The 108,189-nt window shown below is 59.6% G+C and carries 111 protein-coding genes, 4 tRNA genes and 1 pseudogene; 77 read left to right on the top strand and 39 right to left on the bottom strand.

Features of this window, described 5'->3' with window-relative positions:
- Nucleotides 1-185: 185 nt before the first annotated feature.
- From birA to bfr, 50 genes are all read left to right on the top strand, one after another.
- Nucleotides 186-1,139: a bifunctional biotin--[acetyl-CoA-carboxylase] ligase/biotin operon repressor BirA gene (gene birA / locus CAF63_RS20130; RefSeq protein ID WP_085688081.1), complete on the top strand. Its 954-nt coding sequence runs from the start codon at nt 186-188 to the stop codon at nt 1,137-1,139.
- A complete protein-coding gene (locus CAF63_RS20125) occupies nt 1,129-1,878 on the top strand; it encodes a pantothenate kinase (RefSeq protein ID WP_085688080.1) in 750 nt (249 codons plus the stop codon). Before birA ends, CAF63_RS20125 begins: the two co-directional genes overlap by 11 nt.
- A 7-nt stretch (nt 1,879-1,885) precedes the next feature.
- On the top strand, nt 1,886-2,326 hold the full coding sequence (locus CAF63_RS20120; protein ID WP_085688078.1) for a hypothetical protein: 441 nt from the start codon (nt 1,886-1,888) through the stop codon (nt 2,324-2,326).
- A 144-nt stretch (nt 2,327-2,470) separates the two neighbouring features.
- Nucleotides 2,471-2,555: transfer RNA gene (locus tag CAF63_RS20115), tRNA-Tyr, on the top strand.
- Nucleotides 2,556-2,580: 25 nt separating this feature from the next.
- Nucleotides 2,581-2,654: transfer RNA gene (locus CAF63_RS20110), tRNA-Gly, on the top strand.
- 26 nt (nt 2,655-2,680) lie between these two features.
- Nucleotides 2,681-2,756 (top strand) — tRNA-Thr (locus CAF63_RS20105).
- 85 nt (nt 2,757-2,841) lie between these two features.
- Nucleotides 2,842-4,035: an elongation factor Tu gene (gene tuf, locus CAF63_RS20100; RefSeq protein WP_016497741.1), complete on the top strand. Its 1,194-nt coding sequence runs from the start codon at nt 2,842-2,844 to the stop codon at nt 4,033-4,035.
- 53 nt (nt 4,036-4,088) lie between these two features.
- Nucleotides 4,089-4,164: transfer RNA gene (locus CAF63_RS20095), tRNA-Trp, on the top strand.
- 45 nt (nt 4,165-4,209) lie between these two features.
- Nucleotides 4,210-4,578 carry a preprotein translocase subunit SecE gene (gene secE / locus CAF63_RS20090; RefSeq protein ID WP_007957600.1) on the top strand — a complete coding sequence of 123 codons (369 nt, stop codon included), beginning with the start codon at nt 4,210-4,212 and terminating at the stop codon, nt 4,576-4,578.
- Nucleotides 4,579-4,587: 9 nt separating this feature from the next.
- On the top strand, nt 4,588-5,121 hold the full coding sequence (gene nusG, locus CAF63_RS20085; protein ID WP_007957598.1) for a transcription termination/antitermination protein NusG: 534 nt from the start codon (nt 4,588-4,590) through the stop codon (nt 5,119-5,121).
- A 117-nt stretch (nt 5,122-5,238) separates the two neighbouring features.
- A complete protein-coding gene (gene rplK, locus CAF63_RS20080) occupies nt 5,239-5,670 on the top strand; it encodes a 50S ribosomal protein L11 (protein ID WP_003228756.1) in 432 nt (143 codons plus the stop codon).
- Nucleotides 5,670-6,365, top strand: coding sequence for a 50S ribosomal protein L1 (gene rplA, locus CAF63_RS20075; protein ID WP_011336175.1), 696 nt, complete (start codon nt 5,670-5,672; stop codon nt 6,363-6,365). Before rplK ends, rplA begins: the two co-directional genes overlap by 1 nt.
- 198 nt (nt 6,366-6,563) lie before the next feature.
- On the top strand, nt 6,564-7,064 hold the full coding sequence (gene rplJ, locus CAF63_RS20070; RefSeq protein WP_007957597.1) for a 50S ribosomal protein L10: 501 nt from the start codon (nt 6,564-6,566) through the stop codon (nt 7,062-7,064).
- A gap of 79 nt (nt 7,065-7,143) precedes the next feature.
- Nucleotides 7,144-7,509 (top strand): 50S ribosomal protein L7/L12, encoded by a 366-nt coding sequence (gene rplL, locus CAF63_RS20065; protein ID WP_003255496.1) that lies wholly within the window; start codon nt 7,144-7,146, stop codon nt 7,507-7,509.
- Nucleotides 7,510-7,729: 220 nt separating this feature from the next.
- Nucleotides 7,730-11,803: a DNA-directed RNA polymerase subunit beta gene (gene rpoB, locus CAF63_RS20060; protein ID WP_085688076.1), complete on the top strand. Its 4,074-nt coding sequence runs from the start codon at nt 7,730-7,732 to the stop codon at nt 11,801-11,803.
- A gap of 63 nt (nt 11,804-11,866) precedes the next feature.
- Nucleotides 11,867-16,066: a DNA-directed RNA polymerase subunit beta' gene (gene rpoC / locus CAF63_RS20055; protein WP_085688074.1), complete on the top strand. Its 4,200-nt coding sequence runs from the start codon at nt 11,867-11,869 to the stop codon at nt 16,064-16,066.
- Between the two features lie 215 nt (nt 16,067-16,281).
- Nucleotides 16,282-16,653, top strand: a complete 372-nt coding sequence (gene rpsL / locus CAF63_RS20050) for a 30S ribosomal protein S12 (protein ID WP_003186084.1) — start codon at nt 16,282-16,284, stop codon at nt 16,651-16,653.
- A 106-nt stretch (nt 16,654-16,759) separates the two neighbouring features.
- A complete protein-coding gene (gene rpsG, locus CAF63_RS20045; protein WP_085688072.1) occupies nt 16,760-17,233 on the top strand; it encodes a 30S ribosomal protein S7 in 474 nt (157 codons plus the stop codon).
- A gap of 30 nt (nt 17,234-17,263) precedes the next feature.
- A complete protein-coding gene (gene fusA, locus CAF63_RS20040; protein WP_085688070.1) occupies nt 17,264-19,369 on the top strand; it encodes an elongation factor G in 2,106 nt (701 codons plus the stop codon).
- Nucleotides 19,370-19,400: 31 nt separating this feature from the next.
- Nucleotides 19,401-20,594 (top strand): elongation factor Tu, encoded by a 1,194-nt coding sequence (gene tuf / locus CAF63_RS20035; RefSeq protein ID WP_016497741.1) that lies wholly within the window; start codon nt 19,401-19,403, stop codon nt 20,592-20,594.
- Between the two features lie 157 nt (nt 20,595-20,751).
- On the top strand, nt 20,752-21,063 hold the full coding sequence (rpsJ, locus tag CAF63_RS20030) for a 30S ribosomal protein S10 (protein ID WP_003186070.1): 312 nt from the start codon (nt 20,752-20,754) through the stop codon (nt 21,061-21,063).
- Between the two features lie 80 nt (nt 21,064-21,143).
- Nucleotides 21,144-21,779: a 50S ribosomal protein L3 gene (gene rplC / locus CAF63_RS20025; protein ID WP_007955641.1), complete on the top strand. Its 636-nt coding sequence runs from the start codon at nt 21,144-21,146 to the stop codon at nt 21,777-21,779.
- A gap of 12 nt (nt 21,780-21,791) precedes the next feature.
- The gene (gene rplD, locus CAF63_RS20020; protein ID WP_003228735.1) at nt 21,792-22,394 is read left to right on the top strand and encodes a 50S ribosomal protein L4; all 603 of its coding nucleotides are present in this window, start codon (nt 21,792-21,794) and stop codon (nt 22,392-22,394) included.
- On the top strand, nt 22,391-22,690 hold the full coding sequence (rplW, locus tag CAF63_RS20015; protein WP_002555488.1) for a 50S ribosomal protein L23: 300 nt from the start codon (nt 22,391-22,393) through the stop codon (nt 22,688-22,690). The genes rplD and rplW overlap by 4 nt, the downstream gene beginning before the upstream one ends.
- Nucleotides 22,691-22,704: 14 nt before the next feature.
- Nucleotides 22,705-23,529, top strand: coding sequence for a 50S ribosomal protein L2 (gene rplB / locus CAF63_RS20010; RefSeq protein ID WP_007955640.1), 825 nt, complete (start codon nt 22,705-22,707; stop codon nt 23,527-23,529).
- Nucleotides 23,530-23,545: 16 nt separating this feature from the next.
- Nucleotides 23,546-23,821, top strand: a complete 276-nt coding sequence (rpsS, locus tag CAF63_RS20005; protein WP_011336172.1) for a 30S ribosomal protein S19 — start codon at nt 23,546-23,548, stop codon at nt 23,819-23,821.
- An 11-nt stretch (nt 23,822-23,832) separates the two neighbouring features.
- Entirely contained in the window at nt 23,833-24,165 is a 333-nt protein-coding gene (gene rplV, locus CAF63_RS20000) for a 50S ribosomal protein L22 (protein ID WP_003103908.1), read from the top strand.
- 13 nt (nt 24,166-24,178) lie between these two features.
- Nucleotides 24,179-24,865, top strand: a complete 687-nt coding sequence (gene rpsC / locus CAF63_RS19995; protein ID WP_085688068.1) for a 30S ribosomal protein S3 — start codon at nt 24,179-24,181, stop codon at nt 24,863-24,865.
- Between the two features lie 12 nt (nt 24,866-24,877).
- The gene (gene rplP, locus CAF63_RS19990) at nt 24,878-25,291 is read left to right on the top strand and encodes a 50S ribosomal protein L16 (protein ID WP_003228729.1); all 414 of its coding nucleotides are present in this window, start codon (nt 24,878-24,880) and stop codon (nt 25,289-25,291) included.
- Entirely contained in the window at nt 25,291-25,482 is a 192-nt protein-coding gene (rpmC, locus tag CAF63_RS19985; protein WP_002555481.1) for a 50S ribosomal protein L29, read from the top strand. The genes rplP and rpmC overlap by 1 nt, the downstream gene beginning before the upstream one ends.
- Nucleotides 25,483-25,484: 2 nt before the next feature.
- Nucleotides 25,485-25,751 carry a 30S ribosomal protein S17 gene (rpsQ, locus tag CAF63_RS19980; protein ID WP_003194644.1) on the top strand — a complete coding sequence of 89 codons (267 nt, stop codon included), beginning with the start codon at nt 25,485-25,487 and terminating at the stop codon, nt 25,749-25,751.
- A 23-nt stretch (nt 25,752-25,774) separates the two neighbouring features.
- Nucleotides 25,775-26,143, top strand: a complete 369-nt coding sequence (gene rplN, locus CAF63_RS19975; RefSeq protein WP_002555479.1) for a 50S ribosomal protein L14 — start codon at nt 25,775-25,777, stop codon at nt 26,141-26,143.
- Nucleotides 26,144-26,154: 11 nt separating this feature from the next.
- Nucleotides 26,155-26,469, top strand: a complete 315-nt coding sequence (gene rplX / locus CAF63_RS19970) for a 50S ribosomal protein L24 (protein ID WP_003186046.1) — start codon at nt 26,155-26,157, stop codon at nt 26,467-26,469.
- 20 nt (nt 26,470-26,489) lie between these two features.
- Nucleotides 26,490-27,029: a 50S ribosomal protein L5 gene (rplE, locus tag CAF63_RS19965; protein ID WP_003194642.1), complete on the top strand. Its 540-nt coding sequence runs from the start codon at nt 26,490-26,492 to the stop codon at nt 27,027-27,029.
- A 13-nt stretch (nt 27,030-27,042) separates the two neighbouring features.
- Complete coding sequence (gene rpsN / locus CAF63_RS19960) at nt 27,043-27,348, top strand: 30S ribosomal protein S14 (RefSeq protein WP_007955639.1); 306 nt, start codon at nt 27,043-27,045, stop codon at nt 27,346-27,348.
- Nucleotides 27,349-27,556: 208 nt separating this feature from the next.
- Nucleotides 27,557-27,949, top strand: coding sequence for a 30S ribosomal protein S8 (rpsH, locus tag CAF63_RS19955; RefSeq protein WP_011336171.1), 393 nt, complete (start codon nt 27,557-27,559; stop codon nt 27,947-27,949).
- A 12-nt stretch (nt 27,950-27,961) separates the two neighbouring features.
- Nucleotides 27,962-28,495, top strand: coding sequence for a 50S ribosomal protein L6 (rplF, locus tag CAF63_RS19950; protein WP_065259511.1), 534 nt, complete (start codon nt 27,962-27,964; stop codon nt 28,493-28,495).
- A gap of 10 nt (nt 28,496-28,505) precedes the next feature.
- Nucleotides 28,506-28,856, top strand: a complete 351-nt coding sequence (gene rplR, locus CAF63_RS19945) for a 50S ribosomal protein L18 (RefSeq protein WP_003186037.1) — start codon at nt 28,506-28,508, stop codon at nt 28,854-28,856.
- Between the two features lie 3 nt (nt 28,857-28,859).
- Nucleotides 28,860-29,360, top strand: coding sequence for a 30S ribosomal protein S5 (gene rpsE / locus CAF63_RS19940; protein WP_007955637.1), 501 nt, complete (start codon nt 28,860-28,862; stop codon nt 29,358-29,360).
- A 2-nt stretch (nt 29,361-29,362) separates the two neighbouring features.
- Entirely contained in the window at nt 29,363-29,539 is a 177-nt protein-coding gene (gene rpmD, locus CAF63_RS19935) for a 50S ribosomal protein L30 (protein ID WP_003176408.1), read from the top strand.
- A 3-nt stretch (nt 29,540-29,542) separates the two neighbouring features.
- Nucleotides 29,543-29,980 carry a 50S ribosomal protein L15 gene (gene rplO, locus CAF63_RS19930; protein ID WP_003228720.1) on the top strand — a complete coding sequence of 146 codons (438 nt, stop codon included), beginning with the start codon at nt 29,543-29,545 and terminating at the stop codon, nt 29,978-29,980.
- Entirely contained in the window at nt 29,981-31,309 is a 1,329-nt protein-coding gene (gene secY / locus CAF63_RS19925) for a preprotein translocase subunit SecY (protein WP_003228718.1), read from the top strand.
- Between the two features lie 27 nt (nt 31,310-31,336).
- Nucleotides 31,337-31,453 (top strand): 50S ribosomal protein L36, encoded by a 117-nt coding sequence (gene rpmJ, locus CAF63_RS19920; RefSeq protein ID WP_002555468.1) that lies wholly within the window; start codon nt 31,337-31,339, stop codon nt 31,451-31,453.
- A gap of 130 nt (nt 31,454-31,583) precedes the next feature.
- Nucleotides 31,584-31,940 (top strand): 30S ribosomal protein S13, encoded by a 357-nt coding sequence (rpsM, locus tag CAF63_RS19915; RefSeq protein WP_009045849.1) that lies wholly within the window; start codon nt 31,584-31,586, stop codon nt 31,938-31,940.
- A 30-nt stretch (nt 31,941-31,970) separates the two neighbouring features.
- A complete protein-coding gene (rpsK, locus tag CAF63_RS19910; protein WP_002555466.1) occupies nt 31,971-32,360 on the top strand; it encodes a 30S ribosomal protein S11 in 390 nt (129 codons plus the stop codon).
- Nucleotides 32,361-32,378: 18 nt separating this feature from the next.
- On the top strand, nt 32,379-32,999 hold the full coding sequence (gene rpsD, locus CAF63_RS19905; protein WP_085688066.1) for a 30S ribosomal protein S4: 621 nt from the start codon (nt 32,379-32,381) through the stop codon (nt 32,997-32,999).
- 26 nt (nt 33,000-33,025) lie between these two features.
- Nucleotides 33,026-34,027 carry a DNA-directed RNA polymerase subunit alpha gene (gene rpoA, locus CAF63_RS19900; RefSeq protein ID WP_003186012.1) on the top strand — a complete coding sequence of 334 codons (1,002 nt, stop codon included), beginning with the start codon at nt 33,026-33,028 and terminating at the stop codon, nt 34,025-34,027.
- 42 nt (nt 34,028-34,069) lie between these two features.
- Nucleotides 34,070-34,456, top strand: coding sequence for a 50S ribosomal protein L17 (rplQ, locus tag CAF63_RS19895; protein WP_007955635.1), 387 nt, complete (start codon nt 34,070-34,072; stop codon nt 34,454-34,456).
- A 238-nt stretch (nt 34,457-34,694) separates the two neighbouring features.
- A complete protein-coding gene (locus CAF63_RS19890) occupies nt 34,695-36,149 on the top strand; it encodes a catalase (RefSeq protein WP_085688064.1) in 1,455 nt (484 codons plus the stop codon).
- A 149-nt stretch (nt 36,150-36,298) separates the two neighbouring features.
- Entirely contained in the window at nt 36,299-36,766 is a 468-nt protein-coding gene (gene bfr / locus CAF63_RS19885) for a bacterioferritin (RefSeq protein WP_007955633.1), read from the top strand.
- Between the two features lie 65 nt (nt 36,767-36,831).
- On the opposite strand, the gene uvrA is transcribed toward bfr, so the two are convergent.
- Nucleotides 36,832-39,666, bottom strand: a complete 2,835-nt coding sequence (gene uvrA / locus CAF63_RS19880) for an excinuclease ABC subunit UvrA (protein WP_085688062.1) — start codon at nt 39,664-39,666, stop codon at nt 36,832-36,834.
- A gap of 191 nt (nt 39,667-39,857) precedes the next feature.
- On the opposite strand from uvrA, the gene CAF63_RS19875 reads away from it, so the two are divergent.
- The gene (locus tag CAF63_RS19875) at nt 39,858-41,255 is read left to right on the top strand and encodes an MFS transporter (RefSeq protein ID WP_039771979.1); all 1,398 of its coding nucleotides are present in this window, start codon (nt 39,858-39,860) and stop codon (nt 41,253-41,255) included.
- 9 nt (nt 41,256-41,264) lie between these two features.
- Nucleotides 41,265-41,783, top strand: coding sequence for a single-stranded DNA-binding protein (locus CAF63_RS19870; RefSeq protein WP_003228709.1), 519 nt, complete (start codon nt 41,265-41,267; stop codon nt 41,781-41,783).
- Between the two features lie 74 nt (nt 41,784-41,857).
- Here CAF63_RS19870 and CAF63_RS19865 read toward each other — a convergent pair whose 3' ends face one another.
- The 7 genes from CAF63_RS19865 to CAF63_RS19835 all read right to left on the bottom strand — a co-directional run bounded on the left by CAF63_RS19865 (nt 41,858) and on the right by CAF63_RS19835 (nt 47,023).
- The gene (locus CAF63_RS19865) at nt 41,858-43,015 is read right to left on the bottom strand and encodes a glutathionylspermidine synthase family protein (RefSeq protein ID WP_085688060.1); all 1,158 of its coding nucleotides are present in this window, start codon (nt 43,013-43,015) and stop codon (nt 41,858-41,860) included.
- 2 nt (nt 43,016-43,017) lie between these two features.
- Nucleotides 43,018-43,698, bottom strand: coding sequence for a DUF1190 domain-containing protein (locus tag CAF63_RS19860; RefSeq protein ID WP_085688058.1), 681 nt, complete (start codon nt 43,696-43,698; stop codon nt 43,018-43,020).
- Between the two features lie 17 nt (nt 43,699-43,715).
- Entirely contained in the window at nt 43,716-44,141 is a 426-nt protein-coding gene (locus CAF63_RS19855; RefSeq protein ID WP_085688056.1) for a DUF350 domain-containing protein, read from the bottom strand.
- 13 nt (nt 44,142-44,154) lie between these two features.
- Entirely contained in the window at nt 44,155-44,805 is a 651-nt protein-coding gene (locus CAF63_RS19850; RefSeq protein WP_085688054.1) for a DUF2491 family protein, read from the bottom strand.
- A gap of 123 nt (nt 44,806-44,928) precedes the next feature.
- Complete coding sequence (locus tag CAF63_RS19845) at nt 44,929-45,627, bottom strand: PspA/IM30 family protein (protein ID WP_085688052.1); 699 nt, start codon at nt 45,625-45,627, stop codon at nt 44,929-44,931.
- A 17-nt stretch (nt 45,628-45,644) separates the two neighbouring features.
- Complete coding sequence (locus CAF63_RS19840) at nt 45,645-46,313, bottom strand: YjfI family protein (protein WP_085688050.1); 669 nt, start codon at nt 46,311-46,313, stop codon at nt 45,645-45,647.
- Between the two features lie 155 nt (nt 46,314-46,468).
- Complete coding sequence (locus CAF63_RS19835; RefSeq protein WP_085688048.1) at nt 46,469-47,023, bottom strand: cysteine hydrolase family protein; 555 nt, start codon at nt 47,021-47,023, stop codon at nt 46,469-46,471.
- A gap of 101 nt (nt 47,024-47,124) precedes the next feature.
- Here CAF63_RS19835 and CAF63_RS19830 point away from each other — a divergent pair, with 101 nt between their 5' ends.
- The 3 genes from CAF63_RS19830 to CAF63_RS19820 all read left to right on the top strand — a co-directional run bounded on the left by CAF63_RS19830 (nt 47,125) and on the right by CAF63_RS19820 (nt 50,153).
- On the top strand, nt 47,125-48,120 hold the full coding sequence (locus CAF63_RS19830; protein ID WP_085688046.1) for a GlxA family transcriptional regulator: 996 nt from the start codon (nt 47,125-47,127) through the stop codon (nt 48,118-48,120).
- 178 nt (nt 48,121-48,298) lie between these two features.
- Nucleotides 48,299-49,405 carry a DUF3182 family protein gene (locus CAF63_RS19825; RefSeq protein ID WP_085688044.1) on the top strand — a complete coding sequence of 369 codons (1,107 nt, stop codon included), beginning with the start codon at nt 48,299-48,301 and terminating at the stop codon, nt 49,403-49,405.
- Nucleotides 49,395-50,153, top strand: coding sequence for a S9 family peptidase (locus CAF63_RS19820; protein ID WP_085688042.1), 759 nt, complete (start codon nt 49,395-49,397; stop codon nt 50,151-50,153). Before CAF63_RS19825 ends, CAF63_RS19820 begins: the two co-directional genes overlap by 11 nt.
- Nucleotides 50,154-50,265: 112 nt before the next feature.
- Here CAF63_RS19820 and CAF63_RS19815 read toward each other — a convergent pair whose 3' ends face one another.
- The 5 genes from CAF63_RS19815 to CAF63_RS19795 form a co-directional block, all read right to left on the bottom strand.
- Nucleotides 50,266-51,252 carry a lysylphosphatidylglycerol synthase domain-containing protein gene (locus CAF63_RS19815; RefSeq protein WP_085688040.1) on the bottom strand — a complete coding sequence of 329 codons (987 nt, stop codon included), beginning with the start codon at nt 51,250-51,252 and terminating at the stop codon, nt 50,266-50,268.
- On the bottom strand, nt 51,249-52,535 hold the full coding sequence (clsB, locus tag CAF63_RS19810; protein WP_085688037.1) for a cardiolipin synthase ClsB: 1,287 nt from the start codon (nt 52,533-52,535) through the stop codon (nt 51,249-51,251). Before clsB ends, CAF63_RS19815 begins: the two co-directional genes overlap by 4 nt.
- Complete coding sequence (locus CAF63_RS19805; RefSeq protein WP_085688035.1) at nt 52,532-53,329, bottom strand: endonuclease/exonuclease/phosphatase family protein; 798 nt, start codon at nt 53,327-53,329, stop codon at nt 52,532-52,534. Before CAF63_RS19805 ends, clsB begins: the two co-directional genes overlap by 4 nt.
- On the bottom strand, nt 53,326-54,252 hold the full coding sequence (locus CAF63_RS19800) for a DUF72 domain-containing protein (RefSeq protein ID WP_085688033.1): 927 nt from the start codon (nt 54,250-54,252) through the stop codon (nt 53,326-53,328). The genes CAF63_RS19805 and CAF63_RS19800 overlap by 4 nt, the downstream gene beginning before the upstream one ends.
- Nucleotides 54,253-54,470: 218 nt before the next feature.
- Nucleotides 54,471-55,682, bottom strand: a complete 1,212-nt coding sequence (locus CAF63_RS19795) for an MFS transporter (protein WP_085688031.1) — start codon at nt 55,680-55,682, stop codon at nt 54,471-54,473.
- 358 nt (nt 55,683-56,040) lie between these two features.
- Between CAF63_RS19795 and CAF63_RS19790 the strand changes: the two genes are divergently transcribed.
- The gene (locus CAF63_RS19790) at nt 56,041-58,146 is read left to right on the top strand and encodes a mechanosensitive ion channel family protein (RefSeq protein WP_085688029.1); all 2,106 of its coding nucleotides are present in this window, start codon (nt 56,041-56,043) and stop codon (nt 58,144-58,146) included.
- A gap of 152 nt (nt 58,147-58,298) precedes the next feature.
- On the opposite strand, the gene CAF63_RS19785 is transcribed toward CAF63_RS19790, so the two are convergent.
- Nucleotides 58,299-62,594, bottom strand: coding sequence for a DEAD/DEAH box helicase (locus CAF63_RS19785; RefSeq protein WP_085688026.1), 4,296 nt, complete (start codon nt 62,592-62,594; stop codon nt 58,299-58,301).
- A gap of 178 nt (nt 62,595-62,772) precedes the next feature.
- Here CAF63_RS19785 and CAF63_RS19780 point away from each other — a divergent pair, with 178 nt between their 5' ends.
- Both CAF63_RS19780 and CAF63_RS19775 read left to right on the top strand, forming a co-directional pair.
- Entirely contained in the window at nt 62,773-63,657 is an 885-nt protein-coding gene (locus CAF63_RS19780; protein WP_085688024.1) for a sugar nucleotide-binding protein, read from the top strand.
- A complete protein-coding gene (locus CAF63_RS19775) occupies nt 63,650-64,579 on the top strand; it encodes an NAD-dependent epimerase/dehydratase family protein (protein WP_085688022.1) in 930 nt (309 codons plus the stop codon). The genes CAF63_RS19780 and CAF63_RS19775 overlap by 8 nt, the downstream gene beginning before the upstream one ends.
- Nucleotides 64,580-64,757: 178 nt before the next feature.
- On the opposite strand, the gene CAF63_RS19770 is transcribed toward CAF63_RS19775, so the two are convergent.
- The 5 genes from CAF63_RS19770 to CAF63_RS19750 all read right to left on the bottom strand — a co-directional run bounded on the left by CAF63_RS19770 (nt 64,758) and on the right by CAF63_RS19750 (nt 68,920).
- A complete protein-coding gene (locus CAF63_RS19770; RefSeq protein WP_085613361.1) occupies nt 64,758-65,456 on the bottom strand; it encodes an OmpW family protein in 699 nt (232 codons plus the stop codon).
- A 222-nt stretch (nt 65,457-65,678) separates the two neighbouring features.
- The gene (locus CAF63_RS19765) at nt 65,679-66,197 is read right to left on the bottom strand and encodes a DUF3299 domain-containing protein (protein ID WP_085688098.1); all 519 of its coding nucleotides are present in this window, start codon (nt 66,195-66,197) and stop codon (nt 65,679-65,681) included.
- An 11-nt stretch (nt 66,198-66,208) separates the two neighbouring features.
- Nucleotides 66,209-67,474, bottom strand: coding sequence for an ABC transporter permease (locus tag CAF63_RS19760; RefSeq protein WP_085688020.1), 1,266 nt, complete (start codon nt 67,472-67,474; stop codon nt 66,209-66,211).
- Between the two features lies 1 nt (nt 67,475).
- Nucleotides 67,476-68,186, bottom strand: coding sequence for an ABC transporter ATP-binding protein (locus CAF63_RS19755; protein WP_007955587.1), 711 nt, complete (start codon nt 68,184-68,186; stop codon nt 67,476-67,478).
- 140 nt (nt 68,187-68,326) lie between these two features.
- Complete coding sequence (locus CAF63_RS19750) at nt 68,327-68,920, bottom strand: DUF2796 domain-containing protein (protein ID WP_007955585.1); 594 nt, start codon at nt 68,918-68,920, stop codon at nt 68,327-68,329.
- A 135-nt stretch (nt 68,921-69,055) separates the two neighbouring features.
- On the opposite strand from CAF63_RS19750, the gene CAF63_RS19745 reads away from it, so the two are divergent.
- Nucleotides 69,056-69,415, top strand: a complete 360-nt coding sequence (locus tag CAF63_RS19745) for a hypothetical protein (protein WP_085688018.1) — start codon at nt 69,056-69,058, stop codon at nt 69,413-69,415.
- Between the two features lie 4 nt (nt 69,416-69,419).
- On the opposite strand, the gene trxA is transcribed toward CAF63_RS19745, so the two are convergent.
- From trxA to CAF63_RS19730, 3 genes are read right to left on the bottom strand one after another with little or no spacing between them, the layout of a single operon-like run.
- Complete coding sequence (trxA, locus tag CAF63_RS19740; RefSeq protein WP_085688016.1) at nt 69,420-70,292, bottom strand: thioredoxin; 873 nt, start codon at nt 70,290-70,292, stop codon at nt 69,420-69,422.
- A gap of 39 nt (nt 70,293-70,331) precedes the next feature.
- Entirely contained in the window at nt 70,332-70,988 is a 657-nt protein-coding gene (locus CAF63_RS19735) for a methyltransferase (RefSeq protein WP_085688014.1), read from the bottom strand.
- Nucleotides 70,985-71,449, bottom strand: coding sequence for a YbaY family lipoprotein (locus tag CAF63_RS19730; RefSeq protein WP_085688096.1), 465 nt, complete (start codon nt 71,447-71,449; stop codon nt 70,985-70,987). Before CAF63_RS19730 ends, CAF63_RS19735 begins: the two co-directional genes overlap by 4 nt.
- 128 nt (nt 71,450-71,577) lie before the next feature.
- On the opposite strand from CAF63_RS19730, the gene nrdR reads away from it, so the two are divergent.
- The 12 genes from nrdR to CAF63_RS19670 all read left to right on the top strand — a co-directional run bounded on the left by nrdR (nt 71,578) and on the right by CAF63_RS19670 (nt 80,283).
- Nucleotides 71,578-72,042 carry a transcriptional regulator NrdR gene (nrdR, locus tag CAF63_RS19725; RefSeq protein ID WP_003228656.1) on the top strand — a complete coding sequence of 155 codons (465 nt, stop codon included), beginning with the start codon at nt 71,578-71,580 and terminating at the stop codon, nt 72,040-72,042.
- On the top strand, nt 72,039-73,172 hold the full coding sequence (gene ribD, locus CAF63_RS19720; protein ID WP_085688012.1) for a bifunctional diaminohydroxyphosphoribosylaminopyrimidine deaminase/5-amino-6-(5-phosphoribosylamino)uracil reductase RibD: 1,134 nt from the start codon (nt 72,039-72,041) through the stop codon (nt 73,170-73,172). Before nrdR ends, ribD begins: the two co-directional genes overlap by 4 nt.
- A gap of 47 nt (nt 73,173-73,219) precedes the next feature.
- Nucleotides 73,220-73,897 (top strand): riboflavin synthase, encoded by a 678-nt coding sequence (locus CAF63_RS19715; RefSeq protein ID WP_085609113.1) that lies wholly within the window; start codon nt 73,220-73,222, stop codon nt 73,895-73,897.
- Between the two features lie 16 nt (nt 73,898-73,913).
- Complete coding sequence (gene ribBA, locus CAF63_RS19710; RefSeq protein WP_007955569.1) at nt 73,914-75,005, top strand: bifunctional 3,4-dihydroxy-2-butanone-4-phosphate synthase/GTP cyclohydrolase II; 1,092 nt, start codon at nt 73,914-73,916, stop codon at nt 75,003-75,005.
- A gap of 91 nt (nt 75,006-75,096) precedes the next feature.
- Nucleotides 75,097-75,573: a 6,7-dimethyl-8-ribityllumazine synthase gene (gene ribE / locus CAF63_RS19705; RefSeq protein ID WP_085688009.1), complete on the top strand. Its 477-nt coding sequence runs from the start codon at nt 75,097-75,099 to the stop codon at nt 75,571-75,573.
- Nucleotides 75,570-76,070 carry a transcription antitermination factor NusB gene (nusB, locus tag CAF63_RS19700; RefSeq protein WP_085688007.1) on the top strand — a complete coding sequence of 167 codons (501 nt, stop codon included), beginning with the start codon at nt 75,570-75,572 and terminating at the stop codon, nt 76,068-76,070. The genes ribE and nusB overlap by 4 nt, the downstream gene beginning before the upstream one ends.
- 27 nt (nt 76,071-76,097) lie before the next feature.
- Complete coding sequence (gene thiL, locus CAF63_RS19695; protein ID WP_085688005.1) at nt 76,098-77,063, top strand: thiamine-phosphate kinase; 966 nt, start codon at nt 76,098-76,100, stop codon at nt 77,061-77,063.
- On the top strand, nt 77,060-77,563 hold the full coding sequence (locus CAF63_RS19690; protein ID WP_011336134.1) for a phosphatidylglycerophosphatase A: 504 nt from the start codon (nt 77,060-77,062) through the stop codon (nt 77,561-77,563). The genes thiL and CAF63_RS19690 overlap by 4 nt, the downstream gene beginning before the upstream one ends.
- Nucleotides 77,564-77,591: 28 nt before the next feature.
- Nucleotides 77,592-78,317 (top strand): ABC transporter substrate-binding protein, encoded by a 726-nt coding sequence (locus CAF63_RS19685; RefSeq protein WP_085688003.1) that lies wholly within the window; start codon nt 77,592-77,594, stop codon nt 78,315-78,317.
- Between the two features lie 132 nt (nt 78,318-78,449).
- On the top strand, nt 78,450-79,067 hold the full coding sequence (ribA, locus tag CAF63_RS19680) for a GTP cyclohydrolase II (RefSeq protein ID WP_007955551.1): 618 nt from the start codon (nt 78,450-78,452) through the stop codon (nt 79,065-79,067).
- The gene (locus CAF63_RS19675; RefSeq protein WP_085688001.1) at nt 79,064-79,483 is read left to right on the top strand and encodes an MFS transporter; all 420 of its coding nucleotides are present in this window, start codon (nt 79,064-79,066) and stop codon (nt 79,481-79,483) included. The genes ribA and CAF63_RS19675 overlap by 4 nt, the downstream gene beginning before the upstream one ends.
- Nucleotides 79,483-80,283: a cobalamin-binding protein gene (locus tag CAF63_RS19670; protein WP_085687999.1), complete on the top strand. Its 801-nt coding sequence runs from the start codon at nt 79,483-79,485 to the stop codon at nt 80,281-80,283. The genes CAF63_RS19675 and CAF63_RS19670 overlap by 1 nt, the downstream gene beginning before the upstream one ends.
- A 111-nt stretch (nt 80,284-80,394) precedes the next feature.
- Here CAF63_RS19670 and CAF63_RS19665 read toward each other — a convergent pair whose 3' ends face one another.
- The 7 genes and pseudogenes from CAF63_RS19665 to CAF63_RS19635 all read right to left on the bottom strand — a co-directional run bounded on the left by CAF63_RS19665 (nt 80,395) and on the right by CAF63_RS19635 (nt 88,806).
- Entirely contained in the window at nt 80,395-82,278 is a 1,884-nt protein-coding gene (locus CAF63_RS19665) for a TonB-dependent receptor domain-containing protein (protein WP_085687997.1), read from the bottom strand.
- A 163-nt stretch (nt 82,279-82,441) separates the two neighbouring features.
- Complete coding sequence (gene dxs / locus CAF63_RS19660) at nt 82,442-84,340, bottom strand: 1-deoxy-D-xylulose-5-phosphate synthase (RefSeq protein ID WP_085687995.1); 1,899 nt, start codon at nt 84,338-84,340, stop codon at nt 82,442-82,444.
- Nucleotides 84,341-84,431: 91 nt separating this feature from the next.
- The gene (gene ispA, locus CAF63_RS19655; protein WP_085687993.1) at nt 84,432-85,319 is read right to left on the bottom strand and encodes a (2E,6E)-farnesyl diphosphate synthase; all 888 of its coding nucleotides are present in this window, start codon (nt 85,317-85,319) and stop codon (nt 84,432-84,434) included.
- Entirely contained in the window at nt 85,316-85,558 is a 243-nt protein-coding gene (locus CAF63_RS19650) for an exodeoxyribonuclease VII small subunit (RefSeq protein WP_007894317.1), read from the bottom strand. The genes ispA and CAF63_RS19650 overlap by 4 nt, the downstream gene beginning before the upstream one ends.
- A 102-nt stretch (nt 85,559-85,660) precedes the next feature.
- Entirely contained in the window at nt 85,661-86,251 is a 591-nt protein-coding gene (locus CAF63_RS19645; protein ID WP_084777013.1) for a retron system putative HNH endonuclease, read from the bottom strand.
- Nucleotides 86,244-87,551: an AAA family ATPase gene (locus CAF63_RS19640; RefSeq protein WP_064382206.1), complete on the bottom strand. Its 1,308-nt coding sequence runs from the start codon at nt 87,549-87,551 to the stop codon at nt 86,244-86,246. The genes CAF63_RS19645 and CAF63_RS19640 overlap by 8 nt, the downstream gene beginning before the upstream one ends.
- 120 nt (nt 87,552-87,671) lie before the next feature.
- A pseudogene (locus CAF63_RS19635) lies at nt 87,672-88,806 on the bottom strand (Fic family protein).
- Nucleotides 88,807-89,083: 277 nt separating this feature from the next.
- On the opposite strand from CAF63_RS19635, the gene CAF63_RS19630 reads away from it, so the two are divergent.
- From CAF63_RS19630 to CAF63_RS19605, 6 genes are read left to right on the top strand one after another with little or no spacing between them, the layout of a single operon-like run.
- Nucleotides 89,084-89,875 carry a YfaP family protein gene (locus CAF63_RS19630; RefSeq protein WP_085687991.1) on the top strand — a complete coding sequence of 264 codons (792 nt, stop codon included), beginning with the start codon at nt 89,084-89,086 and terminating at the stop codon, nt 89,873-89,875.
- Between the two features lie 35 nt (nt 89,876-89,910).
- Complete coding sequence (locus CAF63_RS19625) at nt 89,911-91,623, top strand: DUF2138 domain-containing protein (protein WP_085687989.1); 1,713 nt, start codon at nt 89,911-89,913, stop codon at nt 91,621-91,623.
- Complete coding sequence (locus CAF63_RS19620; RefSeq protein WP_041475438.1) at nt 91,593-92,258, top strand: DUF1175 domain-containing protein; 666 nt, start codon at nt 91,593-91,595, stop codon at nt 92,256-92,258. The genes CAF63_RS19625 and CAF63_RS19620 overlap by 31 nt, the downstream gene beginning before the upstream one ends.
- Entirely contained in the window at nt 92,255-96,820 is a 4,566-nt protein-coding gene (locus CAF63_RS19615) for an alpha-2-macroglobulin (RefSeq protein WP_085687987.1), read from the top strand. The genes CAF63_RS19620 and CAF63_RS19615 overlap by 4 nt, the downstream gene beginning before the upstream one ends.
- Before the next feature lies 1 nt (nt 96,821).
- On the top strand, nt 96,822-98,441 hold the full coding sequence (locus CAF63_RS19610; protein WP_085687985.1) for a DUF2300 domain-containing protein: 1,620 nt from the start codon (nt 96,822-96,824) through the stop codon (nt 98,439-98,441).
- 3 nt (nt 98,442-98,444) lie between these two features.
- Nucleotides 98,445-99,257: a YfaP family protein gene (locus CAF63_RS19605; RefSeq protein WP_085687983.1), complete on the top strand. Its 813-nt coding sequence runs from the start codon at nt 98,445-98,447 to the stop codon at nt 99,255-99,257.
- A gap of 61 nt (nt 99,258-99,318) precedes the next feature.
- On the opposite strand, the gene CAF63_RS19600 is transcribed toward CAF63_RS19605, so the two are convergent.
- The 10 genes from CAF63_RS19600 to eat form a co-directional block, all read right to left on the bottom strand.
- Nucleotides 99,319-99,615 carry a type II toxin-antitoxin system RelE/ParE family toxin gene (locus CAF63_RS19600; protein WP_085687981.1) on the bottom strand — a complete coding sequence of 99 codons (297 nt, stop codon included), beginning with the start codon at nt 99,613-99,615 and terminating at the stop codon, nt 99,319-99,321.
- Entirely contained in the window at nt 99,605-99,844 is a 240-nt protein-coding gene (locus CAF63_RS19595; protein ID WP_085687979.1) for a type II toxin-antitoxin system RelB/DinJ family antitoxin, read from the bottom strand. Before CAF63_RS19595 ends, CAF63_RS19600 begins: the two co-directional genes overlap by 11 nt.
- 411 nt (nt 99,845-100,255) lie before the next feature.
- Nucleotides 100,256-100,996, bottom strand: coding sequence for a S24 family peptidase (locus tag CAF63_RS19590; protein ID WP_085688094.1), 741 nt, complete (start codon nt 100,994-100,996; stop codon nt 100,256-100,258).
- Between the two features lie 221 nt (nt 100,997-101,217).
- Nucleotides 101,218-101,745, bottom strand: a complete 528-nt coding sequence (gene ppa, locus CAF63_RS19585; RefSeq protein ID WP_007933577.1) for an inorganic diphosphatase — start codon at nt 101,743-101,745, stop codon at nt 101,218-101,220.
- Between the two features lie 114 nt (nt 101,746-101,859).
- Nucleotides 101,860-102,672: a zinc-dependent peptidase gene (locus tag CAF63_RS19580; protein WP_085687977.1), complete on the bottom strand. Its 813-nt coding sequence runs from the start codon at nt 102,670-102,672 to the stop codon at nt 101,860-101,862.
- Nucleotides 102,673-102,676: 4 nt separating this feature from the next.
- Nucleotides 102,677-103,327, bottom strand: a complete 651-nt coding sequence (locus CAF63_RS19575) for a DedA family protein (RefSeq protein WP_011336118.1) — start codon at nt 103,325-103,327, stop codon at nt 102,677-102,679.
- Nucleotides 103,328-103,554: 227 nt separating this feature from the next.
- A complete protein-coding gene (locus tag CAF63_RS19570) occupies nt 103,555-104,016 on the bottom strand; it encodes an N-acetyltransferase (RefSeq protein ID WP_074691599.1) in 462 nt (153 codons plus the stop codon).
- Between the two features lie 116 nt (nt 104,017-104,132).
- A complete protein-coding gene (eutC, locus tag CAF63_RS19565; protein ID WP_371807419.1) occupies nt 104,133-104,966 on the bottom strand; it encodes an ethanolamine ammonia-lyase subunit EutC in 834 nt (277 codons plus the stop codon).
- Nucleotides 104,963-106,357 (bottom strand): ethanolamine ammonia-lyase subunit EutB, encoded by a 1,395-nt coding sequence (locus CAF63_RS19560; protein ID WP_085687975.1) that lies wholly within the window; start codon nt 106,355-106,357, stop codon nt 104,963-104,965. The genes eutC and CAF63_RS19560 overlap by 4 nt, the downstream gene beginning before the upstream one ends.
- A gap of 187 nt (nt 106,358-106,544) precedes the next feature.
- Nucleotides 106,545-107,915, bottom strand: a complete 1,371-nt coding sequence (eat, locus tag CAF63_RS19555; RefSeq protein ID WP_085687973.1) for an ethanolamine permease — start codon at nt 107,913-107,915, stop codon at nt 106,545-106,547.
- Nucleotides 107,916-108,189 lie beyond the last annotated feature (274 nt).

Here is a 108,189-nt window from a genome sequence, read left to right as displayed (position 1 = left end):
ATCGCCGATGGTAGTGTGGGGTTTCCCCATGTGAGAGTAGGTCATCGTCAAGATTAAATTCCGAAACCCCAATTGCGAAAGCAGTTGGGGTTTTGTTTTGCCCGCAGGAAAGTGGATTTTTTGAATTCTATGCAACGGCCCGGTGCATGGCTATTATTCGGGCCTCATTCAGAGGCGAGACCTGCATGCTGACGTTGTTGAATCTCCTGAAGGATGGTCGATTCCATTCCGGTCAGGCTTTGGGTGCTGCCCTGGGAGTTAGTCGAAGTGCGGTGTGGAAGCAGCTTCAACACCTGGAGGCTGAGCTTGGGTTGTCCATACATAAAGTTCGGGGACGGGGCTATCAATTAGCCTCACCATTGGCGTTGCTTGACTCGCTCAGGATAGAGGAAAGTCTTCCTGGCTGGTCTGTCAGTATCTTTGATTCCGTCGACTCTACTAATGCTGAATCGTTGCGCGCGGTGGACCGAGGGCGCACAGCTCCCTTTCTTGTACTGGCGGAGCGCCAAAGCTCAGGGCGGGGGCGCAGAGGTCGCAAATGGGTGAGTCCGTTTGCTGAAAACCTCTATTACAGCCTCGTGCTGCGCATTGATGGTGGGATGCGTCAGCTTGAGGGTCTGAGTCTTGTTGTCGGTCTCGCGGTTATGCAGGCCTTGCATGCGCTCGGGGTGCCAGGTGCAGGGCTGAAATGGCCTAATGATGTATTGGTCGGGCGAAAAAAAATCGCCGGGATCCTGTTGGAGCTGGTTGGTGATCCAGCAGACGTGTGTCATGTAGTGTTGGGAATAGGCATTAATGTGAACATGCAGGCGACAGATGAAGTTGATCAGTTATGGACTTCAATGCGTCTAGAGTCGGGTAAATCTTGTGATCGCAATATTCTGGCGGTTGAGCTGAGCAAGCAGCTGCAACTCTATTTGCAACGTCACCAATCAAGCGGCTTCTCTGCGCTTCAGGCGGAGTGGGAGGCGAGTCATTTGTGGCAAGGGCAGCCGGTTTCTCTCACCGCCGGTGTCAACCAGGTGGATGGTGTGGTGCTGGGAATCGACAATCAAGGCGCGCTTCGGCTGAAAGTAGATGGCGTGGAAAAAGTCTTTAGTGGTGGTGAGCTCAGCTTGAGGTTGCGTGATGATTCTTGAGCTCGATTGTGGAAACAGCTTTATCAAATGGCGTGTGCTGCGCGCTGAGGCGGGCGCCTTGATCGCGGAAGGTGTGGTTGACTCTGATGGGGCATTGATTGACGGTCTCCGATCGCTCGAGAAAATGTCTCTCGATAAATGTCGTCTTGTCAGCGTAAGAACTGAAGATGAGACCAATTTGCTGATTGGCCTGCTCAAGCATGAGTTCGGCATTTCCGTTGTCTGTGCGGCGCCCGCTCGCGAGATGTCCGGCGTAAAGAATGGTTATGACGATTATGATCGCCTTGGCCTTGATCGCTGGTTGGCAATGCTTGGTGGTTTTCACTTGGCTAAAGGGGCTTGTCTGGTTCTTGATTTTGGCACTGCGGTGACTGCTGATTTCATCTCGGCGGACGGTGAGCATCTCGGAGGCTTCATTTGTCCTGGCATGCCACTGATGCGTAATCAGTTGCGTACCCATACTCGAAAAATTCGATACGGAGATCTCGCGGCGGAGCGGGCATTGACGAGTCACACGCCGGGACGCAATACAGCTGAGGCTGTCGAGCGTGGCTGTTTGTTGATGCTCAGAGGATTCGTGTTGACGCAGCTGGAGATGGCGCGTGCCTACTGGGGTGATAACTACAGTGTCTTCATTACAGGTGGTGATGCCGGGCTGGTCTCGGATGTCGCACCTGAGGCTCGGGTTGTTTCCGATTTGGTATTCGTGGGTTTGGCTATGGCGTGTCCTTTGTCCTGAGGTTTGTATGCGTTGGTTGTTCCTTCTGCTTCTGGTACTCAATGTGTTTTATTACGTCTGGCATCAGCAGGAAGCCCCGCTACGCGCAAAGGATGTCACGCCGCTCAATCTCTATCGTGGCTCGCAGCAGGATATTCGTTTGCTGAGCGAGGCTGGGGGTGATGCTTCCCGCGAAAAAGGGAGTGGGGGAAAGCTTGATGGGCAGTGCTTATATGTAGGTGGTTTGGCGCGCCCTGAGTCCGCCCAGATGTTGGAGCAGCGTTTGGCGGAGCTTGGAGCAAAAGTTCTACCCTCGTCAAAAGAGTCTTCCGGCGGCTTGTATTGGTTCCAGATTGCGCCCGAAACCCAGCGTTTGTTGAGTGATGCTCAGCTGCAAAACCTTTCTAAGGAATTCAATGAGTTAAAACATAAAATAATGCTGTGCGAGGGGGTTGCACCTACTGAGTAGTTTGCATAGAATAGCGCCCGCTCCACAGCGAAGACCTGAAAAGGTCACTGCGGCGGGGTGATGTCAATGCAGCTAACCTCATGTTTTTTAAATGAGAAAATGCTTGACAGGGGTTTGGCATAGTATAGAATGCCGGCCTGATTAGGAGGGGTTCCCGAGCGGCCAAAGGGATCAGACTGTAAATCTGACGTCTACGACTTCGAAGGTTCGAATCCTTCTCCCTCCACCAGATTTTAGCGTGAGCTGCAGGCTCCGCGGGTATAGTTTAGTGGTAGAACCTCAGCCTTCCAAGCTGATGATGCGGGTTCGATTCCCGCTACCCGCTCCAAGTTTGCAGGTTGTGCAAAGCGTTACGCTCTTGTAGCTCAGTTGGTAGAGCACACCCTTGGTAAGGGTGAGGTCAGCGGTTCAAGTCCGCTCAAGAGCTCCATATGACAAGGCAGATATGAAAATATCTGCCTTTGTTTTAATGGCTTGTGTTGTTTGCTCAATTTCTTCTGTTAGGGGTGATATCGATGGCTAAGGAAAAATTTGATCGTTCCCTGCCGCACGTCAACGTTGGCACCATCGGTCACGTAGACCACGGTAAAACCACGCTGACCGCTGCTCTGACTCGCGTCTGCTCCGAAGTTTTCGGTTCGGCCGTAGTTGAATTCGATAAGATCGACAGCGCTCCAGAAGAAAAAGCTCGCGGTATCACCATCAACACCGCGCACGTTGAGTACAACTCGAACATTCGTCACTACGCTCACGTTGACTGCCCAGGTCACGCTGACTACGTGAAGAACATGATCACCGGTGCTGCCCAGATGGACGGCGCGATCCTGGTTTGCTCGGCTGCCGATGGTCCGATGCCACAAACTCGTGAGCACATCCTGCTGTCCCGTCAGGTAGGCGTTCCGTACATCGTGGTTTTCCTGAACAAGGCTGACCTGGTAGACGACGCTGAGCTGCTGGAACTGGTTGAGATGGAAGTTCGCGACCTGCTGTCCACCTACGACTTCCCAGGCGACGACACTCCGATCATCATCGGTTCGGCTCGTATGGCGCTGGAAGGCAAAGACGACAACGAAATGGGCACCACCGCTGTCAAGAGGCTGGTGGAAACTCTGGACAGCTACATCCCAGAGCCAGAGCGTGCTATCGACAAGCCGTTCCTGATGCCAATCGAAGACGTGTTCTCGATTTCGGGTCGCGGTACTGTTGTGACCGGTCGTATCGAGCGCGGTATCGTTCGCGTTCAGGATCCGCTGGAGATCGTTGGTCTGCGTGACACCACCACCACCACCTGCACCGGTGTTGAGATGTTCCGCAAGCTGCTGGACGAAGGTCGTGCGGGCGAGAACTGCGGCGTTCTGCTGCGTGGTACCAAGCGTGACGACGTTGAGCGTGGTCAGGTTCTGGTTAAGCCGGGTTCGGTTAAGCCGCACACCAAGTTCACCGCAGAAGTTTACGTTCTGAGCAAGGAAGAAGGCGGTCGTCACACTCCGTTCTTCAAAGGCTACCGTCCACAGTTCTACTTCCGTACTACTGACGTGACTGGTAACTGCGAGCTGCCAGAAGGCGTTGAAATGGTAATGCCAGGTGACAACATTCAAATGACTGTTACCCTGATCAAAACCATCGCGATGGAAGACGGTCTGCGTTTCGCAATCCGTGAAGGCGGCCGTACCGTTGGTGCTGGTGTCGTTGCCAAGATCATCGAGTAAACAGTTGTAATGTCTTTTTCGGGCCGGCATAATGGTCGGCCTGATTTTGTTTTAGGTCAGTAGCTCAATTGGCAGAGCGACGGTCTCCAAAACCGTAGGTTGGGGGTTCGATTCCCTCCTGACCTGCCAGATTCACTCGGTGTGTCTGGCTTTCTTTTCACAGGATCTTCATAGATGACTCCTAAAGCTGAAGCTCAAGGCTCTCGCTTCGATTTGCTCAAGTGGCTGGTAGTGGTCGCTTTGGTAATTGTTGGCGTTGTCGGCAATCAGTATTACGCTGCTTCGCCGATCCTGTACCGTGTACTCGCATTGCTTGTCATTGCTGCTGTAGCTGCCTTTGTAGGCCTGCAGACTGCCAAGGGCAAGTCTTTCTTTGTACTGGTTAAGGAAGCTCGCACCGAGATTCGTAAAGTCGTTTGGCCAACTCGCCAAGAAACCACGCAGACCACGCTGATAGTTGTGGCTGTTGTCCTGGTTATGGCGTTGCTGTTGTGGGGGCTTGATTCCCTGCTCGGCTGGCTTGTTTCCTTGATTGTTGGCTAAGGGTGTCCCGTGGCTAAGCGTTGGTACGTTGTGCATGCTTACTCGGGTTACGAGAAGCATGTCATGCGTTCGTTGATCGAGCGCGTAAAGCTGGCTGGCATGGAAGATGGCTTCGGCGAAATTCTGGTTCCCACTGAAGAAGTGGTTGAAATGCGTAATGGCCAGAAACGCAAAAGCGAGCGCAAATTCTTCCCAGGTTATGTGCTGGTCCAGATGGATATGAACGAGGGTACTTGGCACTTGGTCAAGGATACTCCTCGGGTGATGGGTTTTATTGGCGGTACTGCTGATAAGCCGGCACCAATCACCGATAAAGAAGCTGAGGCGATTCTGCGTCGCGTTGCCGATGGTAGCGACAAGCCGAAGCCGAAGACGCTGTTTGAGCCGGGCGAAACCGTTCGCGTCAATGACGGGCCGTTCGCTGACTTTAACGGTGTTGTCGAAGAAGTTAACTACGAAAAGAGCCGGATCCAAGTGGCAGTGCTTATTTTCGGACGCTCTACTCCGGTAGAGTTGGAGTTCAGTCAGGTCGAAAAGGTCTAACTGAACAAGCATCCCAACCCCGCAGCCCTAGGCTGTGGGGTTTTGTCGTCACTGGGATAAACGCGCAAGTAACCGGGGAGCCTTTCGAGGCGTTCGAACCCGTAATTGGAGTGCCTCATGGCCAAGAAGATTACCGCTTACATCAAGCTGCAAGTGAAGGCCGCTCAGGCTAACCCAAGCCCACCTGTTGGTCCTGCTTTGGGTCAGCACGGCGTGAACATCATGGAATTCTGCAAAGCTTTCAACGCCCGTACCCAGGGTCTGGAAGCTGGTCTGCCGACTCCAGTGATCATCACTGTCTACAGCGACCGTAGCTTCACTTTCGAAACCAAATCCACCCCTGCTTCGGTTCTGCTGAAGAAGGCGGCCGGTCTGACCAGCGGTTCCGCTCGTCCGAACACCGTTAAGGTTGGCACTGTTACCCGTGCTCAGCTGGAAGAAATCGCGAAAACCAAAAACGCGGATCTGACTGCAGCTGATATGGATGCAGCCGTGCGCACTATCGCCGGTTCTGCTCGTAGCATGGGCCTTAACGTGGAGGGTGTGTAATGGCTAAGCTGACCAAGCGCCAAAAGGCTATCGCTGAAAAAATCGAAGCGGGCAAGTCCTACAACTTCGAAGAGGCCGCAACTCTGCTGGCTTCGCTGCCAGCTGCCAAATTCGTCGAGTCGTTCGACGTAGCTGTAAACCTGGGTGTAGACCCGCGTAAATCCGACCAGGTCGTTCGTAGCGCTACTGTGCTGCCGCACGGCACTGGCAAGACTGTTCGCGTTGCTGTTTTCACCCAGGGTCCAGCTGCTGAGGCCGCTCTGGCTGCAGGCGCTGACCGTGTAGGTATGGACGAGCTGGCTGCAGAAATGAAAGGCGGCGACCTGAACTATGACGTAGTGATCGCGTCCCCGGATGCAATGCGCGTTGTAGGTCAACTGGGTCAGATCCTTGGTCCACGTGGTCTGATGCCTAACCCGAAAGTCGGCACTGTTACCCCAGACGTCGCTACCGCGGTTAAAAATGCCAAGGCTGGTCAGGTTCGTTATCGCACCGACAAAAACGGCATCATCCACACTTCCGTTGGCAAGATCGGCTTCGATGCCGTCAAGCTGAAGGAAAACGTTGAAGCTCTGATCGCTGATCTGAAGCGTATCAAGCCAGCTTCTTCGAAAGGTATCTACGTCAAGCGCGTTACCCTGAGCACCACTATGGGCCCAGGTCTGGTTATCGACCAGAGCTCGCTGGACGCTTAAGACAAAAATTGGCGCAGTTGACTGCGCCAATTGAAAGATTGGGGTCCCTGCCTGGCGGGGGCTATCCAAGACCGTAGGCGACGCAAGTCTTAAACCTCAAGCCTACGCAGATGGTGCTCCCGGTTCCTTACCGAATCAGACACCAAAACGACATTCGGTTCCGATCGAATGAAACGGTAACAAGCAGGAGTTAAACCCGTGGCAATTAATCTCGAAGACAAGAAGGCCATCGTCGCTGAAGTCAACGAGGCTGCCAAAGTCGCTCTGTCCGCTGTCGTGGTTGATGCCCGTGGCGTAACAGTAGGCGCAATGACCGGACTCCGTAAAGAGGCTCGTGAAGCTGGCGTTTACGTACGTGTTGTACGTAACACCCTGCTCAAGCGCGCTGTTGCTGACACTCCTTACAGTGTCCTCAACGACGTGTTCACCGGCCCGACCCTGATTGCATTCTCCAACGAACACCCGGGCGCTGCTGCTCGTCTGTTCAAGGAATTTGCCAAGGGTCAGGATAAGTTCGAGATCAAGGCAGCTTCGTTCGAGGGCAAGTTCCTCGCAGCGAATGAGATCGACGTGCTGGCAAGCCTGCCAACTCGCGACGAAGCTATTGCGAAACTGATGAGCGTGATTCAAGGCGCTACCAGCAAGCTGGCTCGTACTCTGGCGGCAATTCGCGATCAGAAAGAAGCGGCTGCAGCCTGAGGCTGAGCGTTTCCACTCTCGCGTATTTTTGTTTATTTCGACGGCCGTACAGGCTGTCCACCAAATCAGGAATTGAGTCATGTCTCTGACTAACGAACAAATCATCGAAGCAATCGGCCAGAAAACCGTTCTGGAAGTTGTTGAGCTGATCAAAGCAATGGAAGAAACCTTCGGCGTGACCGCTGCTGTTGCTGCTGCTGGTCCAGCTGCTGCTGCCGCTGTTGTTGAAGAGCAAACCGAGTTCAACGTTGTTCTGGTTGAAGCCGGCGACAAGAAAGTAAACGTGATCAAGGCAGTTCGTGAGCTGACTGGTCTGGGCCTGAAAGAAGCCAAAGAGAAAGTCGACGGCGCTCCTCAGGTTGTAGCTGAAGGCGTTTCGAAAGAAGCTGCTGAAGACGCTAAGAAGAAGCTGGAAGAAGCAGGCGCTAAAGTCGAGCTGAAGTAAGCATCGACTTTGCTCCTCCAGCCCGAGCGTCAAGCGACAGGCTGATGGCTGGTGGCTCTTGCCACCGGCCTTTTTCCGTTATTGGCAGCCGACTGGGTCGGTGCCGATAGCGAGCTGTAACCACCCGATGTGGTGGCGCAAACCATGGGGTTTGCACGATTTTCTGGCTGCTCCCGTCGGGAGGGGCCAAACAAGCAGGTGACCAAGCTGGGGAACGCTGATGGCTTACTCATATACTGAGAAAAAACGTATCCGCAAGGACTTTAGCAAGTTGCCGGACGTCATGGATGTGCCTTACCTCCTGGCCATCCAGCTGGATTCGTATCGTGAATTCTTGCAAGCGGGAGCGACTAAAGATCAGTTCCGCGACGTGGGCCTGCATGCGGCCTTCAAATCCGTTTTCCCGATCATCAGCTACTCCGGCAATGCTGCGCTGGAGTACGTCGGTTATCGCCTGGGCGAACCGGCATTTGATGTCAAAGAATGCGTATTGCGCGGTGTAACTTTCGCCGTACCTTTGCGGGTAAAAGTGCGCCTGATCATTTTCGACAAAGAATCGTCGAACAAAGCGATCAAGGACATCAAAGAGCAAGAAGTCTACATGGGCGAAATCCCATTGATGACTGAGAACGGTACCTTCGTAATCAACGGTACCGAGCGTGTTATCGTTTCCCAGCTGCACCGTTCCCCGGGCGTGTTCTTCGACCACGACCGTGGCAAGACGCACAGCTCCGGCAAACTGTTGTACTCCGCGCGCATCATTCCATACCGCGGTTCGTGGCTGGACTTCGAGTTCGACCCGAAAGACTGCGTATTCGTACGTATCGACCGTCGTCGCAAGCTGCCGGCTTCGGTACTGCTGCGTGCCCTCGGCTATACCACCGAAGAAGTGCTGGACGCGTTTTACACCACCAACGTATTCCACGTTAAAGGCGAGAGCCTGAGCCTGGAACTGGTGCCTCAGCGCCTGCGTGGTGAAGTTGCGGTCCTTGATATCCAGGATGGCAACGGCAAGGTGATCGTCGAGCAAGGCCGTCGTATTACTGCCCGTCACATCAACCAGCTGGAAAAAGCCGGGATCAAAGAGCTGGACGTGCCTCTGGACTACGTCCTGGGTCGCACCACCGCCAAGGTCATCGTGCATCCGGCAACCGGCGAAATCCTGGCTGAGTGCAATACCGAGCTGTCGACTGAAGTCCTGGCGAAAATCGCCAAGGCCGGTGTCGTTCGTATCGAAACTCTGTACACCAACGATATCGACTGCGGTCCGTTCGTTTCCGACACGCTGAAGATCGACTCCACCAGCAACCAATTGGAAGCGCTGGTCGAGATCTATCGCATGATGCGTCCAGGCGAGCCTCCAACCAAAGACGCTGCCGAAACCCTGTTCAACAACCTGTTCTTCAGTCCTGAGCGTTACGACCTGTCTGCAGTCGGCCGGATGAAGTTCAACCGTCGTATCGGTCGTACCGAGATCGAAGGTTCGGGCGTGCTGTGCAAGGAAGACATTGTCGCGGTACTGAAGACTCTGGTCGACATCCGTAACGGTAAAGGCATTGTCGATGACATCGACCACCTGGGTAACCGTCGTGTTCGCTGCGTAGGCGAAATGGCCGAGAACCAGTTCCGCGTTGGCCTGGTACGTGTTGAGCGTGCGGTCAAAGAGCGTCTGTCGATGGCTGAAAGCGAAGGCCTGATGCCGCAAGACCTGATCAACGCCAAGCCAGTGGCTGCGGCGGTGAAAGAGTTCTTCGGTTCCAGCCAGCTGTCGCAGTTCATGGACCAGAACAACCCGCTGTCCGAGATTACCCACAAGCGTCGTGTCTCCGCACTCGGCCCTGGCGGTCTGACTCGTGAGCGCGCGGGCTTCGAAGTTCGTGACGTACACCCGACTCACTACGGTCGTGTCTGCCCGATTGAAACGCCGGAAGGTCCGAACATCGGTCTGATCAACTCCCTGGCAGCTTACGCTCGCACCAACCAGTACGGCTTCCTCGAGAGCCCGTATCGCGTGGTGAAAGAGGGTGTGGTCACCGACGAGATCGTGTTCCTGTCCGCTATTGAAGAAGCCGATCACGTGATCGCGCAGGCTTCGGCGACCATGAACGATCAGAAAGTCCTGATCGACGAGCTGGTAGCCGTGCGTCACCTGAACGAATTCACCGTCAAGGCGCCTGAAGAAGTCACCCTGATGGACGTTTCGCCGAAGCAGGTAGTTTCGGTTGCAGCGTCGCTGATTCCGTTCCTCGAGCACGACGACGCCAACCGTGCGCTGATGGGTTCGAACATGCAGCGTCAGGCTGTACCAACCCTGCGTGCCGACAAGCCGCTGGTCGGTACCGGCATGGAACGTAACGTGGCTCGCGACTCCGGCGTTTGCGTCGTGGCTCGTCGTGGCGGCGTGATCGATTCCGTTGATGCCAGCCGTATCGTGGTTCGTGTTGCCGATGACGAAGTTGAAACCGGCGAAGCCGGCGTCGACATCTACAACCTGACCAAGTACACCCGCTCGAACCAGAACACCTGCATCAACCAGCGTCCGCTGGTGAGCAAGGGTGATCGTGTTCAGCGTGGCGACATCATGGCCGACGGTCCGTCCACCGACATGGGTGAACTGGCTCTGGGTCAAAACATGCGCATCGCGTTCATGGCATGGAACGGCTTCAACTTCGAAGACTCCATCTGTCTGTCCGAGCGTGTGGTTCAGGAAGACCGCTTCACCACGATCCATATCCAGGAACTGACCTGTGTGGCTCGTGACACCAAGCTTGGCCCAGAGGAAATCACTGCGGACATCCCGAACGTGGGTGAAGCTGCACTGAACAAGCTGGACGAAGCCGGTATCGTTTATGTAGGTGCCGAAGTCGGCCCGGGCGACATTCTGGTCGGTAAAGTCACTCCGAAAGGCGAGACTCAACTGACGCCGGAAGAAAAGCTGCTTCGCGCAATTTTCGGTGAGAAGGCCAGCGACGTTAAAGACACTTCCCTGCGCGTGCCGACCGGCACCAAAGGTACTGTCATCGACGTTCAGGTTTTCACCCGTGATGGCGTTGAGCGCGACAGCCGTGCCCTGTCGATCGAAAAGTCCCAACTGGACGAGATCCGCAAGGATCTGAACGAAGAGTTCCGCATTGTTGAAGGCGCGACCTTCGAGCGTCTGCGCTCCGCTCTGGTAGGCCACAAGGCCGAAGGCGGCGCGGGCCTGAAGAAAGGTCAGGACATCACCGACGAAGTACTCGACGGTCTTGAGCATGGTCAGTGGTTCAAACTGCGCATGGCTGAAGATGCTCTGAACGAGCAGCTCGAGAAGGCTCAGGCCTACATCGTCGATCGTCGCCGTCTGCTGGACGACAAGTTCGAAGACAAGAAGCGCAAACTGCAGCAGGGCGATGACCTGGCTCCAGGCGTGCTGAAAATCGTCAAGGTTTACCTGGCAATCCGTCGTCGCATCCAGCCGGGCGACAAGATGGCCGGTCGTCACGGTAACAAAGGTGTGGTCTCCGTGATCATGCCGGTTGAAGACATGCCGCACGATGCCAATGGCACCCCGGTCGACGTGGTCCTCAACCCACTGGGCGTACCTTCGCGTATGAACGTTGGTCAGATCCTTGAAACCCACCTGGGCCTCGCGGCCAAAGGTCTGGGCGAGAAGATCAACCGGATGGTCGAAGAGCAGCGCAAAGTCGCTGAACTGCGTACCTTCCTGGACGAGATCTACAACCAGATCGGCGGTCGTAACGAAGATCTGGACAGCTTCTCCGATCAGGAAATCCTGGATCTGGCGAAGAACCTGCGTGGCGGCGTTCCAATGGCCACTCCAGTGTTCGACGGTGCCAAGGAAAGCGAAATCAAGGCCATGCTGAAACTGGCAGACCTGCCAGAAAGCGGCCAGATGCAGCTGACCGACGGCCGTACCGGCAACAAGTTCGAGCGTCCAGTTACCGTTGGCTACATGTACATGCTGAAGCTGAACCACTTGGTAGACGACAAGATGCACGCGCGTTCTACCGGTTCGTACAGCCTGGTTACCCAGCAACCGCTGGGTGGTAAGGCGCAGTTCGGTGGTCAGCGTTTCGGGGAGATGGAGGTCTGGGCACTGGAAGCATACGGTGCTGCTTACACTCTGCAAGAAATGCTCACAGTGAAGTCGGACGATGTGAACGGCCGTACCAAGATGTACAAAAACATCGTGGATGGCGATCACCGTATGGAGCCGGGCATGCCCGAGTCCTTCAACGTGTTGATCAAGGAAATTCGTTCCCTCGGCATCGATATCGATCTGGAAACCGAATAACACGTGACGCGATCGAGAGCGGGGCAGGATTGCCCGCTCTCTGCTCCGCCAGGAGGAAAGGCCTTGAAAGACCTACTGAATTTGCTGAAAAACCAGGGTCAAGTCGAAGAGTTCGACGCCATCCGTATCGGATTGGCCTCGCCTGAGATGATCCGCTCGTGGTCGTTCGGTGAAGTTAAAAAGCCGGAAACCATCAACTACCGTACGTTCAAACCTGAGCGTGACGGTCTGTTCTGCGCCAAGATCTTTGGCCCGGTAAAGGATTACGAGTGCCTGTGCGGTAAGTACAAGCGCTTGAAGCACCGTGGTGTGATCTGCGAGAAGTGCGGCGTTGAAGTTGCGCTGGCCAAGGTTCGTCGTGAGCGCATGGCGCACATCGAACTGGCTTCGCCGGTTGCCCACATCTGGTTCCTGAAATCGCTGCCGTCCCGTATCGGCCTGCTGATGGACATGACCCTGCGTGATATCGAGCGCGTTCTCTACTTCGAGAGCTATGTCGTTATCGACCCGGGCATGACCACTCTTGAAAAAGGTCAGCTGCTGAACGATGAGCAGTACTTCGAAGCGCTGGAAGAGTTCGGTGACGATTTCGACGCCCGCATGGGTGCCGAAGCTGTCCGCGAACTGCTGCACGCTATCGACCTGGAACACGAGATTGGCCGTCTGCGTGAAGAAATTCCGCAAACCAACTCTGAAACCAAAATCAAGAAGCTGTCCAAGCGTCTGAAGTTGATGGAAGCCTTCCAGGGTTCCGGCAACCTGCCAGAGTGGATGGTGCTGACCGTTCTGCCGGTTCTGCCGCCAGATCTGCGTCCACTGGTCCCGCTGGATGGCGGTCGTTTCGCGACTTCCGACCTCAACGATCTGTATCGTCGAGTGATCAACCGTAACAACCGTTTGAAGCGCCTGCTGGATCTGTCCGCTCCGGACATCATCGTGCGCAACGAAAAGCGTATGTTGCAGGAAGCTGTCGATGCACTGCTCGACAACGGTCGTCGTGGTCGCGCTATCACCGGTTCGAACAAGCGTCCTCTGAAATCCCTGGCTGACATGATCAAGGGTAAGCAAGGTCGCTTCCGTCAGAACTTGCTCGGTAAGCGTGTTGACTACTCCGGTCGTTCGGTAATTACCGTAGGTCCGACCCTGCGTCTGCACCAGTGCGGTCTGCCGAAGAAGATGGCTCTCGAGCTGTTCAAACCGTTCATTTTCGGCAAGCTGGAAATGCGTGGTCTGGCGACCACCATCAAAGCGGCCAAGAAAATGGTCGAGCGCGAGCTGCCAGAGGTTTGGGACGTTCTCGCTGAAGTGATTCGCGAACACCCGGTTCTTCTTAACCGTGCACCGACCCTTCACCGTCTGGGTATCCAGGCGTTTGAACCGGTACTGATCGAAGGTAAGGCTATCCAGCTGCACCCGCTGGTCTGCGCCGCGTACAACGCCGACTTCGACGGCGACCAAATGGCCGTACACGTACCGCTGACGCTGGAAGCCCAGCTCGAAGCGCGTGCGTTGATGATGTCGACTAACAACATTCTGTCGCCAGCCAACGGTGAGCCAATCATCGTTCCGTCGCAGGACGTTGTATTGGGTCTGTACTACATGACTCGTGAAGCGATCAACGCCAAGGGCGAAGGTCGTGTGTTCGCGGATCTGCAGGAAGTTGACCGTGTGTTCCGTGCCGGCGAAGCCGCACTGCACGCCAAGATCAAGGTTCGTATCAACGAAACCGTGAACGATCGTGACGGCAACAGCGTGAACAACACCCGTATCGTCGACACCACTGTCGGCCGTGCGCTGCTGTTCCAGGTTGTGCCAAAAGGTCTGTCGTTCGATGTCGTCAACCTGCCGATGAAGAAAAAGGCGATCTCCAAGCTGATCAACCAGTGCTACCGCGTGGTTGGTCTCAAAGAGACCGTGATCTTCGCTGACCAGTTGATGTACACCGGTTTTGCCTACTCGACCATTTCCGGCGTTTCCATCGGTGTTAACGACTTCGTTATCCCGGATGAAAAAGCCCGCATCATCGGTGCTGCCACCGACGAAGTGAAAGAGATTGAGAGCCAGTACGCCTCCGGCCTGGTAACCCAGGGCGAGAAGTACAACAAAGTGATCGACCTTTGGTCGAAAGCGAACGACGAAGTCTCCAAGGCGATGATGGCCAACCTCTCGAAAGAGAAAGTCATCGACCGTCACGGCGACGAAGTCGAGCAAGAATCGTTCAACTCGATGTACATGATGGCCGACTCGGGTGCGCGGGGTTCCGCGGCACAGATTCGTCAGCTGGCCGGTATGCGTGGTCTGATGGCCAAGCCGGACGGTTCCATCATTGAAACGCCGATTACTGCGAACTTCCGTGAAGGTTTGAGCGTACTCCAGTACTTCATCTCGACTCACGGTGCTCGTAAGGGTCTGGCGGATACCGCGTTGAAAACTGCGAACTCCGGTTACCTGACTCGTCGTCTGGTAGACGTGGCGCAGGATCTGGTCGTGACCGAGATCGATTGTGGCACCGAACACGGTCTGCTGATGACTCCGCACATTGAAGGCGGTGACGTTGTAGAGCCGTTGGGTGAGCGCGTATTGGGTCGTGTCATCGCCCGTGACGTATTCAAGCCGGGTACCGAGGACGTCATCGTTCCTGCTGGCACCCTGGTAGACGAGAAGTGGGTCGAGTTCATCGAGCTGAACAGCATCGACGAAGTGATCGTGCGTTCGCCGATCAGCTGCGAAACCCGCTACGGCATTTGCGCCAAGTGCTACGGCCGTGATCTGGCTCGTGGTCACCAGGTGAACATCGGTGAGTCGGTCGGCGTTATCGCTGCCCAGTCCATTGGTGAGCCGGGTACCCAGCTGACAATGCGTACGTTCCACATCGGTGGTGCGGCAAGCCGTACTTCCGCAGCCGACAGCGTTCAGGTGAAGAATGGCGGTACTGTCCGTCTGCACAACCTGAAACATGTTGAGCGTGTGGATGGCAACCTGGTTGCTGTGTCCCGTTCCGGTGAGCTGGCAATCGCTGACGACTTCGGTCGTGAGCGTGAGCGTTACAAGCTGCCGTACGGTGCCGTGATTTCGGTTAAAGAGGGTGACAAGGTCGACGCTGGCGCTATCGTGGCCAAGTGGGATCCGCACACTCACCCGATCGTTACCGAAATGAAAGGTACCGTGACCTACGTGGGCATGGAAGAAGGCATCACGATCAAGCGTCAGACTGACGAATTGACCGGTATGACCAACATTGAAGTGCTCGATCCGAAAGATCGTCCAGCTGCCGGCAAGGACATCCGTCCTGCTGTGAAGATGGTCGACGACAACGGCAAGGATCTGTTGCTGCCAGGCACTGACGTTATCGCTCAGTACTTCCTGCCAGCCAACGCCCTGGTCGGTGTTGCGGACGGTGCGAAGATTGCGATCGGTGATGTTATTGCTCGTATCCCGCAAGAGACTTCGAAGACTCGTGACATCACCGGTGGTCTGCCGCGTGTTGCCGACCTGTTCGAAGCCCGTCGTCCGAAAGAAGCGTCGATTCTGGCTGAAGTCAGCGGCACCATCGCGTTCGGTAAGGAAACCAAAGGCAAGCGCCGTCTGGTCATTACCCCGAACGACGGTAGCGATCCGTACGAAGAGCTGATTCCGAAGTGGCGTCACCTGAACGTGTTCGAAGGTGAGCAGGTAAACCGCGGCGAAGTTATCTCCGACGGTCCAAGCGATCCGCACGACATCCTGCGTCTGCTGGGTGTGAGCGCGCTGGCCAAGTACATCGTGAACGAGATCCAGGACGTTTACCGTCTGCAAGGCGTGAAGATCAACGACAAGCACATCGAGACCATCCTGCGTCAGATGCTGCGTAAAGTTGAGATCTCCGAGTCTGGCGACTCCAGCTTCATCAAGGGCGACCAGATGGAACTGACTCACGTTCTGGTAGAGAACGAGCGTCTGAACGCGGAAGACAAGTTTGTCTCCAAGTTCACTCGCGTTCTGCTGGGTATCACCAAGGCGTCGTTGTCGACCGAATCGTTCATCTCGGCGGCTTCCTTCCAGGAAACCACCCGCGTACTGACCGAAGCGGCCGTAACCGGCAAGCGCGATTATCTGCGCGGCCTGAAAGAAAACGTGGTCGTGGGTCGTCTGATCCCGGCTGGTACCGGTCTGGCTTATCACAGCGAGCGCAAGCGTCGTCGTGATGCAGACAAACCGTTGCGCGTAAGCGCCAGTGAAGTGGAAGCTGCACTGACCGAAGCGCTGAACTCGAGCGGTAACTGAGTTCTGCGAAAAATGAGCTGAGGCCCTGATCAAACCGTTCATCGAATCGAGACAATTTGTCGAGGTTCGACGAGCGGGGAGGTCGGGGCCTTGCCTTGACTGGGGGCAAGATCCTCTTTAGACTCTTGATCCCCTAAATTTGGCGGGAATTCGTTCCTGCCATTTTGCTTTTCTTGCAAGACAATAGCGTCGCAAGACAACAGTGGAGCTAGTAGATGGCAACTATCAACCAGCTGGTACGTCAGCCGCGTAAGCGTATCGTCGAGAAATCCGACGTACCTGCGCTGCAGAACTGCCCGCAACGTCGTGGCGTGTGCACCCGTGTGTACACCACTACGCCGAAAAAACCTAACTCGGCACTGCGTAAAGTATGCCGTGTGCGCCTGACCAACGGTTTCGAGGTTTCCTCGTATATCGGTGGTGAAGGCCACAACCTGCAAGAGCACAGCGTGGTGCTGATCCGCGGCGGTCGTGTAAAAGACTTGCCAGGTGTTCGTTACCACACCGTTCGCGGCTCCTTGGATACTTCCGGCGTTAAAGGCCGTAACCAGGGTCGTTCGAAGTACGGTACCAAGCGTCCGAAGTAATCGGCCGTTTGCAGATTTTCATTTTATTGAGTCGATAAGAGTAAGGTCGGGCACGCATCCATTGGATCTGTCCCGAGCTAACCTGAAGACCGCTTGAGGGCTTATCATGCCAAGACGTCGCGTAGCAGCAAAGCGTGAGATTCTGGACGATCCGAAATACGGAAGCCAGATCCTCGCCAAATTCATGAACCACGTTATGGAAAGCGGCAAGAAAGCCGTTGCCGAGCGTATCGTTTATGGTGCCCTGGAAACCGTTGCGTCCCGTAAGGCTGGCACCGATCCCCTGGAACTCTTCGAAAAAGCACTCGACGCCATCGCTCCGCTGGTCGAAGTGAAGTCGCGCCGCGTTGGTGGTGCTACTTACCAGGTTCCGGTCGAAGTTCGCCCGTCCCGTCGTAACGCTCTGGCAATGCGCTGGTTGGTAGACTTCGCCCGTAAGCGCGGCGAGAAGTCTATGGCTCTGCGTTTGGCTGGCGAGCTGCTGGATGCTGCTGAAGGTAAAGGTGCTGCTGTTAAGAAGCGTGAAGACGTGCACCGTATGGCTGAAGCTAACAAGGCTTTCTCGCACTACCGCTTCTAATTTTAGCTTCACTAATTTTGCGAGGGCTTTATGGCTCGTACTACTCCGATTAGCCGCTACCGTAACATCGGTATCGTCGCTCACGTGGATGCTGGTAAAACCACCACCACCGAGCGCGTCCTTTTTTACACTGGCAAAAGTCACAAAATGGGCGAGGTGCATGACGGCGCCGCGACCACAGACTGGATGGTTCAGGAGCAGGAGCGTGGTATTACCATTACTTCTGCAGCCATTACCGCCTTCTGGAAAGGTTCCGAGAAGCAGTACCCGCACGAGCATCGCTTCAACGTAATCGATACACCGGGCCACGTAGACTTCACCATTGAAGTAGAACGTTCCCTGCGCGTACTCGACGGCGCTGTCGTTGTGTTCTGCGGTACTTCGGGTGTTGAGCCTCAGTCGGAAACCGTATGGCGTCAGGCCAACAAATACGGCGTTCCACGTCTTGTTTACGTAAACAAGATGGACCGTGCTGGTGCCAACTTCCTGCGCGTGATCGGTCAGATCAAACAGCGTCTGGGTCACACTCCGGTGCCGATTCAGCTGGCTATCGGTTCGGAAGACAACTTCCAGGGCCAGATCGACCTGATCAACATGCAAGCTGTTTACTGGAACGACTCTGACAAGGGTATGGTTCCAGTTCGCAAGGAAATCCCTGCGGACATGCTTGAGTTGGCCGAAGAGTGGCGCAACAACATGGTTGAAGCCGCCGCCGAAGCCAGCGAAGAGTTGATGAACAAGTACCTGGAAGGTGAAGAGCTGTCGATCGCCGAGATCAAGGCTGCTCTGCGTCAGCGTACGATCGCTGGCGAAATCGTTCTGGCTGTTTGCGGTTCTTCGTTCAAGAACAAGGGCGTTCCCCTGGTTCTCGACGCCGTTATCGACTTCCTGCCTGCTCCGACCGACATTCCTGCTATCAAGGGTTCCAACCCTGATAACGAGGAAGAAGAGATGGAGCGTCATGCAAGCGACGACGAGCCGTTCGCGGCGTTGGCGTTCAAGATCGCTACCGACCCATTCGTGGGTACTCTGACCTTCGTCCGCGTTTACTCGGGCGTGTTGAACTCCGGCGACGGCGTGATCAACTCGGTCAAAGGCAAGAAAGAGCGCGTGGGTCGTATGGTGCAAATGCACGCAAACGCCCGTGAAGAGATCAAGGAAGTGCGCGCTGGCGACATCGCGGCCCTGATCGGCATGAAGGACGTCACCACTGGTGAAACCCTCTGCAACGCTGACAAGCCAATCATCCTGGTTCGCATGGACTTCCCGGAGCCGGTTATTTCGGTTGCCGTAGAGCCTAAGACCAAGGATGACCAGGAAAAAATGGGTATCGCTCTGGGCAAGCTTGCTCAGGAAGACCCGTCTTTCCGCGTTAAAACTGATGAAGAGACTGGTCAGACGATCATCTCCGGCATGGGCGAGCTGCACTTGGACATCCTGGTTGACCGGATGCGCCGTGAGTTCAACGTCGAAGCCAACATCGGCAAGCCACAGGTTTCGTACCGTGAGCGCATCACGAAGAACTGCGAAATCGAAGGCAAGTTCGTTCGTCAGTCCGGCGGTCGTGGCCAGTTCGGTCATTGCTGGATTCGCTTTGCTCCTGCTGACGACGGTCAGGAAGGTCTGCAATTCCTGAACGAAGTAGTGGGTGGTGTGGTTCCTAAGGAATACATCCCGGCTATCCAGAAGGGTATCGAAGAGCAGATGAAGAACGGCGTTGTTGCCGGCTATCCGCTGATCGGCCTGAAGGCTACCGTGTTCGATGGTTCTTACCACGACGTCGACTCCAACGAGATGGCGTTTAAAGTGGCTGCTTCCATGGCGACCAAGCAACTGGCCCAGAAGGGCGGTGGTGAGTTGCTCGAGCCGATCATGGCAGTAGAGGTTGTTACGCCTGAAGACTATATGGGTGATGTGATGGGCGACCTTAACCGTCGTCGCGGCATGATCCAGGGTATGGAAGACACAGTGTCCGGCAAGGTTATCCGTGCCGAAGTTCCACTGGGTGAGATGTTCGGTTATGCGACCGACGTTCGTTCCATGTCCCAGGGTCGCGCAAGCTACTCTATGGAATTCAAAAAATACGAAACGGCTCCGTCGCACATCGTCGAATCCGTTACCAAAAAACAAGGCTGATTCAGCCCCTTTAGGCTAGGAGTTAATTGTCGTGGCTAAAGAAAAATTTGATCGTTCCCTACCGCACGTCAACGTTGGCACCATCGGCCACGTTGACCACGGTAAAACCACTCTGACCGCTGCTCTGACTCGCGTCTGCTCCGAAGTTTTCGGTTCGGCCGTAGTTGAATTCGACAAGATCGACAGCGCTCCAGAAGAAAAAGCTCGCGGTATCACCATCAACACCGCGCACGTTGAGTACAACTCGAACATTCGTCACTACGCTCACGTTGACTGCCCAGGTCACGCTGACTACGTGAAGAACATGATCACCGGTGCTGCCCAGATGGACGGCGCGATCCTGGTTTGCTCGGCTGCCGATGGTCCGATGCCACAAACTCGTGAGCACATCCTGCTGTCCCGTCAGGTAGGCGTTCCGTACATCGTGGTTTTCCTGAACAAGGCTGACCTGGTAGACGACGCTGAGCTGCTGGAACTGGTTGAGATGGAAGTTCGCGACCTGCTGTCCACCTACGACTTCCCAGGCGACGACACTCCGATCATCATCGGTTCGGCTCGTATGGCGCTGGAAGGCAAAGACGACAACGAAATGGGCACCACCGCTGTCAAGAGGCTGGTGGAAACTCTGGACAGCTACATCCCAGAGCCAGAGCGTGCTATCGACAAGCCGTTCCTGATGCCAATCGAAGACGTGTTCTCGATTTCGGGTCGCGGTACTGTTGTGACCGGTCGTATCGAGCGCGGTATCGTTCGCGTTCAGGATCCGCTGGAGATCGTTGGTCTGCGTGACACCACCACCACCACCTGCACCGGTGTTGAGATGTTCCGCAAGCTGCTGGACGAAGGTCGTGCGGGCGAGAACTGCGGCGTTCTGCTGCGTGGTACCAAGCGTGACGACGTTGAGCGTGGTCAGGTTCTGGTTAAGCCGGGTTCGGTTAAGCCGCACACCAAGTTCACCGCAGAAGTTTACGTTCTGAGCAAGGAAGAAGGCGGTCGTCACACTCCGTTCTTCAAAGGCTACCGTCCACAGTTCTACTTCCGTACTACTGACGTGACTGGTAACTGCGAGCTGCCAGAAGGCGTTGAAATGGTAATGCCAGGTGACAACATTCAAATGACTGTTACCCTGATCAAAACCATCGCGATGGAAGACGGTCTGCGTTTCGCAATCCGTGAAGGCGGCCGTACCGTTGGTGCTGGTGTTGTAGCTAAAATCATCGAGTGATCTCTTTATTGAGTCAGCTTTGATGAGTTGAAAAAGCCCCCGCTTAGCGGGGGCTTTTTTATTGGGTTGACACCTATCTGGGGCGTCTATAGAATTGCGCCTCCTTTTAACGGGCGTATTGCGCCCGGTGGGAATAGCAGCCGGAGTCTGAAATCCAATGCAAAATCAGCAAATCCGTATCAGGTTGAAGGCTTTTGACCATCGCCTGATCGACCAATCAACCCAGGAAATCGTGGAAACCGCGAAACGTACTGGTGCTCAAGTGCGTGGTCCAATTCCACTGCCTACCCGTAAAGAGCGGTTCACTGTTCTGGTTTCCCCGCACGTCAACAAAGACGCGCGTGACCAGTACGAGATCCGCACTCATAAGCGCGTTCTGGACATCGTCCAGCCAACGGATAAAACCGTTGATGCACTTATGAAGCTTGATCTTGCGGCCGGTGTGGAAGTGCAGATCAGCCTCGGCTAAGACTCGGTCTTGGTCGTGTAACGCTCTGAAATGGGCGGCCATAGCGGGTGAAAGCCCCGTACACTCATGAGGTTTACAACATGACTATTGGTGTAGTCGGTCGTAAAGCGGGTATGACCCGTATTTTCACCGAAGAAGGTGTCTCCATTCCGGTCACGGTCATTGAGATCGAGCCGAATCGCGTCACCCAGTTCAAAACTGAAGAAACCGATGGCTATCGTGCAGTGCAAGTCACTGTCGGCGAGCGTCGTGCTTCCCGTGTAACAGCTGCTCAGGCTGGCCACTTCGCCAAGGCGAACGTTGCCGCTGGTCGTACCGTAATGGAATTCCGCCTTGAAGAAGGCGAGTACCAGGCCGGCGATCTGATCAACGCTGAAATCTTCGCTGCTGGTCAACTGGTTGATGTGACCGGTCAGTCCAAAGGTAAAGGCTTCCAGGGTACGATCAAGCGTTGGAATTTCCGCGGGCAAGATAACACCCACGGTAACTCCGTATCCCACCGCGTCCCAGGCTCTATCGGCCAGTGCCAGACTCCTGGTCGTGTATTCAAGGGCAAAAAAATGTCCGGTCATATGGGCGCTGAGCGCGTGACCGTGCAGTCCCTGGAAGTAGTGCGCGTGGACGCTGAACGCAATCTGTTGCTGGTCAAGGGTGCTGTTCCTGGCGCTACTGGCGGCAACCTGGTTGTACGTCCAGCAGCCAAGGCTCGCGGTTAAGGGGAAGCTGACATGCAATTAAATGTAAATGACGCTCAAGCGATCGAAGTTTCCGAACTGACATTTGGCGGCGAATTCAACGAGACGCTGGTTCACCAAGCAGTCGTGGCCTACATGGCTGGCGGCCGTCAAGGTAGCAAGCAGCAAAAGACCCGTTCCGACGTTCGTGGTGGCGGTAAGCGCCCATGGCGTCAGAAAGGTACTGGCCGTGCTCGTGCCGGTACTATCCGTAGCCCAATCTGGCGCGGCGGCGGCACCACTTTCGCAGCTCGTCCACAGGATCACTCCCAGAAGCTGAACAAGAAGATGTATCGCGCAGCAATGCGTTCCATCCTTGCTGAGCTGGTGCGTACTGATCGTCTGGTCGTGGTTCAGGATTTCGCAGTTGAAACTCCGAAAACCAAAGACCTGCTGGGCAAACTGAACAACATGAGCCTGACCGACGTTCTGATCGTGTCGGACGCTGTTGATCAGAACCTGTACCTGGCTGCTCGCAACCTGCCACACGTAGATGTACGTGACGTGCAAGGTTCCGATCCAGTTAGTCTGATCGCATACGACAAGGTGTTGATCACCGTGTCGGCCGTGAAGAAATTCGAGGAGCTGCTGGGATGAACCAGGAACGCGTATTTAAAGTTCTGCTTGGCCCGCACGTTTCCGAGAAGGCTACGGTTCTGGCAGACAAGAAAGGCCAGTTCGTTTTCAAGGTTGCTACTGACGCAACCAAGCTGGAAATCAAGAAGGCCGTCGAAAGCCTGTTCAGCGTGAAAGTTGAGCGTGTTACTACCCTGAACGTTCTGGGTAAGAGCAAGCGCACCGCTCGCGGTCTGGGCAAGCGTAATGACTGGAAGAAGGCAGTTATCTCCCTTCAGCCAGGCCAAGATCTCGATTTCAGCAGCAGTGCTGAGTAAGGAAGGGGTGCATCATGGCAATCGTTAAATGCAAACCGACTTCCCCTGGCCGCCGTTTTGTGGTCAAGGTGGTCAACCAGGAGCTGCATAAAGGCGCTCCTCACGCACCGCTGCTCGAGAAAAAATCGAAGTCTGGTGGTCGTAACAACAATGGCCGTATTACCACTCGTCACATCGGTGGTGGTCATAAGCAGCATTACCGTATGGTCGATTTCCGTCGCAACGACAAAGATGGCATTGTCGCCACTGTCGAGCGTATCGAATACGATCCAAACCGTACTGCTCACATCGCACTGCTCTGCTACGCAGACGGCGAACGCCGCTACATCATCGCCCCTAAAGGCGTGAGTGCTGGCGACACGCTGATCGCAGGTGCCTTGGCTCCAATCAAGCCAGGTAACGCTCTGCAACTGCGCAACATTCCAGTCGGTTCTACCGTACACGGCATCGAACTGAAGCCAGGTAAAGGCGCACAAATTGCTCGTTCCGCTGGTGCTTCGGCTCAGCTGATCGCTCGTGAAGGCGTTTACGTGACCCTGCGTCTGCGTTCCGGTGAAATGCGTAAAGTACTGGCTGAGTGCCGTGCGACCCTGGGCGAAGTCTCGAACTCCGAGCACAGCCTGCGTTCGCTGGGTAAGGCTGGTGCGAAGCGCTGGCGTGGCGTTCGCCCAACCGTTCGTGGTGTTGCCATGAACCCGGTTGACCACCCACATGGTGGTGGTGAAGGTCGTACCTCTGGTGGTCGTCATCCGGTATCGCCATGGGGCTTCCCGACTAAGGGCGCGAAGACTCGTGGTAATAAGCGTACCGACAAAATGATCGTCCGTCGTCGCAAGTAAATAGAGGGATACGACAGTGCCACGTTCTCTGAAAAAAGGTCCTTTTATTGATCTTCACCTACTGAAGAAGATCGAAGTGGCGGCGGAAAAGAACGATCGCAAACCAATTAAGACTTGGTCGCGTCGTTCGATGATCCTGCCACAAATGGTCGGTCTGACCATCGCAGTACACAACGGTCGTCAGCACGTCCCAGTTCTCGTTAACGAAGACATGGTCGGCCACAAACTGGGCGAGTTCGCCGGTACCCGCAACTATCGCGGGCACGTGGCAGACAAGAAAGCCAAGCGTTAAGGGGTAAGGAAATGGAAGTAGCCGCTAAGTTGTCGGGCGCTCGAATCTCCGCCCAGAAAGCCCGCTTGGTCGCCGACCAGATCCGCGGGAAGAAGGTGGGCGAAGCGCTCAACCTGTTGGCTTTCAGCAGTAAGAAAGCCGCCGAGATCATGAAAAAAGTGCTGGAGTCGGCCGTAGCCAACGCCGAGCATAACGAAGGCGCAGACGTTGATGACCTGAAGGTCAGCACCGTTTTCGTCAACGAAGGGCGTTCGCTGAAGCGCATCATGCCACGTGCCAAAGGCCGTGCTGATCGCATCGTCAAGCGGTCTTGCCATATCACTGTCAAGGTTGCTGACAAGTAACGGAGTCGAAGAGATGGGTCAGAAAGTACATCCCATTGGCATTCGCCTGGGAATCGTCAAGGAGCACACCTCCGTCTGGTACGCAGACGGTCGGACTTATGCGGACTATTTGCTCGCAGATCTGAAGGTGCGTGAGTATCTCCAAGACAAACTAAAAAGCGCGTCCGTAAGCCGTATCGATATCCATCGCCCGGCTCAAACTGCACGCATCACCATCCACACCGCTCGTCCAGGTATCGTTATCGGGAAGAAAGGTGAAGATGTTGAAAAACTGCGTCAGGACCTGACCAAGCAAATGGGTGTGCCTGTGCACATCAATATCGAAGAGATCCGCAAGCCGGAGCTCGACGGTATGCTGGTTGCCCAGAGCGTAGCTCAGCAGCTGGAGCGTCGTGTGATGTTCCGTCGCGCCATGAAGCGCGCCGTACAGAACGCCATGCGCATTGGTGCCAAAGGCATCAAAATCCAAGTGAGCGGTCGTCTCGGCGGTGCTGAAATCGCACGTACTGAATGGTATCGCGAAGGTCGTGTGCCACTGCACACCCTGCGTGCCGATATCGACTATGCCACCTACGAAGCTCACACCACCTACGGTGTGATCGGTGTAAAGGTTTGGATCTTCAAAGGCGAAGTAATTGGTGGTCGCCAAGAAGAACTGAAACCACAAGCACCAGCGCCTCGTAAAAAAGCTGCTAAGTAAGGGGTACGCCAAATGTTGCAACCAAAGCGTACGAAGTTCCGCAAGCAGATGACCGGCCACAACCGTGGTCTGGCACTGCGCGGTAGCAAAGTCAGCTTCGGCGAGTTCGCGCTGAAGTCTGTTGCTCGTGGTCGTCTCACCGCTCGTCAGATCGAGTCAGCGCGTCGTGCTCTGACCCGTCACGTAAAACGTGGTGGCAAGATCTGGATCCGTGTATTCCCGGACAAGCCGATCTCCAAGAAGCCTCTCGAGGTTCGTATGGGTAAAGGTAAGGGTAACGTGGAATACTGGGTTGCCCAGATTCAGCCAGGCAAAGTCCTGTATGAAATCGAGGGTGTTTCTGAAGAGCTGGCGCGTGAGGCTTTCGCCCTGGCTGCTGCAAAGCTGCCGCTCGCCACCTCCTTTGTTAAACGGACGGTGATGTGATGAAAGCGAATGAACTTCGTGAAAAATCCGCACAGCAGCTGAACGAGCAACTGCTCGGCTTGCTGCGCGACCAGTTCAATCTGCGCATGCAGAAAGCAACTGGCCAGTTGGGGCAGTCTCATCTGCTCTCGCAAGTTAAGCGTGACATCGCTCGCGTGAAGACTGTGCTCAACCAGCAGGCAGGTAAGTAATCATGGCTGAAGCCGAAAAAACTGTCCGTACGCTGACTGGCCGTGTTGTCAGCGACAAGATGGACAAAACCATCACCGTTCTGATCGAGCGTCGCGTTAAGCACCCGATCTACGGTAAATACGTTAAGCGTTCGACTAAGCTGCACGCGCACGACGAAACCAATCAGTGCCACATCGGCGACAAAGTCACTATTCGTGAAACTCGTCCGATGGCCAAGACCAAGTCTTGGGCGCTGGTTGATGTTCTCGAACGCGCTGTGGAAGTCTAAGGGCTAGGGGTCGGAGAAATTATATGATTCAGACTCAATCCATGCTCGATGTGGCCGATAACAGCGGCGCTCGCCGCGTTATGTGCATCAAGGTGCTGGGTGGCTCCCATCGTCGTTACGCTGGTATCGGTGACATCATCAAGGTTACCGTGAAGGAAGCAATTCCTCGCGGTAAGGTGAAAAAAGGCCAAGTGATGACTGCTGTTGTGGTCCGCACTCGTCACGGCGTACGTCGTGCTGATGGCTCCATTATCCGCTTTGATGGCAACGCTGCTGTTCTTCTGAACAACAAGCAAGAGCCGATCGGCACCCGTATCTTTGGGCCAGTGACCCGTGAACTTCGTACTGAGAAGTTCATGAAGATCGTCTCGCTCGCCCCAGAAGTGCTGTAAGGAGATCCGACATGCAAAAGATTCGTCGTGACGACGAGATCATCGTGATCGCCGGCAAAGACAAAGGTAAGCGCGGTAAGGTGCTGAAGGTTCTCGCTGACAACCGTCTGGTTGTTGGTGGTCTGAACCTGGTCAAGCGTCATACCAAGCCTAACCCGATGTCGGGCGTACAGGGCGGTATCGTCGAGAAAGAAGCGCCACTGCACGCTTCCAACGTTGCCATCTTCAACGGCGAAACCAACAAGGCTGATCGCGTTGGTTTCAAAGTGGAAGACGGTAAGAAAATTCGTGTCTTCAAGTCGACCCAAAAAGCGGTTGATGCTTGAACACTGCTAGGTAGAAGACCATGGCACGACTACAAGAGATTTACCGGAAGGAAATCGCTCCCAAGCTGAAGGAAGAACTGAAGCTTGGCAACGTGATGGAAGTTCCGCGCGTTACCAAAATCACCCTGAACATGGGTCTGGGCGAAGCGATCGGTGACAAAAAAGTCATCGAGCACGCTGTTGCTGACCTGGAAAAGATCACCGGCCAGAAAGTCGTTGTGACCTACGCTCGCAAATCCATCGCTGGCTTTAAAGTCCGTGAAGGTTGGCCGATCGGCGTCAAAGTGACCCTGCGCCGTGAGCGTATGTACGAGTTCCTGGATCGTCTGCTGTCGATCTCCCTGCCTCGGGTTCGCGACTTCCGCGGCCTGAATGCCAAGTCCTTCGACGGTCGTGGCAACTACAGCATGGGCGTGAAAGAGCAGATCATTTTCCCGGAAATCGACTACGACAAGATCGATGCTCTCCGCGGTCTGGACATTACCCTGACCACCACTGCCAAGAACGATGACGAAGGCCGCGCTCTGCTGCGTGCTTTCAAATTCCCGTTCCGCAACTGATTGGAGTAGGAAAATGGCCAAGAAGAGCATGAAAAACCGTGAGCTGAAGCGTCAGCTCACCGTTGCCAAGTACGCCGTCAAGCGTGCAGCGCTGAAAGCTATCATCGTCGATCTGAACGCTAGTCCAGAAGCGCGTTGGGAAGCTACCGTAGCTCTGCAGAAGCAACCACGTGACGCTAGCGCTTCGCGCATGCGTAACCGTTGCCGTCTGACCGGTCGTCCGCACGGCGTTTACCGCAAGTTCGGCCTGGGCCGTAACAAGCTGCGTGAAGCTGCAATGCGTGGTGACGTTCCAGGTCTGGTTAAAGCCAGCTGGTAATTGCTGTCAAAGTCTCGATGGTCGGGGTCGCAAGAACCTGACCATCGGTGGCCTTGAACATGAATCAAGCCCCTTTTGGGGCTTGATTCATTTCTGGGGTGTGTCTAGAATGACCGGCTCGCCTGAGCCCGTGTTTTTCTGCCCGGAATTTCTCGGCGACAAGTAGTAGCCGCAAGGCTAATTTTTCTGTATTAGGAGCGTCTAGCCCATGAGTATGCAGGACCCGTTAGCGGACATGCTAACTCGAATCCGTAATGCCCAGATGGCTGAAAAGTCCGTCGTAAGCATGCCTTCTTCCACGTTGAAGGTGGCTGTAGCTAAAGTCCTGAAGGACGAAGGTTACATCGCGGGTTATCAGATCAGCAGCGAAACCAAACCACTGCTGTCTATCGAGCTGAAATATTTCGAAGGCCGTCCGGTTATCGAAGAAGTCAAGCGCGTTAGCCGTCCAGGCCTGCGTCAGTACAAGTCCGTCGAAGAATTGCCAAAAGTACGTGGCGGTCTCGGCGTGTCTATCGTCTCCACCAACAAAGGTGTGATGACTGATCGTGCTGCGCGCGCTGCCGGTGTCGGCGGCGAAGTTCTTTGCACTGTGTTCTAAGGGGGGATAAGCATGTCTCGCGTCGCTAAGAACCCCGTTAAGCTGCCAGCCGGTGTCGAAGTAAAATTCGCAGGCCAACAGCTTTCGGTGAAGGGTGCCAAGGGTACTCTTGAACTGAACGTCCATTCGTCCGTTGAGATCGTTGAAGAAGCCGGTGAGCTGCGTTTTGCTGCTCGCAATGGCGATCAGCAGACTCGCGCAATGGCCGGTACCACTCGTGCGTTGGTAAACAACATGGTCCAGGGCGTAAGCCAAGGCTTTGAGCGCAAGCTCCAGCTGGTCGGTGTTGGTTACAAAGCGCAAGCAAAAGGTCAGGTGCTGAACCTGGCTCTTGGCTTCTCGCACCCAGTGGATTACGAACTGCCGGAAGGCATCACCGCTGAGACTCCTAGCCAGACCGATATCCTGATCAAGGGCATCGACAAGCAGCTGGTAGGTCAAGTGGCCGCCGAGATCCGCGACTTCCGTCCACCAGAGCCGTACAAAGGCAAAGGTGTGCGCTACGCGGACGAAGTCGTCCGTCGTAAAGAAGCCAAGAAGAAGTAGGGCATAGCAAATGACCGACAAAAAAGTTACTCGACTGCGTCGCGCTCGCAAAGCACGCCTGAAAATGCACGAACTCGAAGTCGTGCGTCTCTGCGTGTTCCGCTCTTCGCAGCACATCTACGCCCAGGTCATTTCGGCCGACGGCAACAAAGTCCTGGCAAGCGCCTCGACTTTGGATAAAGAACTGCGTGATGGCGCCACTGGCAACATCGACGCGGCCACTAAGGTTGGCCAGCTGGTCGCTACGCGTGCTAAGGCCGCTGGCGTCTCGCAGGTGGCTTTCGACCGCTCTGGCTTCAAGTACCATGGCCGCGTTAAAGCGCTGGCTGATGCTGCTCGTGAAGCTGGGCTGGAGTTCTAAGTTATGTCAAATAACGACCAAAAGCGCGACGAAGGCTACATCGAGAAGCTGGTTCAAGTTAACCGCGTAGCCAAAACCGTTAAAGGCGGCCGTATCTTCACTTTCACCGCGTTGACCGTGGTTGGTGATGGTAAAGGGCGTGTTGGCTTCGGCCGTGGCAAGTCGCGTGAAGTGCCTGCTGCGATCCAGAAGGCAATGGAAGCTGCTCGCCGCAACATGATCCAGGTTGATCTGAACGGCACCACTCTGCAGTACGCAATGAAGTCTGCCCATGGCGCTTCGAAGGTGTACATGCAGCCTGCTTCTGAAGGTACCGGTATCATCGCTGGCGGCGCTATGCGTGCTGTCCTCGAAGTTGCTGGCGTTCAGAACGTTCTGGCCAAGTGCTACGGCTCGACTAACCCAGTAAACGTGGTTCACGCCACTTTCAAGGGTCTGAAAGCTATGCAGTCTCCTGAGTCCATTGCAGCCAAGCGTGGCCTGCGTGTTGAGGAGATCAAGTAATCATGGCTACCGTTAAAGTTACGCTGATCAAAAGCATGACCGGCCGCATCCCTAACCACAAACTGTGCGTTAAGGGTCTGGGTCTGCGTCGCATCGGTCACACTGTAGAAGTCCAGGATACTCCCGAGAATCGCGGGATGATCAACAAGGCTTACTACATGCTGCGTGTCGAGGGTTAATCGATGAAACTCAATGATCTGAGTCCAGCGCCGGGTTCCCGTCGCGAAAAGCATCGTCCGGGCCGTGGTATCGGTAGTGGTTTGGGTAAGACTGGTGGCCGTGGTCACAAAGGTCAGACCTCCCGCTCCGGTGGCACCATTGCTCCAGGCTTTGAAGGCGGTCAACAGCCGCTGCATCGTCGCCTGCCGAAGTTCGGTTTCGTTTCCCTGAAAGCCATGGACCGCGCAGAAGTGCGTCTGTCCGAGCTGGCTAAAGTGGAAGGCGACATCGTCACCGTGCAGTCCCTGAAAGATGCCAACGTGATCAACGTCAACGTACAGCGTGTGAAAATCATGCTGTCCGGTGAAGTGACTCGCGCTGTCACTATCGGCAAGGGAATCGGCGCCACCAAAGGTGCGCGTGCGGCTATCGAAGCAGCTGGCGGCAAGTTCGAGGAATAAATGGCTAAGCAAGGTGCTCTCTCTGCGCTCGGCAAAGGCGGTATGTCTGAACTCTGGGCTCGTCTGCGTTTTCTGTTCCTGGCGATTATCGTCTACCGAATAGGCGCACACATCCCGGTTCCAGGTATCAACCCGGACCGACTCGCGGACCTGTTTCGACAGAATGAGGGGACCATTCTTAGCTTGTTCAACATGTTTTCCGGCGGCGCGCTGGAGCGGATGAGCATTTTTGCACTGGGGATCATGCCGTACATTTCGGCATCGATCATCATGCAACTGATGACCGCCGTCAGTCCGCAGCTGGAGCAGTTGAAGAAGGAAGGTGAAGCTGGCCGTCGCAAGATCAGCCAGTACACCCGCTACGGCACCGTCGTCCTCGCTCTCGTCCAGGCCATTGGCATGTCCATTGGTCTGGCGGGGCAGGGCGTTGCGTTCACTGGTGACTTTGGCTTCCATTTCGTCGCGGTATCCACGTTTGTGGCTGGTGCGATGTTCATGATGTGGCTGGGTGAGCAGATTACTGAGCGTGGTGTAGGCAACGGTATCTCGATGTTGATTTTTTCGGGTATCGTCGCCGGTCTTCCGAGAGCAATCGGGCAGTCTTTCGAGTCTGCGCGTCAGGGTGATATCAACATCTTCGCCTTGGTTGCCATCGGTTTGCTGGCAGTAGCGATTATCGGTTTCGTGGTGTTCATTGAGCGTGGTCAGCGTCGTATCGCTGTTCACTACGCCAAGCGTCAGCAAGGCCGCAAGGTTTTTGCTGCGCAGACTAGCCACCTGCCGCTGAAGGTGAACATGGCCGGTGTTATTCCGGCTATTTTCGCGAGCAGCATTTTGCTGTTCCCGGCTTCGTTGGGTGCCTGGTTCGGTCAGTCTGAAGGTATGGGCTGGTTGCAGGACATCTCGCAGTCGATCGCTCCTGGTCAGCCGTTGAATATTCTGCTGTTTAGTGCAGGGATTATTTTCTTCTGCTTCTTCTATACGGCGTTGATGTTCAATCCGAAAGACGTAGCGGAAAACCTGAAGAAGTCCGGTGCCTTTATTCCGGGCATCCGTCCTGGTGAGCAGTCCGCGCGCTACATTGATGGCGTTCTGACTCGCTTGACCATGTTCGGTGCTCTTTACATGACGGCCGTGTGCTTGTTGCCCCAGTTCCTGGTGGTAGCAGCAAACGTACCGTTCTACCTTGGCGGGACCTCGTTGCTGATCGTGGTCGTGGTTGTGATGGACTTCATGTCCCAAGTACAATCGCACCTCGTTTCGCACCAGTACGAATCCCTGATGAAGAAAGCCAACCTGAAGGGTTACGGCAGCGGCATGTTGCGCTGAGTACCCATAAGGTTCGAGGAGTTGGTGATGAAAGTTCGTGCATCGGTGAAAAAGCTGTGCCGTAACTGCAAGATTATTCGCCGCGAAGGTGTTGTTCGAGTAATTTGCAGCGCGGAACCGCGTCACAAACAGCGCCAAGGCTGAGTGTGATTGTGCTTCAAGCCCGGTAGCTAGTGCGCTACCGGGTTGATTATTTGTTATTACAGCGATATTATCTCGCGCCCTATTTCTTGGCTTCCGGGGCGTAGGTAGCTGTCAATTGGAGTCCCACTGAATGGCCCGTATTGCAGGCGTTAACATTCCAGATAACAAGCATACTGTTATCTCGCTGACCTACATCTATGGTGTCGGTCGCACTACTGCACAGAAGATCTGTGCAGAGACTGGGGTAAACCCAGCCGCAAAGATCAAGGATCTGAGCGACGAGCAGATTGAACAGCTGCGTGGCGAAGTGGCGAAGTTCACCACTGAAGGTGACCTGCGTCGCGAAATCAACATGAAAATCAAGCGCTTGATGGACCTCGGTTGCTATCGCGGTCTGCGTCATCGTCGTGGTCTGCCAGTACGCGGTCAGCGTACCAAGACCAACGCGCGTACCCGTAAAGGTCCGCGTAAGCCGATCCGCAAGTAATCGCCCCAGCGAATCGACAGGAATTTAATCATGGCAAAACCTGCTGCTCGTCCTCGTAAAAAAGTTAAAAAGACAGTGGTTGATGGCATCGCCCACATCCATGCATCTTTTAACAACACCATCGTGACCATCACCGACCGTCAAGGTAACGCTCTTTCCTGGGCTACCTCCGGTGGTTCGGGTTTCCGCGGTTCCCGCAAGTCCACTCCGTTTGCTGCTCAAGTAGCTGCCGAACGTGCTGGTCAAGCTGCGCTGGAATACGGCCTGAAGAACCTCGACGTGAACGTCAAGGGTCCAGGTCCAGGTCGTGAATCCGCAGTCCGCGCTTTGAACGGCTGTGGCTACAAGATCGCCAGCATCACCGACGTGACGCCAATCCCGCACAACGGGTGCCGTCCGCCGAAGAAGCGCCGCGTGTAATCCAGGAGATTGTAAAGAATGGCTCGTTACATTGGTCCAAAATGCAAACTCGCTCGTCGCGAAGGCACCGATCTCTTCCTGAAGAGCGGCGTGCGCGCGATCGAATCGAAGTGCAACATTGAAGCAGCACCTGGTATCCACGGCCAACGCCGCGGTCGCCAGTCCGACTACGGCACCCAACTGCGCGAAAAGCAGAAGGTTCGTCGTATCTACGGCGTTCTCGAGCGTCAGTTCAGCGGCTACTACAAGGCTGCTGCCAGCAAGAAAGGCGCAACCGGTGAAAACCTGCTGCAACTGCTCGAATGCCGTCTGGACAACGTCGTATACCGTATGGGCTTTGGTTCGACTCGTGCCGAATCCCGTCAGTTGGTATCGCACAAGTCGATCAGCGTTAACGGTCAGACCGTAAACGTTCCGTCTTACCAGGTTCGTGCTGGTGACGTGGTTGCTGTCCGCGAGAAAGCAAAAAATCAACTTCGCATTGTCCAAGCTCTCGATCTGTGTGCTCAACGTGGCCGCGTAGAGTGGGTAGAAGTAGACACTGAGAAAAAGTCGGGCGTTTTCAAGAACGTTCCTGCTCGCAGTGATCTGTCCGCCGACATCAACGAAAGCCTGATTGTCGAGCTCTACTCCAAGTAAGTAAGGGCTAGAAAATAGGTGCATCCATGCAGATTTCGGTAAATGAGTTCCTGACACCCCGTCACATTGACGTGCAGGTTGTCAGTCCAACCCGCGCCAAGATCACTCTCGAGCCTCTCGAGCGTGGTTTTGGCCACACCCTGGGCAACGCGCTGCGCCGCATCCTGTTGTCCTCAATGCCCGGCTGCGCAGTAGTCGAGGCCGAGATTGACGGTGTGCTCCACGAGTACAGCGCCATCGAAGGTGTACAGGAAGACGTAATTGAAATCCTGTTGAACCTTAAAGGTCTGGCCATCAAGCTGCACGGTCGTGACGAAGTTACGCTGACCTTGTCGAAGAAGGGTTCGGGGGTGGTTACCGCTGCCGATATTCAGCTGGATCATGATGTCGAGATCGTTAATCCCGATCACGTAATCGCTAACCTGGCGTCTAACGGCGCCCTGAACATGAAGCTCACCGTAGCTCGTGGTCGTGGTTATGAACCAGCCGACTCGCGTCAGAGCGATGAAGACGAAAGCCGCAGCATCGGTCGCTTGCAGCTTGACTCTTCGTTCAGCCCGGTTCGCCGTATCGCATACGTGGTGGAAAACGCCCGTGTCGAGCAGCGTACCAACCTGGACAAGCTGGTTATTGATCTGGAAACCAACGGTACTCTGGATCCTGAAGAGGCTATTCGTCGTGCTGCAACCATCCTGCAACAGCAGTTGGCTGCGTTCGTCGACCTCAAGGGTGACAGTGAGCCAGTGGTTGTCGAGCAGGAAGACGAGATCGATCCGATCCTGCTTCGCCCGGTTGACGATCTGGAACTGACTGTACGTTCGGCTAACTGCCTTAAGGCGGAAAACATCTACTACATCGGCGACCTGATTCAGCGTACCGAAGTAGAGTTGTTGAAGACTCCGAACCTGGGCAAGAAATCCTTGACTGAAATCAAGGACGTTCTGGCCTCCCGCGGTCTGTCCCTCGGCATGCGCCTCGACAACTGGCCGCCTGCAAGTCTTAAGAAGGACGACAAGGCGACTGCCTGATCGTCGTAATCACCGAACGTAGTGTTTGGTAAGGAATGAACCATGCGTCATCGTAAAAGTGGGCGTCACCTGAGCCGCACCAGCTCGCACCGCAAGGCCATGTTCCAGAACATGGCGGTGTCGCTGTTCGAGCACGAGCTGATCAAAACTACTCTGCCAAAAGCCAAAGAACTGCGCCGCGTTGCCGAGCCGCTGATCACTCTGGCAAAGACAGACAGCGTTGCTAACCGTCGTCTGGCTTTCGACCGTACTCGTTCGAAAGCTATCGTTGGTAAGCTCTTCAACGACCTGGGCAAGCGTTACGCTACCCGTGAGGGTGGCTACCTGCGCATCCTCAAGTGCGGTTTCCGCGCTGGCGACAACGCGCCTATGGCGTACGTCGAACTGGTTGATCGTGCTGTCGGCGGTGAAGCAGTATCCGCTGAGTAAGACATCAGTCTGTAACAAGGAACCGGGCCCAGTGCCCGGTTTTTTGTGCCTGTAAGAAATGCGCCGTTCGTACAAGCATCTACCCTGTTTGGGTCTGCACTATGTGCGGGGATTTATCGTTAGTTTTTCTCTATTGATGACCATCAGTTAATGAATTTGTGGCTGTCATATTGATGATCGATACTCCCCAACAAGCCGATTAGCCGGCAGTTCAAGACCGATAGAGGAAGAAGATCGCATGAGCCAGAACAAGACGCTTACGACCGCCAGTGGCGCACCTGTCGCCGATAACCAGAATTCTCGCTCCGCCGGCCCTCGTGGTCCGTTGTTGCTCGATGATTTTCATCTGATCGAAAAGCTTGCTCACTTCAACCGGGAAAACATCCCTGAGCGTCGTGTGCACGCCAAGGGTTCGGGCGCATACGGCACTTTCACGGTCACTCGCGACATTACTCAGTACACTAGCGCCAAGTTGTTTTCTGCTGTCGGCAAACAGACGCCGACCTTCCTGCGTTTTTCGACGGTGGGTGGCGAGCGTGGCTCGGCCGACACCGAGCGCGATCCGCGTGGCTTCGCCCTCAAGTTCTACACCGAAGAAGGCAACTGGGACATCGTCGGCAACAACACGCCGGTGTTCTTCATTCGTGATCCGCTGAAATTCCCTGACTTTATCCACACCCAGAAACGCCTGCCGCAAAGCAACCTGAAAAGCGCGCAGATGATGTGGGACTTCTGGTCGCATTCGCCTGAAGCACTGCACCAGGTCACGATCCTGTTCTCCGATCGCGGCATTCCGGACGGCTATCGCCACATGCACGGCTTCGGCAGCCACACCTACAGCCTTATCAACGCTCAAGGCGAGCGGCATTGGGTGAAGTGGCACTACAAGACCAAGCAAGGGATCAAAAACCTCGCGCCGGCAGACGCGGCACGTTTGGCGGGCACAGACCCCGATTACGCCCAGCGCGATCTGTTCGAAGCCATCGAGCGCGGTGACTTCCCGAAATGGAGCGTGTGCATCCAGATCATGACCGAGGCTCAGGCCGCAGCTCACTACGAGAACCCGTTCGACGTGACCAAGACCTGGTCGCAGAAAGAGTTCCCACTGATCGAGGTGGGTGAGCTGGAGCTGAACCGTAATCCGCTGAATTACTTCGCTGAAGTCGAACAGGCAGCGTTCGGTCCGAGCAACATGGTGCCTGGTGTGGGTCTGTCGCCGGATCGCATGCTGCAAGGTCGTGTGTTCGCCTACGCCGATGCCCATCGCTACCGCGTAGGCACCAACCACCAGCAGTTGCCAGTAAATGCTCCGCGCAGCCCGGTGAATACCTACCAGCGTGATGGCTCGATGGCTTTTGGCAGCAATGGTGGCGCAGCGCCGAACTACGAGCCGAACAGCTACGTAGAGTCGCCGAAACAAGCCCCACACTATGCCGAGCCTGCACTGGCGTTGAGTGGCTCGGCTGATCGCTACGATCACCGCGAAGATACTGACTATTACAGCCACGCCGGTGCGCTGTTCCGCTTGATGAGCGACGAGCAGAAAGCGTTGCTGGTCAGCAACATCGCCGGTGCGATGGCGGGTGTGTCGACTGATGTCGTCGACCGTCAGTTGCAGCATTTCCACAAGGCTGATCCGGCGTACGGAGAAGCAATCGCAAAGCTGCTCAACGTACAGCTTAACGAAGTCTAAACGAGAAGCAGAACCGCCCTCATTCGGGCGGTTTTTGCGTTATTTAGGTTGATTTTCTCAGAATATCTTCGCTTTTATTGCGCGAAGTGAGTGACCTTCCAGTCAGGTTGGTTCAAACTACAGACTTTCAAGCAGGGAGATGTAGGGCGATGCAAGGCCACCCAGACGTTATCGATTACCTCAACACGTTGCTGACCGGCGAACTGGCCGCGCGTGACCAATATTTCGTTCACTCGCGGATGTATGAGGACTGGGGATTCACCAAGCTCTACGAACGAATCAACCACGAGATGGAAGAAGAGGCCGGTCACGCCGATGCACTGATGCGCCGGATTCTGATGCTCGAAGGCACTCCGCGCATGCGCCCGGATGACTTGGACGTCGGCACCACGGTAGAAACCATGCTCGAGGCGGATCTGCGCCTTGAGTACAAGGTTCGTGCTGCACTGTGCAAAGGCATCGAGCTGTGTGAAAAGAATGGCGACTATGTAAGCCGCGATATCCTCAAGCTTCAGTTGCATGACACCGAAGAAGATCACACCTACTGGCTCGAAAAGCAGCTGGGCCTGATCAAGCTGATCGGTATCCAGAACTACCTGCAGTCCCACGCGTCCTGATTGCAGCCGATACAAAATAGCCCCTGTCACTGACGAAGTGACAGGGGCTTTTTCATGCCCGGCGATCAGGCCCGATCGCGGATCAGCAGCGGCTTGAGGTAATGGCCGGTGTGAGACTGCTTCATCTCGGCCACTTCCTCCGGCGTACCGGTGGCGATGATCTGCCCACCTTTGGAACCACCCTCGGGGCCGAGATCCACCAGCCAGTCGGCCGTCTTGATCACGTCGAGGTTGTGCTCGATCACCACTACGGTGTTGCCGTGGTCGCGCAGGCGATGCAGTACGTCGAGCAGTTGCTGGATATCCGCGAAGTGCAGACCGGTGGTCGGCTCATCGAGGATGTACAGGGTCTTGCCGGTATCGCGCTTGGACAGCTCGCGGGACAGCTTGACCCGCTGGGCTTCACCACCGGACAGCGTGGTGGCCGACTGCCCGAGCTTGATGTACGACAGACCCACATCCATCAGTGTTTGCAGTTTACGCGCCAACGCCGGCACTGCGTCAAAGAACTCCCGCGCTTCCTCGATGGTCATCTCGAGGGTTTCGTGGATGCTCTTGCCCTTGTATTTGATCTCCAGGGTTTCGCGGTTGTAGCGCTTGCTCTTGCACACGTCGCACGGAACGTAGATGTCCGGCAGGAAGTGCATTTCCACCTTGATCAGACCGTCACCCTGGCAGGCTTCGCAGCGACCGCCCTTGACGTTGAACGAGAAACGACCCGGGCCGTAACCACGGGAGCGGGATTCGGGCACGCCGGCGAACAGTTCGCGGATCGGTGTGAACAGACCGGTATAGGTCGCCGGGTTGGAGCGCGGCGTACGGCCGATCGGGCTCTGGTCGATATCGACGACCTTGTCCAGATGCTCCAGGCCTTTGATGCTGTCATGGGCTGCCGCTTCCAGAGTGGTCGCGCCGTTGAGTGCGGTGGCACTCAGCGGGAACAGCGTATTGTTGATCAGTGTCGATTTGCCGGAACCGGAAACACCGGTCACACAAGTCAGCAGGCCGATCGGGATCTCCAGGTCGACGTTGCGCAGGTTGTTGCCGCGCGCGCCCTTGAGTGCTAGGACCTGCTTCTTGTTGCGCGGCGTGCGCTTGGCCGGCACTTCGATCTTGACCCGGCCCGACAGGTATTTGCCGGTCAGCGAGTCCGGGTGGGCCATGACTTCGTCCGGCGTGCCTTCGGCGACGATCTGCCCGCCATGAACCCCGGCGCCCGGGCCGATATCCACTACGTAGTCAGCGAGACGGATCGCGTCTTCGTCGTGCTCGACCACAATCACCGTGTTGCCGATATCGCGCAGGTGCTTGAGGGTGCCGAGCAGGCGATCGTTGTCGCGCTGGTGCAGGCCAATGGAAGGCTCATCGAGGATATACAGAACACCCACCAGGCCCGCGCCGATCTGGCTGGCCAAACGAATCCGCTGGGCTTCACCACCCGACAGGGTATCGGCACTGCGATCCAGCGACAGATAGTCGAGACCGACATTGACCAGAAACTGCAGACGCTCGCGAATTTCCTTGAGAATCTTGTCAGCGATCTCGCCACGGCGGCCGGTCATCTTCAGCGCGCCGAAGTAGTCGCAGGCATCGCCGATCGGAAGGTTGGTCACTGCCGGCAGGGTTTTCTCACCGACCCACACATGCCGCGCTTCGCGACGCAGACGGGTGCCACGACAGTCCGGGCAGGACTGGGTGCTGAGGAACTTCGCCAGTTCTTCGCGCACGCTCGCCGATTCGGTTTCGCGGTAGCGGCGCTCGAGATTAGGCACGATGCCTTCGAACGGGTGCGAGCGCTTGACGATGTCGCCCCGGTCATTAAGGTATTTGAAATCGACATTCTGCGAGCCGCTGCCGTGCAGGATGTATTTCTGTTGATCGGCCGGCAGCTCGTTGAACGGCTGCTCCAGGCTGAAACCATAATGTGCGGCCAATGAGCCGAGCATCTGGAAGTAATAGACGTTGCGCCGGTCCCAGCCACGGATCGCGCCTTCGGCCAGGGTCAAATCACCGTTGACCAGTCGCTTGATGTCGAAAAACTGCTTCACTCCCAGACCGTCGCAGGTCGGGCAGGCGCCGGCCGGGTTGTTGAAGGAAAACAGCTTGGGTTCCAGCTCGCTGATCGCGTGGCCGCAGATCGGGCAAGCGAAGCGCGCGGAGAAGATCATCTCTTCGCCCGGCTCGTCGTCCATCGGCGCCACCAGGGCGATGCCGTCGGCCAGCTTCAGCGCGGTTTCGAAGGATTCCGCCAGACGCTGCTGCAGGTCGACGCGAACCTTGAAGCGGTCGACCACCACTTCAATCGTGTGCTTCTTCTGTTTATCCAGCTTCGGCAGTTCGTCCAGCTCGCAGAGCCGACCGTTGACCCGGGCCCGGACGAAGCCCTGGGCGCGCAGCTCTTCGAACACCGACAGGTGCTCGCCCTTGCGCTCGCGGATCACCGGCGCCAGCAGCATCAGCTTGCTGCCTTCCGGCTGCGCCAGTACCAGGTCGACCATCTGGCTGACGGTCTGGGCTTCCAGCGGGATGTCGTGATCCGGGCAGCGTGGCGTACCGACGCGTGCATAGAGCAGGCGCAGGTAGTCGTAGATTTCAGTGATGGTGCCGACCGTGGAGCGCGGGTTGTGCGAGGTCGACTTCTGTTCGATGGAGATCGCCGGCGACAGACCTTCGATGGTGTCGACGTCGGGTTTTTCCATCATCGACAGGAACTGCCGGGCATAGGCCGACAGGGATTCGACATAGCGGCGCTGGCCTTCGGCGTAGAGCGTGTCGAAAGCCAGGGACGACTTGCCGGATCCGGACAGGCCGGTGATGACGATCAGTTTGTCCCGTGGCAGGGTCAGGTCGATATTCTTCAGGTTGTGGGTGCGGGCCCCACGAATCAGGATCTTGTCCAAAATGGCCTCGCTCGGCGGGCGTCGAAAACACAGGAGTATACGGCCAAATACTGGATGGATGCACACTATCAAGTGAAGGGTTTTTTGCCTTACATGAAGAGAGTTTCATCTATACGCGTCAAAGCGTCGCGATATACCCCGTCTTTCGATGGGACTGGTAGAATCGCCGCCGGTTCACACGAGGTTTTTCCATGCACGATCCCCACAGCGAACGCATGAGTGGCAGCGAGACCCGCGCGGCGAGCGGTCTGGCCCTGGTGTTCGCCTTCCGTATGCTTGGCATGTTCATGGTGTTGCCGGTACTGGCGACCTACGGCATGGATCTGGCGGGAGCGACCCCGGCCCTGATCGGGCTGGCGATCGGCGCTTACGGCCTGACCCAGGCGATTTTCCAGATTCCGTTCGGGATCATTTCCGACCGTATCGGCCGGCGTCCGGTGATTTACCTGGGGCTGATCGTCTTTGCCCTCGGCAGCGTGCTGGCGGCTCAGGCCGATTCGATCTGGGGCGTGATTGCCGGGCGGATCCTGCAGGGCGCCGGCGCTATTTCCGCAGCTGTCATGGCCTTGCTCTCCGACCTGACCCGCGAACAGCACCGCACCAAAGCCATGGCCATGATCGGCATGACCATCGGCCTGTCGTTCGCCGTGGCGATGGTGGTCGGCCCGCTGCTGACCCGTGCGTTCGGCCTGTCCGGCCTGTTCCTCGCCACCGGTGGCATGGCACTGGTCGGGATCGTGATCGTGATGTTCATGGTGCCGAAATCCACCGGGCCTCTGAGCCACCGCGAATCCGGCGTTGCACGCCAGGCGTTGATGCCGACGCTCAAGCACCCGGACCTTCTGCGGCTGGATCTGGGCATTTTTGTGTTACATGCGATGTTGATGTCGAGCTTCGTCGCTCTGCCCCTGGCGCTGGTGGAAAAGGCCGGACTGCCCAAGGAACAGCACTGGTGGGTCTACCTCACAGCCTTGCTGATCTCTTTCTTCGCCATGATCCCGTTCATTATCTACGGCGAGAAGCGACGCAAAATGAAACGAGTTTTGCTCGGTGCCGTGATGACGCTGATGCTCACTGAGCTATTCTTCTGGCAGTTCGGCGACAGCCTGCGGGCTTTGGTGATCGGGACGGTGGTGTTCTTCACTGCGTTCAATCTGCTGGAAGCATCGCTGCCGTCGCTGATCAGCAAGGTTTCACCGGCAGGTGGCAAGGGCACGGCCATGGGCGTGTACTCCACCAGTCAGTTCCTCGGTTCGGCACTCGGCGGGATTCTCGGCGGCTGGATGTTCCAGCATGGCGGTCTGTCGGTTGTGTTCCTCGGATGTGCCGGGCTGGCTGCACTTTGGCTGGCCTTTGCTGTTACCATGCGCGAACCTCCCTACGTGACGAGCCTGCGCCTGCCGCTGTCGCCCGAAGCGATCCGCGAAGCGGGTCTGGTCGAGCGTCTCAAGGCCCTCGTAGGGGTAACTGATGCAGTGATAGTCGCTGATGAGGCTGCCATCTACATCAAACTGGACACCGAATTAATGGATCGCACCACTCTCGAACGCCTGGTGAACAACCCGGCGCAGACTGCGTGCGAAGCCTAGGAGAACGTTATGGCCCGTGGGGTTAACAAAGTCATTCTGGTCGGTACTTGCGGCCAGGATCCCGAAGTACGCTACCTGCCCAACGGTAACGCCGTGACCAACCTGAGTCTGGCGACCAGCGAGCAGTGGACCGACAAGCAGACCGGTCAGAAGGTCGAGAAGACCGAGTGGCACCGCGTATCGATGTTCGGCAAGGTTGCCGAAATCGCCGGCGAATACCTGCGCAAGGGTTCGCAGGTTTACATCGAAGGCAAGCTGCAGACCCGTGAGTGGGAAAAAGACGGTATCAAGCGTTACACCACCGAAATCGTGGTCGACATGCAAGGCACCATGCAACTGCTGGGCGGCCGTCCACAACAGGGCGACCAACAAGGCGGTGGCAACAACTATCAGCAGCAGGCGCCACGCCAACAGGCTCCGCGTCCGCAGCAGTCGGCACCTCAGCAGCGTTCGGCCCCGGCTCCACAGCAGGCCGCACCGCAACCGGCTCCGGATTTCGACAGCTTCGATGACGATATTCCGTTCTGATTCGCTGCTGTATCCGCGCTAAATAAAAAGGCCCGTCGCTGAACACGACGGGCCTTTTTTATGTGCGCGGGTTTTCAGTCAAGAATCAGATGCGGCAGGAACCGGCTCGAATCCTTGGTGATCAGGCTGTTGTCTTCGCGCACGCCAATCCCGGCCGCCTGGTCGCCGATCACCCACGAGCCAATCAGCGTGTAGCTGTCGTCGAACTTCGGCAAAGGGGCAAATTCCTGCAGGATGAAAGGCGCGTCGGTGTAGGGCCCATCCTCTTTGACGATCAGGCCTTCAGCGGTCTGCAACTCGATGTTCGCACCTTCCCGGGAGAAGTACGGTTTACGCACCCAGCCCTTGGGCACCGCGCTGCCCGGATTCGGGTCGAGATGTGCGGCGAGCAGGTTCGGATGGCCTTTGTGCAATTCCCAAAGCAACGGCAGGGCGCCTTTGTTGGAAAGGATCGACTTCCACGCCGGTTCGAAAAACTGGGTGTCGCACTCGGCAATCGCCGCGCCGAACGGCTCGTGGAAAATGAACTCCCAGGCGTGCAGTTTGAACAGGTGCGGGATCCAGCGATCTTCGAGATCCACGAAACGCCCGTCAGCGCTCAGACCGATGTCTTCAATGTCGATATGCCGCGATTCGATGCCGACCTTCTCTGCGATCAGCCGCAGGTAATCCGTGGTGCCCTTGTCTTCGACCGAGTCTTTCATCGAGGCGAAGTAAAACGGCCGCTTCAGTTTCAGTTGAGCAAAGGCTTCGTGCAGCCGGGTGTCGATGCTGTTGAACTGGTCGGCATGGCGCGGCAGCAGCCCGCGCTCGATGCATTGCTCCAGCCAGCCCCACTGGAACGCCGCCGCTTCATAAAGGCTGGTGGGCGTGTCGTAATTGAGTTCGAGCAGCTTCGCCGGGCCGTTGCCGCTGTAGGAGAAGTCCATGCGCCCGTACAGATGCGGATGACCTTCCAGCCAGGACGTTCGGATCATGTCGTAGTACGGCGCCGGAATGCTCAGGCGATCCAGCAGTTCTTCGCTGTGTACGACGCGGTCGACCAGGTCCATGCACATCTCGTGCAGTTCAGTGGTCGGATCCTCCAGATCGTTTTCGATCTGCGCGAGCGTGAACTGGTAGTAGGCGCGCTCGTCCCAGTACGGTTCGTCGTCGATGGTGTGAAACAGAAAGCCGAGGCTTTCGGCAGTCTGTTTCCAGTCGTGGCGCTCGGCGCAGTGGATCTTCTTCATGGTCAGCTGCTCGAACGGCCCCAGCCGCCCCAACCGCTGCGCGCGCTGGACTGGCTGCCGAAACCGCCACGGGAGGTGGACGAAGCCACGTTGACCGGTTTGCGGTAATCGCTGTCGTAGTCCCGCTGGCTGCGGCTCGGCGCCGACTCGATCCGACGGTTCAGCGTCGAAGTGTCGTAGGTCAGGCGGGTATTGCGCTCACGATAAACCGGCCGCGAGTCGATCGCGCGGTTGTTGCTCATGGCATTGCCGATCAGCCATCCGGTGAGCCAGCCGTTGCCTGCACCGCTGGACGAGTGCGAAGTGCTGGTCTGATTGCTCTGTACGGCAGTCGCATCGCCGGCGGGCATCTGGGCATTGGCAATCGCATCGAGGTTCTGCGCAGGCTCGCCGTCCTGCGGCACCTTGAAACCACCAAGTTTCGGCACGAAACGGCCAGCGGAATTTTTCTGACACCAGTCTGCGGCAAAGTCCGCGTCGCATGCAGCCTTGTCGTCGTAGGCCGGGGAAATGCGCCGGTGCTCGGTCAGGGCGGCGACGTAGGCGTCCGAACAGACATCCGCCGCCACGTCGGCGTCGACGCATTGCTCCACACTCTGGAAGCTCTGGGCCGCCACTTCACCGGAAATCGCTAGGGCCACCGAAGCGGCCAGCGACAGTTGAACGTACTTGCTTCGTTTCATCTCAGGCTTCCTGCCGGTCAGTAGGACGGGGTCATGCACGCGGCGTTGAGCATGCCGACGCTGATCGCCACCGCCGCTACATAGATGCCCGCGGCGATTTCACCGTTGGCGATGCGCTGGGACGTGCCCTTGAGCACCAGCCCGGTTGCCAGGAAAGCCAGCAATTGCACCGCGGCCGCGATCACCGCCCAGAGGACGAAGTCGAGGACGTTGATCGAATGAGCGATCACGTTGCTCGCCGGGATCGCGAAGCCGATGATTGCGCCGGACAGGGCAATGGCGGCGGCGCTGTTGCCGGAACGGATCAGCTCGAATTCCTTGTGCGGCGTGATACGGGTGTAGACGAACTGAAACAGCATGAACAGCAGCACGGCGCCGATCAGGTAGGCGACGAAACCGACCAGTGCGGCTTTGTTCAGGGAAATGGACAACGCTTCCAGCATGGAAAACTTCCTTTTAGATGGTGCTCAAATCAGTGGTGTACAGCGAGATGCCCAGCGAAGTGCTCAGGCTGACGGTGCCTTCTTCGTCCTGCTCGACGGAGAACAGCAAGAGCTCGCGGCGATCGGTCAGGCCGGTCTCGCGGGCGTAGAGCATCGAGTGATGGTTGATGGTGTAGGACTCGTCCGGGTTGATCACCTGTTCGGTGAGCGGCACCAGTTCGGTCTGGCCGCGTTCGGTGCCCCATTCACGGGTGTATTCGACACCTTCGTGGCGATAGGTCGGCAGGCCGATCAGGCTGTTCGGCCCGGCCAGGCGCTGCAGTTCGGCGTCACTGTTGACCGTCACATAGCTGACGTAATTGAACAGCGTCACCGATTCGATCTGATCGTCGCCCGTGACATGGATCTGTACCCAGAATTCTTCATCGTTCAGGTAGTAGCGATGCAGTTTGTTCGACTGTCCGAGGTCGATCCAGCCGGCGCTCCAGATGGCCTGGGCGTCGGGAACCCGCACCGAGGTGCTGCCGTCGAGCAACAGGCCGAGGGTCGTGTCGAAGCGGATCGCCTTGCCCTGCGCCAGACCGAGCGGGCCGCCGGCAGACTGTGACGCCGGCGCGGTCGACTGCCAGTTGCTGGTGCCGAGCAGATCTTTGAACCATCCCATGGGTACATTCCTTGAAGCGGGTGGAGGTATTCGTTGGCAAAACGCCGCTAGTGTACCGGCCTCGTGGCGAACGAGCAGGCAAAAAAGAAGGGCACCCGGTGCCCTTCTTTTTTCTCGCCGCCGTTACTGGGCGGACTTCTGCTTCAGACGCTCGAGGATGGCGTTGGCGCTGCCTTCGTTCGGCGTGATGCCGGCTTCGCGCAGCTTGCGATCCAGGTCGTTGCCGGTCGACGCATCGGCCAGCTCGTCGGCAGCACTCAGCTCGGCAGCGCGTTGCTGCTGCTTGGCTTGCAGACGGTTCAGGGTGCCGACAGCGGTTTCCAGCTTGCCGTTGGCACCGCCGCTGGCGATCGAAGCGCTGACCTGCGCCTTCTGCACGCTTTCACGGGCCTTGGCCATGTCCACTTGCTGGCGCAGGCTCTTGATCCGTGCTTCGGCCTTGTTGATGTCCTTGCGCATGTTGTCGGCGTAGGTGCCGAACTCGTCGCTCTGCTTCTTCTCGACGCCCAGGTCGTTGGTCAGGGTCGAGATCGCTTCGGCCACTTCCATCGCCAAATCTTCACGGCCGGCGTTCAGAGCGGAAACGGCTTTGGCTTCCAGGTCCTTGATCTTGGCTTCGTACTCGCTCACGCGGTCGGCAGACAGTTTGTGCTTGGCCATGATGGTGACCAGTTCGCGACGGGCGTTGGACAGCGCGCTGTCGGCGTCACGGATTTCCTGATCGAGGATGCGCAGGGCCTGTTGGTCGGCGATCGCTTCGCCGACTTCGTTGGCGCCGCCGCGCAGCGCGGTGAACAACTTGCTCCAGATGGACTGAGTCATTGGATATTCCCTGTTGATTACTTGAAGAAGTGTTCGAAGGCTTCGCTGGCGCGCTGCACGTTGTCGACCAGGGTTTTCACCTCGGTGACCACGTTGGTCAGGCTCGAATCGGCACTCAGTGCACCAAACATGTTGTAGACGGTCTGGCCATTGGGCATGGTCTCGATGCCGATCGACGACAGCGGGAACATTTCCCGGCTGCGCAGTACGGCGTCGTTGAATGCACGCACATCGGTGATCGAATCGATGTCCACCAGCACGGTGTCGACGATGATCTGCTGACCGGCGATGGCGATGTGAATTGGCAGACCGCCGAATTCGTTCATTTCCAGCTTGAGGCTGGGTTCGGAGCTCTGGATCAGAGACAGCGTGATCTCTTGCGAAGCCACCTCGTCCAGCGCCTTGAAAGCGTTGTAGAGGCTATCGATGTTCCAGTTGTTGCCTGCGCTCATGTAATTCTCCGACATGAAAGAGCCAGCCAGAATCGGTTGGCGTAGCTGTTGCTCCATTTGCTTGAGCAAGCTTCGGTTTTCCGGAAGCACCCAAGTTTCGTGTTTCACATAACCGGCGGCAGCCAGGCCCGCGCGCATCTGCTTCATGTAGAAGCTCGACGGTTTTTTCGCGGACGGTGTCGAGCGCACTCCCTTTGGGCTCTCTGACTTGGTGGCGGGGGAGCGGCTTCTCATGGCGATGACTCCGTTATGAACATCTCACGCGTGAGCGACACTACAGCCAAATCAAAATGCCATCAATGGCTCACGCGTGAGATTTTTGTGACACACAAACAAAAGCGCCCGCAACGAGGCGGGCGCAGGTTTTTCCGGGGCTGTCCGCGCAGGGCTCAGCGGCTGGCGGCGAGGAACTCGTCGGTGGACACCACGCTGGCGTAGGCAAACCCCAGCGCCGACATGAACGCCGCATGCACGTGGGCGGCTGGCACGGTCAGACCGTTGAATTCCAGGTCACGGCTGGCGCAAGCATCGTGGATCACCGTAACGGTGTAACCCAGATCGGCCGCCGCACGGGTGATGCCGTCGACGCACATGTGGCTCATGCTGCCGACTACTACCAACTCCTTGATGCCTTGTTCGTCGAGGATCGATTGCAGCTCGGTTTCGCGGAACGAGTTGACGAAGTGCTTGAGCACCACCGGCTCGTCGGCGCGGTTGAGCACTTTCGGATGCAGCTTGGCGCCCTCGGAGCCCGGTGTGAAAAACGGTGCCTCGGGCGAGGTGAATTCGTGGCGGATGTGCACCACCGAATCACCGGCCTCGCGGAATGCCGCGATCAGCCGGGCGGCGTTGTCCGCGGCGGCGTCGGCACCGACCAGCGGCCACTTGCCTTGGGGGAAGTAGTCGTTCTGGATATCGACTACGATGAGCGCTTGCTTGGCCATGGGTGTGTCCTCGAAGTGAAGGTTGGGTGTGGGCTCAGTATTGGTGCTGGCCACGTTTTCGAGGATTGGCCGCACCGACAATACACAGGGGAAAACTGACAATGGCTGCTGAAAGGATCGTCGCGGAGCTCGGCGTGCTGATCTATCCCGGCGCGCAAATGGCGGCGGTACATGGCCTGACCGATCTGTTCGGGGTGGCCAACCGGATCGCTGCCGAGCATCAGGCGGCACAGCTGCCACTGCTGCGGATCAGTCATTGGCAGGTCGACGGTGATCAGCCCCCCGTGCGCGTTTACGACAGCCTTCCCGGTGCCGAAAACGGTTTGCTGGCGGTACTGATCCCACCGTCCATCGCCGGTTTTTCCGCTGCACAGATGCCGGCCGGTCTGATCCCCTGGTTACGTGAGCAACATGCGCGGGGCGCGACACTCGGCGGGGTCTGTGTCGGCTCGTGGTTGCTGGCCGAAAGCGGCTTGCTCGACGGTCGCAGCGCGACCACGCACTGGACGTCGGCCAAAGCCTTCGCCGAGTGTTACCCCAACATCAGGCTCAAGGCCGACACGCCGATTGTCGACGATGGTGACCTGATTACCACGGCGGGGCTGATGGCCTGGTCAGAGCTTGGTTTGCGTCTGGTGGACCGATTGCTCGGGCCGAGCATCGCCAGCAGCACCGCGCGGTTTCTGGTGGTGGAGCACAGCGACAGCGCCAGCGAGTGCGGAAGCAATTTTGCGCCGATCCTCAACCATGGCGACGGGGCGATCCTCAAGGTTCAGCACTGGCTGCAAGGCAATGGTGCGACCGATGTCTCGCTGACGGCGATGGCCGAACGCGCGGGCCTCGAGGAACGTACTTTCCTGCGTCGTTTCCGTGCGGCGACCGGTCTTAAACCCACCGAGTACTGTCAGCACCTGCGGGTCGGCAAGGCCCGGGAAATGCTCGAGTTCACCAATGGCACCATCGACCACATTGCGTGGACGGTGGGTTATCAGGATCCGGGCGCCTTTCGCGCGACGTTCAAGAAAATCACCGGGCTGGCGCCGAGTGAATACCGCACGCGATTCGGCGTCAGCCCGCCGCCGGCCGTCGCGAAGTAAACCCCGCCTGTCGTGCAAAATGCCGGAGCCGACAGAGCCGTCGTGCAGATTGAAACAGGCGGGGTGCCAGCACGGGGTGTCCAAGTGGCTGATTAACGGGATGTTTCCACTGAACGCCCGTTGGCCTGATCTCTGCACCCTCTGACCTACATTCAAACCGCCGTTGGAAGGGGGACGCATGACCCCGACATCCCGCAGGAAAGTGGTCGTCGCCCATTCGATTCGGCCCGGCGCGCCACAACATGAAGTGCAGACCAACAAGGCCCTCGCACGATGGCTGGCGCAGATCCTCGGCCTCAAGTTTGGCGGCAGTTACGACGCCGAAAAACATGGCGGCCGGGATATTTATCTGCTGCCGACCCAGACCCTCGTCGGCGCGGCGGCTCGCGAACTGGGCGTGAGCGGCCCGGACGATTTGTGGGGCGGTTTCGTCGAGCACGATTTTATTTGCACCAAAGCCATCAGCCACGGTTTGCGCAGCCATCAGGCCCATGCGCCGCAAGGCTGGTCGCCGCTGTTTTCCGAGCGCACGCGCAACGTCGTTCTCGACGGGCTCAGCGTTTTTGCGCTGGAAGATGCGCGGCCCGCCGCCGAACACTTGTTGTACAGCGGACCGATCCGTCTCAAGCCGATTCACGCCTGTGCCGGACGCGGTCAGGAAGTGATCAAGAGCCTTGATGCGTTCGACGAAATTCTCGCCCGACCCGACGCTGAACAACTGTTCAGCGATGGCGTGGTGCTTGAGCAGGACCTGAGTAAGGTGGTTACCCACAGCGTTGGTCAGTCGTTCATCGGCGACCGGGTGTTGAGTTACTGCGGTGATCAATACTTGACCGACGATGCCCATGGCGAAGAAGTGTACGGCGGCTCGAACCTGCTGGTGGTGCAGGGCGGTTACGAGGATCTGCTGGCGCTGGATTTGCCCGACGACGTGCGTCTGGCGATCCAGCAGGCGCAGGTGTTCGACCGGGCGGCGGACGAAGCCTATCCGCGTTTCTATGCCTCGCGGCGCAATTACGACATTGCCCAGGGCCTGGACAGCGAAGGCCGGCCGCGCAGTGGCGTACTCGAACAGTCCTGGCGCATGGGCGGCGCCAGCAGCGCGGAAGTGGCGGCGCTGCAAAGTTTCGTCAACGATCCCTCGATGCGCGCGATCCGCGTCTCGTCGGTGGAGACCTATTCCGATCAGGCCCTGCCGGCGGATGCCATCGAGGTGTATCGCGGCCCGGCCGAGAACAGCGACTTTCTCCTCAAATACGTAACGGTCAAATCCTATGACGGCTAGAAGCGAAAGCATTCAAATCGACATTGATGATGAACAGATGAGCGGGACGTTCCTCAGTCCCAAATCGAAAGTCCCCGGCGTGTTGTTCGTGCACGGCTGGGGCGGCAGTCAGGAGCGGGATCTGGAACGGGCCAAAGGCATCGCCGGCCTGGGCTGCGTGTGCCTGACGTTCGACTTGCGCGGGCACACCGGCGGCACCGGCATTCCGCTGAGCCGGGTCACCCGCGAAGACAACCTGCGTGACTTGATGGCGGCCTACGACCGGCTGCTCGCCCATCCGGCGCTGGACACCTCGGCCATCGCGGTGGTGGGCACCAGCTATGGCGGTTATCTCGCCTCAATCCTGACTTCGCTGCGTCCGGTGCGCTGGCTGGCGCTGCGGGTGCCGGCGCTGTATCGCGACGAGCAATGGCACACGCCAAAACGCGATCTGGACAAGGCCGATCTGCGCGATTATCGCGGCACCCTGGTGCGCGCCGACAGCAACCGCGCCTTGCACGCCTGCTCGCAATTCACCGGGGACGTGCTGTTGGTACAGTCGGAAACCGATGACTACGTGCCCCACGCGACGATCATGAGTTACCGCGCCGCGTGCCAGCAGACCCACTCGCTGACCCACCGCATCATCGACGGCGCCGACCACGCCCTGAGCGACCCGACCTCGCAGCAGGCCTACACCTCGATTCTCGTGGACTGGATCACCGAAATGGTAGTGGGCGAGCGGTTGAGCATCATTCAGTCGACATGAGTCTGCGCCGACCTTGCCGGCGCTTTCGCGAGCAAGCTCGCTCCCACTGGTGGAATGCGTTTTCCTGTGGGAGCGAGCTTGCTCGCGAAGTCGTCCTGTCAGGCGACATTGATCACTTGGGTTTCTTCTCGATCCGCAACGCCTTGGCCTTGGCTTCTACCACCAGGTACATCAGCACGGTGATCAGCAGCGGCAGCAGGAAATAGATTGCCCGATAGGCCAGTAACCCGGCCACCAGACTGCCGCGCGAAACCTCGTGCTGCAGCAGCGCCACGAACACCGCTTCCAGCACGCCGAGCCCGGCGGGAATGTGGGTGATGACCCCGGCAATCGCGCTGATCAACAGCACCCCGAGCACCAGCGGGTAGTCGAGCTTGCTCGGCAGCAAGGTGAAAATCACCGCTGCCATGAGCGACCAGTTCAATGCCCCGAGCAGCAATTGCAGGATCGCCATGCGCAGCGACGGCAGATTGATTTCCACCCCGCGAATCGACCATTCGCGCCGCCGGGAAAACTGGCAGGCGACCAGATAGCCGACACTGACCAACAGCAGCAACACACCAATGCCCTGCAACGCACCGCTGCTGATTTTCCAGCCCGGTGGCATGCGCACCAGCCCGCTGGCGAACACCACGCCGGCGATGGTCATGTAGCCGAACCAGTTGGTCGCCAGGCTCAGGCCGAGGATCTTGGCGATGTTGCTTTTGCTCACCCCGAGTCGCGAATAAAGGCGATAACGCATGGCGATCCCGCCGACCCACGCGCTCAGATTGAGGTTGAACGCATAGCTGATGACGCCCACCGGCAGGATCTGTTTCCACGTCAGATCCTGGCGGATGTAAGTGCGGCCGATCAGGTCGAAACTGGCGTACACCAGAAAGCTCAGCAGAGTCAGGCTAGAGGCGATGATCAGCGTGCGCACCTTGAAGTCGGCGAGGGTTTGCAGCACCTCGGCCCATTCGATGCGACTGGCGAACATCGTCAGCAAAACGATCAGCGCAAGAAAGAACAACAGGGTCAAAGGACGTTTCCAGCGGCTCCAGCGGGACTTGCCCGCCGGTGCCGGATGCACCGCCGCGTGGGCTTCGGAATGGCTCATGACGGATCGCTCCCGGCAGCATGGGTGAAGGGTTTGAGCCGTGGCTTGTGCGCCGGCAACCAGCCAGCCATCGCCGGGAAATGCCGCAGGAAGTGAAACACCAGAAAGCCCACGGTCATGTGCCAGATCCGCCCGCGCGGCGACTTCGCGGCGTCCATCGCCTTGCAGTGGTTGTGGCTGAGGTCTTCGAGACGTTCGAACAGCAGACGATTGAAGGCTCGGTCGCGAATCAGCACGTTGGCTTCCAGGTTCAGCGACAGGCTCAGCGGGTCGAGATTGCTCGAACCGACGGTGCTCCATTCCTCGTCCACCAGCGCCACTTTGCCGTGCAGCGGCCGCTCGCAATATTCGTGAATCTGCACCCCGGCCTTGAGCAGGTAGTCGTAGGTCATGCGCGCGGCGAGTTTGGCCACCAGCATGTCCGGCTGCCCCTGCAGAATCAGCCGCACCTCGACCCCGCGCCGGGCCGCGTTGCGGATCTCGCGCAGCAGGCGATAACCGGGAAAGAAGTAGGCGTTGGCGATCACCACCCGCCGTTGGGCGCGGCGCAGCACCTGCAGATAGACGTCTTCGATATCGGTGGGGTGGCGGTCGTTGTCGCGGAACACCAGACGCACCTGACCGTCGTGATCATCGAATGCCATCTCGGCGCGCCGCTGTCGACGGCGTTGCCACCAGAACCTCGCCCGTCCCGGACGGCCGCTTTGCAGCAAGGCGAAATGATGGATGTCGGCCACCGCCGGGCCCTGAATTTCCACCGAGTAATCCTGCTTCGCTTCGGGGCCGAAATCGGCCAGGTGATCGCCGGAAAAATTGATCCCGCCGATGAACGCAATCAACCCGTCGACCACCACGATCTTGCGATGCAACCGCCGGAACCAGTTGGTGCGAATACCCAGATGCTTGGGGGCCGGATCGAAGATCTGCAGGTGGACGCCGGCATCGCTCAACGCGGTCAGATAACCGGTGTTCAACTCACCGCAACCAAAGCCGTCGAGGCTGACGGTGGTGCGCACGCCACGCCGGGCGGCATCGATCAGAATCTCCTGCAATTCCTTGCCGACCTTGTCTTCGAAGACGATGAAGGTCTCCAGCAGGATTTCGCATTTCGCCGCGCGCATCGCTTCGAACACCCGGGGAAAATATTCCTCGCCGTTTTCCAGCAGCTCGAGCCGGTTGTTGCCCTGCCAGCGATACTCGACATCGACGGTGCCCGGCTCGCGCACGGGCGGGGTGATGCTGACCGGCTCCACGGCGGATTTCTCCAACGGTGCACTGCTCATAGTTCTATCTCCACCGACAGCGGCGCGTGGTCGGAAAGGTGTGACCAGGGACGGTTCGCCAGCACTTTGGGCTGACTGGCCTTGAGGTTGCGCACGTAGATCCGGTCCAGGCGAAGCAGCGGCATGCGCGCGGGAAAACTGCGCGCCGGTTTGCCGTGATGCGCCGCAAACACTTCACGCAGGCCACAGGGTTCAAGCAAGGTATCGGCGCGCTGGCGCCAGTCGTTGAAATCGCCGGCGACGATCACCGGCGCATCACCGGGCAGCTCGGAAAGGCGTTCTCGCAGCAAGCCCAGTTGGTCGTTGCGATGGCTTTCGCGCAGGCCCAGATGGACGCAGATCGCGTGAACTTCACGGTCGTCTTCCGGCAGACGCAGCACGCAGTGCAACAGGCCGCGGTTTTCGTGGCCGCTGATCGACACATCGAGATTGTCGTGGCGCACGATCTGGAATTTCGACAGCAACGCATTGCCGTGATCGCCGTCCGGGTACACCGCATTTCGCCCGTAGGCGAACTGCGGCCAGAGGCTGTCGGCGAGGAACTCGTACTGCGGCATTGTCGGCCAGTTGTTGTAGCGTTTGGGATGGTGCTCGTGGGTGCCGTGGACTTCCTGCAGAAACACCACATCGGCGGACACGCTGCGCACCGCTTCGCGCAATTCCGGCAGGATGAAACGCCGGTTCAGTGCGGTGAAGCCCTTGTGAGTGTTGACCGTCAGCACGGTGAAGCGGCGCACCGTGGTGGTGACTGCTGCTTGCTCGTCGGTGAAGCCGACCGGCTCGGGAATGCTCATGCGAGTACCCCTTCGGCAACCGGTTCACCGGGTACTGTTTCGAGGGTTTTATCCAGATCGAAAAGCTGCAACAGGCTGCGGGCATCGAAGGGCGCGCGAACCTTGATGTCGTTGTCGAAGTAGCAGAAAACCTCGCGGGACTTACGCGCCCGAGGCTTCAGGCGCGGCGCGATCAAATGGGCGTCGCCCGGTTGCCGGCCATGGTGCCAGGCGTCGATCCGCTCGGCCCAGCGTTGCAGCGCGGCGTCGGTGTAACCGCTGGCGTAAAGCTTCTCGGCACCGTGCAGGCGCAGGTAGACGAAATCGCTGGTGAGGTCTTCGCGGTATGGCCATTTCCCGGCGGTGTCGGCGATCACCAGCGCGGTGTTGTAGCGTTTGAGCAAGCGCACGAAGTCGGGGTCGATGAAACTGTCGTTGCGGATTTCCACGGCATGGCGCAGTGGTTTTTTGCCGTAGGCCTTCATGCTCGCGTGGCCGTGCAGGTGTGAATCGTGCTGGCGAGCGAGGTCGGCGGCGGCCTGGGTGTCGTGGGGCAACTGTTCGAGAAAGGCTTCGAAACGCTCAGGATCGAAAGTGAAGTTGGGCGGGAATTGCCAGAGGACCGGGCCGAGTTTTTCCTTCAGTTCCAGCACCCCGGAGGCGAAGAAGTTGGCCAGGGGTTTTTCGATATCGCGCAGGCGGCGGATGTGGGTGATGAAGCGCGGCGCCTTGATGCTGAACACGAAGTCATCCGGCGTTTCGGCGTACCACTGGGCGTAGCGTTCCGGCCGTTGCAGGGCGTAGAACGATCCGTTGATTTCGATGCTGTTGACCGCCCGTGAGGCGAACTGCAATTCGCGTTTCTGCGCCAGCCCCTTCGGGTAAAAGTCCCCGCGCCACGGAGCGTAACGCCAGCCTGAAATACCGATATGAATCGTTGCCATGCCGCCCTCCCGTCGAAAGTCCCCATACGGCCTCTGTCTGTGGATGACTGTGGGCGGTTCGGGAAAGTTTCGACGGGATTACGGACGGTATTTGTGCGGCAGCATCATAGAAATGTGGGAGCGAGCCTGTTCGCGATAGCGGAGTGTCAGGCACATCAATTTTTGAATGTGCTGCCGCAATCGCGAGCAGGCTCGCTCCCACAGGGGCATCTTGCGGATCAGTGCCCGGTGACGATCCGGGTCGAGCCTTCGGCGGGTTCGGCGTACACCGGGCCCAGCCGATCGAGGCGACCGCTCCAGGCGGTCAGGGCCAGCGCCACCAGCACCACCAACCCGCCGATCCATGCAGTGTGAATCAGGCCGATGTGCTCGACGATCAGGCCGCCACCCCACGCACCGCCGGCAATCCCGAGGTTGAACGCGGCAATGTTCAGGCCCGAGGCCACGTCCACGGCGTGCGGTGTGTGATGTTCAGCCTGACGCACCACATACACCTGCAAGCCCGGCACGTTGCCGAAGGCGACTGCACCCCATACCAGCACGGTGGCCAGTGCCAGCCATGGGTTGCCAGCGGTGAAGGTAAGTACGAACAACACGGCGGCGAGCAGGGCAAAGATTATTTTCAGCGCGCTGATCGGCCCGCGTTTGTCCGCCAGTTTGCCGCCCCAGATGTTGCCGACGGCCACCGACACGCCATACACCAGCAACACCAGGCTGACGGTGCTGGCGCTGAAACCGGAGATGTCCTGAAGGATCGGCGCCAGGAACGTGAAGGCGATGAACGAGCCGCCGTAACCGATTGCCGTCATGGCGTACACCAGCAACAGGCGCGGTTGCTTGAGCACCTGCAATTGCTGCAACAGCGAGGCCGGTTTGCTGTGGGCAATGTTGTTCGGCACATACAGCAGGCTGCCAATGAACGCGATGACGCCGAGTGCCGATACCGCGAGGAAGGTTTCACGCCAGCCGAAATGCTGACCGATGAACGTGCCCAGCGGCACGCCGGTGACCAGCGCCACGGTCAGGCCGGTAAACATGATCGCAATTGCACTGGCGGCTTTTTCCTTGGGCACCAGGCTGGTGGCGATGGTCGAGCCGATGGAAAAGAACACGCCGTGGGCCAGACCGGTGACGATCCGCGCCAGCACCAGCGATTCATAACTCGGCGCCAGCCAGGCCAGCAGATTGCCGAGGGTGAACAGCACCATCAGCGACAGCAGCAACAGTTTGCGCGGGACTTTGCCGGTGAGGGCGGTCAGCACCGGCGCACCGATGGCTACGCCCAGAGCGTAGAGACTGACCAGCAGACCGGCGGACGGCAGACTGACGCCGAGATCGGCGCCGATGGTGGGAAGCAGGCCAACGATGACGAACTCGGTCGTCCCGATGGCGAAGGCGCTGAGAGTCAGCGCGAGCAGGGCAATGGGCATGACGGCACTCCGGTGGGGGATTGAATGGAGCGCAGTGTCGGGGTTTGGTGGGGGTGGAAAAATACAAGGAGTGGCATTTGATATTTGCGTGCCACGCAAATATCCCCCCTTGAGGTGATCGTTCCCACGCTCCGCGTGGGAATGCAGCCAGAGACGCTCCGCGTCTCGAAGAGCGGACGCAGAGCGTCCAGGGAGGCATTCCCACGCAGAGCGTGGGAACGATCAGTGAGGGGGAGGGGAAGCATGGGAACGATCAACGAGGGGGTGGAGCGTGGGAGCAATCAAAAGGGCGCTCTTGAACTTTGCCGGGCCAAAACCGATCAGTTCCTTACAGGTTCAACCAAGGGAGCTCTGCGTTTTGACCAGGTTCAGGATCGCGATTCTATTGGGGGCATTGCTGTTGTTCGGCGGCAATGCAGTGCAAGCCGCCAGCCTGCCGGGCGTTCCGGCGGCCAGTGAAGAGCCGGCCAAACCGGAACCGATCGTGCAGGGCGGACTGCTCGGCGCCATCAGTTCCAGCATCGACGACGTACAGGACAAACTCGATCTCAACGAGCATCTGGTCGACGCCTGGCGCCTGCGTGCCGACCGGGCGGCGGATGAAGTCGACAGGCTGGTCAACCAACCCTCGAACCGCTCCGGCTGGAGCGTGGCGGGGGATTTACTGATGCTCTCCGGCGTGTGGCTGGGCACCTTTGCCGTGTTGACGGTGCTCGGCAGCGTGCTGGGCAAACGTCTGCGGGAGGGGCGCTGGCTGCGCACCCGCCAGCGCAGTCAGGACCTGCTCGGTTACCTGTTGCCCTACACGCTGCCCGCGCTGATCTGCCTGCCGCTGACCCTGTACGTCAGCCATTTTCTGTCGGCCTCGGTCGGTCGCGCGCTGGCGCTGTGTTTTGCCTACGCCACCAGCAGCGGGATATTTTCCACGTCGATGCTGTTGTGCGTGGTGGTGATGTTCAACGTCGGCCACAAGCGCCGCGCCGTGCAGATCATCCGCGACTACTGCCCGAAACCGCTATTCATGATCGGCTTTCTCGCCGCGTTGAGTGACGCCCTGACCAGCCCGCAGATCGCCCGGCAACTGGGCGGCAACATCACCAGCAGCATCGCGGTGTTCACCGGGCTGCTGGCGTCGATCATCTTTGGTCTGCTGGTGATTCGCCTGCGTCGGCCGGTAGCGCACCTGATCCGCAACCGGTCGCTGGTTCAACGTCTGAAGCAGCCGTCGCTGCAGGAGTCACTGCGGATTTTTTCCGGGCTCTGGTACTGGCCGATCGTGCTGATGGTGCTGGTCTCGGCGGTCAATCTGATCGGCATCGGCGAGGACAACCAGAAAGCCCTGCGCTGCGCGTTGTTCACCACCGTGCTGTTGATCGGGACGGTGTTTCTCAGCACCGTCCTCCAGCATCTGTTCAAGTCGCGCAAGGCCGAGGCGATCCAGCGTAGCAGCGCCTACAAGGAACGCTTTCTCAGCCTGTTGCACGCCTTGCTGCGGATCGTCATCGCGATTGTATTCATCGACATTCTCGGTCGGATCTGGGGTGTGTCGCTGCTCGACTTCGCGCAGAGCAGCACGGTTGGTCGGGCGATCAGCAATGCCCTGAGCAGCATCGGCCTGATCTTCCTCGTGACGTGGCTGCTGTGGGTGGTGCTCGACACGGCGATTCAGGAAGCGCTGAAACCACCGGTCAGCAAGCGCTCGGCGCGCCAGCCCAGCACCCGGGTGAAAACCATCCTTCCGCTGCTGCGCAACGCGATCAAAATCGTCCTGGTGGTGATCTGCGCGATCACCACCATGGCCAATCTCGGGATCAACGTCGCGCCGCTGCTGGCCGGTGCCGGGGTGGTCGGTCTGGCCATCGGTTTCGGCTCGCAGCAACTGGTGCAGGACGTGATCACCGGGCTGTTCATCATCATCGAAGACACCCTGTCGATCGGCGATTGGGTGGTGCTCGATTCCGGGCATGCCGGCACGGTCGAAGGCCTGACCATTCGCACCCTGCGCCTGCGCGACGGCAAGGGCTTCGTGCATTCGGTGCCGTTCGGCCAGATCAAGGCTGTGACCAATCAATCGCGGCAGTTTGCGTTCGCGTTTTTCTCTGTCCAGTTCACCTACGACACCGATGTCGACAAGGCCATCGAGCTGATCCGCGAGGCGGGGGATTCGATTCGCGAAGACCCGTTCCTCAAGTACAACCTGCAAGGGCCGCTGGACGTGTTCGGCGTGGACAAGATGGACTTGAACGGCGTGGTCCTGACCGCGCAATTCCGTACGGTCTCGGGCGGGCAATATGCGGTGAGCCGCGCGTTCAACCAGCGTCTGAAGAAGCTTGTGGATAACAGCCCGTGGGTGCATTTCGCGCAAACTTATCCACAGCAGGTTTTGTTGCCCAAGCGAAAGGAAGAAGAGGTGGCGCCGGCGCATTCGTCGGTGGTGTTGCCGGAGCAATCGCCGACTCAATAGGAGGTCTTGTGGTGCTTGTGCCGGCCCCTTCGCGGGCAAGCCCGCTCCCACAGTGATTTGTGGTGCGGCTGCTATTTCGGTATCACACAGAACCCTGTGGGAGCGGGCTTGGTCCGGGCGGCGATCCGACGAAGAGGCCAGACCGGTTTACATCAATGCCGGATCAGTTTGCTGCGCACCTGCTCCATGGAAACCTGATCCAGATCCACCCAGAATTGCTGCTTGCCCGCGATCTCCGCAGCGACCGGCAATCCGTCGCGATACACCAGTCGATTGCTCGCCAGCGCCGGCACTTTCGCGCCCGGTAACAAGGTGCCGGCAAGGTTCAGCGGATCGACGCCGCACACCGCGATCAGGCTGCCGTCATGGGGGCGACGGCGGACTTCGCGCAGTAACGGAATCGCCTCTGGCAGGGCGAATTGCTCGCCGGCCAGACCGCTGACAAAGCGCCCGCCGCGTATCTCGCCCCGCGCTTCCAGTCGATGGAACGTGCGCAGCAGTTCGCGCCAGCTCGGCAGCCAATCGGCCTCGCGTTCCAGCAGGCGCCAGAACACCACGCCATAGCGGCGTAACAGGGTCATGGCGATGTGTTCGAGAGTTTCAGGTGACGCTGTTTGACGGTTTTCCACAACCGGCCCGCGACGCAGTAACGCCCAGCGCCCGGCATCGTCCATGCCGCCGACAAACGCCCCGCGCCCGCGTCGACTGCTGCGCTGCTGGCGCTTGCTCGCCGGGGTGATCAGCGCCCGCAATCCGGCAAAGCTGTCGGCATTCACCAGCCCGGCGCCGACCAGTTCCTGCAAGGCGATTTCCAGCTCGGTGCGCAGCAGGTGCGCTTCATGCATCAGCTCATCGAAAAACAGCGCGCCGTGCTGGCTCAGCGCGTCGAACACCTTGCGGGTTTTGGGCGACAGCTCACTGACCGGCGTCTGCTCGGCCAGCGCGCTCCACAAGCCGACCTGACTGCGCGGCAGCAACACGATGGGGGTGCTGCGCAATGCCGTGCCGCTGATGTTTTGCCGGGCGCTGAGGCGTGTCCATACCAGCTTTCCGCTGCGGCACAGATCGTCCAGCCAGCTCGGTGAATAATCTTTGAGCCGCGCGGGAAGGAGGTCGCTGTCCCAGGCCGAAGCGGCAGCCGGATAACCTTCGAACTGGCCGACAATCGCTGGCAACACGGCGCTGCCCTGACCGCGGGTTGACGGGGACAAGTGCTGCCAGTCGAACAGGAACCGCATGAAATCCTGCAACGCCACCGGCTCGATTTCCCGGCGCAGACGCTTGACCGTGTAGCGGTGAATTCGCGCCAGCAGATGCCGCTCGCACCATTCTTCAACGGTCGATCCCGGTGTGAACCGGCCGCGCAGCACATAACCCTCGCGCTCAAGATGAGCGAGGGCTTGATGAGCAGAGGCCGGCATCAGGGCCAGCGGTTCGGCAATCGCCGCCAGCGGTAGCGGGCCGAATGCGCCGAGCCGCGCGCGGATCACTTCGATCAGTGCGTCATCGGCTGCCCATGTTTCGTCGAAACCGGGCAACGCGGGCAGTGCCGACTGCGCCTGTGGATAAAGCGCTTGCAGACAGGTCAGGCGTTCTCTTGCCAACCACAGTGAATGCTCGGGATCGATTAGCAACTGGCAGGCTCGTCCGGTTTCGGCCAAGGCATTCAGCCAATCGCGCCACTGCGGATTGGTCTCGACTTCGCGGTCGCTGATGCAGGCCAGGCTCATCAGTGCTTCGTGCATTTCATCGGCGCTGTTCGGCGTCGGCCAGGCTTCTTCGCGCACGGCAGTGATCGCGTCGGCGTCCAGCGCGCCGAGGTCATCGGTGGATTGCGGATCGCTCCAGCGGCGGTTGAGCACGGCCTGGGTGCGACGTTCTTCCAGCGGCGCATCGTCGAGAAAGGTGTAGGGCCGGGCGCTGAGGATTTCCGCCGCCAGCGGCGAGGGCGCCGGCAGGTCACGGGCGATCAGGCGTACTTCGCCGCGCTCCATGCGCCGCAGCAGTTGCAGCCAGCCTTCGCTGTCCATCGCCTCGTGCAGGCAATCGTCGAGGGTTTGCTCCACCAGCGGATGCTCGGGAATTTCCCGTTCGCCGGCGAGGTTTTCCAGGCAAGCGATCTGATCGGGAAACACGCTGGCGATCAAGTCTTCGCTTTTCATGCGCTGCAATTGCGGTGCGACTTTGCGCCCGCCCGTGTAGCGCGGCAGGGCCAGCGCCACCCCGGCATTCCAGCGCCAGCGCACACCGAACAGCGGCGCATCCAGCACGGCTTGAATCAGGATGTGCTCGGCGCTGTTGCTGTGCAGATAACGCCAGACCTCGTCGAGTTCGAAACTGTGGCTGGTGGACAGCGACAGCACGATCGCATCTTCACTGGCGGCGGCCTGCAATTCGAAGTTGAAGGTGCGGCAGAAGCGCTTGCGCAGGGCCAGGCCCCAGGCGCGGTTGATGCGACTGCCGAACGGCGAATGGATGATCAGTTGGGTGCCGCCGGATTCGTCGAAAAACCGCTCCATCAGCAGCGTGTCCCGCGACGGCAAGGCACCTAGGGCGAGGCGCGCGCGGGCCAGATAATCCACCAATTGTTCGGCGCTGGCCAGGTTCAGGCCGAGGGTGTCGGTCAGCCAGTCGAGGGCCGGTTGCAAATCACCGGGGCTGGCGCTGAGCAATTGATCGAGCTGCGCGTGCAGGCGCGCCACCGCCGCCGACAATTCATCGCTGCGCCCCGGCGCCTCGCCGAGCCAGAACGGAATGGTCGGCGGCTGGCCCTGAGCGTCCTCGACCCTAACCTTGCCGGTTTCCACCCGCAGGATGCGATAGGAGGCGTTGCCGAGCTGGAACACGTCGCCGGCAATGCTTTCCACGGCGAAGTCTTCGTTGACGCTGCCGATGTTCAGGCCCTGGGGTTCGAGCAATACGCTGTAGTCGGCGTTGTCGGGGATGGTGCCGCCGCTGGTGACGGCGGTCAGCCGAGCGCCGCGTCGTCCGCGCAGGGTTCGGCTCACGGCGTCGCGATGCAGGTAGGCGCTGCGGATGCCCTGACGGCCGTTGTAGCCCTCGGCGAGCATCGCCAGCAGGGCCTGATAATGTTTTTCGTCGAGGCGGGCGTAGGGCTCGGCCCGGCGGAACAGCGCGAGCAAATCGTCCTCGGCCCATTCCTGGCAACTGACCTCGGCGATGATCTGCTGCGCCAGCACATCCAGCGGCGCTTCGGGGATGTGCAGCGTATCGAGTTCACCCCGGCGCACGCAGTCGAGCAGGGCGGCGCATTCGATCAGGTCGTCGCGGGTGGTGGCGAACAGTCGCCCTTTGGGCGTGCCGCCAACCTGGTGTCCGGAACGGCCGACCCGTTGCAGAAACCCGGCAATCGAGCGAGGCGAGGCGATCTGGCACACGAGGTCGACTTCACCGATGTCGATCCCCAGTTCCAGCGACGCGGTGGCAATCAGCACTTGCAGTTCACCGCGCTTGAGACGCTGCTCGGCGTCGAGGCGAAACTCCTTGGCGAGGCTGCCATGGTGCGCAGCTACGGCGTGTTTGCCGAGGCGCTCGCTGAGATGACGGCTCAAGCGTTCGGCCAGGCGCCGGGTGTTGACGAAAATCAGCGTGGTGCGATGTTCCCGGGCCAGTACGGCGAGGCGGTCGTAGACCAGTTCCCAGACATCATTGGCCATCACCGCTGACAACGGCACCGGCGGCACTTCGATGCCCAAATCCCGTGGACGAGCGTGGCCAATGTCGATGATTTCGCAGGGGCGCTCATGGCCGACCAGAAACCGCGCGACCGCATCGATCGGTTTTTGCGTGGCCGACAGACCGATGCGGGTCAGCGGTTCAGGACACAGCGCCTGCAAGCGTTCGAGGCTCAAGGCCAGGTGACTGCCGCGTTTGCCGGCGGCGATGGCATGGATCTCGTCGACGATCACCGTGCGCGTGGTGCCAAGCATTTTGCGGCCGGATTCCGAGCCGAGCAGCACGTAGAGCGATTCCGGGGTGGTCACCAGAATGTGCGGCGCGCTCTTGCGCATGGCGGCGCGGTCTTTCTGCGGGGTGTCGCCGATGCGCACGGCGGTGGTGATTTCCAGCGCCGGCAGATCCATTTGGCGTAACTGCTCGGTAATCCCGGCCAGCGGATTCTGCAGGTTGATGCGGATATCGTTGGACAACGCCTTGAGCGGCGAAACATAGACCACCAGGGTTTCGTCCGGCAGACCGTCCGGGGTTTCCAGGCCACGGTGGACCAGATCGTCGAGTACGGCGAGGAACGCGGTGAGGGTCTTGCCGGAGCCGGTGGGCGCGGCGATCAGCGTCGAACGGCGCTGACGGATCAACGGCCATGCGCGGGCCTGGGCGGCGGTGACCGTCGGGAATGTGCTGCTGAACCAGGCGCTGACGGCGGGGTGGAAGCCTGCCAGGGCCGCGTCCTTGGGGAGGGGCAGATTCATGGCTTCAGTTATGCGGGTGGGCGGGCGAAGTTGCAAGTACCGCTGGGGATCTACACTTTACGGGTGACGGTTGCGCACTAAACCCGCAAAATGCAACGATTCCGGCAATTATCGACGACGCTGCCACGAGCATCGTCGCCAAAGCCATCGTTCCAATCAGACTGGGCCTGCTGACTCTATGCGAATGCGCCTTATGTTACTGGGCGGCGGAAATGCCCTTGGGCAGGCGCTGATTCGCCTCGGTGCAGAGGAAGACATCGGTTTCCTCGCCCCCCGCCCGCCCGAAGACGGCTGGGATGCCGCGAGCCTGACTCAATTGCTCGACGACACCCGTCCCGATGCGTTGATCAACCTCGCCTACTATTTCGACTGGTTTCAGGCCGAGGCCGTCAGCGAAAGCCGTCTGGCCGGGCAAGAACGCGCCATCGAGCGACTGGCCGAACTGTGCCAGCACCACAACATCGTGCTGGTGCAGCCGTCCAGTTATCGAGTGTTCGACGGCTCCCGCGCCACCGCCTACAGCGAAAAGGACGAACCGGTGCCATTGGGCCTGCGCGGTCAGGCGTTGTGGCGGATCGAACAGAGCGTACGCGCCACCTGCCCGCAACACGTGCTGCTGCGCTTTGGCTGGCTGCTCGATGACAGTCCGGAAGGCATCCTCGGACGTTTCCTGGCCCGCGCCGAACAGCCGGAAGAATTGCTGCTGGCCGATGACCGCCGTGGCAATCCGACCCCGGCCGACGATGCCGCGCGGGTGATCATCTCGGTGCTCAAGCAACTCGATTGCGCCGCGCCGCTGTGGGGCACTTACCACTACGCCGGCCACGAGGCGACCACGCCGCTGGCGCTGGGCCAGGCGATTCTCACCGAAGCGCGCGGCCTGCACCCGCTGGCCATCGAAGCCCCGACCGCCCAGGCCCACGCCGCGCGGCCGGATGCCGCCGAAGAACCGCAACACGCGGTGCTCGCCTGCAAGAAAATTCTGCACACTTTCGGGATCAAGCCGCGCGCCTGGCGTGCCGCGCTCCCGGGCTTACTGGATAGGTTTTATCGTCATGGCTGAAGGCCCTGTTCTCATCACCGGCGGCGCCGGTTTCATCGGCTCGCACCTGACTGACGCGCTGCTTGCCAAGGGCCATTCGGTGCGGATCCTCGATGATCTGTCGACCGGCAAGCGCAGCAATTTGCCGCTGGATAATCCCAGGGTCGAGTTGATCGTCGGCGATGTGGCCGACGCCGCATTGGTCGCACAGTCAATGCAGGGTTGCAGCGCTGTCGCGCATCTGGCCGCCGTGGCGTCGGTGCAGGCGTCGGTGGACGATCCGGTGAAAACCCACCAAAGCAATTTCATCGGCACGCTGAACGTTTGCGAAGCCATGCGCGAGGCCGGCGTCAAACGTGTGCTGTACGCCTCCAGCGCAGCCGTCTACGGCAACAATGGCGAAGGCGAGTCGATTGACGAAGACACGCCCAAGGCGCCGTTGACGCCTTATGCGTCGGACAAACTGGCCGGCGAGCAGTATTTCGATTTCTACCGCCGCCAGCACGGTCTGGAACCGGCGATCTTCCGTTTCTTCAACATCTTCGGCCCGCGCCAGGATCCGTCCTCGCCGTACTCCGGGGTGATCAGCATCTTCAGCGAACGCGCGCAGAAAGGCCTGCCGATCACTGTGTTCGGCGATGGCGAGCAGACACGGGATTTCATGTATGTCGAAGACCTGGTCGACGTGCTGGTGCAGGCGATCGAAAAGCCGCAAGTGGACGTCGGTGCGGTGAACGTCGGGTGGAATCAGGCGACCAATCTCAAGCAGATGCTGACCGCGCTCGAAGCGGTGGTCGGCGAGTTGCCGCCCGTCAGCTACGGCCCGGCGCGCTCCGGTGACATTCGCCATTCGCGGGCGAACAACAGTCGGTTGCTTGAGCGATTCAAGTGCCCGACGCCAACACCGATGAACGTCGGCCTGGCCCGTCTGCTCGGCCGCTGAGCTTCTTGCAGACATGAAAAAGGCGCCTTTTGACAGGCGCCTTTTTCACGGCCGGAATTCGGCGTTCACACCGGTATCCTGTAGCGAGGGAGCTTGCTCCCCGGTCGATTGCGTAATATCGCCGTCAGTTCTGAGCCTGCCCGCCACCAAGCCTCATTCACCACCACGTGAACGTTCTTTAGAACTTGTAGCCTAGACCAACCATGTAGATGAAGGGATCAACGTCCACATTCACCCGTGCACGGGTGCCCGGAGCCACGGCGTTGTTCTCGACGGTGGCGCGGGTGTCGATGTCGATGTAGCGCACCTGGGCGTTGAGCATGATGTTGTCGGTCAGCATGTAGTCGGCACCGACCTGCCAGGCCAGGCCCCAGGAGTTTTTCGCCTTGAAGTTGCTGAAGCCGTTGGACTGGGCTTCGCTGCCGACGTGCTCGTCGTAGATCCAGGTGTAGTTGATGCCGCCGCCGATGTACGGCTGGAACGCTGATTTGGCGTCCAGTGGGTAGTAGACGACGCTCAGGGTCGGCGGCAAGTGTTTCAGAGTGCCGAGCTTGCCGTTGGCGGCGGGCAGGGCAGTGCCCTTGAGCTTCACGTCATGTTCGAACGGGGACGCGGCCAACAGCTCGATACCGATGTTGTTGGTCAGCATGTAAGCGAAGTTCAGGCCCAGTTGGGTGTCGCTGCTCATGGTCGCCTTGCCGCCCAGGTTGGCGCCGCTCAGCGGACCCTGATCGACCTTGACGCTGGAGCTGTCGGCCTTCGGGTTGACGGTGATCGCACCGGCACGAACGATGATGTCGCCGGCTTCGTGGGCGTGGGCGAGCGGGGCTGCGAGCGCGAGGGCAAACAGCGAGGCGCTGAGCAAGGACTTGTTCATGGAAGCTCCCAAAGGACGTTAAAAATGTTTGATGTCCTATGGTACGAATCCGTCTGATACGGTCTTTTGACTCAGCTCAATGAAACAGTGATGGGCAGTTTTTTTGTGGAACCTTTGCCGACCCCTTCGCGAGCAAGCTCGCTCCCACATTAGAGCTCGGTCAACTGTGGGAGCGAGCTTGCTCGCGAAGACAATGGGCCAAACAGTACAGAATTACCGGACTTACTCCGGCAGCTCATAGACGTAAATCTTGTCCGCATCCATCTGATACCCGGCATCGGCCAGTTCGCTGGTGGACTGCTTGACCTGCAACGGCCCTTCGACCCAGTACGGCTGATACAGCTCGTCAAGCTTCACGCCGAGTTCGCTTTTCACGTGCACGATCTGGTTCGACGGCGGTGGCGGCACGTGGATGCAGGCGCCGAAATACGGCACCAGCAGGAAGTCCGTGGTGCGCCCTTCTTCGCTGACTTCCAGCGGCACGATGTAGCCCGGCAGGCGGATGTTCTGGCCGTCGAGGCTTTGCACTACCGGTGCGTTAGGCATGTCCTGCTTGGCTGCCGGCGCCGATTCGGCGGACAGCGCGTCGCTCATCTTCGACAGGTCGTGCAGCGGCGTCATGTTCGGCACTTCGGGCGCCGCGTCCGGCGGGATCATCTCCGACCAGGTCAGGTCTTTCGGCGCCGCCGCCCACACGGGCAGGGCGACCAGCAACAGCAGCGCAAGCACGGCGCGGGGCATGGTGAACATCCTCATAAACGGATCGACAGGCCATCGGCCAGAGATTGGCGATACGCGCGCCAGGCCGGCACGCTGCCCATCAGCAGCGCGGCAGCCAGAATGCCACCGAGCAGCGTCCATTCATACCCGCTTGGCCAGGCCAACGGCAGATACAAGCCGTAATTGGCCTGCACATAACCCTGAGCGGCGGCGATGCCGAGGTACAGCAACGCCAGCCCGGCGATCACCCCGGTCAGCGCCAGAGCAAAGGCTTCCAGCACCAAAAGACTTGCGATATGCCAGGGCCGCGCGCCCACCGAACGCAGGATCGCCATTTCGCGACGGCGTTCGTTGAGGCTGGTGAGAATCGCCGTGAGCATGCCGATCAACCCGGTCAGCACCACGAACAGCGAGACCACGAACAACGCTTTTTCGGCGGTGCTCATCAGGCTCCACAACTCCTGCAAGGCCACGCCCGGCAGGATCGCCAGCATCGGCTCGCCACGGAATTCATTGATCTCCCGTTGCAGGGCAAAGGTGGAAATCTTGCTGTTGAGGCCGAGCATGAACGCGGTGATCGCTTGCGGCGTCAGGTCCATGTTGCGTGCCTGATCGGCGCTGATCCGACCGTTACCACGGGCCGGCACGCCGTTGTGCCAGTCGATGTGAATCGCCTCCATGCCGCCGAGGCTGATGTGCAACGTGCGATCCACCGGGGTGCCGGTGCGCTTGAGAATCCCGACCACGGTGAACGGCTTGTCGTCGTGCTTGACCAGGCTGATCGCCGCCACGCCGTGGGCCAGCACCAGCTTGTCGCCGAGCTTGTAATGCAGGGCCTCGGCCACTTCGGCACCGAGCACCACTTCGAACGGATCGGTGGCGAAGGCGCGGCCGTCCGCCAGTTCCAGATGCTGCTGGCGACCGTACTGGTAATGCTCGAAATAGGCTTCGGTGGTGCCCATCACCCGGTAGCCGCGATGGGAATCGCCAAGGGACATCGGGATCGCCCACTTCACTTTCGGATTGCTGGCGAAGTGTTCAAAGCTGTCCCAACGAATGTTGTTGGTGGCATTGCCGATGCGGAACACCGAATACAGCAGCAGGTTCACCGACCCGGAACGGGCGCCGACGATCAGGTCGGTGCCGCTGATGGTGCTGGCGAAACTGGCCTTGGCTTCAGTGCGCACCCGCTCCACCGCCAGCAGCAGGCAGACGGAAAGCGCGATGGCGAAAGCGGTGAGCAGGGCGGTGAAACGACGGTTGGCGAGGCTGGCCATGGCCAGGCGGAACAGATACATCTCAGACCTCGGCAGACGTGGCGGCGCGATTGAGTTCGGCCAGGGACAGGTGACGGTCGAACAGCGGCGCCAGGCTCTGGTCGTGGCTGACGAACAACAGGCTCGACCCGGCTTCGCGGCATTCGGCGAACAGCAGGCGAATGAAGTTTTCCCGGGCGTCGTAATCCAGTGCCGAGGTCGGTTCGTCGGCGATCACCAGTTCCGGCTGACCGATCAATGCGCGTGCAGCGGCGACCCGCTGTTGCTGACCGATCGACAGCGAATCGGCGCGGCGACTCAGAATGCTTTCGTCCTTCAAGCCCAGGTGGGCAAGCAGGGTGGCGGCGGCCTGATCGACGCTGCCATGACGCTGCTTCGCACGCTCGGCACGCAGTTTTGAAAAGTGGCACGGCAGCTCGACGTTCTCGCGCACCGAGAGAAACGGCAGCAGGTTGAACTGCTGGAAAATGTAGCCGGTGTGATCGACGCGAAAGCGATCACGGGCGCCGGCACCCAGTTCGGTCAGCTCCTGGCCGAGCAGGCGAATGCTGCCGCGACCGGGTTTCTGCACCCCGCCGAGCAGGCCGAGCAGGGTGGTCTTGCCGCTGCCGCTGGGGCCCTTGAGGAATAGGGTTTCGCCGGCTTCCAGACGAAACGCCGGGATGTCCAGCAGCGGCGGGTGACCGGGCCAGTTGAAGCCCAGGTCGGACAGTTCGATGAGTGCTTGGGTCATGGCGCCGTTTTCGTTGTTTGACACAAAACCCTGTGTGGGAGCGAGCCTGCTCGCGAAAGCGCTGGATCAGTCAACATCGATATCGACGGACCGATTGCATTCGCGAGCAGGCTCGCTCCCACAGGGGGATTTCGGTGGATTTAAAATTTCAGGGCGGCGGCCTTGGCCGTCACTTCCGTGCCTTGCTGGCCGCTCGGGCTGATCAGTTGTACCTGAATTTTCTGGGTGGCCGGGAAGGTATTGAACAGGTTCGCCAGATCCAGGGTTTTCAACGCACCCGGCGCCGCACAGCTGAACTGGTAGTGAGCGTGGATTTCGCTGTGGTCGTGATGATGCTCGTGACCGTCCTTGCCGGCTTCCTCTTCGTCGTGGTCGTCGGCATCCGGTTTGTCGCCGAACAGCGGGCTTTCCAGTTCCTGGCTGGTGACCTTGCAACCGGCGGCGGCCGGCAGGCTGAACAGTGCCAGCGGTTTTTCGAGCTGTGCACGCGCGGCTGCGACCTTGGCCTTGTCGGCATCGCTGGTGGCGACGTGTTCGAAACCCACGAGGTTCATCGCCGGGCTTTCCAGCTCCAGCTCCAGGGTCTGGCCGTCGAGGGCGGCGTTCAGGCGACCGACGCCATGTTCGTGGGCACCGAGACTGCCGTGCTCATGGTCGTGATCATGCTCATCGGCGGCATGGGCGATGGCCAGCGGCAACAGGGCAAACGGCAAAGCGAGCAGCAGACGACGCATGGCTGTCTCCGGGAAGTAAAGTGAAAAGTTTGTTATGTAATCTTATAACGAAAGTGCGCAGAGTTTGCCCGCCCGCTTGGCGTTACACAAGTCCCATGGGAGCATGCAGGTCAGAAATGTGCGGGAGAAAAGCTTATGTTGCGGATACGCGGAACCGTCGGCGAGTTGCCGGTGGATTTGACCTTGGAACTGGATGAAAGCGACTGGGCGCGGCTCGGTTCGCAGTTTGGCGTGCAAGTGCAGGCAGCCCAGCCGCAAGCAGCAGCGGCGGCGCCTGTGGCGAAACCGGTGAATCAGGATGACGCGTTGTGGCAGGTCGCCAGGGATTTGCTGCGCAAGGCCGGGCAACTCAGCGGGCCGGAATTGCTGGATCAGCTTGAAGGGCTGACCGGCAGCGCGGCGGCGGGCAAGCGCCTGCTGGTGCGCCTGCGTCATTCATCCGATGTGAAAGTGCTGAGCGGCGGGGATACGCCGCTCTACAGCTGGATCGAGTAAGCGCTTAGTACAGCGCCGCAAACACCTTGCGCCGGTAAGCGGTCACCAGCGGGTGATCGTTGCCCAGCAGTTCGAACACTTGCAGCAAGGTTTTGTGCGGCAGGCCTTCGCCGTAGCTGCGGTTGCGGATGAACAGCTTGAGCAGTGCGTCCAGCGCTGCTTCGTATTGCTGACGGGCCAGTTGCTGGATCGCCAGTTGATACACCGCTTCATCGTCCTGCGGCTTCTGCGCCAGACGGCTCTTCAGGTCGGCGGCATCCGGCAGGTCACGGGCCAGGCCGAGGAACTTGATCTGCGCCTTGGCACCAGCCAGTGCAGCCTTGTGTTCGTCGCTCTTGACCGCGTCGAGCACGGTTTGCGCTTCGCCCAGCTCACCGCGTTCGGTCAGGCATCGAGCGTAGAGGATCAGCGCCTTGGCATTGGTGTTGTCTTCGCCCAGCAGCGTAACCAGTGTCGCTTCCGCGTCGGCGTAACGGCCTTCTTCAAACAGTGCCTGAGCCTGTTCGAGCGGATCGGCGGCGGACGGCGCCGGCATCTGCACATGCGGTTCGAGCAGGGCGCGCACGGCGGATTCCGGTTGCGCACCGGCAAAACCGTCCACCGGTTGACCGTCCTTGAACAGCACCACGGTCGGCAGGCTGCGGATGCCGAAGCGGGCAACAATGTCCTGCTCGATATCGCAATTGACCTTGGCCAGCAGCAACTCGCCCTGATAGCTCTCGGCGATGCCTTGCAGCATCGGCATCAGCGCCTTGCACGGCGCACACCATTCGGCCCAGAAATCCACCAGCACCGGTTTTTGAAAGGAAGCCTCGATTACCGACTGGTCGAAGTCGGCCGTCGTGGCGTCGAAGATGTACGGCGTTTGCTGGCTCATGGGGAATCTCGTAAAAGCGTGAATGGGGCAACTATACGGTCAGGCGCGGGCCGCATGGTAGAGGCTGACATGGCGAAACTCTTCGGGCTCGGCCAGATCCGGCAGGGTCATGGCTTCGAGCATTTCGATGCGCCGGTACAGCGGATGCCGGAAATCCCGAACCCGCGAATCCGCCACCAGCGCTTCGCGGCCACGGCTCAGGAAGGCGTCGAGCAGCGGCAGGTTTTCCCGGTCGTACAAGACGTCGGCCACCAGGATCAGATCGAAGCGATCCGCCTCGGCGAAGAAGTCCGTGGAGTAACTCATCTGCACATCATTGAGTTCGGCATTCGCCCGACAGGCGGCAATCGCCAGCGGGTCAAGGTCGCAGGCCACCACTTCCAGCGCCCCGGCCTTCACCGCCGCGATGCCGGCGATCCCGGAACCGGCGCCGAAATCCAGCACTCGCTTGCCTCGAACCCACTCGGGAAACTCCGCCAGATAGCGCGCCACCGCCAGGCCGCTGGCCCAGCAGAAACTCCAGTAGGGCGGTTCATGCAGGATGCGTTGGGTTTCCTCCTGGCTGAATTCGCGCGCCATGTTGTCGCCGTCGATCAGCCAGAGCTGCAAATCGGTGTCCGGCAACGCACAGGCTTTCAGTCGCGCGTCGCCGAGCAATTCGCCCAGCGACTGTTGCAGGTCTGACGGTGCATTCATGGTGCTTTGATAAATTGCAGCTGGCCCAGCGCCTGGGTGGTCGGCTGAGTGATGGTCTGCGACGGCAGGTGCAGGATCAACTGGCCGGACTGGCTGGCGCGGCCGCGCAATTCAACCCGCGCGCCAACCGGGAAGGATTCGGGGTTGAAGCGCAGGTGAAACGGCAGAATCTGGTTGTTGCCGATCAGGCTGGAACTGGCGAGCAATTGTTGCGGGCGATCCTTCTCGTCGATCACCAGCAGCGCCAGTTCGACTTCGGCGCCGGCCGGCACGCCTTGCAGGGTGCCGCTCAGTTCGCGCTGATACGCCGGCAGCGGGCCGAGGTCGGCGGCTTCCCGGGCTTTTTTCTGCGCCTGTTGCGGCGCCGGGCCCGGCGTGGGCGGCTGAGGCTTGGGCGCGTCGCTGCCACAGGCCACCAGCAGGCTGAAAACACTGAGCAAAACGAGCGGTCGTAGGGACATTGGCGGCTCCAGCAAAATGAAATCCATGGATCAATCGATCATGGCAGTCTGTATACCGCAAAGCCTATGGCTTGTCTTGCCACCGGGATGCGCTACCATGGCCCTCCCTTTTTTTGTTGCCAGCCACCATGCACTGTCCCTTCTGCGGTGCCAACGACACCAAGGTCATCGACTCGCGTCTGGTCGCCGAGGGCGAACAGGTGCGCCGCCGGCGTGAATGCCTGGCCTGCGGCGAACGTTTCACGACGTTCGAGACGGCCGAACTGGTGTTGCCGCGCCTGATCAAAACCGACGGCAGCCGCCAACCGTTCGACGAAGAAAAACTCCGCGCCGGCATGCAACGCGCCCTGGAGAAACGTCCGGTGAGCGTCGAGCGCCTCGAATCCTCGCTGGTCCATATCAAGCACAAGCTGCGCGCCACCGGCGAGCGCGAGGTCAAGTCCCTCGTGGTCGGCGAACTGGTGATGGCCGAGCTGCAAAAGCTCGATGAAGTCGCCTACATCCGTTTCGCTTCCGTGTACCGCCGCTTCCAGGACCTCAACGAATTTCGCGAAGAGATCGACCGCCTTGCCCGCGAACCGGTGAAAGAATGACCACCGCCGCCGAGCAGGCCATCCTCGACGCCCACTTCATGGCCCGGGCCCTGGAGCTGGCGCGCAAGGGACACTACACGACTCATCCCAATCCACGGGTCGGCTGTGTGATCGTGCGCGACGGGCAGATTGTCGGCGAAGGCTGGCATGAGCGCGCCGGCGAACCCCACGCCGAAGTCCACGCCCTGCGCGCCGCCGGTGAGCAAGCCCGGGGCGCCACGGCTTACGTGACCCTCGAACCTTGCAGCCATCACGGCCGTACGCCGCCGTGCGCCGATGCACTGGTGAATGCCGGTGTTGGCCGGGTGGTCGCGGCGATGCGCGATCCCAATCCACAAGTCGCCGGGCGTGGTCTGCAGCGTCTGGCCGATGCCGGCATCGCCACCGAAAGCGGCGTACTGGAAGCTGAGGCGCGCAAGCTCAATCAAGGTTTTCTGAAGCGCATGGAACACGGCTTGCCGTTTGTGCGGGTGAAGTTGGCCATGAGCCTCGACGGCCGCACGGCGATGGAAAGCGGCGAGAGCCAATGGATCACCGGCCCTGCCGCGCGTTCGGCGGTGCAGCGTCTGCGCGCCCAGGCCAGTGTGGTGCTGACCGGCGCCGACACGGTGCTGGCCGACGGTGCTCGCCTGACCGTTCGCGGCGAAGAGCTGGGGCTGGATGCTGAACAAACCGCGCTGGCCCTGAGCCGTCCGCCGTTGCGGGTGCTGATCGACGGGCGTCTGCGGGTGCCGCTGGATGCGCCGTTCTTCAAGGCCGGCCCGGCGCTGGTCGCCACCTGCGTAGCCATCGAAGAACAGTACGCCCACGGTCCGGAATGCCTGATCGTGCCGGGCGATGATGGTCAGGTCGATCTGCACCAGTTGCTGATCGAGCTGGCCAGCCGTGGCGTCAACGAAGTGCTGGTCGAGGCCGGTCCGCGACTGGCGGGCGCGTTTGCCCAGCTCGGTCTGGTCGACGAGTTCGTGATCTTCATCGCCGGTAAGTTCCTCGGCTCCATGGCGCGTCCGCTGTTGGACTGGCCGCTCGCCTATATGAAGGATGCGCCGGAGCTGAAAATCACTGAAATTCGCGCGGTTGGCGATGACTGGCGAGTCACTGCAATCCCTGTCTCATCGGCGAGCGTATAATTCCCGGCCATCGCGTTAGCGCTGGCTTCGTTCTCAAGGAGAACCCCATGTTTACCGGCATCATCGAATCCATCGGCAGTATCCGCGCACTGACCCCAAAGGGTGGTGATGTGCGGGTGCATGTCGAAACCGGCAAGCTCGACCTGAGCGACGTCAAACTCGGCGACAGCATCGCGGTCAACGGCGTGTGCCTGACCGCGGTTGAACTGCCGGGCAACGGCTTCGCCGCCGACGTCAGTCGCGAAACCCTCGACTGCACCGCCATGAATGACCTGAAAAGCGGCAGCCCGGTCAACCTGGAAAAAGCCCTGACCCCGACCACCCGTCTCGGCGGGCATCTGGTCAGCGGTCACGTCGACGGTGTCGGCGAAGTGGTTTCGCGCAGCGACAATGCCCGCGCCGTGGAATTTCGCATCCGCGCGCCGAAGGAACTGGCCAAGTACATCGCCCACAAAGGCTCGATCACCGTCGACGGCACCAGCCTGACCGTGAACGCGGTCGATGGCGCCGAATTCCTGCTGACGATCATCCCGCATACCCTGAGCGAAACCATCATGGCGTCCTACAAGCCAGGTCGCCGGGTGAACCTGGAAGTCGACCTGCTGGCGCGTTATCTGGAGCGTCTGCTTCTGGGCGACAGGGCCGCTGAGCCTGACTCTTCACAAAAGCCTGGCGGTGGCATCACTGAAAGCTTTCTGGCCGCCAACGGCTACCTCAAATCCTGACTGAAGGGGGTGCCTTGTGGCGCTCAATAGCATCGAAGAACTGGTTGAAGACATCCGCCAAGGCAAGATGGTCATCCTCATGGATGACGAAGACCGCGAGAACGAAGGCGACCTGATCATGGCCGCCGAATGCTGCAAGGCCGAGCACATCAACTTCATGGCCAAGCACGCCCGTGGCCTGATCTGCATGCCGATGAGCCGCGAGCGCTGCGAAACCCTGAAGCTGCCGCTGATGGCACCACGCAACGGTTCCGGTTTCGGCACCAAGTTCACCGTCTCGATCGAAGCGGCCGAAGGCGTGACCACCGGCATCTCCGCCGCTGACCGCGCACGCACCGTGCAAGCGGCCGCAGCGAAAGACGCGAAAGCCGAAGACATCGTCAGCCCGGGCCACATCTTCCCGCTGATGGCCCAGGCCGGTGGCACCCTGGCTCGCGCCGGTCACACCGAAGCCGCCTGCGACCTGGCGCGCATGGCCGGTTTCGAGCCGAGCGGCGTGATCTGCGAAGTGATGAACGATGACGGCACCATGTCCCGTCGCGCCGAGCTGGAAGCTTTTGCGGCTGAACACGACATCAAGATTGGCACCATCGCCGACCTGATTCACTACCGGATGATCCACGAACGTACCGTTCAGCGGATTGCCGAGCAGCCGCTGGACAGCGAACTGGGCCAATTCAACCTGGTGACCTATCGTGATTCCGTGGAAGGCGACGTGCACATGGCACTGACCCTGGGCACCGTTTGCGCCGAAGAACCGACCCTGGTTCGCGTGCACAACATGGACCCGCTGCGCGACCTGCTGATGGTCAAGCAACCGGGCCGCTGGAGCCTGCGCGCCGCCATGGCTGCGGTCGCCGAGGCCGGCAGCGGTGTGGTGCTGTTGCTCGGTCACCCGCTGGATGGCGACGTGTTGCTGGCGCACATTCGCGAAACCGGCGATCAGGCGGCGGTGAAAAAACCGACCACCTACAGCATCGTCGGTGCCGGTTCGCAGATCTTGCGTGACCTCGGCGTGCGCAAAATGCGTTTGATGAGCGCGCCGATGAAGTTCAATGCGATATCCGGTTTCGATCTGGAAGTTGTAGAATACGTGCCCTCCGAATAATGACCGGTTGTTTCCGGCTCCGAGTTCGCGGCAAATAAATCACTGAGGGACGCGAAACAGACGCGTCCCGGCTCTTTAAGAGATCTGACGAATGACCCTGAAGACCATCGAAGGTACCTTCATCGCCCCTAAAGGCCGCTACGCTTTGGTAGTGGGCCGTTTCAACAGCTTCGTGGTTGAAAGCCTGGTTGGCGGTGCAGTTGATGCCCTGGTTCGCCACGGCGTGAGCGAAAGCGACATCACCATCATCCGCGCACCTGGCGCCTTCGAAATCCCGCTGGTTGCGCAGAAAGTCGCCCAGAAAGGTGAGTTCGCAGCAATCATCGCCCTGGGCGCGGTCATTCGTGGCGGTACTCCGCACTTCGAATACGTGGCTGGCGAGTGCACCAAGGGCCTGGCCCAGGTGTCCATGGAGTTCGGCGTACCGGTCGCTTTCGGCGTCCTGACCGTTGACTCCATCGAGCAAGCCATCGAACGTTCCGGCACCAAGGCCGGCAACAAAGGTGCTGAAGCTGCCCTGTCCGCTCTGGAAATGGTCAGCCTGCTGGCGCAGTTGGAGGCCAAGTGATTAGCGACGATAGCGATCGTTTCAACCCGCGCGATCCGAAACCTGCGGATGCCGGCAAGCCATCGAAGAGCGCCAAGCGCCGCGAAGCCCGTCAGCTCGCGACTCAGGCCCTGTATCAATGGCACATGGCCAAGGCTTCGCTGAACGAGATCGAAGCGCAATTCCGGGTCGATAACGATTTCACCGATGTCGACGGTGCTTACTTCCGCGAAATCCTGCACGGGGTTCCGGCCAACCGCACCGAAATCGACAACGCACTGACGCCTTGCCTGGATCTGGCGATCGAAGAGCTGGACCCGGTTGAACTGGCGGTTCTGCGCCTGTCCACCTGGGAACTGCTCAAGCGCGTCGACGTGCCATACCGCGTTGTGATCAACGAAGGTATCGAACTGGCCAAAGTGTTCGGTTCGACCGACGGCCACAAGTTCGTCAACGGCGTGCTCGACAAGCTGGCTCCGCGCCTGCGTGAAGCTGAAGTGAAGGCGTTCAAGCGCTGATTCGCGCTTGAATACTTTTTCTCGGCCATGGGCGAGTTTGAGCTGATCCGCAATTTCTTCGCCGCCGCGCCTTGTGCGCAGGGCGGCGAGGGCGTTGCACTGGGAATCGGCGACGACTGCGCCTTGCTGGCGGTTCCTTCCGGGGAACAGCTGGCGGTTTCCACCGATACGCTGGTGGCCGACGTGCATTTCGCCGATCCCTGCGATCCGTTTCTGCTCGGTCAGCGCTCGCTGGCCGTGGCGGTCAGCGACCTCGCTGCCATGGGCGCCACGCCCGTCGGCTTTACCCTTGCCCTGACTCTGCCGACGGTGACTGCCGATTGGCTGCAAGCCTATGCTCGCGGTTTGAATCGCATGGCGCGGGGCTGCGGCGTGGCACTGGTCGGCGGCGACACGACGCGCGGGCCGTTGAGCCTGACCGTCACCGTGTTCGGCCGCGTCCCGGCCGGCAAAGCGCTGACCCGCAGCGGCGCGCAGCCGGGCGATCTGCTGTGTGTCGGCGGCGAACTGGGCAATGCCGCCGGGGCCTTGCCGCTGGTGTTACGTCAGCGTGACGCCGAGCCTCACATCGCCCAGCCGCTGCTCGATCATTACTGGTCGCCGCAACCGCAACTCGCCCTCGGTCAGGCCCTGCGTGACAAGGCCACTTCGGCGCTGGATATCTCCGATGGGCTGCTCGCCGACTGTGGTCATATCGCATTGGCTTCGAAGGTTCGCCTCGAAGTCGAGCGCGAGCGTGTTCCGCTGTCGGATGCTCTGGTGGCGTTTCTCGGTCAGCGCGGTGCCGAACGTGCGGCGTTGAGTGGTGGCGATGATTACGTGCTGGCCTTTACCTTGCCGCCCGTCGAGTTGCCTGCGCTGCTCGCCGATGGCTGGCCGATCCATGTGATCGGCCGCGTTACGCAAGGGCAGGGCGTGGTGCTGCTGGATCGCGACGGGCATGACATCACCCCGCAAATCCGGGGTTATCAACATTTTCAGGAGTCACCGTGACAGATCACCCGAAACAGGTTCCGGCCGAATTCGTTCCGCCGTCGGTCTGGCGCAATCCCTGGCATTTCCTCGCGTTCGGTTTCGGCTCGGGCACCCTGCCCAAGGCGCCGGGCACCTGGGGCTCGTTAGTTGCGCTACCCTTTATCCCGTTATGGCAGATGCTGCCCGACTGGGGTTACTGGCTGATGCTCGGGATCACCATGCTGTTCGGCTTCTGGCTGTGCGGTAAAGTGGCCGACGATCTGCGGGTGCACGACCACGAAGGCATCGTCTGGGACGAAATGGTCGGGATGTGGATTACCCTGTGGCTGGTGCCGGAAGGCTGGTACTGGTTGCTCGCCGGGTTCCTGGTGTTCCGCTTCTTCGACATTCTCAAGCCGTGGCCGATCCGCTGGATCGACCGGCATGTTCACGGCGGCGTCGGCATCATGCTCGACGACGTGCTGGCCGGCGTGTTTGCCTGGCTGGCGATGCAGGGACTGGTGTGGGTTTTCGCCTGATTTCCAGGCGTGGATGAGGGACACAGGGATGACTCGACGCTGGTTGGCGATAGTGGTTATGACCTTGCTTGGCGCCATGGCCCAGGCACAGGACGCACCGCCGTCGGTCATTCACCTGGCCAGCGAGGACTGGGAAGACTACACCGCCGCCGATGGTCATGGCCTGGGCTGGGATGTGTTGCGCAAAGTGTTCGAACCGGCCGGCGTGACCCTGGATATCCGCACCGTGCCTTACACCCGTTCGGTAGGACTGGTGCAGTTGAAGGAGGTCGATGCACTGGTCGGTTCCTATCGCGGTGAAGCCGAGCAGGTGCTGTACCCGAAATGGAATTTCGATTCCGACCACATCTACGCGCTCGGCCTGGCCAGCAATCCACCGCCGACCCAGGCGACGCTGGGCAAGTACCGACTGGCCTGGGTACGCGGCTATCGCTACGAAACCTACCTGCCGAACGTCAAACGCTTCAACCAGATCGAGCGCCGCACCGGCATTCTGTCGATGCTCAAGCAGGGGCGGGCGGATTACTACATCGATGCGCTGACGGAAATCGAAGCGGTGGTGAGAAACGCCGCCGATCCGTCGCAGTACCGTTACTCGCATCTGGCGGAATTGCCGCTATATCTCGGTTTCGCCGACACCCCACAAGCCCGCGCACTGATGTCGATCTACGACCAGCGCATGGAGCAACTGGTGAAAAGCGGCGAGCTGAAGCCGATCTTCGCGCGCTGGAAGCAACCGTATCCGTTCGAGTAGGAGCGATGACGAAGGGCCTGTTATCAAACTTTTTGATAGTTATCCCCGATAATTCAGCCTAAGCGCCTGCGGGAACCTGCTGTTACAATGCCGCCCAGCGAATCTCGGACTTTTCAGATCAGGAGCACACCGGTGCCTGTCGTTTTTGTCGCCGCTTCCAAGCTGCCCACACCTTTTGCGCAATTCACCATGCACGGTTTTCTCGATGAAGCCACCGGTCGCGAGCACGTTGTGCTGAGCCTGGGTGAGATTGCCGACGGTGCCCCGGTACTCGGCCGTCTGCACTCCGAATGCCTGACCGGCGATGCCTTGTTCAGCCAGCGTTGCGACTGCGGTTCGCAACTCGAAGGCGCCCTCAAGGCCATCGCCCGCGAAGGTCGTGGCGTGTTGTTGTACCTGCGTCAGGAAGGACGTGGCATCGGTCTGTTGAACAAGATCCGTGCCTACGAATTGCAGGACGGCGGTGCCGATACCGTTGAAGCCAATGAGCGTCTGGGCTTTGCCGCCGACCAGCGTGACTACGCCATGTGCCTGCCGATGCTTGAGCATCTGGGCGTGAAATCCCTGCGCCTGATGACCAACAACCCGCGCAAGGTCAAAGCCCTGACCGACATGGGCATCGTCGTCGCCGAGCGCGTGCCGCTGCACACCGGCCACAACCCGCACAACAAACTCTATCTGGCGACCAAGGCCAGCAAGCTCGACCACATGATGGGCAACGAGCATCAGGGCGAGGTAGACCGGGCGTGACCCGCGGGCAAGTGCGGCGCCGTCTGTCGGTCGCCTGGTGGAAGTACCTGGCGCTGGCACTGGTGCCGCTGTTCGTCCTCAATGCTGTGTTCGGCGAGAGCGAGGCGATCATGCCGGTGCTGGCGATGCCGTTGTTCATTGCCGGCGTGGCTTCGATGTTTGTCAGTCTGAAGTTTTTTGGTCGCTACAAACATGCGCTGATCGCCACGCAAAAAGCCCTCGATACCCCTGAAGAACCCGCAGCCTGGATTGCCCTCGCGGCGCGTCGCCGCACGGCTTTTCTTGCGGCAGGGCTACCGGCGTGGATTGGCGCACTGGCGGTGTTCGTCGGTCTGGAGGCGGTGCCGCTGATGTTGCTGGCGCTGTCCACGGCGGTGCTGTTCTACCTCTATCGTATCCCGCGTCAACTCGCTTGATGCGCCGCCTGTGGCTGGCGGTTCTGCTGCTGGCCGTCAGCGGTGAAACGCTGGCCGCCCTGCGGGTAGTCAGCCTCGCGCCATCCCTGTCTGAAATCGTGGTTGAGCTTGATTCGGCCGATCTGTTGGTCGGCGTGCTGGATGCCGGTGAGCGGCCATCGGTGATCAAGGACGTGCCTTCGGTGGGTCGGTACGGCCAGCTCGACATGGAACGGCTGCTGAGTCTCAAACCTGACTTGTTGCTGATATGGCCCGGCAGTGTCGGTCCGGCCCAGCGTGATCAGCTCAAGCGTTTGAACATTCCGACTTTCGTTGCCGAACCCCACAGCCTCGAACAGCTGACCGCGCAGATTGAAGCCATCGCGACACAGCTTGGTCGTCCTGAGCGTGGGGTCGAACGGGCCGCCGAGCTGCGGCGCGACCTTGATGAGCTGCGCCACCGCTACCGGCGAGAAGTGCCGCTGCGGGTGTTCTATCAAGTCTGGGACAAGCCGCTGTACACCGTCGGTGGCGGCCAGATCATCAGCGATGCGCTTGAAGTGTGCGGCGCGCGCAATGTGTTCGGCGACCTGAGCCTGCCAGCGCCGCAGGTGAGCATCGAAGCGGTTTTACAGCGTGATCCCGAAGTGATTCTCGCCGGCGATCAGCCACAACTGGACGCGTGGAACGCATGGCCGCAGGTGGCAGCGGTGAAGCACAGGCAACTGCTGTTGGTCACCGATAAAGGTCTGGAGCGCCCGAGCGGGCAGATGATCGAGGCGACCGCCAAGCTCTGCCAGCTGATCGCGCCAGACCGCTGAGACCGAGGTGCATTCTTCGCGAGCAAGCCCGCTCCCACATTTGGAATGCGTTCCCCCTGTGGGAGCGGGCTTGCTCGCGAAGAGGTCAGTCAATGCAGCGCAAGTTCTGGATCAGAGTAGCGGTGTCCAGGTTACCCCGAACATGAACGCCCGACCTTCCTCGCGATAGCCATACTGACTGCGGTCATGGCTGTACAGCGCCCGGCTGTAACCCTTGTCCAGCAGGTTATCGACCTTGAAATCCAGTTTGATTTCGCGGTTCAGCGCCCAGCTGCTGCGTAGTCCGAGCAGTGCGTAACCGCCCAATGGTTGCTGATTGTTCAGGTCGTCATAACTGCTGCTGACGGCCTGCCAACTGGCACCAAGGCCGAGGCGATCAAACTGTCGATCCAGATCCCAGCTCAATGTCCGCCGCGCACGTCGCGCCAGGGTGTGGCCGGTGTCGCGGTCGCGGGGATCGATGATCGCCACGCCCAGGTTGCTCTGCCAGCCGAACAGTTCCTGCTTCAGCGCTGCTTCAAAACCATTGATCCGCGCCGAAGCGACGTTTTCCGGGCGTGAGTTGCTGCCGAAGATGATCGCGTCTTCCAGATCGGTCCGATACAGCGAGGCTTCGAGACGACTGCTGTCGCTCAACTGGCTGCGCCATTGCAGCTCGTAGCTTTTCGAGGTTTCCGGTTTCAGGTCGGGATTGCTGAAGTCCGGGTAATACAGATCGTTGAAGGTCGGTGCGCGGAAGCCTTCGCTGTAGCTGAGCAGCAGATCGTTGTCCGGGTTGACCGGCAAGGTCAGCGTGCCGCTCCAGCTGTTCTGGCCGCCGAACTGCTGGTTGTCGTCACGACGCAGGCCCAATTCGGTGGAGAAACTGTCTGCCTGGAAGCGATGTTGGATGAAGGCTGCGCGGTTCCAGCGGCTGTCTTCGTCGAACGCGGTGCTGCTGTTGATCCGGTCTTCGTACCAGTCACCGCCAAGGATCAGACTGTTTCGCGCATCGAGGGTCAGGTCGTTCTGCCAGGTCACCGAATCACGGTAGGTGTTGAACACCGAGCGTTCGTCGCTGAGCTTGTCGAAAGACTTCTCGCGGTTTTCGCTGTGGCCGAGTTCCAGGCGCGACTTCCAGCGCTCGTTGAGCCGAGCGTCGATGTAGCTGCTGAAACTGCTGACGGTGAAATCGCTGTACGGTTGCTGTTGCACAGAGTCGAAGGTCACCGGGTCGAAGCGCCCGAACGGATTGTCGAACTCGCTTTTGCCCCGGTTATCCAGCAGGTTGGCGCCGACTTCGATGTCATCGGTCAGCGCGTGGCTGAGGCTCAGGCTGATGGATTTATTGCGATAGGCGTCGTGATCGCTGTCGCTGGGATACGACTCGTGGGTGCGGTCGAGGCCGGCGGTTTCATCGAGGCTGGCGCCGAGGTTGAAACGGGTTTTCTCGTCACCGCCGGAAAGACCGACACTGCGTTCCCAGGTCTGATTGCTGCCAAATCCCACATGCATTCGCGGCTGCAAGCCTTGTTCGCCGCCGCGCCGGGTGAATATCTGGATCACCCCGCCAATCGCGTCGCTGCCGTAAATCACCGAGCGCGAACCGCGCAGTACTTCAACGCGCTCGATCTGCTCGATGTTGAGGTGTTGCAGGTTGCTGTCGCCGGAGGTGGAGTTGCCGATGCGCTGGCCGTCGACCAGCACCAGGCTCTGCGCCGATTGTGTGCCACGAATGTAGATCCCCGGCAGGCTGCCGCGTCCGCCGGTTTGCGCCACTTGCACGCCCGGCACCCGTTGCAGCAGGTCGGTGACGCTACGAGGTTGCAGGCGTTCGATGTCTTCGCGGGTGAACACGGTGTTGGCGGCGCTGCTGTCGTTGCGCGCTTCGACCTGGCGGTTGGCGCTGATCAGCACGTCCGGCAGCTTCAGGGCCTGATCGCGTTCGAATGAGTCGGCGAGGGCATTGGCGGAGGGCAGCAGCAGGAGGGGCAGGGCGAGGCGCGAGAGGTTCATCGGAGTCCGTTGGTATTTCTGGTGTGCACAAAGTTTCTAGTGACACAAAACACCGTGGGAGCGGGCTTGCCCGCGAAGGCGTCGGCACAATCAACATTGATGTTGGATGTGCCGGCCTCTTCGCGGGCAAGCCCGCTCCCACAGGGATAGTGTGTTTAGCGAGTTAGCGGCTGAGCAACTCCAGGCGCTCACGCACCGCCGCTTCGATCCCGGCCTCGTCCAGCCCGCACTCGGCCAGCATCTGCGCCGGTTTGGCGTGCTCGACGTAAACGTCCGGCAAGCCCAGGTGCAGCACCGACTTGAGGATGTTCTCGCGGGCGAGGAATTCGCTGACCGCGCCACCGGCGCCGCCCATGATCGCGTTCTCTTCGATGGTCACCAGCAGGTTGTGGCTGTTGGCGATCTCGCGCACCAGTGCTTCGTCCATCGGTTTGACGAAACGCATGTCGACCACGGTCGCGTCCAGCGTCTCGGCTACTTTCAGGGCTTCGGCCATTTGCACGCCGAACACCAGCAGCGCGACCTTGCTGCCCTGACGGCGAACCACGCCCTTGCCGATCTCGATCGGTTCGAGGTCTTTCTCGATGGTCGCGTTCGGGCCGGTGCCGCGCGGGTAACGCACCGCCGCCGGGCCGTTGTACAGGTGACCGGTGGTGAGCATCTTGCGCAGTTCGTTTTCATCGCTCGGGGTCATGATCACCATGCCCGGGATGCAACGCAGGTAAGACAGGTCGAAACTGCCGGCGTGGGTCGGGCCGTCTTCGCCCACCAGACCGGCGCGGTCAATGGCGAACAGCACGTCGAGGTTCTGCACCGCGACGTCATGCACCAACTGGTCGTAACCGCGTTGCAGGAATGTCGAGTAGATCGCCACCACCGGTTTCGCGCCTTCGCAGGCCATGCCGGCCGCGAGGGTCACGGCGTGCTGCTCGGCAATCGCCACGTCGAAGTAGCGCAGCGGGAAACGTTCGCTGAACGCCACCAGATCCGAGCCTTCCTTCATCGCCGGGGTAATGCCCACCAGACGCGGGTCGGCAGCGGCCATGTCGCACAGCCATTCACCGAACACGCCGGAATACTTCGGCCCGCCGGCCTTTTTCGGCGCAGCGGCCGGGGCGTCCAGCGGTTCGAGCTTGGTGATGGCGTGGTAACCGATCGGGTCGACTTCCGCCGGGGCGAAGCCTTTGCCTTTCTTGGTGACGATGTGCAGGAACTGCGGGCCTTTCAGATCGCGCATGTTGCGCAAGGTGGCGATCAGGGTCGGCAGGTCGTGGCCGTCGATCGGGCCGATGTAGTTCCAGCCCAATTCTTCGAACAGGGTGCCGGGGACCAGCATGCCTTTGGCGTATTCTTCGGTACGACGGGCGATTTCCCAGGCCCCTGGCAGGCGCGACAGCACTTTCTTGCTGCCTTCACGCATGCTCGCGTAAGTGCGGCTGGAAAGGATCTTCGCCAGATAGTTCGACAGCCCGCCGACGTTGCGCGAGATCGACATGTCGTTGTCGTTGAGGATCACCAGCATGTTGGCGTCGACTTCCGGCGCGTGGTTCAGCGCCTCGAACGCCATGCCAGCGGTCAGTGCGCCGTCACCGATCACCGCAATCGCCTTGCGATCGCTGTTCTGCAGGCGGGCGGCGATGGCCATGCCCAGCGCGGCGCTGATCGAGGTGCTGGAGTGGCCGACGCCGAAGGTGTCGTACTCGCTCTCGGAACGGCGCGGAAAGGCCGCGATGCCGTCCTTCTGGCGCAGGGTTTCCATGCGCTCGCGACGACCGGTGAGGATCTTGTGCGGATAGGCCTGATGACCAACGTCCCACACCAGCCGGTCGTCCGGGGTGTCGAAGACGTAATGCAACGCGATGGTCAGCTCGATGACGCCCAGGCCGGCACCGAAATGCCCACCGGTCTGGCCGACCGTGTAGAGCAATTCCAGGCGCAACTCATCAGCCAGGGTTTCCAGCTCGGCTTCGCCTAACCGGCGCAGGCCGTCCGGCGTGTTCGCGCGGTCGAGCAGGGGCGTGGTCGGGCGCTTGCGGGGAATCTCATGAAACGTCGTGGGCATCAGGCGAATCGTTATAGGTATAAAAGATGCGGCAGTTTACCTGATGCATCGCCCCCTGCCCACGCGTTGGTCTTTTTTGGCTGATTAGCCTTCAGTTACGCCGATCGACGATATACCGGGCCAGATCACGCAACGGCTCGGCAGCCGCGTCAAACGGTCGCAGCGCGTGCAGGGCCTGATCGCGCAGTTCCAGAGCGTAAGCCTTGGCTGCGTCAAGGCCGAGCAGGGCCGGGTAGGTTGGCTTGTCGCGAGCGATGTCGGCACCCTGGCGTTTGCCGAGGGTTTCGGTATCGCTTTCGACGTCGAGAATGTCGTCCTGGACCTGGAATGCCAGACCGATGGCCTGTGCATAAGTCTGCAGGGACTTCAATTCATCCTTCTCGGCACGGCCGCTGGCCAGGGCGCCGAGTTTGACGCTGACTTCGATCAGCGCGCCGGTCTTGTGCCGGTGCATCTGTTCCAGCGCTTTCTGATTGAGCTTGAGACCAACCGAGCCTAAGTCGATGGCCTGACCGCCGACCATGCCGGCCGGGCCTGCCGCGTGCGCCAGCGCTGTGACCTGTTGCAGACGGATATCCGCGCTCAGGTCGCTCAGGCGTGGGTCGAGCAGGGCGCTGAACGCCAGGCTTTGCAAGCCGTCGCCGGCCAGAATCGCGCAGGCTTCGTCGAATTTCTTGTGGGTGGTCGGTTGGCCGCGACGCAGATCGTCGTCGTCCATCGCCGGCAAATCGTCGTGCACCAGCGAATAAGCATGGATCAGCTCAACCGCACACGCCGCGCCGTTGGCCTGTTCGGCCTTGCCGCCAAGGGCTTCGCACGCCGCGTAGGCCAGCAGCGGACGCACGCGTTTGCCACCGTTCATCACGCTGTAGCGCATGGCTTCATAAAGGCGCGCCAGTTCTGGCAGCGGGGCGTTGAACAGGGTTTCCAGTGCCGCGTTAACGCGCGCCTGGCTGGTGGCCGAATACGCTGCAATCATTCTGGCTGATCCGCGTCGAAGGGTTCCTCGGCGAGTTCGCCATCGCGCTCCAGCAACACCTGCACCTTCTGCTCGGCCTGGGCCAGCGCCGCCTGGCAGTCACGGGTCAGGCCGATGCCCTGCTCGAAAGCGGTCAGCGAGTCTTCCAACGACAATTCACCGTTCTCCAGACGCTCCACCAGCGTTTGCAGGTCGGCGAGGGACTGTTCGAAATCCAGTGCAGCTTTTTTGCGGGCCATGGCGGCTAATTCCGGTTGACGTTAAACCGGCGCGACACTAGCAGATAGGGGGGGTATGGGCAAATGAGCGGGGCGGGTCAACGCCTTGAAATGGCGAAGGCGCTAGCTGATTAACCTGAGCAAAATATGACGGAAAGGGGCTTGTTTCAGAAAGTCTCTCGCCAATTGCGGGTGTTCTTTGAGCAAGCTGACGAACGCTTTTATCCACTTTTCCCGTTCTCGAATGAGTGCTGCACTATGGAGCCCAAGCATATCTCGCGTTTGACGAACCAAATGCCTATTTCTCCTGTTGAGATCGGGCATGGGTTCCAGTGAACCATCTGACGATAAAGAGAACTGCTCATTGCAACCGGGAGCAGGCTCAATCGGGAGAAGCCGATCTCCTTTTCGCTGGCCACATCCGTCTGACCGGATACACCCGTGTGCATAGTTGGTGTAAGAGAAGGTCAAGTGAGGGTGGCCATCACTCCCGCGCTTGGGCTTGATGTGGTCAATTTGACCTGTGTCGGGTTGCAGCGGCATTTCACAGTAAACGCAAAGTCCACCTTGATCATTATGGAGGCTCGCCTTCACGATTTTTTTCACCGGGCGGAAAGCCTCTCCATCAAAATCATCTGGTCCCGCGCCGGGATAAGTTTCGTTGAAATCCAGCAGTGCTTTTGGGGGCGCGGGGTTGTGAGTCAACTCAATCATTACGCGTCTTCCTGACCTGCGCCGCGAGGAACGTCCAGAGCGTCATGTCAGCCTCGGAGATTTCGTAACCAGCGTTATCCAGTTCCTGTTTCAACTGGGTAGCTTTTGGGCTGTTACCGGCACCATCCCGGAACAATTGTTCGTACGCGTGGGCAGTTTCAACGATCGCCATCGGAGGGCGGGTGTTGACATTCATGACGCCCGCCAACGCATCTCCGGATTCCTGTGCCAAGGGACTCATAGCCGGTTGTTCTGAAACCCAGCCTTGCTCGTCCTTGTGAATGACACGGATCTGCTCACGATTCGCCGTCGTCAAGACCTGAGGACTATGTGTGCTAACGATGAACTGAATTTTCGGGAACGCTTTGCGCAGTGCTGCCAGGACCTGTTGTTGCCAGGCAGGATGTAGATGCAAATCGACCTCGTCGATCAGAACAATGCCTTCTGTGAGCAATGGGGCTTGATCCTCAAACTGACCATTCAGGCGCGCGCAGCGAAATGCCATGTCGGCAGTCAATGAAATCATCGCTCGAACGCCATCACTCAGCAGGCTGATTGGCAGAAGCCCATGATCAGGATGAGACATTGCGAGATCTTCATAGCCAAGGCTGTAGTGAAAGTTACTCCAGCCTTCATTCTCCAGAACCAGATTTACTGCATTTTGAATGCCGGTGATTCTTGGCTTCAGATCCGATTGCTCGTAACCCGGCAACTCTTGTTGTTGAAGCAAGGCCATTGTCGCCTTCCGCATCCATTGCTGCATTTGCACAAAATTTGATGCAGAAGACAGGCAGTCTTCATACCCCATGGTTCTGCTGGCACTAACCACCGCTTTTCGTGAGCTGTTGTTGTGTGTGATCCAAAGGCGTCCAGCTGGGTAATAGCTGATTAGCGGCAAAGCAGTTGCAGCCTTGGTTCGTGCTAACTCTTGAAGGTTTTTGCCCCAGTTGGCCAGTGAGGTGGCTTCTTTTGTAGTCGTACGGCTTTTGGGGCCATGCAGTGCTCGTTGCCATTGGATGGCGGGATCATCGAGGACAGCATCAATGATGACTGGAAATCTCTGTTCGTTTTCGAAGCTGTTGCCGAGACGAACGTAACGAGCATCGGTTCGCTCAATGTGCTTGGATTTGCCCATATCGAATGCGCCGACAAATGGCCCGAGCGCGGTGGCAATGGCTTCAAGTATTGTGGTTTTACCCTGCCCGTTACGTGCGGCAATGACCGTCAGCTCAGGATGGAAGTCGATTTCAATGTCTTCAAATCGACGGAAATCCTTTAGTTTCAGTTTGCGCAGCTTCACAGGAGTACCTCTATTTTTCCCGTCCTTGCCGACGGATTTTCTGGCCGTAGTTGACCATGAGATGACATTGAGCTCCAGTCGAAATCTTGAATTGAAACTGGATAATGCTTGGCAGCGCACTTAGTCTGGAGAGTTGATTTGGTAGCGACTGCTCCGCCCTCCTGCGGCTGTCCGTTTCAAACATTTTTTCTTGACCAATTCAGCCAAATGCCTGGTTGCTGTGGCCTTGGACAGTTTTGTTTCCGACTGATACTGCGCCGCACTGATGCCGTGCTCGAAACCACGTTCACCACCGTCGAGCAAACGATTGAGCACTTTTGATCTGCTCCGCCGACAGCCCGGATTCCCGGTGCGCCTGCCAGAAGCGTGATTTTCCCAACACACTTTCAATCCGCGCAATGGCCTGTTGCAGGCTGCGCAGCAAGGTTTGCAGGAACCATGCGAGCCAGTCGGTGATGTCCAGCGTGGCTTTCTGGCTGGATTCGAGAATCCGGTAATAGCCCGCACGATCATCGAGAATGCTGGCGGACATCGCATAAAAACGAATCGCCTGCGCTTCGCCCTGAGCCAGTGCCAGATCGGTGAGAGTGCGGGTAAGACGGCCGTTGCCGTCATCGAACGGGTGCAAAGTGACGAACCAGAAGTGCGCGATACCGGCTCGCAGTAGAGGATCGAGGCCTGCCTGATGCTGACTGGCGTCGAACCATTTGAGAAAACTGTCGAGTTGTCGCTCAAGCCCTTGTCGCGGTGGCGCCTCGAAGTGCACGGTCGGGCGGTCGATTCGCCCGGAAACCACCTGCATCGGCTCATCGCCGCGTAATGAGCCGATATTGATTGCTCGCGAAAGGAAACCACTCTCCTGTTCTGGAAACAGCCATGAATGCCATTCCAGCAATCGTTCCAGCGTCAGCGGTTCGGCAAAACGTTGAGTGGCATCGAGCATCAGTTGCGCCAGCCCCTCGCTGCGCTTGCTGACGTTGTCGCCATCCGGTGATTCCAGCCCCAGACGTCGTGCCAATGAAGAACGCACGGATTCAACATTCAACTGCTCCCCCTCGATGGCCGAGGAGGTCACGATGTTCTGCAGCAACGCGTCCAGCTCAGTCTGGGCGCTCAGTGAATTACCCACTGATCCCGCCATGCCCATCAATTGTCCCTGCGCCTGAACGCATTCGCGCAACAGCGTAGTGAGACGCTCTGCCTGCCAGATGAAGTCGGGCCAATCAGGTTGCTGCCAGATCCAGTGAGTTGCCATGAAATGCCGTTCCTGAGTGCGTGAGCCGAATAGAAGTGCTATTCGGCTCATTTCGTGAGCCGAATATGACGCCTATTCGGCTCACCGTCCACCGGTCGCCGTGATTCCCACCGCAAATCCACATGTATCCGATTGTTAAAAAACTGCCGAATCGCTAACCTTCGCGCCTTCTACGACCCGACAGTCACGGGTCTTTCAGACGAAACGCAGTTTTCAGCGCTGTGAAGTACCGAGGATCGGGTGCAAGGTTTCGTTCAGGCATGGCAGGAGGCATCACATGCGTTCACTTCTTTTGCTGCTGATCGGGTTGGCCTGCGCGCCCGCGCTGCTGGCGGCGCCGAGCGCGGAGCTGTCGGAGCCGGTGGGCGGCTGGCGCTATCACGGGCTGCTCGATCGCACGGAAAACCCGCAAGTCGCCTATCCCACGCCGCCCATCGATCGCGGCATCCAGCGCAATCGCACGATGATCGAGGGCCAGCTCAAGGCCATTGGGCATCTACGGCCGCCGCACAGCCTGGCGGTGAATGGCAATCCACTGAATCTGTACACCGACGACCAGGGCCGTTTCGCCCGGCCGTACGCGTTTGGCGCCGGTTCCAACAGCGTCGAGGTGATCAGCGCCGACGGCCAGTCGCTCAAGCGCGTTCAATTCTACGAAGCCAACCATTTGCGCACGCCGGCGCGGATCCGCGTGGTGCTCGGTTGGGACGACCCTAAAGCCGAACTCGACCTGCACGTCATTACGCCTGACGGCCAGCACGCCTTCTGGGCGCGCCCGGCGATGAGCAACGGCGGCGGCCTCGACCCCGACGGCGTCGATGGCCCCGGCCCGGAAATGTTCACCATGACGGCGCCGCTGCACGGCACCTATCTGGTTTACGTCAACTATTGGGGCAACTTCGGTAACGGCGGCTATAACTTCGAGGAGACCAGCAACCAGAACGAGGTCATCACCTCGCAAATCACGCTGGTGCTCAACGAAAACACCGTCGACGAAAAACGCGAAACGTTCATCGTGCCCCTGCGGGCCATCGGTGATCTGCTGCTGGTCAAGACTTTCAACTATTAAGCATCCCGCCACGGATGAACTCGGGTTCTGGAAAGATGAGCGATAACACTGCTACACCGGCCGCCGTAACACCTGCGGGCAAACCTTCCCGGCGCTGGCCGTTGCTGGCGGTCGGGCTGTGCCTGGTGGCCGGCGTGGCGGGCGGGCTCGGCTGGCTGATGCACAAACCCAAGGCGCCACCAGCGGAGTTGGCCAGCGACAAGCTCGGCCTCAGCCGCCCGGACGCGCTGCTGGAAACCCGCTCCCTGAGCCAGTTGCCCAAGGACCTGCTGACGGTGCCGTTCCTCAAGGCCACGCTCACCGAGGATTTCGTCTTCTATTACGAAACCCACGCCGATCGCCTCGGGCTGATCGGCAGTCTGCGACGGATCATCTACGAGCATGACCTGAAGTTGCAGGACAGCCTGATCGAGCAGCTCTTCGATCAACCGGCAGACGTCGCGCTGTGGCGTGGCGCCGACGGTCGCTTGAAGGATTTCCTGTTGGTGATGGATCGCGGCGGGCTGGCCAAAGTGCTCGAGCCGCTGGCGAAAGTCGCGCTGGATGATTCGCAGTTGAGCGAGTTCAGCACCCTGAAAGTCGGCGGCGATGAAGTGCCGCTCTATCAATTGACCTACAACGCCGGCAAATCCCTGTTGTTCGCCTCCCGTGGCGACAAACTGGTGGTGCTGTCGAATCCGACCAAGTTCTACGACCCTGAAAGTGGTGCTTCCGAAGAGTCCGGCCATATTTCGCCGCAAGCGCTGGCGGCGTTGCTCAACGGTGAAAAACTGTTCCCCGAAGCATTCGGGCTCTCGGCCAAGACACCTGAAACCAAACAGCGCCTGTCGGTCAATTCCAGCGTCCTGGCCATGGGTTACCAGCGTTTCATCCCGAACTTCGCCGGTTTGCGTTTCGACATGGACGACAAGGGCTGGCACAGCTATCTCGCGATGGACGAGCTGGAGAACCAGCCGGACTTCGATTTCAAACCGGTCTGGCAAGCCATGCCGCTGGGCGCCAGTGCCTGCGTGACCCTGCCGGTGGCGGCTGAACCGCAGAAACCGCTGCTGGTGAAGCTCGGCGCCGAAGAAGCGGTGGCGCAGAAACTCACCGAACAGGTGGCCGGCGCGGCGGGCCTGTGCTGGTATGCCGATTCGCGGCTGTACACGCCATTGCTGGTGGCGAGCCTGAATGACGAAGACAACGGCAAACTCGACGCGGATATCGGCACACTGTTCGATTCGATGGTCGGTGCCTACGAAGGCAAAGTCGACGAGCACGCGTTCCCGGTAGTCGAGAAACAGGAAGGCCAGAGCCACCTCTGGCAGCGTCAGATCAGTTCCAACTTCGGTCCGTACGCGGCCAAGGATGCCGAGAACCCGAACGCGATCACCGGCCGTGCGTTCATGAAAGTCAGCCTGGCGCGCCACGGTTCGACGCTGCTGTTTTCCCTCGACGACAAACTGGTCGACAAGGCCCTCGGCACCCTCGACAAACGCTTCCCGCCGATGGCTGACGTACTGCCGAAAGACGTGCTGATGCCGATCTACTTCGGCCCGGATTCAATGGCGCAACTGATCCAGCAGGAAACCCTCGACAGCCTGCCGCAGGACATGGAGCCGGTGTTCTACAACGCCGCGCAAACCTACCTGATCCCGAAACTGCGCACCCTCGGCGGCATGGGCAAATACGCCCTGACCCTGCCCGAAGGCAGCGAGCCTGACGGTCATTGGCAATGGCTGCCGCTGGAGTGGAAAGCGCTGTGACTGGATTGATTCGCAGCCTTGGCCTTCTGGCGCTGTTGCTCAGCGCCGGTGCCCGAGCCGTTGAGACTCCGGCCCTCGATCCGCAGCAGTCCCAGGTGTTTCGCGCCTGGTTCGTGCGCATCGCTCAGGAGCAGTTGAGCAAAGGCCCGAGCCCGCGCTGGTATCAGCAGGACTGCGCCGGGCTGGTGCGGTTTGCCGCCAACGAAGCGCTGAAAGTCCATGATGACAAATGGCTGCGCAGCAATGGCGTGTCCAATCGCTACCTGCCGCCGGAGCTGGACCTCAGCGCCGATCAGCGCAAGCTCGCCCAGCAATGGCAGCAGGGCGGCGGCAAGGTCGGGCCCTACGTCAACGCAATCAAACTGATTCAGTTCAACAGCCATCTGATCGGCCGCGACGTGTCCCAGGCACGGCCCGGCGATCTGATGTTTTTCGATCAAGGCGACGACCAGCACCTGATGATCTGGATGGGCCGCTACATCGCCTATCACACCGGCACGACCACCCCAACCGACAACGGCATGCGTTCGGCAAGCCTGCAGCAACTCATGACATGGAAGGACACCCGATGGATACCCGACGCAGCCAACCCCAACTTCATCGGCGTCTATCGACTGAACTTTCTCTCCCAATGACCGGTGCCCGCATGCTGCGTTTACTGCCTTTTCTGTTGCTGTCAGTCCTGCCGTTTTCGGCCGTGAATGCCGAAGACTCCGTGGAGCCAAGCGGTTATACGCCGGTCTCCGGTGAGAGCTTTTTCCTGCTGGCCGACAGCAGTTTCGCCGCCGACGAACAGGCGGTGGTTCGCCTCGAAGCGCCGGGCCGCGACTACCGCCGTTTCCGCATGGAACCGTACGGCGGCGCCGACATCCGTGTGTACAAGATCGACAAGCCGCTGGACTTCCTCAAGCGCCAGAAGAACCTGCACCGCGTGGTCAGTGACGGCCAGTTCAAGGGCGAAGGCCTGTCGAACACCCTCGCGTACCTGTGGGACAACTGGTACCGCAAATCACGTCGGGTGATGCAGCGTGCGTTCTCCTACGAGTCGCGCCAGCAAGTCACCGAGGAAGTGCCGGAGCTGAAGATGGGCAACGCCATCGCCGCGCCGACGCCGTACGACGCGCAACCGCAGTTCGCCCTGATTCCGGGCCTGCCTGTGGTCAGCCAGTTCCGCTATCCGCTGTGGCGGGCCAAACCGATCCAGCCACCGACAGGCGTCAATCTGGCCGGGTCTTCCAGCGAGTTCGTCAGCGTCGCGCCGGGCAACGTCTACATACCGCTGGGCAATCTGAAACCGGGCCTGTATCTGGTCGAAGCGCTGATCGGCAAGTACCGCGCGACCACCATGGTGTTCGTTTCCAACACTGTGGCGGTGAGCAAGATTGCCGGCGACGAATTGCTGGTATGGGCTGCGCGCAAACACGAAGGCAGCTCGGTGCCGAAGGTCAATGTGCTGTGGACCGACGGCCTCGGCGTGATGAGCAGCGGCGCCACCGACACCGATGGTCTGCTGCGTCTGAAACACGTCAGCCCCGAGCGTTCGTTCGTGATTGGCGAGGACGAAGAGGGCGGCGTATTCGTTTCGGAAAACTTCTATTACGACAGCGAAATCTACGACACCAAACTCTACGCGTTCACCGACCGGCCGCTGTATCGCCCGGGCGACTGGGTGTCGCTGAAAATCGTCGGCCGCGAATTCAAGAACGCGCGGGACTCGGTGTTGCCGGGGGCGGCGGACGTCAATGTCAGCGTGCTCGATGCCACCGGCACCGAGTTGCAGCGCCTCGACCTGAAACTCGATTCGAAGGCCGGCACCCAGGGCCGTTTCCAGTTGCCGGACAACGCGGTGGCCGGTGGTTACGAGCTGCGTTTCAATTACAAGGATCAGGCCTACAGCAGTGCGTTCCGGGTGGCGGAGTACATCAAGCCGCACTTCGAAATCTCGCTGAATCTGGCCAAGCAGGATTACCGCACCGGCGAGCCGGTGAAAGGCAGCCTGGTGCTGCTGTACCCGGACGGCAAACCGGTTGCCAACGCCAAACTGACCCTGAGCCTGCGCGCCCAGCAACTGTCGATGGTCGACAACGAGCTGCAATACCTCGGGCAATTCCCGGTCGAGCTGACCAGCACCGAACTGACCACCGACGGCAAGGGCAACGCGACCCTCGACCTACCGGCCGCCGACAAACCGAGCCGCTACATGCTCACCGTGTTTGCCAGCGATGGCGCGGCGTATCGGGTCAAGACCACCAAGGAAATTCTTATCGACCGCGGCGCCGCCAGCTTCCGTCTGACTGCGCCGCAGCGTTTCAGCGCGGTCGGTGACAAGGTCGCGTTCAGCTACGCCAACGAGGGCGGCAGTGAACAGGCCCAGGCCGTGGTGCCGAGCGGCTATAGCTGGGTTCGACTCGAAGACCAGACCACCGGCGAAGGCAAACTGGCGGCGAAAGACAAAGGCTTCAGCGTGACGTTCGACCGTCCGGGGACCTACAACCTGTCGCTGAAGGATCAGCACGGTCGAGTGCTTGGTGCGACCGGTCATTCGGTCACCGGCGACGGCGTGAAGGCTGTGCCGGGCACCGTGGAAATCGTCCTCGACAAACCCGAGTACAAAGCCGGCGACGAAGCGCTGGCGCTGATCACTTTTCCCGAGCCGGTCAGCGATGCGCTGCTTTCGCTGGAGCGTGACAAGGTCGAAGCCACCGCGCTGCTGGCCAAGGGCGGCGACTGGCTGAAACTGGAAAAGCTCAGCGATACCCAATACCGCGCACGCATTCCGGTGAAAGACAATTTCGCGCCGAACCTGACGTTCTCCGTGCTCTACACCAAGGGCGGTCAGTACAGCTTCCAGAACGCCGGGATCAAGGTGGTTGCGCCGCAGATCGACGTGGCGGTCAAGACCGACAAAGACACCTATCAACCGGGCGATACCGTGACGGTCGACCTGACCACCCAGTTCGCCGGCAAGGCTGTTCCGGCGCACCTGACGGTCAGCGTGGTCGACGAAATGGTTTACGCGCTGCAACCGGAAGTCGCGCCGACCATCGACCAGTTCTTCTACCACCCGCGCCGCAACAACGTGCGCACCAGCGCCAGCCTGTCGTTCATCAGCTACGACGTGGCATTGCCGGGCAGCCCCGGCGCACCGGGCAAGGCCAACCGCAGCGAACGCGGGGTGAAAGTGCTGGAGCGGCCGCGTCGCGAAGACGTCGACACCGCTGCGTGGCAGCCAGAGTTGCTGACCGACGCCGACGGCAAAACCCGCTTCACCTTCAAGATGCCGGACTCGCTGACCCGCTGGCGCATCACCGCGCGGGCGATTGCCGATGACGGTCAGGTCGGGCAGAAGAAGCAGTTCGTGCGCTCGGAGAAACCGCTGTACCTGAAGTGGAGCGGGCCGAGCAAATTCCGCAAGGACGATCAGCCACAACTCGGCGTGTTCGCCTTCAGCCAGGCCGAGAAACCGGTCAAGGCTGAGCTGGTGACGCACTACGCCGGCGCCGAACAGCGCTTGCCCGTGACCCTCAACAACGGCATCAACTACCTGCCGCTACCAGCGTTCGCATTGGCCACCGGCGAGTGGACCGCCGAACTGGTGCAGGACGGCAAAACCGCCGACGCCCTCGCGGTACGTCTGACCGCAACCGGCGAAGGCTGGCAAGTGACGCAGACCCAGAGCCTGGATGTGGCCAGCGGCGACACACCGTTGACTCTGCCGGCGGACGCCACCGACATTCGCCTGCGTCTGGATGACAGCCCGCAAGCGCTGTTCCGCTCCGCCCTCGACGATCTGCTGAGCTATCCGTATGGCGGCGTCGAACAGACCGCCAGCCGCTTGCTGCCGCTGAGCATCGCTTATCCGTCGCTGGCGTCGAGCCCGCAGATTCGCGACCGCTTGCGCCTGATCATGCAGAACAGCCGTCTGCGCCTGGTGCAAATGGCCGGGCCGTCGGCGAGCTTTACCTGGTGGGGGTTCGACGGTGAACCGGATGCGTTCCTCACCGCTTACGCCTACTACGCCGACTGGAACGCCAGTCAGGTGCTGGATCTGACCCTGCCGCCGGAGCATTGGCAGCGGGTGCTGGAGGTTTACGCCAAGCAGGCGCCGAACACGCCGTTGCTGCAACGGGCGCTGATCCTGTCGTTCGCCAAACAGATGCACTTGCCGGTCAACACGCTGCTTAGCGGTTTGCTGGAGGATCTGGCCAAGGCCGGGGAAGGCAATGCCGAAACCCTGATGGACGACGGCGAAGACAGTCTGGTGATGGGCGATCCGGATTCGGCGCTCGGTCTGGCGGCGGCGCGGGTCTTGACCGCATCGCTGGCCACGCAGTCGAAAGTCGCTTTGCCGGATGCGTTCAATCGTCAGCTGGGTGCTGCGCAACAGCGCTTGTCGGTCAGTTCGCAGCCGTTTGCCGAAGCGCTGAACCTGTCGCTGCAACCGTTCGATCAGGCTCGCGCGACAGCGTTGTTGCAACGCCTGTTGCCACAGCAGTCGACCCTTGAACGTGCGCTGGCGCTGACCTGGCTGCAACGCAGCATCGCCCAGGCTTCGCCGACCATCGCGCTGGCACCGGGCGACGGCTGGAAGAAAAACTACGGCGCGACCGGCGAGATGTACTGGACGTGGCAGGGTGCGACACCGGTGCCGAGCGTGTTGTCGGTGTCGGGCACTCAGGAGCGTCCGTTGCGTGCGGCGCTGAGTTTTCAGACCCAGCAGCCGGCGGTCGATCCGATGGCCGTGACCATCACTCGTCGCCTGTCGCGTCTGGTGCCGGGTGATGAAGCCTTCACTTTCAAACTGGAACCGGTCGGTAGCAAGCCGTTGTCGAGCGACAGTCTGTATCTGGACGAAGTGATCCTCACCAGCAAAGCGCCGAAACCGCTGCGCTACGGCATGCTCGAAGTGCCGCTGCCACCTGGCGCGGATGTCGAGCGCACCACGTGGGGCATCAAGTTGCAGGGCAAGGACGGCACCGAGCCGACTGCGTTGGAGAAGGCGCGTTTCGAACCGGGCCAACTGGCCTACGCGGTGCCGGTGGATGCGCTGAGCGGTGAATTGCGGCTGCGGCATCTGGTGCGCTTCTCGCAGAAGGGGCAGTTCAACCTGCCGCCGGTGCGTTTCACTCAGGTCTACGCGCCGCAGCATCAGGCCCGGGAAGCGAAAGCGGCCCTCGGTCAGGTCACGGTCAACTGACATGACCCGGCCGCTGCTGTGGCTGCTGATGTGTGTGATTCCTGCGCTGGCGACGGCGCAGAATGAACCGTTGCGCGTGGCCTACAAGGGCGAATTGCTGTCGTTGAACACCACGCAACTGACTGCTCGCGAGCCGTTGCCTGCATCGCTGGATACGCCGCTGGGCAGTCTGTGGAAGGTGTTCGTTTACGCGTGGCTGGTGGATACCGGTGCGCGGGAACCGGCTTATGAATGTCACGGGCAGTCGAAGGAAGAAGTCTATTGCTGCACCGCGGGCGGGAAGATCGAGCGTGATCAGGCGCTGGTGAAATCCTGCGGGCTGTATTTCGAGCCGGCGCGGTTGGGCATAGCCGCGGGCGACTGGAAATCCTATTGGCAGGCGCGACAGGCGCCGTCGTGGTTGCTGGATCTGCCATCTGTGCAACCGGCTACTCGGGTATCCGTGGCTGATTTGCTGAAGGTTTTATCCAGGTTGCCGGCTCAGGATCAGATGCGCCGTGTGCTGCTCGATGTGGTGCTGAACGCGGCGGACGGCAATGTCGTCGGTGAACTCGGCGGACGCTTGCGGGTGAAAACCTGGAGCTGGCTCGGCGATCAGGATCCGCAGTCACGTCAGGGCGGATTCGCCGGCTGGACGGCGGACGGCTCGCCGATCTGGGCCAGTGGCCGGGGCACCAGTCAGATGGTTCTGCGGCATTACGGTTCGGCGTTGGCGACGGTGTTGCCTGCTTCCTGGCCAGCAGAAGCCGGGCGCTGCGTTGAGGTCGGACTGTTCTCGCGTTATCCGGTTTCACGGGTTCTGGCGGGTGATCGGGTAGTAAGCTCCGGCCCGTTGCAAGGCGATTACCGCGTCGAATTCGCCAATGGCAATGCGCTGGATATCCACAGCGACGGCGAACTGTTTCTGCTCAACGACAAACTGGTTGCCCGGCTGGATCGCGAAGAGTACGTCGCCCGTGTGCTGGAGCGTGAAGCGAAACCCGAACCCGCCGAAGCCGCCAAAGCGTTGGCCGTGGCGATCCGCACGTATCTGCTGCAAAACGCCACGCGTAATGGCGAATGTTTGAGCATCGACGACAGCAGCACACGCCAGCGCGTCGCCCCGCGTCCGGCCTCCGTCGAATCCCGCAGCATCGCCGCATGGACGGCGGATCTGGTGTTGGCCGGCAGCACCGTCACCTATCACTCCGATCAACCCGGCCCCGACAAACTCGCCTGGCAGCAGGCCGTCGAGCAAGCCAATGCCGGCCAGCGTTACGACGCCATTCTGCTGCACGCCTATCCGCGCGCGAGCCTCAGTCGTTGGGACAACCCGGTCGCCTCCTGCGAAGCACTGCCCGCCGCTCAAGACTGGCTGCAAAAGCAGCGGCGCGGCTGGCGTCCGAGGCTGGAAAGCGAAACCGGCTACAACGAAGTCAGCACGTTCGCCGTCTGCAAACTCGCCTTCGGCCGACCCTTCGTCGATCGCGAACGCCAGCGCATCTACGTGCGCGGCGTGCTGTCCTTGCAGGACCGCCTCGACCTGACTCACGAATACCTGCACCTGGCCTTTGAAGCACACCCCAACGGCCAGGATGAAACCTATATCGAAGGGCTCGCCCGTCACCTTTTGCTGGAATAGACCATGACACTCCGTTATCCACAGGTCTTGCTGTTGCTCTGCGCCCTCAATGCATGGCCGATGGCGATGGCTGCCGACAGCGTCAAACTCGACACCCCGGTCGGCGGCTGGCGCAGCGGTGCGCCTGAAGGCGAGGGCGAAAGCTTCCGCCAGACCGTCAACTACCCGGCCTCCTCGGTAAACACTCCGCTCGGCCAGGCCAACACCGCCCGCATCAGCGGCGAAATCAAAGCCACACCGAAAAACAAAGAGCCCGGCCGCCTGATCGTCAACGGCGTCAGCATGCCGCTGAAAATCGACGACAGCGGCCGCTTCGATCGCCCGTTCTCGTTTCCCAACGGCAGCAACAGCGTCGAAGTCCGCAGCCCGGATGGTCAGCAACGGCACCGCACGCAGTTCCTCAACACCAGTGGCGGCGCTACTCCGGCAAAACTGCGGGTGTTGTTGGCCTGGGACAGTGATGGCACCGACCTCGACCTGCACCTGATCACACCCGACGGCGCACACATCTGGTACGGCGACAGGGTCGCCCCCAATGGTGCGGCTTTGGACGTCGACGTAACCACCGGCTACGGCCCGGAAATCTTCGCCATGCCGGCGCCGATCAAGGGGCAGTATCTGGTGTATGTGAACTACTTCGGCGGTGGCTATCGCGGGGATGACGAAGGTGGGGAAGAGGCGGTGCAGCCTTTGACCACGGCGCAGGTTACGGTGATTACGGAAGAGGGGACGCCTAGCGAGAAGATGGAGACGTTCCTGGTGCCGATGCGGGCGGTGGGGGAATTGACGTTGGTGAAGTCGTTCAGTTATCCGTGACGGTAATTGGGGCAGCAGGTTGCTGCCCCAATTTCAGAATCAATCCTGATGATTAACTGGCTCAGGGTTGGGACGACAATCGATCCTGTGCAGCGTCATAAGCCACCTCTCGCTCTCTCTTTCCGATAGCGACTACGAACACCACAATTTCGAGATCAATCACCTGATAAATCAGGCGATATCCAGCGCTTTTCAGCTTCACCTTGTAGCAATCTGGCAGCTCGCGAAGCCTGTTGGCTTCTATGCGAGGATTTTCGAGAACCTCGGAGAGTTTCTTTTTGAACTGCTCGCGAATTGTATCGCCCAGCTTGTTCCATTCCTTCAATGCACGACGATCAAACTCAAGGTTATAGGTCATCCAGACTTACCTTGACTCGCTGAGGAGCGGCAAGACGTTCAGTGACCACGGCGATAAGCGCTTCATCCTCTTCACTGAGCAATGCCGCTTTGAACGGCAATTTGCCCCGGTCCGCGACGTATTGAAGCGTTTGGCGCAGAAGCTCTGAGGGCGAAAGCCCGAGCTTTTGCAGCTCTGCGAAGGCGCGTTTTTTCAGTTCGTCGTCGATACGAATGTTGATGGATGCCATGATGGATTACCTGTAATGACGTTTGTCTTTACGGTACAAGCGCGTTTGGTATCCGGCAAGCGGCGATTCAGAATTCGGACGATAGGCATTGGCTTTTGGCAGGCATTAAAAAGCCGGCTTGTGGCCGGCTTCTCGGGGACGGGCTTGGTTTATTTTTGGTAAACCGCGCCAGCCTTCAAAACGTACATCCGGATCTTGCGTCCGGCTGTGGGACTTGGTCAGACAGTGGTCTGCCGCGTCAGGCGTCATCTGGGCCGCTTGGCGGGTCGATGCGCAAATGTGGGGCGCAGGATACTGAGTTTTGTTGGGGATTCCCAGTGCGAAGTGCGGGATAGAGCGTTCTATCCGGTAAAAAAACGTATTTGTACCGACTATCCGGGCCTCATCACTAGCAGGCTGACTCCCGCAAGATCAGAGAAACGGCACCACCGGCCGGCGCTTGCCCAGCGTCGACCACCAGAACACCCACCCCAATACATGAATCCTCTGCTCCTCGATCTGCGCCGCACGGAAGATCTCGTCCGGGTATTCGGCGCTGTTGTGGCTGCGCAGGCGCAGGGCGTTGCCGGGCATGCGGTGCAGGTACTTGATGCGCAGCATGCCGTCGTGTTCGATGGCGTAGATTTCGCCGTCCACCACCTGGGTGAGGCCGCGGTCGATGGCGAGGGTGGAGCCATCTTCGATTTTCTCGGCCATGCTGTTGCCGATCATGTGGGTGCAGATGGCGTCGGTGTGGCGGATTTCCAGGGTTTCGAGGTGGCTGCGGGGCAGGCGGATGGTTAGTTCCGGATCCTTGATGACGTGGGTCTTGCCGGAGCCGGGAGCGGTCGGGGTTTCCTTGTAGAGGGGCAGTTCGATGTCGTTGGTTTCGAGCACCGTGTAGACGCCGCGAATGGCATGGGCATCGAGGATGTCGCCCGAGTCCGTGTGCAGGTGCGGGGCGTCTTTCGGGCCTTCGCCGGTCTTCAGCCATTGGCTGTTGACGGACAGCAGGCGCGCAACTTCTTCCATGCGGTACGCGGGTACGCCCCGGGTGTACCAGTTATGAACGTTTTGGGCTTCCGTGCCCCAGAACTTTGCGAATCCCGTGGTGGTGATGTTCGCAGCTTCCAGGAGTGCCTTGAATCTTGGACCGCTAGTGTTCTTTCTCATAAACATGAGTCTACGACCGGCCTAGAGCGGTTTGAATAAACCTTGCGTTCAAAATCGGGGCAAATTTTGCGACGGGATGTAAGACGTCCTTGTGGGAAATTACACACACTAAAACTTTTCTGTAGGTCGCTATAAACAAGCTGTTTAAGCACCTGGCGGGCGGGCACAAAAAACCCCGGATCAACCGGGGTTTTCTTCAAGCGTGTCGCAGGTCGCGAGGCTTAGCCTTTGTAGGCGGCAACCGACTTGGTGATCGCTGCGCGGGCGGCGTCTGCACCGTCCCAGCCTTCAATTTTCACCCATTTGCCTTTTTCGAGATCTTTGTAGTTCGCGAAGAAGTGCTCGATCTGCTGGATCAGCAGCGCTGGCAGGTCGGTGTATTCCTTAACGTCCACGTACAGCTGGGACAGCTTGTCGTGTGGGACTGCGATGACTTTGGCATCGCCACCGCCGTCGTCGGTCATGTTCAGGATGCCGACCGGACGCGCGCGGATGACCGAACCTGGAGCAACCGGGTAAGGGGTCACGACCAGCACGTCCAGGGGATCACCGTCGTCAGCCAGGGTGTTCGGGATGTAACCGTAGTTGGCCGGGTAGAACATCGGGGTGGCCATGAAACGGTCAACGAACAGGCAATCGCTGTCTTTGTCGATTTCGTATTTGATCGGCGCGTGGTTGGCCGGGATCTCGATCGCGACGTAGATGTCGTTCGGCAGGTCTTTGCCAGCCGGAATCTTGCTGTAGCTCATTGGGCGTTGCCCCCGTTAGTTGACCAAAAACACTTGGCCGGATTGACCAAAAAGTGGCGGCGATTATAGGCATATTCTGCCGTGGACGCCACGTACCGGAAGTCGTGCAGACCTTTACTCGTGAGCCTGATAGACCGGGTCGGAGGCCTGAAGTTGCTTCAGGCGCGCCAACGGATCCTGGCGGTAGAAAAGCTGCAACTGCGCATACACCTGTGGATAAGCCTCGTGCAGCAGATCCGGGGCACTGAAAAAGTACTCGCTGGTGACGGCGAAGAACTCGGCCGGGTTCTCGGCGGCATACGGGTCGATGGCGGTTTCGTCGTCCGGATGGCGGTCGAGCTGGCGGTTGAGGTCGTCATAAGCCTTTTGCATGACCTCGGCCCAGTCGCTGACCCGCATGTCGGCGTGCAGCGGGGGCAGGCCGTTGGCGTTGCCATTGAGCATGTCGAGCTTGTGCGCGAGCTCGTGAATCACCAGGTTGTAGCCTTCCCAGCCACCACTGGCCATCACGCCCGGCCAGGCGAGGATGATCGGCCCTTGTTGCCACGCCTCGCCGCTGTGCTCGCCATCCCACTCATGCTCGACGCCACTGGCATCGCGATGGCGCTGGGGGCTGAGGAAGTCGTCGGGGTAGAGGACGATTTCGTGGAAACCCTGATACCAGTTCAGATCGCCGAGATGCAAAAGTGGCAGTTGCGCCTGGGCGGCGAGCAGCAGGCGTTGCTCTTGGTGCAGTTCGACGCCGGGCAGGGCGGTCAGGTGTTTGTCTTCGAGGAACAGCACGCTGGCTTCGCGCAGCCACTGGTCTTCAGCGGCAGTGATGCCGTCGAGAAAACTCAGGTGATGGCGCACCCGCTGCCACAGTTCGTCGGCAACCGGGTGCCTGGCCAGAATGCGCCGGCGGCGCCAGGCGCTCAGCGACCACATCGGCTTAGTGCGATTGGGCTTTGGTGCCGCCGAAACGGCTGCGAACCACGCCGATGATCATCGGAATCAGCGACAGCAGGATGATGCCGACCACCAGCAGCGACAGGTTCTTCTTGATGAACGGCACGTTGCCGAAGAAGTAGCCCAGGGTCACCAGACCACCGACCCACAGGACGGTGCCGAACACGCTGAACCCGAAGAAGCGCGGGTAAGGCATCTTCGCGACACCGGCGACGAACGGTGCAAAGGTGCGGATGATCGGCAGGAAGCGCGCAAGGGTCACGGTTTTTCCGCCGTGCTTGTCGTAGAAATCGTGGGTCTGTTGCAGGTAGTCGCGGCGGAAGATTTTCGAGTTCGGATTGCTGAACAGCTTTTCACCCGCCGTTCGCCCGATCACGTAGTTGGTACTGTCGCCGAGAATCGCCGCCAGCATCAGCAAGCCTGCCAGCAATACCGGGTCCATGCCGCCGCCCGCAGCGACCGCGCCGGCGATGAACAGCAGGGAGTCACCCGGCAGGAATGGCATCACCACCAGGCCGGTTTCGCAGAAGATCACCAGAAACAGGATGGCGTAGATCCATGGCCCGTAATTATTCACCAGCAGGTCGAGGTAAACATCGAGATGCAGGATAAGGTCGAGCGGGTTGAAATCCATGGAGGCACCTGTGGTGACGGCCTGACTCGGCAGACCTGTGCGGATGACTTCGTGTAAGCCTACAAGCGGGTGTAGTTTTTCTTACAAGCCGGAAAGCTCGGGATTATACGGTTTGAGAGGTGAAAAGCGCGTTGGTTTTGTAGCGGGGGATGTCGGTGTGAATAAATGTCGGGTTGAAATTCATTTTGGGGAGGGAGTCTGCTCCTTCCCCGAAGGACACTCCGCGATCAGAGCTCCTCGCTGATCGGCAGTACGTAGTTCTTGAACTCGGTGTCTTCCTTGAACCCGATGGATTCGTAGGTTTTCTGCGCCACTTCGTTGTCGGCACTGGTGGAGACGCGCATGCGCACGGCCTGAGTTTCCTTGGCCATTTTCTTGGCCGTACGGATCAGGTTGTCGGCCACCAGCTGGCGGCGGGCGTCCTCGGCGACGTAGATGTCGTTGAGGATCCACACGCGCTTGAGCGACAGGGAGGAAAAACTCGGGTAGAGCTGGCAGAAGCCCATGAGTTTCTTGTCGTCGTCATCGGCCAAGGCCAGGTAGATCACCGATTCCTTGCGTCGCAGGCGCTTTTCGAGAAAGGCACGGGACGAGTCCGGATAGGGCAGGGAGCCGTAGAACTCGCGGTACTTAACGAACAACGGGGTCAGCAAATCCAGGTGTTCGAGGGTCGCTTGGATAATCCGCATGGTAGGTCTCGTCCTTCAAGTGGCTGTCTTCACGTGCTCTGACGGCGATGGGAAACCCGGGCGGCCGTGCATCGATCCTGCCTGAAACCGGCGCAGAAAGGCAATGCGGAAACGGTTCAGGCTGGGGGCGGATCGAGTAGGAAATTACTCTTCATGTCTGCACCGGCTTCCGATTCCAGCGTCTGAACCTGCGCTTCGTCCTTCAGATTGACGCCCGACAGCTGTCGCCGGCAGGCTTCGCGCATCAGGTACAGCAAGCGATGCGCCGCCATGCCGTAGCTGAGCCCTTCCAGCCGCACGTTGGAGATGCAATTGCGGTAAGCATCCGTGAGGCCGACTTTTGGATTGTAGGTGAAATATAAACCCAGGCTGTCTGGCGAGCTGAGGCCCGGACGCTCTCCAATCAGCATCACGACCATTTTGGCGCCCAGTAACTGGCCAATTTCATCACCAATGGCTACCCGGCCTTGTTCCACCAGCACTACAGGCGCTATTGACCATTCGTCGGCAGTCATCTGTTCTTCCAGTCGGGTCAGGAACGGCAGAGTGTGCCGATGCACCGCCAGTGCCGAGAGACCATCCGCCACCACAATCACCAGATCCATGCCACCCGGGTGCGCCTGAGCGTATTCGCGTAGGGTCTGAGCCGATTCATCGCTAAGCTTGCGCCCAAGATCCGGGCGTTGCAGGTAGCTGTTGCGATCCACTGCGGCACTGTGCAGCAGCAGGCTGTCACGCTGGCGCTCGGTCAGTTGGGCGCTGAGGGCGGCGTGATCGAACGGCAAGTGCACCGCGTCCCGGGCCTGGGCGTGGGCGAACTGAAAATCCAGCTGTGCGCTGGTTGGCAGGCTGGTGCCGGTGCGGCCGAGGGCAATGCGCGCCGGGGTCAGACGACGCAGCTCCAGCCACGGGTTTTGTGGATCGACGGGCGGTTTTTCCATCTGACTCATCCCAGTTGCGCCAAGGCCTGGCGGAAGGCCGGCGGCAGATTGTTGCCGAAGCGGACCTTACCGTCCGCCTGGGTGAAGATGCCCATGTTCGCCAGCCACTGCTCGAACTCCGGCGCCGGTTTCAGGCCGAGGGTCTGGCGTGCGTAGAGCGCGTCGTGGAACGAAGTGGTCTGGTAGTTGAGCATGATGTCGTCGGAGCCGGGGATGCCCATGATGAAGTTGATCCCGGCCACGCCCAGCAGGGTCAGCAGGGTATCCATGTCGTCCTGGTCGGCTTCGGCGTGGTTGGTGTAGCAGATATCGCAACCCATCGGCACACCGAGCAACTTGCCGCAGAAATGGTCTTCGAGGCCGGCGCGGATGATCTGTTTGCCGTTGTAGAGGTATTCCGGGCCGATGAATCCTACGACGGTGTTCACCAGAAACGGCTTGAAATGGCGTGCCACGGCGTAGGCTCTTGTCTCGCAGGTCTGCTGATCGACGCCGTGGTGGGCGTTGGCTGACAGCGCACTGCCCTGGCCGGTTTCGAAATACATCAGGTTCTGCCCGAGCGTGCCGCGATTGAGGCTCAGGCCTGCTTCATAACCTTCCTGCAGCACGTTCAGATTGATACCGAAACTGGCGTTGGCCGCTTCGGTGCCGGCGATCGACTGAAACACCAGATCCAGCGGCACGCCCCGGTTGATCGCTTCTATAGAGGTGGTGACGTGGGTCAGCACGCAGGCCTGGGTCGGAATGTCGTAGCGCTGGATGATCGCGTCGAGCATTTCCAGCATCGCGCAGATCGAGGCGATGCTGTCGGTGGCCGGGTTGATGCCGATCATGGCGTCGCCGTTGCCGTACAGCAGACCGTCGAGAATGCTCGCGGCGATGCCGGACGGCTCGTCGGTCGGGTGATTGGGTTGCAGCCTTGTGGATAAGCGTCCACGCAGGCCGAGGGTGCCGCGAAATTTGGTGACGACACGGATTTTCTGCGCCACCAGTACCAGATCCTGCACGCGCATGATCTTCGACACGGCGGCGACCATTTCCGGCGTCAGGCCGGGGGCGAGGGCACGCAGGCTTGACTCATCGGCCGCCTCGCTCAACAGCCAGTCGCGAAAGCCGCCGACGGTGAGGTGGCTGACGACCGCAAAGGCCTGTTTGTCGTGACTGTCGATGATCAGTCGGGTGACTTCATCGGTTTCGTAGGGAATCAGCGCTTCCTGCAGGAAATGCGTGAGCGGGATGTCGGCCAGCGCCATTTGCGCGGCCACCCGCTCGCCGTCGTTGAGCGCGGCGACGCCCGCGAGGAAATCCCCGGAGCGTGCCGGGCTGGCCTTGGCCATCACGTCCTTGAGGCTGTCGAAGCGGTAGGTCTGGGCGCCGACGGTATGGGCAAATGCGGCCATGGGGCGCGTTCCTCCTGATGCTGTAAATGACTCTGTCCCTTGTGGGAGCGAGCCTGCTCGCGATGCAGACAGCTCGGTGCAATATTGATACCGCATCGATGCCACCGCGAGCAGGCTCGCTCCCACAGGAATGGGTGTGCACTTCTATATAGCGGACACCGGGCACGAGGCCCGGTGTGGGTGCATCTCAGATACCTTCGAGCATAGCGTCTGCCGGTGCTTCGGAGCGTTGCTTGGCGGTCAGCTGGAAATACAGGTAGCCAGCGGCCATGAAACCGAGGAACACACAGCCGATCAGCGTGTTGAACCAGGCCATCGCCACCAGGCACACCAGCGCCAGGAACAGCGCAATGGCCGGCACCACCGGATAGCCCGGTGCGCGGAAGGTGCGCTCCAGATTCGGCTCGGTTTTGCGCAGTTTGAACAGGCTGAGCATGCTGATGATGTACATCACGATGGCACCGAACACCGACATGGTGATCATCGCCGCCGTCAGGGTCATGCCTTGCAGATTGACCAGTCCGTCGCTGTAGATCGCAGCGATGCCGACCACGCCGCCGGCCAGGATCGCCCGGTGCGGGGTCTGGAAACGCGAGAGTTTGGCCAGGCCTTTGGGCAGGTAACCGGCCCGGGCCAGGGCGAAGAACTGCCGCGAGTAGCCGAGGATGATCCCGTGGAAACTCGCCACCAGCCCGAACAGACCGATCCACACCAGCATGTGCATCCACGTCGAATTGTTACCAACCACTGCTTTCATGGCCTGCGGCAGCGGGTCGTTGATGTTCGACAGTTGGCGCCAGTCGCCGACGCCGCCGGCCATCACCATCACGCCGATAGCGAGAAACACCAGGGTCAGGATGCCGCTGACGTAGGCCCGTGGAATGGTGCGTTTCGGATCCTTGGCTTCCTCGGCCGCCATGGCCGCGCCTTCGATGGCGAGGAAAAACCAGATCGCGAAGGGAATGGCGGCGAAAATGCCCGGTATCGAGCCCATCGTGAACTCATTGGCGCCAGACCAGCCGTTCAGCACGAAGTTGCTGAAGCTGAAGCCCGGCGCGACCACGCCCATGAACACCAGCAATTCGGCGACCGCCAGCACGGTCACCACCAGCTCGAAGGTCGCGGCGATGCTGACGCCAAGGATGTTCAGGGTCATGAACACGAAATAAGCGCCGACCGCCGCGAGTTTGGGGTCGAGCCCCGGATATTGCACATTCAGATAGGCGCCGATGGCCATGGCAATCGCCGGTGGGGCGAACACAAATTCGATCAGGGTGGCGATCCCGGCGATCAATCCGCCTTTCTCGCCAAAGGCCCGGCGGCTGTAGGCAAACGGCCCGCCCGCGTGGGGAATCGCGGTGGTCAGTTCGGTGAAACTGAAGATGAAGCAGGTGTACATGGTCGCAACCAGCAGGGCCGTGACCAGGAAACCCAGGGTTCCCGCCGTGCCCCAGCCGTAACTCCAGCCGAAGTATTCGCCGGAAATCACCAGGCCGACGGCAATGCCCCAGAGGTGCAGGGTGCCGAGTGTGGGTTTGAGCTGTGTGGTGGAAGTCATAAGTCCTCTCTGTCTTTTTTATTGTTCGATCTGTTGGACTTTCGGGTGCAGCGGTTGAGTGGGTGGATGCTGTTCACGCAGCGGCAGTGTCACGCAAATCCTGAATGACGGGTACGCAAGGCCCGTGCCAGAGCGGCCAGGCTTTGTGTTGTGTCATTAAGGACGTCTTCGCGAGCAAGCCCGCTCCCACATTGGATTTGTGCCGAATCCAATAATGTGGGCCGACGCAAGTCCCCTGTGGGAGCGGGCTTGCTCGCGAAGGCGATTGAACAGG

It is taken from the genome of Pseudomonas sp. B20(2017), assembly GCF_002113125.1.
In the GTDB taxonomy this organism is placed as follows: domain Bacteria; phylum Pseudomonadota; class Gammaproteobacteria; order Pseudomonadales; family Pseudomonadaceae; genus Aquipseudomonas.
This window is presented reverse-complemented; position numbering and strand designations above follow the sequence as displayed.

Bases quoted from the DNA above. Each gene is read 5' to 3' on its own strand.
- birA (WP_085688081.1), top strand. From the start codon at position 186: ATGCTGACGTTGTTGAATCTCCTGAAGGATGGTCGATTCCATTCCGGT.
- CAF63_RS20125 (WP_085688080.1), top strand. From the start codon at position 1,129: ATGATTCTTGAGCTCGATTGTGGAAACAGCTTTATCAAATGGCGTGTG.
- CAF63_RS20120 (WP_085688078.1), top strand. From the start codon at position 1,886: ATGCGTTGGTTGTTCCTTCTGCTTCTGGTACTCAATGTGTTTTATTAC.
- tuf (WP_016497741.1), top strand. From the start codon at position 2,842: ATGGCTAAGGAAAAATTTGATCGTTCCCTGCCGCACGTCAACGTTGGC.
- secE (WP_007957600.1), top strand. From the start codon at position 4,210: ATGACTCCTAAAGCTGAAGCTCAAGGCTCTCGCTTCGATTTGCTCAAG.
- rplK (WP_003228756.1), top strand. From the start codon at position 5,239: ATGGCCAAGAAGATTACCGCTTACATCAAGCTGCAAGTGAAGGCCGCT.
- rplA (WP_011336175.1), top strand. From the start codon at position 5,670: ATGGCTAAGCTGACCAAGCGCCAAAAGGCTATCGCTGAAAAAATCGAA.
- rplL (WP_003255496.1), top strand. From the start codon at position 7,144: ATGTCTCTGACTAACGAACAAATCATCGAAGCAATCGGCCAGAAAACC.
- rpoB (WP_085688076.1), top strand. From the start codon at position 7,730: ATGGCTTACTCATATACTGAGAAAAAACGTATCCGCAAGGACTTTAGC.
- rpsL (WP_003186084.1), top strand. From the start codon at position 16,282: ATGGCAACTATCAACCAGCTGGTACGTCAGCCGCGTAAGCGTATCGTC.
- rpsG (WP_085688072.1), top strand. From the start codon at position 16,760: ATGCCAAGACGTCGCGTAGCAGCAAAGCGTGAGATTCTGGACGATCCG.
- fusA (WP_085688070.1), top strand. From the start codon at position 17,264: ATGGCTCGTACTACTCCGATTAGCCGCTACCGTAACATCGGTATCGTC.
- rpsJ (WP_003186070.1), top strand. From the start codon at position 20,752: ATGCAAAATCAGCAAATCCGTATCAGGTTGAAGGCTTTTGACCATCGC.
- rplC (WP_007955641.1), top strand. From the start codon at position 21,144: ATGACTATTGGTGTAGTCGGTCGTAAAGCGGGTATGACCCGTATTTTC.
- rplD (WP_003228735.1), top strand. From the start codon at position 21,792: ATGCAATTAAATGTAAATGACGCTCAAGCGATCGAAGTTTCCGAACTG.
- rplW (WP_002555488.1), top strand. From the start codon at position 22,391: ATGAACCAGGAACGCGTATTTAAAGTTCTGCTTGGCCCGCACGTTTCC.
- rplB (WP_007955640.1), top strand. From the start codon at position 22,705: ATGGCAATCGTTAAATGCAAACCGACTTCCCCTGGCCGCCGTTTTGTG.
- rplV (WP_003103908.1), top strand. From the start codon at position 23,833: ATGGAAGTAGCCGCTAAGTTGTCGGGCGCTCGAATCTCCGCCCAGAAA.
- rpsC (WP_085688068.1), top strand. From the start codon at position 24,179: ATGGGTCAGAAAGTACATCCCATTGGCATTCGCCTGGGAATCGTCAAG.
- rplP (WP_003228729.1), top strand. From the start codon at position 24,878: ATGTTGCAACCAAAGCGTACGAAGTTCCGCAAGCAGATGACCGGCCAC.
- rpmC (WP_002555481.1), top strand. From the start codon at position 25,291: ATGAAAGCGAATGAACTTCGTGAAAAATCCGCACAGCAGCTGAACGAG.
- rpsQ (WP_003194644.1), top strand. From the start codon at position 25,485: ATGGCTGAAGCCGAAAAAACTGTCCGTACGCTGACTGGCCGTGTTGTC.
- rplN (WP_002555479.1), top strand. From the start codon at position 25,775: ATGATTCAGACTCAATCCATGCTCGATGTGGCCGATAACAGCGGCGCT.
- rplX (WP_003186046.1), top strand. From the start codon at position 26,155: ATGCAAAAGATTCGTCGTGACGACGAGATCATCGTGATCGCCGGCAAA.
- rplE (WP_003194642.1), top strand. From the start codon at position 26,490: ATGGCACGACTACAAGAGATTTACCGGAAGGAAATCGCTCCCAAGCTG.
- rpsN (WP_007955639.1), top strand. From the start codon at position 27,043: ATGGCCAAGAAGAGCATGAAAAACCGTGAGCTGAAGCGTCAGCTCACC.
- rpsH (WP_011336171.1), top strand. From the start codon at position 27,557: ATGAGTATGCAGGACCCGTTAGCGGACATGCTAACTCGAATCCGTAAT.
- rplF (WP_065259511.1), top strand. From the start codon at position 27,962: ATGTCTCGCGTCGCTAAGAACCCCGTTAAGCTGCCAGCCGGTGTCGAA.
- rplR (WP_003186037.1), top strand. From the start codon at position 28,506: ATGACCGACAAAAAAGTTACTCGACTGCGTCGCGCTCGCAAAGCACGC.
- rpsE (WP_007955637.1), top strand. From the start codon at position 28,860: ATGTCAAATAACGACCAAAAGCGCGACGAAGGCTACATCGAGAAGCTG.
- rpmD (WP_003176408.1), top strand. From the start codon at position 29,363: ATGGCTACCGTTAAAGTTACGCTGATCAAAAGCATGACCGGCCGCATC.
- rplO (WP_003228720.1), top strand. From the start codon at position 29,543: ATGAAACTCAATGATCTGAGTCCAGCGCCGGGTTCCCGTCGCGAAAAG.
- secY (WP_003228718.1), top strand. From the start codon at position 29,981: ATGGCTAAGCAAGGTGCTCTCTCTGCGCTCGGCAAAGGCGGTATGTCT.
- rpmJ (WP_002555468.1), top strand. From the start codon at position 31,337: ATGAAAGTTCGTGCATCGGTGAAAAAGCTGTGCCGTAACTGCAAGATT.
- rpsM (WP_009045849.1), top strand. From the start codon at position 31,584: ATGGCCCGTATTGCAGGCGTTAACATTCCAGATAACAAGCATACTGTT.
- rpsK (WP_002555466.1), top strand. From the start codon at position 31,971: ATGGCAAAACCTGCTGCTCGTCCTCGTAAAAAAGTTAAAAAGACAGTG.
- rpsD (WP_085688066.1), top strand. From the start codon at position 32,379: ATGGCTCGTTACATTGGTCCAAAATGCAAACTCGCTCGTCGCGAAGGC.
- rpoA (WP_003186012.1), top strand. From the start codon at position 33,026: ATGCAGATTTCGGTAAATGAGTTCCTGACACCCCGTCACATTGACGTG.
- rplQ (WP_007955635.1), top strand. From the start codon at position 34,070: ATGCGTCATCGTAAAAGTGGGCGTCACCTGAGCCGCACCAGCTCGCAC.
- CAF63_RS19890 (WP_085688064.1), top strand. From the start codon at position 34,695: ATGAGCCAGAACAAGACGCTTACGACCGCCAGTGGCGCACCTGTCGCC.
- bfr (WP_007955633.1), top strand. From the start codon at position 36,299: ATGCAAGGCCACCCAGACGTTATCGATTACCTCAACACGTTGCTGACC.
- CAF63_RS19875 (WP_039771979.1), top strand. From the start codon at position 39,858: ATGCACGATCCCCACAGCGAACGCATGAGTGGCAGCGAGACCCGCGCG.
- CAF63_RS19870 (WP_003228709.1), top strand. From the start codon at position 41,265: ATGGCCCGTGGGGTTAACAAAGTCATTCTGGTCGGTACTTGCGGCCAG.
- CAF63_RS19865 (WP_085688060.1), bottom strand. From the start codon at position 43,015: ATGAAGAAGATCCACTGCGCCGAGCGCCACGACTGGAAACAGACTGCC.
- CAF63_RS19860 (WP_085688058.1), bottom strand. From the start codon at position 43,698: ATGAAACGAAGCAAGTACGTTCAACTGTCGCTGGCCGCTTCGGTGGCC.
- CAF63_RS19855 (WP_085688056.1), bottom strand. From the start codon at position 44,141: ATGCTGGAAGCGTTGTCCATTTCCCTGAACAAAGCCGCACTGGTCGGT.
- CAF63_RS19850 (WP_085688054.1), bottom strand. From the start codon at position 44,805: ATGGGATGGTTCAAAGATCTGCTCGGCACCAGCAACTGGCAGTCGACC.
- CAF63_RS19845 (WP_085688052.1), bottom strand. From the start codon at position 45,627: ATGACTCAGTCCATCTGGAGCAAGTTGTTCACCGCGCTGCGCGGCGGC.
- CAF63_RS19840 (WP_085688050.1), bottom strand. From the start codon at position 46,313: ATGAGAAGCCGCTCCCCCGCCACCAAGTCAGAGAGCCCAAAGGGAGTG.
- CAF63_RS19835 (WP_085688048.1), bottom strand. From the start codon at position 47,023: ATGGCCAAGCAAGCGCTCATCGTAGTCGATATCCAGAACGACTACTTC.
- CAF63_RS19830 (WP_085688046.1), top strand. From the start codon at position 47,125: ATGGCTGCTGAAAGGATCGTCGCGGAGCTCGGCGTGCTGATCTATCCC.
- CAF63_RS19825 (WP_085688044.1), top strand. From the start codon at position 48,299: ATGACCCCGACATCCCGCAGGAAAGTGGTCGTCGCCCATTCGATTCGG.
- CAF63_RS19820 (WP_085688042.1), top strand. From the start codon at position 49,395: ATGACGGCTAGAAGCGAAAGCATTCAAATCGACATTGATGATGAACAG.
- CAF63_RS19815 (WP_085688040.1), bottom strand. From the start codon at position 51,252: ATGAGCCATTCCGAAGCCCACGCGGCGGTGCATCCGGCACCGGCGGGC.
- clsB (WP_085688037.1), bottom strand. From the start codon at position 52,535: ATGAGCAGTGCACCGTTGGAGAAATCCGCCGTGGAGCCGGTCAGCATC.
- CAF63_RS19805 (WP_085688035.1), bottom strand. From the start codon at position 53,329: ATGAGCATTCCCGAGCCGGTCGGCTTCACCGACGAGCAAGCAGCAGTC.
- CAF63_RS19800 (WP_085688033.1), bottom strand. From the start codon at position 54,252: ATGGCAACGATTCATATCGGTATTTCAGGCTGGCGTTACGCTCCGTGG.
- CAF63_RS19795 (WP_085688031.1), bottom strand. From the start codon at position 55,682: ATGCCCATTGCCCTGCTCGCGCTGACTCTCAGCGCCTTCGCCATCGGG.
- CAF63_RS19785 (WP_085688026.1), bottom strand. From the start codon at position 62,594: ATGAATCTGCCCCTCCCCAAGGACGCGGCCCTGGCAGGCTTCCACCCC.
- CAF63_RS19780 (WP_085688024.1), top strand. From the start codon at position 62,773: ATGCGAATGCGCCTTATGTTACTGGGCGGCGGAAATGCCCTTGGGCAG.
- CAF63_RS19775 (WP_085688022.1), top strand. From the start codon at position 63,650: ATGGCTGAAGGCCCTGTTCTCATCACCGGCGGCGCCGGTTTCATCGGC.
- CAF63_RS19770 (WP_085613361.1), bottom strand. From the start codon at position 65,456: ATGAACAAGTCCTTGCTCAGCGCCTCGCTGTTTGCCCTCGCGCTCGCA.
- CAF63_RS19765 (WP_085688098.1), bottom strand. From the start codon at position 66,197: ATGCCCCGCGCCGTGCTTGCGCTGCTGTTGCTGGTCGCCCTGCCCGTG.
- CAF63_RS19760 (WP_085688020.1), bottom strand. From the start codon at position 67,474: ATGTATCTGTTCCGCCTGGCCATGGCCAGCCTCGCCAACCGTCGTTTC.
- CAF63_RS19755 (WP_007955587.1), bottom strand. From the start codon at position 68,186: ATGACCCAAGCACTCATCGAACTGTCCGACCTGGGCTTCAACTGGCCC.
- CAF63_RS19750 (WP_007955585.1), bottom strand. From the start codon at position 68,920: ATGCGTCGTCTGCTGCTCGCTTTGCCGTTTGCCCTGTTGCCGCTGGCC.
- CAF63_RS19745 (WP_085688018.1), top strand. From the start codon at position 69,056: ATGTTGCGGATACGCGGAACCGTCGGCGAGTTGCCGGTGGATTTGACC.
- trxA (WP_085688016.1), bottom strand. From the start codon at position 70,292: ATGAGCCAGCAAACGCCGTACATCTTCGACGCCACGACGGCCGACTTC.
- CAF63_RS19735 (WP_085688014.1), bottom strand. From the start codon at position 70,988: ATGAATGCACCGTCAGACCTGCAACAGTCGCTGGGCGAATTGCTCGGC.
- CAF63_RS19730 (WP_085688096.1), bottom strand. From the start codon at position 71,449: ATGTCCCTACGACCGCTCGTTTTGCTCAGTGTTTTCAGCCTGCTGGTG.
- nrdR (WP_003228656.1), top strand. From the start codon at position 71,578: ATGCACTGTCCCTTCTGCGGTGCCAACGACACCAAGGTCATCGACTCG.
- ribD (WP_085688012.1), top strand. From the start codon at position 72,039: ATGACCACCGCCGCCGAGCAGGCCATCCTCGACGCCCACTTCATGGCC.
- CAF63_RS19715 (WP_085609113.1), top strand. From the start codon at position 73,220: ATGTTTACCGGCATCATCGAATCCATCGGCAGTATCCGCGCACTGACC.
- ribE (WP_085688009.1), top strand. From the start codon at position 75,097: ATGACCCTGAAGACCATCGAAGGTACCTTCATCGCCCCTAAAGGCCGC.
- thiL (WP_085688005.1), top strand. From the start codon at position 76,098: ATGGGCGAGTTTGAGCTGATCCGCAATTTCTTCGCCGCCGCGCCTTGT.
- CAF63_RS19685 (WP_085688003.1), top strand. From the start codon at position 77,592: ATGACTCGACGCTGGTTGGCGATAGTGGTTATGACCTTGCTTGGCGCC.
- CAF63_RS19670 (WP_085687999.1), top strand. From the start codon at position 79,483: ATGCGCCGCCTGTGGCTGGCGGTTCTGCTGCTGGCCGTCAGCGGTGAA.
- CAF63_RS19665 (WP_085687997.1), bottom strand. From the start codon at position 82,278: ATGAACCTCTCGCGCCTCGCCCTGCCCCTCCTGCTGCTGCCCTCCGCC.
- dxs (WP_085687995.1), bottom strand. From the start codon at position 84,340: ATGCCCACGACGTTTCATGAGATTCCCCGCAAGCGCCCGACCACGCCC.
- ispA (WP_085687993.1), bottom strand. From the start codon at position 85,319: ATGATTGCAGCGTATTCGGCCACCAGCCAGGCGCGCGTTAACGCGGCA.
- CAF63_RS19650 (WP_007894317.1), bottom strand. From the start codon at position 85,558: ATGGCCCGCAAAAAAGCTGCACTGGATTTCGAACAGTCCCTCGCCGAC.
- CAF63_RS19645 (WP_084777013.1), bottom strand. From the start codon at position 86,251: ATGATTGAGTTGACTCACAACCCCGCGCCCCCAAAAGCACTGCTGGAT.
- CAF63_RS19630 (WP_085687991.1), top strand. From the start codon at position 89,084: ATGCGTTCACTTCTTTTGCTGCTGATCGGGTTGGCCTGCGCGCCCGCG.
- CAF63_RS19625 (WP_085687989.1), top strand. From the start codon at position 89,911: ATGAGCGATAACACTGCTACACCGGCCGCCGTAACACCTGCGGGCAAA.
- CAF63_RS19620 (WP_041475438.1), top strand. From the start codon at position 91,593: ATGGCTGCCGCTGGAGTGGAAAGCGCTGTGACTGGATTGATTCGCAGC.
- CAF63_RS19615 (WP_085687987.1), top strand. From the start codon at position 92,255: ATGACCGGTGCCCGCATGCTGCGTTTACTGCCTTTTCTGTTGCTGTCA.
- CAF63_RS19610 (WP_085687985.1), top strand. From the start codon at position 96,822: ATGACCCGGCCGCTGCTGTGGCTGCTGATGTGTGTGATTCCTGCGCTG.
- CAF63_RS19605 (WP_085687983.1), top strand. From the start codon at position 98,445: ATGACACTCCGTTATCCACAGGTCTTGCTGTTGCTCTGCGCCCTCAAT.
- CAF63_RS19600 (WP_085687981.1), bottom strand. From the start codon at position 99,615: ATGACCTATAACCTTGAGTTTGATCGTCGTGCATTGAAGGAATGGAAC.
- CAF63_RS19595 (WP_085687979.1), bottom strand. From the start codon at position 99,844: ATGGCATCCATCAACATTCGTATCGACGACGAACTGAAAAAACGCGCC.
- CAF63_RS19590 (WP_085688094.1), bottom strand. From the start codon at position 100,996: ATGAGAAAGAACACTAGCGGTCCAAGATTCAAGGCACTCCTGGAAGCT.
- ppa (WP_007933577.1), bottom strand. From the start codon at position 101,745: ATGAGCTACAGCAAGATTCCGGCTGGCAAAGACCTGCCGAACGACATC.
- CAF63_RS19580 (WP_085687977.1), bottom strand. From the start codon at position 102,672: ATGTGGTCGCTGAGCGCCTGGCGCCGCCGGCGCATTCTGGCCAGGCAC.
- CAF63_RS19575 (WP_011336118.1), bottom strand. From the start codon at position 103,327: ATGGATTTCAACCCGCTCGACCTTATCCTGCATCTCGATGTTTACCTC.
- CAF63_RS19570 (WP_074691599.1), bottom strand. From the start codon at position 104,016: ATGCGGATTATCCAAGCGACCCTCGAACACCTGGATTTGCTGACCCCG.
- eutC (WP_371807419.1), bottom strand. From the start codon at position 104,966: ATGAGTCAGATGGAAAAACCGCCCGTCGATCCACAAAACCCGTGGCTG.
- CAF63_RS19560 (WP_085687975.1), bottom strand. From the start codon at position 106,357: ATGGCCGCATTTGCCCATACCGTCGGCGCCCAGACCTACCGCTTCGAC.
- eat (WP_085687973.1), bottom strand. From the start codon at position 107,915: ATGACTTCCACCACACAGCTCAAACCCACACTCGGCACCCTGCACCTC.